Annotated in this window: 80 protein-coding genes, 1 tRNA gene, 1 rRNA gene, 1 pseudogene and 2 riboswitches; of the genes and pseudogenes, 44 read left to right on the top strand and 39 right to left on the bottom strand. The window is 59.9% G+C overall.

Going from position 1 to position 87,451, the window contains the following annotated elements; all coding sequences use genetic code 11:
• Positions 1-50: 50 nt before the first annotated feature.
• Positions 51-127: transfer RNA gene (locus DCS96_RS18315), tRNA-Asp, on the top strand.
• 211 nt (positions 128-338) lie between these two features.
• On the opposite strand, the gene DCS96_RS18310 is transcribed toward DCS96_RS18315, so the two are convergent.
• Positions 339-884, bottom strand: a complete 546-nt coding sequence (locus tag DCS96_RS18310) for a DUF3750 domain-containing protein (protein ID WP_116475853.1) — start codon at positions 882-884, stop codon at positions 339-341.
• Positions 885-1,093: 209 nt separating this feature from the next.
• Here DCS96_RS18310 and DCS96_RS18305 point away from each other — a divergent pair, with 209 nt between their 5' ends.
• The gene (locus DCS96_RS18305) at positions 1,094-1,792 is read left to right on the top strand and encodes a phosphatase PAP2 family protein (RefSeq protein ID WP_116475852.1); all 699 of its coding nucleotides are present in this window, start codon (positions 1,094-1,096) and stop codon (positions 1,790-1,792) included.
• Between the two features lie 17 nt (positions 1,793-1,809).
• Positions 1,810-2,409: an HD domain-containing protein gene (locus tag DCS96_RS18300; RefSeq protein ID WP_198650131.1), complete on the top strand. Its 600-nt coding sequence runs from the start codon at positions 1,810-1,812 to the stop codon at positions 2,407-2,409.
• 48 nt (positions 2,410-2,457) lie between these two features.
• Here DCS96_RS18300 and DCS96_RS18295 read toward each other — a convergent pair whose 3' ends face one another.
• Positions 2,458-3,363, bottom strand: coding sequence for a LysR family transcriptional regulator (locus DCS96_RS18295; RefSeq protein WP_116475851.1), 906 nt, complete (start codon positions 3,361-3,363; stop codon positions 2,458-2,460).
• A gap of 221 nt (positions 3,364-3,584) precedes the next feature.
• Between DCS96_RS18295 and recC the strand changes: the two genes are divergently transcribed.
• Genes recC through recD form a run of 3 tightly spaced genes read left to right on the top strand, consistent with a single transcriptional unit; the run spans position 3,585 to position 12,433 of the window.
• Positions 3,585-6,962: an exodeoxyribonuclease V subunit gamma gene (gene recC, locus DCS96_RS18290; RefSeq protein WP_116475850.1), complete on the top strand. Its 3,378-nt coding sequence runs from the start codon at positions 3,585-3,587 to the stop codon at positions 6,960-6,962.
• Positions 6,955-10,470, top strand: a complete 3,516-nt coding sequence (gene recB / locus DCS96_RS18285) for an exodeoxyribonuclease V subunit beta (RefSeq protein ID WP_116475849.1) — start codon at positions 6,955-6,957, stop codon at positions 10,468-10,470. Before recC ends, recB begins: the two co-directional genes overlap by 8 nt.
• Complete coding sequence (recD, locus tag DCS96_RS18280; RefSeq protein ID WP_232818319.1) at positions 10,463-12,433, top strand: exodeoxyribonuclease V subunit alpha; 1,971 nt, start codon at positions 10,463-10,465, stop codon at positions 12,431-12,433. The genes recB and recD overlap by 8 nt, the downstream gene beginning before the upstream one ends.
• Positions 12,434-12,443: 10 nt before the next feature.
• On the opposite strand, the gene DCS96_RS18275 is transcribed toward recD, so the two are convergent.
• The 3 genes from DCS96_RS18275 to rnk form a co-directional block, all read right to left on the bottom strand.
• Positions 12,444-12,716, bottom strand: a complete 273-nt coding sequence (locus DCS96_RS18275; protein ID WP_116475847.1) for a PilZ domain-containing protein — start codon at positions 12,714-12,716, stop codon at positions 12,444-12,446.
• 228 nt (positions 12,717-12,944) lie between these two features.
• Positions 12,945-13,901, bottom strand: a complete 957-nt coding sequence (locus tag DCS96_RS18270) for an AEC family transporter (RefSeq protein ID WP_116475846.1) — start codon at positions 13,899-13,901, stop codon at positions 12,945-12,947.
• Positions 13,902-14,043: 142 nt separating this feature from the next.
• Complete coding sequence (gene rnk, locus DCS96_RS18265; RefSeq protein WP_116475845.1) at positions 14,044-14,448, bottom strand: nucleoside diphosphate kinase regulator; 405 nt, start codon at positions 14,446-14,448, stop codon at positions 14,044-14,046.
• Positions 14,449-14,608: 160 nt separating this feature from the next.
• On the opposite strand from rnk, the gene DCS96_RS18260 reads away from it, so the two are divergent.
• Positions 14,609-14,851 carry an OmpW family outer membrane protein gene (locus DCS96_RS18260; RefSeq protein ID WP_157953656.1) on the top strand — a complete coding sequence of 81 codons (243 nt, stop codon included), beginning with the start codon at positions 14,609-14,611 and terminating at the stop codon, positions 14,849-14,851.
• Positions 14,852-14,917: 66 nt separating this feature from the next.
• Here DCS96_RS18260 and lhgO read toward each other — a convergent pair whose 3' ends face one another.
• On the bottom strand, positions 14,918-16,129 hold the full coding sequence (gene lhgO, locus DCS96_RS18255; RefSeq protein ID WP_116475843.1) for an L-2-hydroxyglutarate oxidase: 1,212 nt from the start codon (positions 16,127-16,129) through the stop codon (positions 14,918-14,920).
• Positions 16,130-16,234: 105 nt separating this feature from the next.
• The gene (gene glaH, locus DCS96_RS18250) at positions 16,235-17,203 is read right to left on the bottom strand and encodes a glutarate dioxygenase GlaH (protein ID WP_116475842.1); all 969 of its coding nucleotides are present in this window, start codon (positions 17,201-17,203) and stop codon (positions 16,235-16,237) included.
• A 159-nt stretch (positions 17,204-17,362) separates the two neighbouring features.
• On the opposite strand from glaH, the gene csiR reads away from it, so the two are divergent.
• The 6 genes from csiR (at position 17,363) to DCS96_RS18220 (ending at position 23,113) form a co-directional block, all read left to right on the top strand.
• Positions 17,363-18,052 (top strand): DNA-binding transcriptional regulator CsiR, encoded by a 690-nt coding sequence (gene csiR / locus DCS96_RS18245; protein WP_116475841.1) that lies wholly within the window; start codon positions 17,363-17,365, stop codon positions 18,050-18,052.
• A 381-nt stretch (positions 18,053-18,433) separates the two neighbouring features.
• Positions 18,434-19,054: a hypothetical protein gene (locus tag DCS96_RS18240; RefSeq protein WP_408646021.1), complete on the top strand. Its 621-nt coding sequence runs from the start codon at positions 18,434-18,436 to the stop codon at positions 19,052-19,054.
• A gap of 28 nt (positions 19,055-19,082) precedes the next feature.
• The gene (gene metF / locus DCS96_RS18235; RefSeq protein WP_116475840.1) at positions 19,083-19,985 is read left to right on the top strand and encodes a methylenetetrahydrofolate reductase; all 903 of its coding nucleotides are present in this window, start codon (positions 19,083-19,085) and stop codon (positions 19,983-19,985) included.
• A gap of 253 nt (positions 19,986-20,238) precedes the next feature.
• Entirely contained in the window at positions 20,239-21,246 is a 1,008-nt protein-coding gene (locus tag DCS96_RS18230; RefSeq protein ID WP_198650130.1) for a DctP family TRAP transporter solute-binding subunit, read from the top strand.
• Between the two features lie 78 nt (positions 21,247-21,324).
• Positions 21,325-21,819 (top strand): TRAP transporter small permease, encoded by a 495-nt coding sequence (locus tag DCS96_RS18225; protein WP_116475839.1) that lies wholly within the window; start codon positions 21,325-21,327, stop codon positions 21,817-21,819.
• Positions 21,809-23,113 carry a TRAP transporter large permease gene (locus tag DCS96_RS18220; protein ID WP_116475838.1) on the top strand — a complete coding sequence of 435 codons (1,305 nt, stop codon included), beginning with the start codon at positions 21,809-21,811 and terminating at the stop codon, positions 23,111-23,113. Before DCS96_RS18225 ends, DCS96_RS18220 begins: the two co-directional genes overlap by 11 nt.
• Positions 23,114-23,174: 61 nt before the next feature.
• On the opposite strand, the gene DCS96_RS18215 is transcribed toward DCS96_RS18220, so the two are convergent.
• Both DCS96_RS18215 and DCS96_RS18210 read right to left on the bottom strand, forming a co-directional pair.
• A complete protein-coding gene (locus tag DCS96_RS18215; protein ID WP_157953655.1) occupies positions 23,175-25,448 on the bottom strand; it encodes a heavy metal translocating P-type ATPase in 2,274 nt (757 codons plus the stop codon).
• Positions 25,449-25,479: 31 nt separating this feature from the next.
• Positions 25,480-26,403, bottom strand: a complete 924-nt coding sequence (locus tag DCS96_RS18210) for a LysR family transcriptional regulator ArgP (protein WP_116475837.1) — start codon at positions 26,401-26,403, stop codon at positions 25,480-25,482.
• A gap of 113 nt (positions 26,404-26,516) precedes the next feature.
• On the opposite strand from DCS96_RS18210, the gene DCS96_RS18205 reads away from it, so the two are divergent.
• Entirely contained in the window at positions 26,517-27,140 is a 624-nt protein-coding gene (locus DCS96_RS18205; RefSeq protein ID WP_116475836.1) for a LysE/ArgO family amino acid transporter, read from the top strand.
• Here DCS96_RS18205 and DCS96_RS18200 read toward each other — a convergent pair.
• The 5 genes from DCS96_RS18200 to DCS96_RS18180 form a co-directional block, all read right to left on the bottom strand.
• Complete coding sequence (locus DCS96_RS18200; protein ID WP_198650129.1) at positions 27,135-28,892, bottom strand: trans-sulfuration enzyme family protein; 1,758 nt, start codon at positions 28,890-28,892, stop codon at positions 27,135-27,137. The genes DCS96_RS18205 and DCS96_RS18200 overlap by 6 nt on opposite strands.
• Positions 28,893-29,227: 335 nt before the next feature.
• A complete protein-coding gene (locus DCS96_RS18195) occupies positions 29,228-30,496 on the bottom strand; it encodes an O-acetylhomoserine aminocarboxypropyltransferase/cysteine synthase family protein (protein WP_116475834.1) in 1,269 nt (422 codons plus the stop codon).
• Positions 30,497-30,589: 93 nt separating this feature from the next.
• Positions 30,590-30,985, bottom strand: coding sequence for a GlcG/HbpS family heme-binding protein (locus DCS96_RS18190; protein ID WP_116475833.1), 396 nt, complete (start codon positions 30,983-30,985; stop codon positions 30,590-30,592).
• An 81-nt stretch (positions 30,986-31,066) separates the two neighbouring features.
• Positions 31,067-32,440: an ATP-binding protein gene (locus DCS96_RS18185; protein WP_116475832.1), complete on the bottom strand. Its 1,374-nt coding sequence runs from the start codon at positions 32,438-32,440 to the stop codon at positions 31,067-31,069.
• The gene (locus DCS96_RS18180) at positions 32,430-33,152 is read right to left on the bottom strand and encodes a response regulator (protein WP_116475831.1); all 723 of its coding nucleotides are present in this window, start codon (positions 33,150-33,152) and stop codon (positions 32,430-32,432) included. Before DCS96_RS18180 ends, DCS96_RS18185 begins: the two co-directional genes overlap by 11 nt.
• A gap of 177 nt (positions 33,153-33,329) precedes the next feature.
• Here DCS96_RS18180 and DCS96_RS18175 point away from each other — a divergent pair, with 177 nt between their 5' ends.
• The 7 genes from DCS96_RS18175 (at position 33,330) to thiH (ending at position 40,483) form a co-directional block, all read left to right on the top strand.
• Positions 33,330-33,815, top strand: coding sequence for a hypothetical protein (locus DCS96_RS18175; protein ID WP_116475830.1), 486 nt, complete (start codon positions 33,330-33,332; stop codon positions 33,813-33,815).
• A gap of 185 nt (positions 33,816-34,000) precedes the next feature.
• Positions 34,001-34,101: riboswitch (TPP riboswitch) on the top strand.
• A gap of 84 nt (positions 34,102-34,185) precedes the next feature.
• Positions 34,186-36,135, top strand: a complete 1,950-nt coding sequence (gene thiC, locus DCS96_RS18170; protein ID WP_116475829.1) for a phosphomethylpyrimidine synthase ThiC — start codon at positions 34,186-34,188, stop codon at positions 36,133-36,135.
• A complete protein-coding gene (gene thiE, locus DCS96_RS18165; RefSeq protein ID WP_116475828.1) occupies positions 36,132-37,664 on the top strand; it encodes a thiamine phosphate synthase in 1,533 nt (510 codons plus the stop codon). The genes thiC and thiE overlap by 4 nt, the downstream gene beginning before the upstream one ends.
• Positions 37,648-38,412 (top strand): HesA/MoeB/ThiF family protein, encoded by a 765-nt coding sequence (locus DCS96_RS18160; RefSeq protein WP_116475827.1) that lies wholly within the window; start codon positions 37,648-37,650, stop codon positions 38,410-38,412. Before thiE ends, DCS96_RS18160 begins: the two co-directional genes overlap by 17 nt.
• Complete coding sequence (gene thiS, locus DCS96_RS18155) at positions 38,393-38,593, top strand: sulfur carrier protein ThiS (protein WP_116475826.1); 201 nt, start codon at positions 38,393-38,395, stop codon at positions 38,591-38,593. The genes DCS96_RS18160 and thiS overlap by 20 nt, the downstream gene beginning before the upstream one ends.
• A 1-nt stretch (position 38,594) precedes the next feature.
• A complete protein-coding gene (locus tag DCS96_RS18150; RefSeq protein ID WP_116475825.1) occupies positions 38,595-39,365 on the top strand; it encodes a thiazole synthase in 771 nt (256 codons plus the stop codon).
• On the top strand, positions 39,362-40,483 hold the full coding sequence (thiH, locus tag DCS96_RS18145) for a 2-iminoacetate synthase ThiH (RefSeq protein ID WP_116475824.1): 1,122 nt from the start codon (positions 39,362-39,364) through the stop codon (positions 40,481-40,483). The genes DCS96_RS18150 and thiH overlap by 4 nt, the downstream gene beginning before the upstream one ends.
• A gap of 39 nt (positions 40,484-40,522) precedes the next feature.
• Here the strand turns inward: thiH and DCS96_RS18140 are convergent, their stop codons facing one another.
• Positions 40,523-41,095: a TetR/AcrR family transcriptional regulator gene (locus DCS96_RS18140; RefSeq protein WP_116475823.1), complete on the bottom strand. Its 573-nt coding sequence runs from the start codon at positions 41,093-41,095 to the stop codon at positions 40,523-40,525.
• Positions 41,096-41,202: 107 nt separating this feature from the next.
• Between DCS96_RS18140 and DCS96_RS18135 the strand changes: the two genes are divergently transcribed.
• On the top strand, positions 41,203-41,691 hold the full coding sequence (locus tag DCS96_RS18135) for an HPP family protein (protein ID WP_116475822.1): 489 nt from the start codon (positions 41,203-41,205) through the stop codon (positions 41,689-41,691).
• 288 nt (positions 41,692-41,979) lie between these two features.
• Here DCS96_RS18135 and DCS96_RS18130 read toward each other — a convergent pair whose 3' ends face one another.
• On the bottom strand, positions 41,980-42,348 hold the full coding sequence (locus DCS96_RS18130; protein ID WP_116475821.1) for a cupin domain-containing protein: 369 nt from the start codon (positions 42,346-42,348) through the stop codon (positions 41,980-41,982).
• Between the two features lie 589 nt (positions 42,349-42,937).
• Here DCS96_RS18130 and trpB point away from each other — a divergent pair.
• Positions 42,938-44,140: a tryptophan synthase subunit beta gene (trpB, locus tag DCS96_RS18125; RefSeq protein WP_116475820.1), complete on the top strand. Its 1,203-nt coding sequence runs from the start codon at positions 42,938-42,940 to the stop codon at positions 44,138-44,140.
• 346 nt (positions 44,141-44,486) lie between these two features.
• Positions 44,487-46,019: a TerC family protein gene (locus tag DCS96_RS18120; RefSeq protein WP_116475819.1), complete on the top strand. Its 1,533-nt coding sequence runs from the start codon at positions 44,487-44,489 to the stop codon at positions 46,017-46,019.
• A 267-nt stretch (positions 46,020-46,286) separates the two neighbouring features.
• Here DCS96_RS18120 and zntB read toward each other — a convergent pair.
• Positions 46,287-46,472, bottom strand: a pseudogene (gene zntB / locus DCS96_RS18115) (zinc transporter ZntB); the annotation flags it as partial.
• Positions 46,473-46,669: 197 nt separating this feature from the next.
• Here zntB and DCS96_RS18110 point away from each other — a divergent pair.
• Positions 46,670-47,326: a DUF2459 domain-containing protein gene (locus tag DCS96_RS18110; protein WP_116475818.1), complete on the top strand. Its 657-nt coding sequence runs from the start codon at positions 46,670-46,672 to the stop codon at positions 47,324-47,326.
• 3 nt (positions 47,327-47,329) lie between these two features.
• Positions 47,330-49,156, top strand: a complete 1,827-nt coding sequence (locus tag DCS96_RS18105) for an ABCB family ABC transporter ATP-binding protein/permease (protein ID WP_116475817.1) — start codon at positions 47,330-47,332, stop codon at positions 49,154-49,156.
• Here DCS96_RS18105 and acuI read toward each other — a convergent pair.
• Together acuI and acuR are read right to left on the bottom strand one after the other, a co-directional pair.
• Positions 49,153-50,139 (bottom strand): acrylyl-CoA reductase (NADPH), encoded by a 987-nt coding sequence (gene acuI, locus DCS96_RS18100; RefSeq protein ID WP_116475816.1) that lies wholly within the window; start codon positions 50,137-50,139, stop codon positions 49,153-49,155. The two genes, DCS96_RS18105 and acuI, sit on opposite strands and share 4 nt — an antisense overlap.
• A 55-nt stretch (positions 50,140-50,194) precedes the next feature.
• A complete protein-coding gene (gene acuR, locus DCS96_RS18095) occupies positions 50,195-50,824 on the bottom strand; it encodes an acrylate utilization transcriptional regulator AcuR (protein ID WP_116475815.1) in 630 nt (209 codons plus the stop codon).
• Between the two features lie 110 nt (positions 50,825-50,934).
• Between acuR and DCS96_RS18090 the strand changes: the two genes are divergently transcribed.
• On the top strand, positions 50,935-51,219 hold the full coding sequence (locus tag DCS96_RS18090; protein ID WP_116475814.1) for a DUF1294 domain-containing protein: 285 nt from the start codon (positions 50,935-50,937) through the stop codon (positions 51,217-51,219).
• A gap of 57 nt (positions 51,220-51,276) precedes the next feature.
• Here the strand turns inward: DCS96_RS18090 and DCS96_RS18085 are convergent, their stop codons facing one another.
• From DCS96_RS18085 to putP, 5 genes are all read right to left on the bottom strand, one after another.
• Positions 51,277-52,215: a 5-oxoprolinase subunit C family protein gene (locus DCS96_RS18085; protein WP_116475813.1), complete on the bottom strand. Its 939-nt coding sequence runs from the start codon at positions 52,213-52,215 to the stop codon at positions 51,277-51,279.
• Positions 52,212-52,940, bottom strand: a complete 729-nt coding sequence (gene pxpB / locus DCS96_RS18080; protein ID WP_116475812.1) for a 5-oxoprolinase subunit PxpB — start codon at positions 52,938-52,940, stop codon at positions 52,212-52,214. The genes DCS96_RS18085 and pxpB overlap by 4 nt, the downstream gene beginning before the upstream one ends.
• A complete protein-coding gene (locus tag DCS96_RS18075; protein WP_116475811.1) occupies positions 52,937-53,683 on the bottom strand; it encodes a 5-oxoprolinase subunit PxpA in 747 nt (248 codons plus the stop codon). The genes pxpB and DCS96_RS18075 overlap by 4 nt, the downstream gene beginning before the upstream one ends.
• Before the next feature lie 84 nt (positions 53,684-53,767).
• Positions 53,768-54,634: an urea carboxylase-associated family protein gene (locus DCS96_RS18070; protein WP_116475810.1), complete on the bottom strand. Its 867-nt coding sequence runs from the start codon at positions 54,632-54,634 to the stop codon at positions 53,768-53,770.
• Positions 54,635-54,658: 24 nt separating this feature from the next.
• Positions 54,659-56,164 carry a sodium/proline symporter PutP gene (gene putP / locus DCS96_RS18065; protein ID WP_116475809.1) on the bottom strand — a complete coding sequence of 502 codons (1,506 nt, stop codon included), beginning with the start codon at positions 56,162-56,164 and terminating at the stop codon, positions 54,659-54,661.
• A 167-nt stretch (positions 56,165-56,331) separates the two neighbouring features.
• Between putP and DCS96_RS18060 the strand changes: the two genes are divergently transcribed.
• The 5 genes from DCS96_RS18060 to DCS96_RS18040 all read left to right on the top strand — a co-directional run bounded on the left by DCS96_RS18060 (position 56,332) and on the right by DCS96_RS18040 (position 59,681).
• On the top strand, positions 56,332-57,210 hold the full coding sequence (locus DCS96_RS18060; RefSeq protein ID WP_116475808.1) for a LysR substrate-binding domain-containing protein: 879 nt from the start codon (positions 56,332-56,334) through the stop codon (positions 57,208-57,210).
• Between the two features lie 44 nt (positions 57,211-57,254).
• Positions 57,255-57,890 (top strand): DUF3047 domain-containing protein, encoded by a 636-nt coding sequence (locus tag DCS96_RS18055; RefSeq protein ID WP_116475807.1) that lies wholly within the window; start codon positions 57,255-57,257, stop codon positions 57,888-57,890.
• A gap of 31 nt (positions 57,891-57,921) precedes the next feature.
• Positions 57,922-58,353 carry a DUF3465 domain-containing protein gene (locus DCS96_RS18050; protein WP_116475806.1) on the top strand — a complete coding sequence of 144 codons (432 nt, stop codon included), beginning with the start codon at positions 57,922-57,924 and terminating at the stop codon, positions 58,351-58,353.
• A 147-nt stretch (positions 58,354-58,500) separates the two neighbouring features.
• Positions 58,501-59,049, top strand: a complete 549-nt coding sequence (locus tag DCS96_RS18045) for a DUF1415 domain-containing protein (protein ID WP_116475805.1) — start codon at positions 58,501-58,503, stop codon at positions 59,047-59,049.
• Positions 59,050-59,276: 227 nt separating this feature from the next.
• Positions 59,277-59,681 (top strand): NINE protein, encoded by a 405-nt coding sequence (locus tag DCS96_RS18040; RefSeq protein ID WP_116475804.1) that lies wholly within the window; start codon positions 59,277-59,279, stop codon positions 59,679-59,681.
• 30 nt (positions 59,682-59,711) lie between these two features.
• On the opposite strand, the gene DCS96_RS18035 is transcribed toward DCS96_RS18040, so the two are convergent.
• Positions 59,712-60,128, bottom strand: coding sequence for a universal stress protein (locus DCS96_RS18035; protein WP_116475803.1), 417 nt, complete (start codon positions 60,126-60,128; stop codon positions 59,712-59,714).
• A 186-nt stretch (positions 60,129-60,314) separates the two neighbouring features.
• Here DCS96_RS18035 and DCS96_RS18030 point away from each other — a divergent pair, with 186 nt between their 5' ends.
• Positions 60,315-63,029, top strand: a complete 2,715-nt coding sequence (locus tag DCS96_RS18030; protein WP_116475802.1) for a cation-transporting P-type ATPase — start codon at positions 60,315-60,317, stop codon at positions 63,027-63,029.
• Between the two features lie 93 nt (positions 63,030-63,122).
• On the opposite strand, the gene DCS96_RS18025 is transcribed toward DCS96_RS18030, so the two are convergent.
• From DCS96_RS18025 to DCS96_RS18000, 6 genes are all read right to left on the bottom strand, one after another.
• A complete protein-coding gene (locus DCS96_RS18025; protein WP_116475801.1) occupies positions 63,123-64,340 on the bottom strand; it encodes a BCCT family transporter in 1,218 nt (405 codons plus the stop codon).
• 395 nt (positions 64,341-64,735) lie between these two features.
• Positions 64,736-66,421 (bottom strand): choline dehydrogenase, encoded by a 1,686-nt coding sequence (gene betA, locus DCS96_RS18020; RefSeq protein ID WP_116475800.1) that lies wholly within the window; start codon positions 66,419-66,421, stop codon positions 64,736-64,738.
• A gap of 178 nt (positions 66,422-66,599) precedes the next feature.
• Complete coding sequence (betB, locus tag DCS96_RS18015) at positions 66,600-68,063, bottom strand: betaine-aldehyde dehydrogenase (RefSeq protein WP_116475799.1); 1,464 nt, start codon at positions 68,061-68,063, stop codon at positions 66,600-66,602.
• Positions 68,054-68,659 carry a transcriptional regulator BetI gene (betI, locus tag DCS96_RS18010; RefSeq protein WP_116475798.1) on the bottom strand — a complete coding sequence of 202 codons (606 nt, stop codon included), beginning with the start codon at positions 68,657-68,659 and terminating at the stop codon, positions 68,054-68,056. Before betI ends, betB begins: the two co-directional genes overlap by 10 nt.
• Positions 68,660-68,963: 304 nt before the next feature.
• Positions 68,964-69,650, bottom strand: a complete 687-nt coding sequence (locus DCS96_RS18005) for a hypothetical protein (protein WP_116475797.1) — start codon at positions 69,648-69,650, stop codon at positions 68,964-68,966.
• A 137-nt stretch (positions 69,651-69,787) separates the two neighbouring features.
• Entirely contained in the window at positions 69,788-70,090 is a 303-nt protein-coding gene (locus DCS96_RS18000) for a DUF3634 family protein (RefSeq protein WP_116475796.1), read from the bottom strand.
• A gap of 72 nt (positions 70,091-70,162) precedes the next feature.
• On the opposite strand from DCS96_RS18000, the gene DCS96_RS17995 reads away from it, so the two are divergent.
• Positions 70,163-71,299 carry an endonuclease/exonuclease/phosphatase family protein gene (locus DCS96_RS17995; protein WP_116475795.1) on the top strand — a complete coding sequence of 379 codons (1,137 nt, stop codon included), beginning with the start codon at positions 70,163-70,165 and terminating at the stop codon, positions 71,297-71,299.
• 293 nt (positions 71,300-71,592) lie between these two features.
• Positions 71,593-71,832, top strand: a complete 240-nt coding sequence (locus tag DCS96_RS17990; RefSeq protein WP_198650128.1) for a sodium/glutamate symporter — start codon at positions 71,593-71,595, stop codon at positions 71,830-71,832.
• 18 nt (positions 71,833-71,850) lie between these two features.
• Here the strand turns inward: DCS96_RS17990 and ftsZ are convergent, their stop codons facing one another.
• Both ftsZ and DCS96_RS17980 read right to left on the bottom strand, forming a co-directional pair.
• On the bottom strand, positions 71,851-72,927 hold the full coding sequence (gene ftsZ, locus DCS96_RS17985; protein WP_116475793.1) for a cell division protein FtsZ: 1,077 nt from the start codon (positions 72,925-72,927) through the stop codon (positions 71,851-71,853).
• A gap of 73 nt (positions 72,928-73,000) precedes the next feature.
• Positions 73,001-73,960 carry a helix-turn-helix transcriptional regulator gene (locus DCS96_RS17980; RefSeq protein ID WP_116475792.1) on the bottom strand — a complete coding sequence of 320 codons (960 nt, stop codon included), beginning with the start codon at positions 73,958-73,960 and terminating at the stop codon, positions 73,001-73,003.
• Between the two features lie 199 nt (positions 73,961-74,159).
• Between DCS96_RS17980 and DCS96_RS17975 the strand changes: the two genes are divergently transcribed.
• On the top strand, positions 74,160-75,692 hold the full coding sequence (locus tag DCS96_RS17975) for a M14 family zinc carboxypeptidase (RefSeq protein WP_116475791.1): 1,533 nt from the start codon (positions 74,160-74,162) through the stop codon (positions 75,690-75,692).
• A 36-nt stretch (positions 75,693-75,728) separates the two neighbouring features.
• Here the strand turns inward: DCS96_RS17975 and DCS96_RS17970 are convergent, their stop codons facing one another.
• The gene (locus DCS96_RS17970; RefSeq protein ID WP_116475790.1) at positions 75,729-76,118 is read right to left on the bottom strand and encodes a SirB2 family protein; all 390 of its coding nucleotides are present in this window, start codon (positions 76,116-76,118) and stop codon (positions 75,729-75,731) included.
• A gap of 173 nt (positions 76,119-76,291) precedes the next feature.
• Here DCS96_RS17970 and DCS96_RS17965 point away from each other — a divergent pair, with 173 nt between their 5' ends.
• A complete protein-coding gene (locus DCS96_RS17965) occupies positions 76,292-76,720 on the top strand; it encodes a DUF411 domain-containing protein (RefSeq protein WP_116475789.1) in 429 nt (142 codons plus the stop codon).
• Here DCS96_RS17965 and DCS96_RS17960 read toward each other — a convergent pair.
• Positions 76,701-77,057, bottom strand: a complete 357-nt coding sequence (locus tag DCS96_RS17960) for a DUF2500 domain-containing protein (protein ID WP_116475788.1) — start codon at positions 77,055-77,057, stop codon at positions 76,701-76,703. The genes DCS96_RS17965 and DCS96_RS17960 overlap by 20 nt on opposite strands.
• A gap of 116 nt (positions 77,058-77,173) precedes the next feature.
• On the opposite strand from DCS96_RS17960, the gene DCS96_RS17955 reads away from it, so the two are divergent.
• Genes DCS96_RS17955 through DCS96_RS17945 form a run of 3 tightly spaced genes read left to right on the top strand, consistent with a single transcriptional unit; the run spans position 77,174 to position 79,476 of the window.
• Positions 77,174-78,970, top strand: a complete 1,797-nt coding sequence (locus tag DCS96_RS17955) for a YdbH domain-containing protein (RefSeq protein WP_232818320.1) — start codon at positions 77,174-77,176, stop codon at positions 78,968-78,970.
• A 2-nt stretch (positions 78,971-78,972) separates the two neighbouring features.
• Positions 78,973-79,152: a YnbE family lipoprotein gene (locus DCS96_RS17950; protein WP_116475786.1), complete on the top strand. Its 180-nt coding sequence runs from the start codon at positions 78,973-78,975 to the stop codon at positions 79,150-79,152.
• Positions 79,153-79,161: 9 nt separating this feature from the next.
• Complete coding sequence (locus DCS96_RS17945; protein ID WP_232818318.1) at positions 79,162-79,476, top strand: YdbL family protein; 315 nt, start codon at positions 79,162-79,164, stop codon at positions 79,474-79,476.
• A 79-nt stretch (positions 79,477-79,555) separates the two neighbouring features.
• Here the strand turns inward: DCS96_RS17945 and trmA are convergent, their stop codons facing one another.
• A complete protein-coding gene (trmA, locus tag DCS96_RS17940; RefSeq protein ID WP_116475785.1) occupies positions 79,556-80,656 on the bottom strand; it encodes a tRNA (uridine(54)-C5)-methyltransferase TrmA in 1,101 nt (366 codons plus the stop codon).
• Between the two features lie 138 nt (positions 80,657-80,794).
• Here trmA and DCS96_RS17935 point away from each other — a divergent pair, with 138 nt between their 5' ends.
• A complete protein-coding gene (locus tag DCS96_RS17935) occupies positions 80,795-81,322 on the top strand; it encodes an ATP--cob(I)alamin adenosyltransferase (RefSeq protein WP_116475784.1) in 528 nt (175 codons plus the stop codon).
• Here DCS96_RS17935 and DCS96_RS17930 read toward each other — a convergent pair.
• Entirely contained in the window at positions 81,316-81,684 is a 369-nt protein-coding gene (locus tag DCS96_RS17930) for a hypothetical protein (protein ID WP_116475783.1), read from the bottom strand. The genes DCS96_RS17935 and DCS96_RS17930 overlap by 7 nt on opposite strands.
• A 9-nt stretch (positions 81,685-81,693) precedes the next feature.
• Positions 81,694-83,022 carry a sulfite oxidase gene (locus DCS96_RS17925; protein WP_116475782.1) on the bottom strand — a complete coding sequence of 443 codons (1,329 nt, stop codon included), beginning with the start codon at positions 83,020-83,022 and terminating at the stop codon, positions 81,694-81,696.
• Between the two features lie 185 nt (positions 83,023-83,207).
• A riboswitch (cobalamin riboswitch) is annotated at positions 83,208-83,403 on the top strand.
• 39 nt (positions 83,404-83,442) lie between these two features.
• Between DCS96_RS17925 and DCS96_RS17920 the strand changes: the two genes are divergently transcribed.
• Positions 83,443-85,266, top strand: coding sequence for a TonB-dependent receptor domain-containing protein (locus DCS96_RS17920; RefSeq protein WP_116475781.1), 1,824 nt, complete (start codon positions 83,443-83,445; stop codon positions 85,264-85,266).
• 251 nt (positions 85,267-85,517) lie between these two features.
• On the top strand, positions 85,518-86,309 hold the full coding sequence (gene murI, locus DCS96_RS17915) for a glutamate racemase (protein ID WP_116475780.1): 792 nt from the start codon (positions 85,518-85,520) through the stop codon (positions 86,307-86,309).
• A gap of 15 nt (positions 86,310-86,324) precedes the next feature.
• Here the strand turns inward: murI and DCS96_RS17910 are convergent, their stop codons facing one another.
• Positions 86,325-86,789 carry an RNA recognition motif domain-containing protein gene (locus DCS96_RS17910; RefSeq protein WP_116475779.1) on the bottom strand — a complete coding sequence of 155 codons (465 nt, stop codon included), beginning with the start codon at positions 86,787-86,789 and terminating at the stop codon, positions 86,325-86,327.
• 596 nt (positions 86,790-87,385) lie between these two features.
• On the opposite strand from DCS96_RS17910, the gene DCS96_RS17905 reads away from it, so the two are divergent.
• Positions 87,386-87,451 (top strand): 16S ribosomal RNA (locus DCS96_RS17905); the annotation flags it as partial.

Below are 87,451 nucleotides of genomic sequence, written 5' to 3'. Positions count from 1 at the left end.
TAGGTCACTGCCAGGCACCCAATTTAGTCCCCGTACTACACAGCTTTTGCGGAGCGGTAGTTCAGTTGGTTAGAATACCGGCCTGTCACGCCGGGGGTCGCGGGTTCGAGTCCCGTCCGCTCCGCCATTACTCAAAACCCCAGCCGATTGGCTGGGGTTTTTTCGTATTGGCTGCGCCGGACTTGCTGGATGATGTCGGTGCTGCGCACCTTCGCCTTCAAACGCGGTGCGTTTGCCACTCCGCCATTACTCAAAACCCCAGCAGCGATGCTGGGGTTTTATCGTATTGGCTGTGCTGCTTTTCATTTCTGGCTGCGAAAGGCTCGCTGCTGATGAAGCTAAGGAGCCTGATCCGCCCAGCCGCTGCCAATGGCACTGAAGGGGATCTCTAGGCCGAGTTCGGGCACTTGCCTGGCGATCCAGGCGGGGAAGGTATTGCTGTTTGGACCGGGGAACAGACGGTATTTTTCTTTCCAGGGATATTTTTCGACGACCCTCTCTATCTTGCGGATCAGCATGTCGACGCCTGCGCCGCGCTTATCCAGCAAAACTCTGGGCCTGGCGCCGTACCAGTAGCGATCGGGATGGTCCTGGGTGATCCGCAGGGCCGGCAAGCCCCGTTGAGCCCGCCAGCCGACGACCTCATATACGGTGTACTGGGGGGCGTTGGTCGGCTTGACCGCAATCCAGGTATGAATGGCAAACCAGCCGCGCCAGCTCCAGGCATCGGCGCCATAGACCTGGATGACAGCCTCCGGTGTGTTGGCCGGTTCCGGCGCTATACCGGCCGGATCTCGACTGGCCTGGCGCCAGTCATCATCGGAGCAGCCGTTCAGCAGGGCAATGGTCGTTAATAGGCAGAGTATTATCCTGTATTTCGCCATGAGATTGTCTCCCGGTTACGGCGCTGAATTGCTGAGGGTGTGCTTTCCTGCAGGTATGTAAAGAGGGTGTCGGACAGTTAAGCATAGACGATTGCCCCTGTCCCCATACCGTCCCCGGGAGCGTCGGTATGGGCGGAGAAAGGAATGGCGCCAGCTGCCAAGACACCGGCGAATCCCGTACAATGTCCGTTTTTTACGGGAGCGGGCATATGCATAGCAAAATAAGCGGGCTAATAGCCTGGAATCTGGTGGCGATAGCGGTACTGGCAAGCTGGTTCTGGCTGCCTAACCACGGCTTCTGGTTCGATATAGACAGCCGCGTTTTTTACTATTTCAATAACAAGCTGGGCGAGAGCCGGGCCTGGGTCAATGTGGTTGCTATCGCCAATAACAGGGCATTTGATCTGGCTGCGGTAGCCGCCATGGGGCTGCTTTACTACAGCTATTATCGCAGGGCGTCGACGGAACAACGTCGGCAGTTATTGCTGCTTGGCCTGCTGATGCTGCTGACAGCGGTGGGTCTGAATCAGCTGGGGCGGGCGATTCCCGTCGAGAGGCCCAGCCCGACCCTGACCTTTGAAGGGGTTTATCGTCTCACCGAGCTGGCAGGGTTCAAGACCAAGGATTCCTCCGGCGACAGCTTTCCCGGTGATCATGGCCTGATGCTGATGATCTTCACCGCCTTTGTCTGGCGTTATCTTTCCTGGAAGGCGGGTCTGTGGGGCTGCCTGTTCGTGGTGATCTTCTCCGCCCCCAGGGTAATGGGAGGAGCCCACTGGTTAACCGATATCTATGTTGGTGCCTTCTCGGTTGCCGCCTTCGGTTTGAGTTGGCTTTTACTGACCGGGACCATGGACAGGCTGCTTGGTTGGCTGGACCAACATCTGCCCAGACGCAAACGGACATAATGGTGAGGAGTGACCCTATGATGAACCCAAGATTGACACGTCAGCTCGCCTTTCTGCTGGAAGTGGATAAATTGAAAAATGTTATCCGCCGAAACTTTAATGCCGACGACAGCCGCAGGGAAAACACTGCCGAACATAGCTGGCAGATAGTCCTGTTTGCCCAGATAGCCTTCGAACATGCGGATCATCGGGACGAGCTGGATCTGTTGCATATTATCCGTATGCTGAGCATTCATGATCTGGTAGAGATCTACGCCGGAGATACCTTCCTGTTCGACGAACAGGCCAACCAGGGTAAATACGAACGGGAGCTGGCCGCCGCCAAGAAAATATTCGGCCTGTTGCCGACGGAGCAGGCGGCGGAATACCTGGAGTATTGGCTGGAGTACGAAGCGGCAGAGACGGCCAATGCGGTCTTTGCCAACGCAATAGACAGGATTTTGCCCTTTATCCTCAATTCCCATACCCAGGGTAAAAGCTGGACCGAGGCGGGCGTCACCAAGAGCCAGGTACAGGGCAAGCTGGCGATCATTGAGCAGGCCTCCCAACCACTGTGGCAGCTGTTTAACCAGCTGTTGGATCGCTCGCTGGAAAGGGGCCTGCTGCTCGATCGCTAGCGGTAACCCACTGTTATTCGCCGATCGTCAATAGTAACGGGGCACAGCCTAACCTTTCTGCTCCTGGAACAGGGCCGGAAGCTGGCGGATAAGCCAGCTCTTGGCCTTGCCCATGGAGTCCCGGCGCCAGGCCAGCACCACATTCGTGGTTTCCCGACAGCTGGCTGAGACCTCCCGCAGCTCGTCCGTTTCGAGCATGTCTCCCAGCCAGCCCAAGGGAATGGATGAGATCCCCAGACCCGCCTTCATGGCGCTGATTTTGTCCTGCATGGTACTGACCGTCAGCCGGGATTGCTTGTCGAACAGCCGGAAGGTCAGCGGTGGCTTGAAGCGGGCGGTATCGGCCACCGCGATGGCCCGGTAGCGTGACAGTATTTCTTCGGTCAGTGGGCCGCTTTCCTGGTGGATTGGATGATCGGGGTGGGCCACATAGACAAAGGTTTCCTGGTACAGGAACTGGGTTTTGATGCCCGGGCTGGTCACCGTATCCTTCCGCAAGGGGGTAATGGCCAGATCGGCCCGGCCGGTTTCCAGTGCTTCCCAGGTTCCGGCCAACACTTCATGAGCCAGTCGGATATCGGTGTCGGTTTGTTTCGACAGCGCATCCAGCACGGGAAATATCCGGCTGCTCGGCATGATGCCGTCTATGGCCAGGGTGAGCTGGGTCTCCCAGCCGCGTTCCAGGGCTCTGGCATCGGTCACCAGTTGGCTGGCCGCATGCAACAGTTGCCGGCCGCGCTCCAGCATCAGGCGGCCAACGGGGGTGAACTGGGTCTTGTGGCCGGAGCGGTCGAACAGCGCCAGATCCAGCTCGTCTTCCAGTTTCTGTATGGTGTAACTCAAGGCGGAAGGTACCTTGCCCAGTTCATCGGCGGCGGCGGCAAAGCTGCCCCTGCGCTCTATGGCATCCAGTACGCGCAGCGCTTCCAGGGTCAGTGACTTGTCTCGGGACATATTTAAAAGAGTTGAAACATTTCAGGGTGTGATATCCAGACGATAGCGCAGCACACCGTAAAAAATAAGCTGTTCGTTCAATCCATTGGCATTTTCCTTGTTTAGGGCGATGACGGAGTCTGTTGTTTCCTCGGCGGACACCCGGCAAGTACCAAGCCCGCATTGCTTCCCTGCCGTTATTGTTTAACAATTCTTGCTTCGTTCGGTAGCTGGTGCAGCATATGTTTACTCTTTACCACTCCAATCGGCTGGATGTTCTCAGGGAGCTGATGGTGTCACTAATCCGAATGGACCCGCTGGAACATCCTTTCGAAAGTGAAGTGATACTGGTGCAGAATCCGGGTATGGCCCAATGGCTCAAACTGGAGCTGGCGGGTGCCTTCGGTATCGCTGCCAATATCGAATTTCCGCTGCCAGCCAGCTTTATCTGGAAGATGTTTGCCCAGACCCTGGAACAGGTGCCGGAGCAAAGCGCCTTCAACAAAGAGGCCATGGTCTGGAAGCTGATGAGCCTGCTGCCCGGACTGCTGGCGGAGGACGCCTTCCTGCCGCTACGCCATTATCTTGCTGATGATCAGTTTGGCCGTCGATGCTACCAGCTGTGCGGCAATATCGCTGATATCTTCGATCAGTACCTGGTGTACCGGCCCGAATGGATACAGGACTGGGAAGCGGGCGGCAGCCTGCGGGCCGAGGCCCATCCTTGGCAGCCGGTGTTGTGGCGAGCCCTGGTGGCGCGTACCCGGGAGCTGGGGCAGTCGCCTTGCCACCGGGCCAACCTGTTTCAGTCTTTTATCGACACCCTGGCCGCCGGCGAGCTTCGGCAGCCGCTACCAAAACGGCTGTTTATCTTCGGTATCTCCGCCCTGCCGCCGAAGTACCTGGAAGCCCTTCATGCCCTCGGCCAGCATACGGACGTACACCTGTTGCTGACCAATCCCTGTCGTTATTACTGGGGCGATATCCAGGATAACAAGCGTCAGGTACAGCGGCAGCTGCTACAGCGGGTAACCGAGCGGCGGCGTCGCCTCTGGAGCGACCCGACGGCGGATATCGGCCTGCTGCCGGCGGGGGCCGAACCGGATCAGTGGTTTGACGAAGACGGTGAACCCGGCCAGGGGAACCCTCTGCTGGCTTCCATGGGCAAGCAGGGCCGGGATCATCTGTGGCTGCTGGCCGAGCTGGGCCCCAACGAAATAGACGCCTTCGTCGAGCTGCCCGACGACAAGCTGTTGCACCGGTTGCAGCAGGATATCCTGGAATTGCGCAACAGTGCCGAGCCGGTGCTGGATAAGGAGCGGCTGGCCGACAGCCGGCATAAGACCGTCATCGCGGCGGACGATGACTCGCTGGTGATCCACAGCTGCTACAGCCCGATCCGCGAGCTGGAAGTATTGCACGATGAGCTGCTCAAGGCCTTTGAAGCCGATCCCGGATTGGCGCCCAAGGATGTGGTGGTGATGGTGCCGGACATCAATGCCTACAGCCCCTATATCCAGGCGGTATTCGGTGCTGCCAGCGGCGAACGCTTTATCCCGTTTTCCCTGTCGGACCGTTCGGCTCAGCAGGAAAGCCCAATCCTGCTCAGCTTCCTGGCCGTGTTGTGTCTGGCCCATGCCCGTTGCACCCTGTCGGAACTGCTGGAAATCCTGGAGGTGCCGGCGGTGCTGGCGCGCTTCGAACTGAATCCGGAGCAGTTTGAGCAACTCAAGGGCTGGACGGAGGAAAGCGGCATCCGGTGGGGGTTGAATGAAGCCGACGCCGAACGCTTCGAGCTCAGCCAGATGCCGCAGAATACCTGGCTGTTCGGGCTCAGGCGCATGCTGCTGGGCTATGCCATGGATGAGGATCGGCTGTTTGGCGAGGTACTGCCCTATACCGAGATCGAAGGCATGGATGCCGAGCTGCTGGGCAGGCTGGCGGCCTTTGTCGATGTGCTGGACGATTTTATTCAGCAGGCCCGTCAGAGCCACTCCATAGGTCAATGGCAGGCGTTGCTCGGAACCCTGCTGGAGCGACTCTACCTGCCCGATGAGCAATCCGAGCCGCTGTTGGCGTTGATTTACCAGCAGATAGAAAGGCTCAGGCTGCAGGCCGCTCAGGCCGGCTTCGAGGGGGAGCTCAGCCAGGCGGTGATCGCCGATTATTTTTCGCAAGCCCTCAACAACCAGCGTTCGGGTCAGCGTTTCCTGGCCGGGCAGGTCAACTTCTGCACCCTGATGCCGATGCGCTCGATTCCCTTTACCATGGTGTGTCTGCTGGGTATGAACGATGGCGTCTATCCTCGCAGCCTGGCACCCATGGGCTTTGATCTGATGGCAGAGGATAACCGCAAGGGGGACAGATCCCGCCGCGACGATGACAGATACCTGTTCCTCGAGGCGTTGCTGTCGGCACAGCAGAAGCTCTATATCTCCTATGTGGGCATGAGCCAGCAGGACAACAGCCCCAAGGTGCCGTCCGTGCTGCTGACCGAACTGCTCGACTACATAGGTCAGGGTTTCGTACCCGAGGGGCACCAGCAGGAAGACGCGGATACCAGCTACCGGAGCACGCAGTCACGCCTGACTCGGACACACCCGCTTACTCCCTACAGCCCCCGCTATTTCAGCGTCGAACCGCCCGGCTCCTACGCCCGGGAGTGGCTGTCTGTCCTGCAGGGAGGCACGCCCGTCACTGAGGCGGTAGTACTGGATTTACCCGAGGAATGGCAGGCTGGGCAGGAACTGGAACTGGCCGAGTTGCAACGTTTTCTTCGGCTGCCTTGCGGCTACTTTTTCCAGCGACGCCTGAAGGTCTGGCTTGAGCTGGAGTCCCTCAAACCTGACATAGATGAGCCGTTCAGCCTGGATAATCTGGACAGTTATCGGCTGAGGGATACGCTGCTCGATGCGCGCCTGCGGAAGTTGCCGGAGAAAGAGCAGGCGGCGCGTCTGCTGGCTTCCGGCAGCCTGCCCAGTGGTGCCTTCGGTGAGCTGGTGCTGGAGGAGAATCAGGGCAGGATCAACCAGCTGGCGGACCGGCTCGAGCCCTTGCTGACCCGGGCCGATAAGGATGTGGAGGTCCGCCTCGGCTTTGACCAATGGTTGCTGACCGGTTGGCTAAAGGGGCGTTATCAGGGCCGGCTGATCCGCTACCGGCCGGGCCGTCTCAATGCCGGTTTCCTGTTGTGCCAATGGCTGGAACACCTGTGCCTGTGCGCGGTGGAGCCTGCCGAAAGCTGGCTGTTCGGCCTGAATGACGGCCGCAAGTTTCTTCCCCTGGAACCGGACCATGCCAGGCAGCGGCTGGCCGATCTGCTGGCGCTGCTGGAAGAGGGCATGCGCGCCCCCTTGCCCTTCTTCCCCAATACGGCCCTGGCCTGGGCCGAGCTCGCCCTCGATGAGCAGGGGCAGCTGCAGGACGATATGCAGGACAAGGCGCTGCTCCAGGCGCGCAAGGTCTTCGACGGAGATTATCTGTTTTCGGGGGAGGCGGAAAACGTCTATATTGCCCGCAGTTTCCCCGAATTCGAGCTTAACCGGGACGACTGGCAATTGCTGGCCAGGCGGATATTCGGGCCCCTGCTGAGCCATATGGAGACGCTTGATCATGAGTAAACTATTGGATCCCATGCGTTTTCCCCTATCCGGTAACCGGCTGATCGAGGCTTCGGCCGGCACCGGCAAGACCTATACCATCGCCAGCCTGTATCTGCGGCTGCTGCTCGGTCATGGTCCGGACCACTGTGGTTACAGTCGGGCCCTGGGAGTAGATGAAATCCTGGTGGTGACTTTTACCCAGGCAGCCACCGAAGAGCTGCGCGATCGCATCCGCCAGCGAATCCATCAGGCTCGGCTGGCCTTTATCCGCGGCGAAGATCAGGATCGCCTGCTGCAGCAGCTGCTGGATGAGGTGCCGGATCATCGGCTGGCCGCCCGGCTGCTGCTGGCCGCAGAGCGGCAGATGGATGAGGCGGCGGTGTTTACCATCCACGGCTTTTGCCAGCGCATGCTAAAGCAGAATGCGTTTGAATCCGGCACCCTGTTCGAGGCCGAATTTGTCACCGACGAACAGCGGCTGCGCTTCGAGGCGGCGGCCGATTTCTGGCGAGCCCATTTCTATCGACTGGAGCCTTCCCTGGCACGCATGGTGCGGGCCGCATTCAAGGATCCCCATGCCTTGCTGGCGGCGGTACAGCCCTACCTGCCCAACAGCGAGCTGCAGATCAGGACCGGGCCCGAGCAGAGCCTGAGCGAGCGGCATCAGGATATTCTCGATGCCATAGAGCAACTCAAGCAGGCCTGGCGGCAGCAGGCGGACGAGGTGGCCAGTCAGCTTGAAGGTCATGTCAAAGGCTACACAGGTAAAAACTTTGCAGGCTGGCTGCGCAAGATAGGCGAATGGGCACAGGCCCCGACCCGGGATTACGAGGTGCCCGGGGAGCTGGCACGCTTCGGCCTTGGTGTGTTGCTGGACAAGCTGAGCAAGAACGGTCGCGCGCCAACCCTGCCGCTGTTCAGCCAGATCGACGACTTTATGGTCTTGCACCGGGATATCCGCGATCTGGTGCTGGCCCATGCTATCCGGGTACTGCGCACGCGTATCAAGCGGGCCAAGGGCATCAGCGGGCAGCTGACCTTTGACGATCTGCTGGCCAACCTGGACGAGGCCCTGGCTTCGGACACGGGCCCGGTGCTGGCCGATCGTATTCGCCAGCAGTTCCCGGTGGCGATGATCGACGAGTTTCAGGATACGGACTCGCTGCAGTATCGCATCTTCCGTCGCCTGTACGGCGGTGAGCCAACGCTCGGGCTGTTTATGATTGGTGACCCGAAACAGGCTATCTACGGGTTTCGCGGCGCCGATATCTTCACCTATATCCAGGCCCGGCGCGAAGTGGAAGATCACTACACCCTGGGCACTAACTGGCGCTCGACCGCCGAGATGGTGGCGGCCACCAATGCCTTGTTTGCCCGGGCCGACGCTGAGGTGGGTGCCTTTATCTACCGGGAGGATATCAGCTTCGAACCGGTCAGGGCGGCCCGCAGCAAACCGGGTCTGCTGTTCAGGGGGCAACGCCAGCCGGCGCTGGGCTTCTGGCTCTATCAGGAGGCGGGCCAGCAGGTGGTGAATGCCGGCCGCTATCAGCAACAGCAGGCGCTGTGGACGGCCCAGGAGATCCATGCCTTGCTGGAGGCGGGTGAACGGGGCGAGGCGCTGCTCGAACAGCGGCCGGTCAGCGCCGGAGACATTGCCATCCTGGTGCGTACCGGCCGGGAGGCCGCCCTGGTGCGGCGAGCCCTGCGTGAGCGGGGGATCCGCTCTGTCTACCTGTCGGGCCGGGATTCGGTGTTTGCCACCCGGGAAGCCGGTGAACTGCTGCTGCTGCTGCATGCCTGCCTGCAGCCGGGCAATGATCGCCGGCTGAAGGCAGGATTGGCCACCGGCATAGTGGGTCTGACCCTGAGCGAGCTGGACCAGCTCAATCAGGATGAAGATGCCTGGGAACGGCTGGTGCAGGAATTCACCGACTACCGGCGCCAGTGGCAGCGGCAGGGAGTCTTGCCCATGCTGCGCAACCTGCTGTTCAGGCGGGATATTCCTCCCCGACTACTGGCCTTCAACGAAGGTGAACGGCGATTGACCGATGTGCTGCATTTGGGCGAGTTGTTGCAACAGGCCGCCCAGCAGCTGGACGGCGAGCACGCCTTGGTGCGCTGGCTGGGCGAGCAAATAGACAGCCCCAACGGTGAGGTTTCCGATCAGCAGCTGCGCCTGGAGTCGGAGCAGGATCTGGTAAGGGTGGTCACCATTCACAAGTCCAAGGGGCTCGAATATCCACTGGTGTATCTACCCTTTATCTGCCAGTTCAAACCCGCCGGCGCTCCGCTTTATCATCAGGACGGCCGGACCATACTGGATCTGCTGGATGAGTCGGCCGGCAAGGAAAAGGCCGATCGGGAGCGGCTGGCGGAAGATCTGCGGCTGCTTTACGTGGCCCTGACCCGGGCCGTGTACGGCACCCGCATCGGGCTGGCGCCGATCAAGCGCGGCAACGGCAAGAAAGCGCCGACCGATCTGCACCTCAGTGCCCTGGGCTACCTGCTGCAATTGGGACATGAAGGGGGAGTCGAGGCACTTGACCAGGCCCTGTCCGCACTGGGCTGTGAGCACACCGCCCTGCTGCAGCCGCTGGAGCCCATGGCGGCCTGCTACCAGTCGGTGGCCGCGCAGGGCATATCGCCGAAGGCTCTTGAGTTCAGCGGCCGGATAGACAGGGACTGGTGGCTGACCTCCTATTCGGCCCTGTCCCGTCACCAGGGCGCTGCCGGCAGCCGGCTCGAATATCTGCAGCTGGATCTGGAAGTGGCCGGAGAGCGCAGTGATGGACAGTCCGGCGGCCTCGATATCTTCCGGTTTCCACGCGGTGCCCGGGCCGGTACCTTCCTGCACTCGGTGTTTGAGCGGCTGGACTTTCCCGAGGCGGGCGGCGATGACTTGCACCGGTTGCTGGCCGAGAGCCTGGATGGCAACGGTTACGAAACCCACTGGCTGCCGGTGCTGGAACAGTTGGTGGCCGATGTGTTGGATACGGAGCTGGCCGACGGCCTGCAGTTGAGGCGGCTTGGTCAGGGGCAGAAAAAAGTGGAGATGGAATTTTTCCTGCCCCTGGCGGGGCTGGATGCACAGCGACTGAATCGGCTGTTGCAGGCGCACGATCCCCTGGCAATGGCGGCCGGCCCGCTCGGTTTCGAACGGGTCAAGGGGATGCTCAAGGGTTTTATCGATCTGGTATTCGAGCATCAGGGCCGCTATTACCTGCTGGACTATAAATCCAACCATCTGGGGGACAGCCCGGCAGATTATGACCAACAGGCCCTGACACAGGCAATGATCGAGCACAGGTATGATCTGCAGTATCTGATCTATACCCTGGCCCTGCACCGTTTGCTGCGGCTGCGGATCGCCGACTATGACTACCAGCGTCACTTCGGCGGTGTCTTCTACCTGTTCTTGCGAGGAATGAAAGTGGGCGCCAATACCGGTATCTTCCATACCCGGCCCGACGCGGCCTTGATCAACGAGCTGGATGCCCTGTTTGCCGGGGAGTCGAACCATGCATAAACGACTCGCGGAGCTGGTCAATGAGCGGGAGCTCAGGCCGATAGATGCCCAGTTTGCCCTGTTTATCGGCAGCTTTGATGCTAATCCGGCGGTGGTGCTGGCGGCAGCCTTGGTCAGCCGGGAACTGGGCCACGGCCATGTGTGCCTGCCATTGGACAAGCTGGCGCAGATGACCCGGGACGCCCCCGGTCTGGCTGCCTGGCTGGGTGAACAACCCTCTTTGTCGGACCATCTGGTACAGAGCCCTGTGGTTGGCCCCGGGGCGCCCCTGCGGCTGGAGCTCGGCCGCCTGTATCTGGCCCGTTACTGGCAGTATGAGCAAACGGTGGCTGGCTGGCTGCTGCAGCCGAATTCGCTGGCCCGGCCCGAGGTCGGCGGTGCGCTGCATGCGCTTTTTGCGCGTGACTATCAGGGGATGTTTCAGCGGCTGACTCAGGTGCGGGGGCCCGGCTTTGACGACCGGAGCTGGCTTACCGATCAGCTGGATATCGTCAAGCCCGAGCGGCTGGACTGGCCTGGTATCCTAGCCTTGTTACACGAGGCGGACTGCGACCAGGCCCTGTATGCGCTGGATCGGCTGGTGCCCGAGTCGGCCTGCCTTAACTGGCAGAAACAGGCGGTGGCCACGGCGCTGGCGGGACGCTTTGCGGTGATTTCCGGCGGCCCGGGCACCGGCAAGACCACCACAGTGACCCGCTTGCTGGGGCTGCTGATCAGCACGGCCGACAGGCCACCATTAATCAGGCTGGTGGCACCCACCGGCAAGGCGGCGGCCCGGCTGAGCGAGAGCATAGGCGCTGCTCGTCATAGCCTGGATCTGCCCCCGGAGGTGATCGCGGCGATACCGGCTCAGGCGGGTACCCTGCATCGCCTGCTGGGGGTGATCCCGGGTCGTCGCCGGTTTCGCCATCATCGGGATAATCCCCTGCATCTGGATGTGCTGGTGGTGGACGAGGCATCCATGGTTGACCTGCCGTTGATGGCGCGTCTGCTGGACGCCCTGCCGCCCCATGCCAGGCTGATCCTGCTGGGGGATCGGGATCAGCTGGCCTCGGTGGAGGCGGGGGCAGTGCTGGGGGACATCTGTGCCTTCGCCGAACAGGGCATCAGCCCGGAGCACGGGCGCTGGTTGCAGCGGGTAACCGGACAGGATCTGTCGGCCTGGATGGCTGCCGAGGGGAGTCCGTTGCGGGACCAGCTGTGTCTGCTGCGCAAGAGCTACCGCTTCGATGCCGGTTCCGGCATTGGCCGGCTGGCCGCGGCGGTCAACGGCGGGCAGGTGGCGGCCCTGCGGCGGACACTGGCGATGGATTTTCAGGATATAGCCCAGCACGGGCTCGCGGGGGAGGGCTATAGCCGGCTGCTGCAGTTGTGTCTAGAGGGTTACCGCCCCTACCTGGAGGCCATCCGGGCGGGCCGGCCCCCGGAGGATGTGCTCGCACTGTTCGGTCAATTCCAGCTGCTGGTAGCCCTGCGTGAAGGGCCGCTGGGCGTGGCGGGATTGAATGAAGCCATCATTGCCGGACTGATCAGACAGGGGCTGGTCGGGCGCCAGGAGTGGTTTGTCGGCCGGCCGGTGATGGTGATGGAAAACGACCATGCCCAGGGGCTGTATAACGGCGACATCGGCATTGTGCTGCCCGACTCGGCCGGTGAGTTGCGGGTCTGGTTCCTGCTGCCCGACGGCTCGGTCAAGGGGTTCCGTCCCAGTCGGCTACCGGCCCACGAAACCGTGTATGCGATGACCATTCACAAGTCACAGGGCTCTGAATTTGCTCATACGGTAATGGCCCTGCCCACCGAGCTCAACCCTATCCTGACCCGGGAGCTGGTTTATACCGGCATCACCCGGGCCAAGTCCCGGCTCGACCTGTTCGTCGAGCCGGGGATACTGGAGCGGGCGATTGTCAGGCGAATTGAACGGGCCAGTGGTTTGCAGGCGAGGCTGAACGCCCCTGGTTAATGCAAGCTTGTTAACTCGGGTCGGCAAACTCCAGGCCAATACCATCTGTTTCTATCCGTACTACCTTCATGGTGAGTGGTGGCAGAGTCTGGTCCCAGTCCGAATCCAGGACCTCTGCTTCAAGCAACATGCCCCGCGAAAAATCTGAAGTGGTGGCAACCTCTACGAAGACGCCGCTTTCGGAGAGGTCTCTGATATTGCCATTGATAGGCCCGAAGTGCTCGTTACTCAGGCGTATCTTGCAGGTTGTTTTACGGCGCGGGTGTCTGCGGCGATCTTCCATTGCCCTTCCCCCCTTGTGTTAGGGTCTGATGCTGTACCGTTGGTCCGTCATCCAGGGCCGAAACGGGTCCCTTAGGCTTAAAGTATAGGCGGGCCGGTGGGCTCTGGAAGGCAATATCTGTCAAGATGCAAAAATGTATTGTTTCGGGAGAGTGACTCGATTAGGGCATTTGCTATGTTGCGCCTTCTTCCTCCCGAATTCGGGAGCGGAAGATCATCATCCAACTGCTTAAAGCCAGCCCAGTCCCTTGAGCAGGGTGGCGCCCAGGCTGGCGGTGACCAGGGAACCCAGGGTAGTGACTGCAATGATATTGGCGGCCAGTACGGCGTTACCCCCCATGGCGCGCACCATCACATAACTGGCGGCCGCGGTAGGAGAGGCATTGATCAAAAACAGCATGGCCAGCTCGGCGTCGCGGAAACCGAGCATAAATCCGCCGCCGGTGATCAGTGCTGGTATGGCCAGCAACCGCAGCAAGGCGACCGGCATCAGCAGCCCGGTTTCCTCGCTGCCTGACTTCAGGCTGAGGGTGGCACCCGTACATAGCAGCGCCACCGGTAATGTCATCTGGGCCAGGTATTGGCCTGTTTGCATTAGCACATTGGGCAGTTGGGTGCCGGTGACGGCGAATGGCAGGGCGGCAAGGATGCCGATAATCAGCGGATTTTTGACGATACCCCCGAGGATATTGCCCAGTTGCAGGCCTTTATCTCGGTTCAGGCTGCGATTCAGGGTGACCACCGCCAGTATATTGAAGAGGATGGTCAGGCAGGCCACATACATGGCGATGGCCGCGACCCCCTGGGTGCCGTAGGCATTATTTACATAGGCCAGGCCGACAATCCCCATGTTGGCCCGAAAGGCACCCTGAACCAGTATGCCCCGCAGTGGTTTGTGCGGGGTCAGGCGGGATGCCAGTACTTCCAGTAATACATAGACGATCAGGGTTGCCAGCACCCCGTATAAAATCAGCGAGGGGCTGGCCATCTGGCTGAAGTCGGTATTGACGATGCTGGTAAACAGTAGCATCGGAAGGGCGATGTTAAACACCAGCTTGCTGGCGCCGTCGATAAAGGCATCGGTTATCATCCTGGTGCGGCGCAGGCCGATCCCCAGCAACAACAACAGGCAGATAGGTCCGGTAATGGTGATGGAAAAGGCCAGGCTGGCCAGCAGATTGTGCATGGGATAGGTATATTCGGGAAGAGGGGCCCGTAAGCATGCCTCGGGGGAGCTATTTGAGCAACAGCTTCGTTATGGCCGGCAGATCATAATGGAAGGCCGATGATAAATAAAAAGGGCGCAAATCATGCGCCCTTTTTATTTATCATCGATGATCGCCAGCCCGTTCCGGCTGATAGTTGACAGCGGTAATGGTCACAGTCAGGGGTTTGCCCTGAGGGCCCGGCCATTCGATGCTCTGACCTACCGCCAGGCCAAGCAGGGCGCTGCCGATGGGGGCCAGTACCGAAATCTTGTCTTTGGCGCCGTCCATATCCCGCGGGTAGCAGAGTGTCTTGGTAAAGACCTCTTTATTGTGCGCCATGGTAAAACTGATGGTCGAATTCATGGTCACTATGTTGGTGGGCACGTCGGCCGGTTCAACCACGGTGGCACGATCCAGCTCGTCTTCCAGGCGGCGTATTGCTTGCGAATCCGGCTGGTGCTCGAGCAAGGCCTCGAGTCGGGCCAAATCCAGGGTCGAAATAGTAATAGGGGGCAGCTGAGCCATATAAGACCTCCATAAAAAACAGGCAACGCCAAAAAGCGCTGCCTGAACTCAACACTTAAGATATACATCAAGATGAATGCTTAAGCCAGCCCTGCGCCCGGCAATTTATTGGCATGTCGGTATTGTGGTGGACTGTGACCACGATAGCGGGTGTTGGCTCATGATATTGGCCTGTTTGGTTCCGAGCCACGGCTTGCGTGGCGCCTTGAACAACACCAGTTTCGATCTGAATGAGTCCCATTTGCTGGCCGGCAAAACCGGTATCGATACGGCGATCAACAATAATATATTTGTCAATGCCTCGGTTTGGTACATCGATACCGGCGTGCATACCACAGTCGGTACCTTCGAGACCAGTATCGATTCGATCGCCTATATGGTCGGGCTGGGCTACAAAATTTAATGGATTTACTATGTAGAGAGAAGGTCAACCCTGGCAATGTGTGGGCAGACCGGGTCTGCCCGTTTTTTATGCTACGGCCGCCGGTTGTTCAACCTGCTCCTTGACCTTGTCGACAATATAGGCGCCGATGGGAATCGCCGAGGTGGCTGCGGGTGAAGGGGCATTGCAGACATTGATGGTGCGCTTGGTGTTGACGAACAGGAAGTCATCCACCAGTTTGCCATCTTTGGACACCGCCTGGGCGCGAATACCGGCCGGGTAGGGCGTCATGTCATCCACGTTCAGGCTGGGGCAATATTTGCGTACCAGTTCCAGGTAGCCGGCCTTGTTGATGGAGTTCTTCATTTCCATCAGGCCCGGTTTGAGGTTTTTCATCAGTACCTTCAGAATGCCCGGATAGGTAAACATTTCCAGGGTATCTTTCAGCGAGATGTCGCACTTATCGTAGCCTTCCCGCTTGAAGGCCAGTACGGCGTTGGGCCCGACGGTCACGGTGCCGTCTATCATGCGGGTCAGGTGTACGCCCAGGAACGGCATGTTGGGATCCGGGATGGGGTAGATCAGGTGATTGACTATCTGGTTGTGCTCGGGCCTGAGCAGATAGTATTCGCCTCGGAAGGGACATATTTTGAAATCGGGTTTCAGTCCCAGCATGCGCACCACCCGATCGGCCATCAGCCCGGAACAGGACACCAGGTATTTGCCCTGTACGTCGCCCCGGGAAGTTTCTACCACCACCTGGCTGGTCTCTTCTTTCAGACCAATGACCTCGGTGCTGTAACGGATTTCACCGCCCAGGCGCTCGAACTCCTTGCCCATGGCGGCGGTGACCTGCTTGTAGTTCACTATACCGCTGGAGGGGACGAAGATGCCGCCCACGCCGGTGATGTTGGGCTCCCGCTCCTTGAGCTCCTCGGCATTGAGCCAGTAGCGTTCCAGGCCGTTGGCCTCGCTCCTGTCCCACAGCGCCTTCATGCGCTCCATTTCCAGTTCATTGGTGGCGACCAACAGCTTGCCGCATTCGTCGAAGGGGATCTCATGTTCGCGGCAGAAGGCCTTGGTGGCGAGGTTGCCTTCCAGGCAGAATTTGGCCTTGAGGCTGCCGGGGGTGTAGTAAACCCCCGCATGGATCACGCCGCTGTTGTGACCGGTCTGATGATGAGCCGGACCGGACTCCTTTTCCAGCAACAGCATCTTGCTGTCGGGGTAGGTTTTTTTCAGTTGCCAGGCGGTCGACATGCCGACGATGCCGCCACCGATAATGATGAAATCAAACACTGCTCTGTTCACCTTTGGTTAAAGGGGCAAAAGCCGGGGTCTGGCCCCGGCGGCTGTGGTGCTCATGGTTATTCCGGAACGCCTGCGTAACGGGTTATCAGGCCATTATACCTGTTGCGGGTTCTTCAGAGTCTTGGCATGGGTAAAGTAACCGCGCTGGCGCATCAACTCCCGGCGCAGGCCTGAGTGGGCCACAAATTTGTCCCGACCATGCAGCCAGAAGTGGTTGTTGATCACCAGGAAGGAACCCATGGGCACGGGGACGGATACTTTCTTGGCACTGGTTTCCAGCGCCTCGGACAGATCCGCCAGCCAGACACCTTCATCATAATTCTTGGGCTGCACGAACTGGTCTATGTACGACATGATGGGTAGGCCGCTGCGATCGGTATCGAACACAGCGTGATACACATCCTTGGTGGTATTTTTGCTCGGCGGCGCGGCCCAGCGCATCACCCTGCGAGCCATGGGATCGGCGTAGAACCGCTCCAGGTGTTCCCAGTCGTCCAGGTGCAGCAACAGGGAGTTGCCGCCTTCCATATTCTGCTCGTCAATCTTCAGCATCAGCACATAGTCAGTGTCCTGCTCGACAAAGGTACCGTCGTTATGTAACTCCATCACCCGGTGCGCCTGGCGCAGATAGCTGTCGGAATTGTCCTGATTCTGGACCACGAAGCGGGCGTAGTACTGGCCGCTCATGGCATCGAAGTTGGAACGGCCGAACAGATGAGCCACGGCGGTGGTGAATTTGACCATGTCTTCGGCCTGTTCAACCTGGTTCAGTCCTTCTGGTGTGATCAGCAGGCCGCCGGTGTTGCGGTCGACCAGGGTATTGATCAGCAGGGGCTGCAGTGCCTGGCCACACAGATCATTGAGGATCTGACTGACGCGAAAGCGCAGGAAGGACTTGTACTCCAGGGCCTGGATCGGCCACTCGGCGCACGCCGCCAGAAAATCGCTGACAAGTTTCTCATCGAAGCGCAGTTCCAGCAGGCGCTTTGATTGGGCGGAGGGAGTCAGGCTAAACCCCTGGTGTTTGTGGTTGATGAAATCGGCGGTGGCGACGTTGGACATGGGACACTCCTGTATCTGTAAGCTGTAGTCACGAAACGTAATGTCGTCGTATATATAAAATGTCGACATTTTTGGTTATTGTCAATAAGTGGTTGTGGATTTATGATCTCAACTACAATTTCGATATAATCTCTTCATCGTCTATTTCAGGAAGATGGCATGAGCAATCTTGAAACCCCGCGGGAAAACCTGGCGAAAGCCGCCTATCAGGGGCTTAAGCAAGACATTATCCGTAGTCATTTCGAACCGGGTGAGAAGCTGCTGATGAGCACCCTTAAAACCCGCTATGGTCTGGGGGTCAGCCCCTTGCGGGAGGCCCTGTCGCAACTGGTGGTGGAACGGCTGGTGACCGCCGAAAGCCAGCGGGGTTTCAGGGTCAGCCCCATGTCGCTGGCTGAATTGCAGGATATCTATGATGCCCGGGCCCAGCTGGAAGGCCTGGTAGTGGAGCTGGCCCTGGCACGTGGAGACGATATGTGGGAGGCGGGGGTGGTGGCGGCACACCACGCCCTGGCCAAGGTAACCCAGCTTGACTCGGTGGAAGATCAGCTGAGCCATTGGGATGTCCGCCATCAGGCGTTTCACCAGGCAGTGGCCGCCGGCTGCTGCTCTCCCCAGCTGCTGGTGGTTCGTCAGACCCTGATGGATCAGGCGGCCCGCTACCGTTATCTGTGGTTGCGGCAGACGGTATTCAGCGAACAGGCGCTGGCGATCAAGCAACAGGAGCACCAGGCCTTGTTCGACGCCATCCTGGCCCGTAACCCGCAAGCCGGCACCATGATGCGTGACCATCTGCTCAGCCCGGTGGCGCTGATCACCCGGATATTGACCGAAAAAGGCGTGCGCTAGCCCAATGCCGTTCAATTAAGATGAAAAGGGGACCCCCCCTCCACAGGCCGGCTCTCCGGAGTTTAAGGCCACCTGCGCTGGATGACGTCAGTGGTCGCTTGGAAGATGAGGGCGCCCCTTAACGGAACAGCAGTATGCGTTAGCCCAGCCTCTGACTGCGGGTGTCCTGCCCGCAGCCAATTTCCCATCTCCAGCCTCACATACCTGGGCACGGGCTCCGGCTCCTGGCCCCCAGCCATTAATCCCGCCCAAACGAACCCTTTTGTTCTTATATGCTATCTACTTTTAAAAAATCAGTTCTTATCACTTTATTAAAAGAAGACCTTGCCTCCAGAAGTTTAGCCGTGTAAATATACAGCCATTCGGACGTCTAAACGTCTTTTGGGTCGGAGAGAGCACAGAGATAAAAATCATGGCTTTGCCGCCCAGAAAATCCAGGAAGTGATCACCCGGGCGCTGGGCGACGAAGTGGCGGCTCTGGATAACGCTGGCGAGGGTATCATCCAGATCGACGAGCCGGCCTGCCGCGAGCTGATGCCGCTGCGCAACAGCAAGCAGGCGGCCTATCTGGAGTGGGCGGAAAAAGTGTTCCGGTCAAGCGCTGCAGGAGTGAGCGATGCTACCCGGATCCACACCTGTATGTGTTACTCTGAGTTCAACGAAATCATCGAATCGATTGCCCGCCTGGATGCGGATGTGATGACCATAGAAACCTCCCGCGCCGATATGGAGCTGCTGGATGTGTTCCGGGACTTCGCCTATCCCAACGAGATTGGCCCGGGTGTGTATGATATTCACTCGCCTCGTATCCCTACCGTGGCGGAAATGGTTACACTGATTAAAAAGGCCGTTGAACGTCTGCCGAAAGAGCGTATCTGGGTTAACCCGGACTCTGGTCTCAAGACCCGAACCGGGAAGAAACCCGTGAAGCCCTGGCCAACAGGGTGTCCGCTACGCCGGTACTGCGCAAGGCCTATGCCGAGTTCAGGGTGTAAGGAATAGATTTTTATTTAAGTTGTAGGAGACAGACATGGGATTTCATAGCGCGCGACATGTAGAAGCGCTGAACCAATCCTTGGCCGATTTGAACGGCGATATCAATGTATCTTTTGAATTCTTCCCGCCTAACAGCGAGCAGATGGAACAGACCTTATGGCACTCGGTTGAGCGGCTTAAGGAACTGGCCCCCAAGTTTGTCTCCGTTACCTATGGTGCCAATTCCGGCACCCGGGATCGGACCCACAAGGTGATCAAGGATATTCAGGACAAGACCGGCCTGGTGGCCGCGCCGCACCTGACCTGTATCGATGCCAGCAAGGATGAATTGCGTGGTATCGCCCGGGATTACTGGAACAACGGCATTCGCCAGATCGTCGCCCTGCGCGGCGATCTGCCCGAGGGCCTGGCCAAGCCGGAGATGTATGCTGCCGACCTGGTGACCCTGCTGAAGGAAGAAGCGGATTTCGATATATCGGTGGCCGCCTATCCCGAAGTACACCCGGAAGCGAAAAGCGCCCAGGCTGACCTGCTCAACCTGAAGCGCAAGGTGGATGCCGGCGCCAACCGGGCCATCACCCAGTTTTTCTTCGATGTGGAGTCGTACCTGCGCTTCCGGGACCGTTGCGTCACCATCGGTATCGACGTGGAAATCGTGCCGGGCATACTGCCGGTATCCAACTACCAGACGCTGCTGAAATTCGCCGGTTTTTCCAACGTCAAGATCCCGAGCTGGATGCACCAACGTTACCAGGGCCTGGAGAATGACCAGCACACCCGCAATCTGGTGGGCGCCAGCATCGCCATCGATCAGGTACGGGTGCTGAGCCGGGAAGGGGTGAAGGATTTCCATTTCTATACCCTGAACCGTTCCGAGCTGACCTACGCCATTTGTCATACCCTTGGCGTGCGGCCGCCGGTCGCGGAAGTCAGATAACAGCCAGCCGTTTATCAACCAAACCCCGCCAGCGATGGCGGGGTTTTTTATTTGGTGACGGCCAGGCAGTCTCTAACGAGTACCTTTTTATTATTGACTTTTAAATCGGCTTCATTTCACTATGGCCGGCCCTCTGCCCGCAATAGCAGCCTCGGAGTGACGTCGCGATGACCATGCCGAGGGCCGGCTGTTCGGCATGTCCTGACCCCAGTGGCATTGGACTGTTTGATATAACAACAAAAAGGAATTCTTGATGAGTGTTAAGCATGTTTTTGCTGCCCTGACCGCGGCCATCAGCCTCGGCATGGCCTCGCCAACCCTGGCCCAGGAAACCCGGGAGTTTTCGGTGTCCACTGTGCTGTCCGATGCCTTCCCCTGGGGCCAGGCGGCTTCCAAGTGGGCCGAGCTGGTGAATGAAAGATCCGAAGGGCGCATTACCCTCAAGGTCTACCCCAATGCCCAGCTGGTGTCCGGTGATCAGACCCGGGAATTTTCCGCCATGCGCAGCGGCTTGATCGATATGGCGGTGGCCTCGACCATCAATTGGTCGCCCCAGGTACCCGAACTGAACCTGTTTTCGCTGCCGTTCCTGATGCCCGACGAGGCCGCCATCGATGCCATCACCCAGGGTAGTGCCGGTGAGAAGGTGTTTGCCGCCATCGAAAAGAAAGGTGTCATGCCGCTGGCCTGGGGCGAAAACGGCTTCCGTGAACTGTCCAACTCCAAGCACCCGATCGACGGCCCTGAGGATGTCAGCGGCCTCAAGGTGCGAGTGGTCGGCTCACCCCTGTTCCTGGACACCTTCAATACCCTGGGGGCCAACCCGACCCAGATGAGCTGGGCCGACGCCCAGCCGGCGTTGACCACCGGCGCCATTGACGGCCAGGAGAATCCGCTGTCGGTATTCGACGTGGCCCGGGTGGATCAGGTGGGTCAGAACTATCTGACCCTGTGGCATTATATGGCCGATCCCCTGGTGTTCGGTGTCAACAAGAAGGTCTGGAAATCCCTGTCTGCCGAGGATCAGCAGCTGCTGCGTCAGGCGGCCATCGACGCCGGTGCCTGGGAGATCGAGAAGTCCCGCAGCGAGCTGGCCGCTACCCTGGCTGCCATCAAGGAACGGGGTGTCGAGGTGACCGAATTGAGCCCTGAGCAGCATCAGGCCTTCGTCGATGCCACCGCCACCGTCTATGAAAAGTGGACGCCGCGCATCGGTGCCGAGTTGGTCGCCGAAGCAAAGGCCGCGATCGAAGCCCGTTAATTACTACGTTTTGTCTGTCCGACGGCATTGTCGGGCAGATTCCATGTATTGGTTCATGTTCTGTTAAGAGTTGTACCCATGTCCAAATCTGCCCCCGATGCCAGGCCCGAGCGCTGGCTGGCGGCCCTGGCCCTGCTGGCTGTCTGTGTGATCAGCCTGGGTAATGTGGTGGTGCGTTATACCACCGATGCGTCTTTTGCCTTTACCGAAGAATTTTCCGTGTTCCTGTTGGTTGTGCTGACCTTTGCCGGTGCGGCGGTGGCCTCCCGCCGACATGCCCATATCCGTATCGAGCTGGTGGAAGACAAGCTGCCGCTCCGGCTGCGGCCCCTGCTGTATGTGTTGCAATGGGCCGCCAGTGTTCTGCTGTTGGGATTGGTGGTTTGGTACGGCGGTTTGCTGGCCTATGAGGAATACAGTTGGGAGTCGCTGTCGCCGGGTTTGGGATACCCCACCTGGATATATATCATCTGTCTGCCGCTGCTGTGTCTGGCCATTATCTGGCGGCTGACCCAGAGCCTGGTCGAGCGTTGCCGGACCTGCACCTTGAGTGGAGGTCACCATGAGTCCTGATCTGTTGATGCTGCTGGTGTTCGGCTGTGCCATGCTGCTGGGGGTGCCGGTGGCCTTTGCCCTGGGGCTGGGAGGGGCCGCCGGTATCCTGGTTGGCCTGTCGCCCGACATGCTGGCCACCCTGGGTACCAATACCTACAACAGTATCGCCAAGTATCCCCTGATCGCCATTCCCCTGTTTATCCTTACCGGGCTTATCTTCGAACGGGCCGGGGTGGCGGCCAGCCTGGTGCGTTTTGCCCAGGCCATTATCGGCCCTCGTCACGGCGGCCTGGGCCTGGTGGTGGTGCTGGTGTGCCTGATCATGGGTGGCATGAGCGGTTCGGGGCCGGCGGATGCGGCGGCGGTGGCCATGGTGATGCTGCCGAGCATGGCCAGGGCCGGTTATCCCAAGGCGTTTTCGGCGTCGTTGATTGCGGCGGCCTCGTCTACCGCCATCCTGATACCGCCGTCGATCGCCCTTATCCTCTACTCCATAGTGGTACCGGGCGTGGATCTGCGGGCGCTGTTCGCCGCCGGCCTGTTCCCCGGCATCTTGGCCGGACTGTCGCTGCTGCTGCCGGTGTGGTGGTTGGCCAGGCGCAATGGCTGGGAAGACCCGCAAAAAGGTGAGCGTCCGCCGCTCAAGGATAGCTTCGTCCGGGCGCTCCCGGCGCTGTTTGCTCCCGTGCTGATCCTGGGAGGACTACGCTCCGGTTTGTTTACTCCGACCGAAGCGGCGGTGGTGGCGGTGACCTATGGCCTGCTGGTGGGCGTATTTGTCTACCGTCAGCTGAACATCAGGGAGGTATGGCACCTGCTGGGTGAGGCGGGGATGATCTCGGGGGTGGTGATGATCATCATCTCCCTGGCGGGTATCTTCGCCTGGGCCGGTACCACCCTCGGCACCTTTACCCATCTGGCCAACGGCCTGTTGTCGCTGTCCGACAACGGCTGGGTGCTGATGATACTGATCATGGTGCTGGTGCTGCTGGCGGGCATGCTGTTGGATGCCATTTCCATTTATCTGATCATCACTCCCATACTGATCCCCCTGATGCAGCATTTCGGCTGGAATCCGGTGTGGTTCGGCATCTTGCTGGCGATGAATATCGCCGTCGGCCAGTTCACCCCGCCGGTGGCCATCAACCTGATGGTGACCACCCAGATTGCCGGTATCCGGCTGGAGAAAACCTTCGGCTGGGCGCTGTTCTTCATGGCCACCATGTTGTCGGCGCTGGTGCTGGTGATGTTGTTTCCGGGCATCGCCCTCTGGCTGCCCGACAGGCTGGGCTTTGTGGTGGGAGAGTGGTAGCGCTGTTATCCTGCCATTTATGAAAGAGTATGCCCCGCCTGGAATGGCGGGGCATTTTGTTTTAGAAGCGACTCTTATGGCCCAGCAGGCGCAGGGCGTTGAGGGTGACCAGGGCGGTGGCGCCGGTGTCGGCCAGCACCGCCAGCCACAGGCCGGTGATGCCGGTCAGGCTGGTCACCAGGAAGATGGCCTTGAGTCCCAGGGCCATGCCGATATTCTGGCGGATATTGGCATGGGCCGCCCGCGACAGGCGCACCGCGTCCGCCAGGGCGGTGAGCCGGCTATGGGTGAGCGCGGCGTCGGCGGTGTCCAGCGCCACATCCGTGCCCTGGCCCATGGCGATGCCGACGCTGGCCTGCCTGAGTGCGGGCGCATCGTTGATGCCATCCCCCACCATGGCCAGCGGCAGCTGCCCGTTCAGGCGGGCAACGGTGTTCTGCTTGTCTCGGGGCTTGAGCCCGGCCTGGAAGTCAATGCCGAGCGATCCCGCCATCCGGGCGGCGACGGTCGGATTGTCGCCGGTTAGCATCAGGCAGCGGATATCCAGCTGTTGCAAGGCGGTGATCCCGGCCTGGGCATCGGCTCGCAGGCTGTCCCGGAAGGCGAACAGGGCGGCGACCTGTTGATCCAGGGTCAGTACCACCAGGGTGCAGGCCTCGAGCTGCAAGGCCGACACCCGGGCTTGCTGTAACTCGCTTAATGATTGTGCGGGTAGATGGGCCGGGTTGCACAACAGCAGCTGCTGCCCTTGCCATTCCCCCTCGATCCCGGCGCCGGGCAGGGTGCGCCTGTGGCTCATATGCTGGGGGACTATGCCTTCCCGGGCGGCCGCCCGCACCAGGGCCTTCGCCAGTGGATGGTGGGAGCCGGCTTCCAGGTTGGCGCTGAGCTGCAATACCTGCTCACGCTCAAAGGGAGCCGAAACCAGCAGCTTCACCAGCTCCGGCCGGCCCGTGGTCAGGGTGCCGGTCTTGTCGAACGCCATGGTACGGACCTTGCCCATCTGCTCCAGTGCCGCCCCGCCCTTGATTAATACTCCCATGCGGGTGGCGGCGGCCAGCGCCGAAGTGACGGCCGCCGGGGTGGAAATGACCAGGGCACAGGGGCAGCCGATCAGCAGCAACGCCAGGCCGCGATAGACCCAGGTTTCCCAGGCGGCGGCGAAGGCCAGCGGCGGCACCAGCATCACCAGCAGCGCCGCCAGCATCATGGCCGGGGTATACCAGCGGCTGAAGTTATCGATAAAGCGGGCGATGGGCGCCCGATTGGCCTCGGCCTGCTCGATCAGGTGCAGGATCCGATCGATGGCATTGTGGCCGGGCTGGGAGTCGACCCGCAACCGTACCGCCATATCCACTACCAGGCTTCCTGCGGTAAGGCGATCGCCCTGTTGCTTGTCGACCGGCATCGACTCGCCGGTGAGCGCGCTTTCATCAAAGGCGGCGAGGGGGGAAAGCAGGGTGCCGTCCACCGGTAGTCGGGCACCGGGGTGAATTTCTATGGTATCGCCGGGCTTGAGCCGGTGGGCGGCCACCTGTTCGATGCCGGTTGCGGTGACGCGTGAGGCGGTGTCGGGCACCAGGGCCATCAGGGATCTGACCCCCCGGCGGGCCCGTTCGGCGGCCAGCCGTTCGAGCTTTTCCCCCACCATAAACAGCAACAGCACCATGGCGGCTTCGGCGGTTTCGCCCAGCACCAGTGCCCCGACGGCGGCGACCGTCATCAGGGTTTCGATAGAAAAGGGGGAACCGCTGCGGGCTGAGCGCCAGGCCCGCGTGGCCACCGGCCAGAGCCCCCACAGGGTGGCCAGGCTGAACAGCAGACCGCCAGCCCCGTCGTGCTGGGTGCCGACCAGGGTGGCGATAGCCATCAGCCCCAGCAACAGGGCGATATCCCAATAGCCTTTAAGGCGATCGGCCAGACGGCTTTCCGGTTCCGTTGCCGTGACGACGGCACTGGCCGCGAAGTCGAAGCCGGCGATTTGGATGGTTTTTTCTATGTCGGCCCGGGTGGTGGGGGCCTGCCAGTGTACTTCCAGCCGTTCGGTGGCAAAGCGGACTTCGGCGCTTTGCACCCCGGGCAACCGGCGCAGGGCGGTCTCTATCTGGGCGGCGCAGCTTGGGCAGTCCATGCCCTGGATTTGCCAGTGATGGAGTCCGGGGACCGTGTCACTATCCTCATCGGGAGGGGAGTCGGACGAGGCTGTGGTGGCCGACGGAATATCGGCCTGTGGAGCGTCGACCAGGTCTGGCTCGGTACGGGGGGCACAGCCGGCGGTATGTTGCTGCCCGGCCGCCTTGTGTTTGGGTGATGAATGATGACAGCAAGATCCCATGGTTTTTCTCCTTGTTGGTTATAGGAGGAGTTTAGACCCTGAAGGTATCTCCAGAGTCAAGGGGCGGTAGAAACTGACGGGCATGGTCGATCAGACGCCGGGACAGATCTTTGTGGATACCTCGCTCGAGCAACCAACGGTGCCAATACAGGGTCTGGATCAGCGGCCCCTGGGGATAGAGTTCCACCAGCCGGCTTCGGGCCAGATCATCGGCGATCATCAGCCTGGGGATCAGGCAATAGGCGGCGCCGGAGCGGGCGATGGCGACAAAGGCTTCGGATGAGCGCACCGTATGGCAGGGATAGTCGCCGGCGGCCAGCCCAAAATGCTGTTTGATATAGCGGGCATGCATGTCGTCCCTTTGATCGAAGGCCACCGCCGGCGCCCGTTGCAGGGCATCATGACTCAGGCCATCGGCAAAGTAGCGGGCCTTGAATTCCGGGGTGGCCACCAGGATATAGTCCATCTGGCCCAGTCGGTCGCAACGGCAGCCCGGCAGGGGGCTGGCGGCCAGGCTGATGGCGCCGAAGGCTTCGCCGCTCTTCAGCTTGTCCAGGGTGCGGGACTCGTCTTCGATCAGCAGGTTTAGCTCGATAGGGTGGGAATGCAGCAGGGGAGTCAGCGCCGGTATCAACCAGGTGGCGAGGCTGTCGGCATTGACTGCTATGGTGACCCCCAGCGGTTTTTGCGGGGCATCGGGCAGCAACTCGGCCATCAGGGCGTTCTCCAGCTGGCTCACCTGCCGGTAATGGGCCAGCAACTGCCGGCCCGCCTCGGTCGGCAGCGGCGGCTGGCCTCGTACCAGCAGAGGCTGAGCAAGGCGCAGCTCCAGCTGCTTGATGCGCTGGGACACCGCCGATTGGGTCAGGTGCAGCAGACGGGCGGCGCCGTCGAAGCTTTGCTCGCTCACTACCTTATCCAGGGCTTCCAGCAACTTATAGTCCAGTACGCTCATTAATAATTCTTATCCATATAAAATTATATTAGTTTTACTAAACTGTAGCGCTTCTCTACTCTGGCCTCCACCGGTATCGGTTCCTTCATCTGGTTTAACAGGAGTGCAGCGTTATGTATTGGTTACCCTGGTTACAAGGTTTCGGTCTGGGGGCCGGCCTGATCATGCCGATAGGGGCGCAGAATGCCTTCGTACTCAATCAGGGCATCCGTCGTCAGTATCACCTGCTGGTGGCGGCCATCTGTAGCCTGTTCGATGTGGCCTTGATCAGCGCAGGGGTGTTCGGTGGCGGTGCCGCCCTGCAGGCCAACGGGGTGCTGATGTGGGGGATCAGCCTGGCCGGCATCCTGTTCCTGCTGATCTACGGCAGCCATTGCTGGCGGCGGGTGTTCCGGGACAGCGAGGGGCTGGCCATCGGCGGCAAGACCCAGGGCCTGAAGGCGGTGATCATCGGGGTGCTGGCGGTGACCCTGCTCAATCCTCAGGTGTATATAGAAACCGTGATGATCCTCGGCTCCGTGGGGGGCGGCCTGGATCAGCAGGCCAAATGGGCTTTTGCCCTGGGTTGTATCAGTGCCTCGCTGCTGTGGTTCTTCACCCTGGCGCTGGCGGCGGCCCGGATGAGCGCCTGGCTCAGTCGGCCCTGGGTGCAGAAGATCATGGATGGCGCCATCGGCACCCTGATGTGGCTGCTGGCCGCCAAGCTGGCGCTGGGCCTGGGCGAGAGCCTGCTATAACAGTGCGGCCAGCCCGCTCTGCTGCGCCAGACGATCTCGGTGCACGGCCAGGGTGGTGGCCTCGACCAGCTCGTCTACCTGCCCCGGCGCCATAAAGCGTTCGCTGAAACCGGGGCTGACCGGATCGATATGCAGGCGTGCGGCCAGTATGATATGGGCGATCAGCTCCCGCACCCGCTCTATGCCCATGGCCACCCGGATACCGGTGCGGCTGATGCCGGCGGCGGCCAGGGCGGTGTCGTCCAGTTCAGAGTGGGAGGTCAGCGCCGGGCAGAGCACCAGGGTATTGGTCTGGCCCAGACTGACCATATGGGAAAAGGCCGGCTCCAGGGCGTCGAAGAAACGTACGAAGGCGTCACGGGGCAGCCCGGCCGGCTCGAGATCGAAGGTAAACAGCGGGCTGGGCAGGCCGAGTTCGAGCAGCTGCCGACGTAGCCCGGCGTTGGGATGCCCCTCCAGGGCGTGGGAGTTCACCCGGATCTGGGGATGGGAGTCCAGGAAACGGGTAAACACCAGGGTATTAATGCACTTGGCCAGCATGCGCAGCTCCAGGGTCTTCAGCCCCGTCATCACCTCATAGGCCTTGTCGCCGTCGAGAAAGGCTCCCTTGATGTAATACACCTGCCAGAACAGGGTTTGCTCCCAGCCGGGTTCACCCTTGGGCAGGAACATGCGTGGCTGAAGACCTATCACCACTCCGGCGGTGGTACTGCCGGTGCCGCTCAGATCCTTGGTATAGGAGTGGATGACGAAATCCGGCCGCTCGGTTTTGTCCGTTCTTTGCAGGGGGCGAAACAGCACAGGGGTGGCCAGGGTTGCATCCAGCATCACCAAGGCACCGGCACTATGACTGTGCCGGCAGATGGCGGGCACATCCAGCATCAGGCCATGGGGGTTGCAGGGGGATTCCAGATAGACCCGCAGCCGGGCGCCCCGGTCCAGTGCCGGTTGGTGTTCGGTGAGCAGCTGGTGCAGTGCTTGTTGGAATTCTTCCTCGGTGGTGCCGTCGAACCAGACCAGGGTAATCCCCAGTTTCTGCGGCCTGGCGTAGTAATCCTGCAGCAGCTGGTGCACGCCGCCATAGACATTGCGGCTGACCAGCAGGATGTCGTCACGCTCCAGCACAGTGCCCAGCAGGGCGTCGATGGCGGCCATGCCGGAATTGAAGTTCCAGGCCAGGTAGTCGGGGCTGTGGTGGCCGGCTTCCAGCTCGACCATGGTGTTGGCCAGCGCCAGGGAGGTGGGGTTGAGCAGCCGGGTGTAGATGGGGTGGCTGGATTCCCGGCCCTGGAAGGCATCGTCTATCCATTCGGTGCAGGCATAGACATAGGTGGCGGTACGCACTATCACCGGATTGGCGGAGAACAATGCCGGCACCCGATCGAACAGCGGATAAGGGCCCTTGGCCAGGCGCGAGCCCAGCTCCATGTTCAGGCCGCGCCATTGCTGGCGGAAGGGGATCTGCAGGTTTTCCAGCACCTTGGCCAGCTGAAAAGAGAGAAACTTCTTGGCGTTGAAGCGGCTGAGCTGCTGCTCGGGGGGCAGGCTGCTGAGGGTATCCCGGGTCAGCTGCCAGAGCGCGTGAATATCCTGGTTGGTGCGGTTGAGGTTGAGCACCGCCTGGCCCAGCCGGCGGCCGTAGGGGCTGTCGGGATCTATGCCGAAATGCTGCAGCTGCTCGGTGACCAGGGCCTGTTCATCCTGGGCCTGGCTGGAATGGCGGCGGGGAGAGAGCTCCGGATTAACGGACATGACTGGCTCCTGTTCAGACATATCCTCAAGCATGGCCGAGGATGGTGGAAAGGGCCAGAGATAGAGATACAGGCAAGTGTTGGCGGTAAAAGGGATAGCGCCGCCGGCTCGCCGTGGTTTCAGGCCACCCGCGCTGGCTAAGGGCTGCGAATATTCACTGGATGTTCGGTCCGTCACCCAACTTGGTGCAGGCAGCAAGCTGACCCATGGGGGCTCAGCCGCGCCACTGGCCGCCATGGATGGCGGTCAGTGGCCGGTTGAGCCAATCCCTTTTATCACTCACTGACGTTTTTGCGGCATCCTGGTTCCCATGCTCTGCGTGGGAATGCAGATGCTCAAGCCTCCAGCGCCTGCTCCAGATCTTTGATGATATCGTCGCTGTGCTCGATACCGATGGACAGGCGGATCATCTCGGGTTTGACCCCGGCCTGGGCCTGCTCGGTTTCGTTCATCTGGCGATGGGTGGTGGAGGCCGGGTGGCAGGCCAGGGACTTGGCGTCACCTATGTTCACCAGCCGCTTGATAAGCTTGAGCGCATCATAGAAACGCACTCCGGCGTCATAGCCGCCCTTCAGGCCAAACGACATGATCGCCGACGGCTTGCCTTCCATGAAGCGTTGGGCCCGCTCAAAATCCGGATGCTCCGGCAGGCCCGCATAGTTGACCCAGGCCACCTGCGGGTGTTTTTGCAGGAACTCGGCCACCTTGAAGGTGTTTTCCACATGCCGTTCCATGCGCAGGGGCAGGGTCTCCAGGCCCTGCAGCAGCAGGAAGGCGTTGAGCGGCGCCAGGGCGCTGCCGGTGTTGCGCAGCGGTACGGTACGGGCACGAGCGATAAAGGCGGCGGGGCCGAAGGTTTCGGTATAGACCACTCCGTGATAGGCCGGCTCGGGCTCGTTGAACAGCGGGAAGCGCGCCTTGTGTTCTGCCCAGGGGAAGTTGCCGCTGTCGACGATGATGCCGCCCAGGGAGTTGCCGTGGCCGCCGATGTATTTGGTGAGCGAGTGCACCACGATGTCGGCTCCGAACGAGATCGGCTTGCACAGCATGGGAGTGGCGACTGTGTTGTCGACAATCAGCGGCACGCCCTGGGCATGGGCGGCGTCGGCCAGGCCCTGAATATCGGCGACATTGCCCGCCGGGTTGCCGATGCTCTCGCAGTACACCGCCTTGGTGTTGCCGTCGATCAGGCGGGCGACGGCTTCCGGGCTGGCATCGTCGGCGAAGCGCACTTCAATTCCCAAGCTGGGCAGCATATGGGCAAACAGAGTGTAGGTGCCGCCATACAGCTGGGGAGTGGTGATGATGTTGTCGCCGCTTTGGGCCAGGGTGAGGATGGCATAGTGGATGGCGGCACTGCCTGCTGAAACCACCAGGCCGGCGATGCCCCCTTCGAGGGCGGCGACCCGTTGTTCCAGCACGTCGTTGGTGGGATTCATGATGCGGGTATAGATGTTACCCGGCACTTCCAGATTGAACAGATCGGCGCCGTGCTGGGCGCTGTCAAACTCGTAGGCTACGGTCTGGTAGATGGGAGTGGCCACGGCCTTGGTGGTGGGATCTGTGGTGTAGCCGTGATGAACAGCCAGGGTTGCGTCTTTCATGGGTCCTTTCCTTGTGCCTGAACGCCGGGGTATCCGGGCGTCAATTGACCCACGACTGTAGGAAGTTTCCCCCTGGCTGTAAAGCGCCGCCGGTTACCCCATTATCTGGATAATGGCCTGTTCGGCGATGTCCTTGTCTTGTTCGGCGTTGGCGCCGGATACGCCGATGGCGCCCAACAGCCGGCCATCCACATGCAGCGGCTGGCCGCCGGCGAAGGCGACCAGGCCGCCGTTGGTGTGTTCCATGCCGGTCAGTTCCGCATGACGGATAATCTCGCCGAATTGTTCGGCGGGCATGGGAAACAGCACGGCGGTACGGGCCTTCTTGAGGGCGACCTCGATGGAGCCGAGCATGGCGCCGTCCATCCGGTTGAAGGCGAGCAGGTGGGCACCGGCGTCGACAATGGCGATATTGACCTTGACGCCAAGCTTGAGGGCATGTTCCCGGGCGGCCTTCAGCATGGCCTGAGCGTGTTCTTCCTTGAGCATAAGATGACCCTTATTCAGCGTTCACTTTTTTTGATACTGACGCCCAGTATTGATTTTTACCCCATGACAATCAAGCACTTGTTAACGGGGCAGGGTCACCGTGGCCAACAGGCCGCCCCGGGGATGGTTGGCGAGCTCCAGGCTGCCGCCGTGCTGGTGGATCAGGGTGCGGGCAATGGCCAGCCCCAGGCCGACGCTGCCGTCCTCCAGGTTGCGGGCGCTGTCCAGGCGGATAAAGGGCTTGAACACTTCCTCCAGCTGTTGCTCCGGAATGCCGGGGCCATGGTCATGCACCAGGATACGCACCGATTCCTTGCCGTCCAGCAACCGTACCTCGACCTTGCCACCGTATTTCACGCCGTTGTCGAGCAGGTTCTGCAGGGCCCGGCGCAAGGCGGTGGGGCGGCCGCGATAGATGATGGGCGACTGCTCGACCAGGGAGACATCGTGGCCGTTGTCCTGCAGGTCGTCACACAGGCTTTCCAGCAGGCTGGGCAGGTCCAGATCCCGTACCGGCTCGGCCAGGCCATCCTCCCGGGCAAACTGCAGGGTGGCGTTGAGCATCTGCTCCATCTGTTTCAGCCCCGCCTGCAGTTTGTGTTTGTCTTCGCCATCGGGCAGGAACTCGGTACGTAGCCGCAGGCTGGTGATGGGGGTGCGCAGGTCGTGGGAGATGGCCGCCAGCATGCGGGTGCGATCGGACACGAACCTGTCCAGCCTATCCTGCATGCGGTTGAAGGCCGCCAGGGTTTCACGAATTTCCCGCGGCCCGCTTTCAGGGACGGGCTCCGCCTTGTCGCCCCGGCCCAGGCGCTCGGCCTGCCGGGCCAGCTCCTTGAGCGGTCGGGTGGTGCGCTGCAGCAGCCAGATCATCAGCCCGGTCAGCAGGCCTGCCAGCAACACCAGTGACAGCACCGCCTTGACCGACCAGCCCGGGGTTTCCCGGTCCGTCAGCGAGGTGAAATGCAGCCACTGGCCATCAGCCAGTTCGATAGCGCCATAGAGACGGATATCCGGCAGCGGTGGCCGTCGGCCGGGGTGGCGATGGCGATGAGGATGGGGGGGCAGCTCGAGCATTCCGTTGCGGGTTTCGGCGCTGATGATCACGGCCCGCCCGGGAGGATAGTCCAGCTTGGTTCGCACTATATGTTCGAGTTTGGCGTTGCGCGCCGCCGGAGCGGGGCGGGAGGCATCTATGTTCAGCAGCAGGGTTTCGCTGCGGCTGGCCTTCAGGATCTCGGATCTCAGCTCTCCGGGCGCCTCGTTGAGCAGGCGGGTGGCGGCGGTCAGCCGTTGCAGGGTAAAGCGGCTGTTGACCAGACCCAGCGCCTCTTCCCGCTCCAGGCGATAGATTTGCACGCCGATCAGCTGGATCAGCAGCAGGGCAAACAGCGCCACCAGGATAATTTGCCCCGCCAGGCTGCCGGCCCAGTAGCCGAGGCGTTTAATCCACATGGCTGATGTCGGCGACCAGCATATAGCCTCCGCCCCAGATGGTTTTGATCAGTTGCGGATTCTTGGAGTCCGGCTCCAGCTTGCGCCGCAGCCGGCTGACCAGGGTATCGATGGCGCGGTCGAAGGCCTGGGCTTCCCGGCCCCGGGCCAGGTCCAGCAGCTGGTCTCGACTCAACACCCGGTTGGGATGCTGGATAAACACCCTGAGCAGATCAAATTCGGCGGTGCTCAGGCTGATGGTGACCCCTTTATTATCCAGCAGCTCGCGACGGGCCATATCCAGGGTCCACTGATTGAAGCGGATCTGTTGCTGCTCTTTTGGTGCCTGGGTCAGGCCCGGCTCGGGGTTACGTCTGAGCACCGCCTTGATCCTGGCCAGCAGCTCCCGGGGGTTGAAGGGTTTGGGCAGGTAGTCGTCGGCACCCATTTCCAGGCCGACGATGCGATCGGTATCTTCCCCCATGGCGGTGAGCATGATGATGGGCACCTCGCTGGAGGCCCTCAGTTCCCGGCACAGGGTCAGGCCGTCTTCGCCGGGCAGCATCAGGTCCAGGATGATCAGGTCAACCGCCTGGCGGGCCAGCTGCTGGCGCATTTCCCGGCCGTCCCGGGCGCCGTTGACCTGGTAGCCGTGTTGCTCCAGGAAGCGCTTCAACAAATCGCGAATCTCGCTGTGATCGTCCACCACCAGCAGGTGCCTGCCTTTATTCATCTTGGTTCCTCAGTCGTTCCATAGGGCCAGTATAAGGCGGTTTTTACGGCAATTAATGTCAAAGTGTGTCAGCCGACAAGGCCGTCACACTTTGCTACAAAAAAGGGAGAGCCAGACACAGTTCGCTGACAGCCGGCTGTTTTACTTCATCTCGAACCCATACCAGAGGTAGAAACCATGAACACCAAGAAAACCGTATTGTTGCTGGCCGCCACCCTGTTTGCCGCCCCTGCGCTGGTCAGCGCCGTCGACGCCAGCGGTACCGAACAAACGGGCCCGAAATGGTCCCATGGTGAGCGCAAGGGACAGGGCGATTGCGGTCACCGGATGGGCGAAACAGGCCACCACAGGGGGGAAGGCCGCCATGGCATGGGCCACCACCCCATGAAAATGGCTCCGCAGAAGTTCGAACAGCGGCTCACCAAGCGGCTGGAGAAGATGGACAGCCCCGAGCTGAAGAAACAGTACCTGGTCAGCCAGAATGCCCGCCTGGAAGCCATGGAGCAGCACATGATACTGTCACGGATGATGGCCGAAAGCCGGGCCGGCAAGATGGAAAACGCCGAGCTCAGGCAGGCCACCCTGGACAAGATAGCCGCCGACAGCCGGCTAAAACAGCAGCAGCTGAAGCTGATGAAGGAAGTGATCGGCAAGCGGCAATAAATCTCCTGATAGCGGGCCTCGTCAGGGGCCCTGTTATTGAAAGCCCCGCCACTGGTCCGCCAAGAAAACCGCAACTGGCCCTTTCAAAAAATCGCTTGCCTTTGTTTACAAAGAGTTAAAAAAAGTTTATTTGAATTGTATGCAACGGCTTTGCTTTTTCCGACAGGCTCTGGTTATACTGGCCGCACATCTTGTCGGAGTGCCCCCTGGGCTGAGACCGCATACGCGGGATCCGTTGAACCTGATCAGGCTAATACCTGCGAAGGGAAGCAAGTGAGAACCGGTCCAAATTTCCAACCCTACCGGTTCTTCCTCAACACTCCTGGCAAGCATTCTTAATATACCTAATGGACGCAAAGGTGAGATTGCTATGTCAAAAATAAACCGTCGTGAAATTCGCAGCCAGGCCCAGGAATTTATTGATAACCTCAAGGGTGAGCATTTCCCCAATTCACGCCGTATCTATATCGAAGGCTCTCGTCCCGACCTGAAGGTCGGCATGCGCGAGATCCACCTGGCCGATAGTTTCAAGGGCGGCACCGAGGAAAATCCCATTCTCGAGCCCAATGCGCCGGTTCCGATCTACGACACCGCCGGCCCTTACGGCGACCCCGAGGCCGAACTGGATGTACGCAAGGGCCTGCCCCAGCTGCGTCGCCAGTGGATTCTCGAGCGTGACGATACCGAGGAGCTGGAAGGCGTCACTTCCGAGTTTACCCAGCAGCGCATGGCCGACGACGGCCTGGATCACCTGCGTTTCGAGCACATGCCCAAGCCGCGCAAGGCCAAGGCAGGCGCCTGTGTGACCCAGCTGCACTATGCCCGTAAAGGCATCATCACCCCCGAGATGGAATATATCGCCATCCGTGAAAACATGGGTCGTGAGCGGGTGCGGGACGAAATGTTGCTGCAACAGCACCCGGGCCAGAACTTCGGCGCCAACCTGCCGGAGAGCATCACCCCCGAATTCGTGCGCAAGGAAGTGGCCGAAGGCCGCGCCATCATCCCCGCCAACATCAACCATGCCGAATCAGAACCGATGATCATCGGTCGCAACTTCCTGGTGAAGATCAATGCCAACATCGGCAACTCGGCGGTGACCTCCAGCATAGAGGAAGAAGTGGAAAAGCTGGTATGGGCCACCCGCTGGGGCGCCGACAACGTGATGGACCTGTCCACCGGTCGCTACATCCACGAAACCCGTGAATGGATACTGCGCAACAGCCCGGTACCCATCGGCACAGTACCTATCTACCAGGCACTGGAAAAGGTCAACGGCGTGGCCGAAGACCTGACCTGGGAAGTGTTCCGCGACACCCTGATCGAACAGGCCGAGCAGGGCGTGGATTATTTCACCATCCATGCCGGCGTACTGCTGCGCTATGTGCCTATGACTGCCAAGCGGGTGACCGGCATCGTGTCTCGTGGCGGCTCCATCATGGCCAAATGGTGTCTGTCCCATCACAAGGAAAGCTTCCTGTACGAGCACTTCCGCGAAATCTGTGAGATCTGTGCCGCCTACGACGTGTCCCTGTCCCTGGGTGACGGCATGCGCCCCGGTTCCATCGCCGACGCCAACGACGAGGCCCAGTTTGCCGAGCTGCATACCCTGGGCGAGCTGACCAAGGTGGCCTGGGAATATGACGTCCAGGTGATGATCGAAGGCCCCGGCCATGTGCCCATGCACATGATCAAGCGCAATATGGAAGAGCAGCTCGAGCATTGCCATGAGGCGCCCTTCTACACCCTGGGCCCGCTGACTACCGACATCGCCCCCGGTTACGATCATTTCACCTCCGGCATCGGCGCCGCCATGATCGGCTGGTTCGGTTGTGCCATGCTGTGCTACGTGACACCCAAGGAGCACCTGGGTCTGCCCAACAAGGAAGACGTCAAACAGGGCCTGATTACCTACAAGATCGCTGCCCATGCCGCCGACCTGGCCAAGGGCCATCCGGGCGCGCAAATTCGCGACAACGCCATGTCCAAGGCCCGTTTCGAATTCCGTTGGGAAGATCAGTTCAACCTGGCCCTGGATCCGCAGACCGCCCGTGCCTACCACGACGAGACCCTGCCCCAGGAGTCTGGCAAGGTGGCCCACTTCTGCTCCATGTGCGGACCCAAGTTCTGCTCCATGAAGATCACCCAGGAAGTACGCGATTACGCCGCCGCCCAGGAAGCCATAGCGGTACAGCTGGTGGACATGGACGGCAACAACGAAACCGTGGTGGCCGGTATGGCGCAGATGTCCGAAGAGTTCAAGAAGCGCGGCGGTGAGCTGTATCACCAGGCCGACAAGCTGGAGCAGGAAAAGGCATGAACCGACCCATTGTCTGGACCATAGCCGGCTCAGACTCGGGCGGCGGGGCCGGCATTCAGGCCGATCTGCACACCATCAAGGCGTTTGGCGGCCATGGCTGCTCGGTGATCTCCTCGATCACCGCCCAGAACTCGGTCACCGTTTCCATGGTCGAGCCGGTGCTGATGCAGGTATTTACCAGCCAGCTGGCGGCACTGGAGAGCGACATGCAGGCCAGTGCCATCAAGATTGGTCTGCTGCCCACCGGGCTGCACGCCGAGGTGTTGGCCAAACACCTGCAGGAATATCGCAGGCAATGGCCGGTCAAGCCCTATGTGGTGCTGGACCCGGTGGCGGTGGCCAGTTCCGGAAAGGCCATGGCCGATGCCAAGCTGCTGCCGGCGTTGCAACGGCAGCTGTTGCAGCAGGTGGACCTGGTGACTCCCAACGCCCTTGAGCTGGAAGTACTGTCGGGCATAGCGCCCGACTCGCCCGAGCGGCTCAGGGCCGGTGCCGCCGCCCTGCTGGCGGCGGGTGCCGGGGCCGTGCTGGTGAAGGGCGGCCACCTGGCTTGGCCGGCCGAGCAGGCGCTCGATTACTACACCGATGGCGAGCGCGAGATCTGGCTGGCCAGCCCCCGGCTGGCAACGGGTCATGGGCACGGCACCGGTTGTACCCTGGCGTCGGCCATCGCCGCCGCCATTGCCCGGGATTACCCGATTGAAGATGCCCTGGTATTGGCCAAGGCCTATATCAATCAGGGCCTCAAGGGCGCCGAGGCCATCGGTGCCGGCGCCGGCCCGGTGGCTCATCTGGGCTGGCCGGAAAACCGCGCCGACTTTCCGGCGGTGGTGATGCCGGGCTCAAAACTGGGCGACCAGCTGGGACTGGCAGGCAGGCGGCCCGAAGGCGGATTCGCGCCCATGGATACCCATAACCTGGGTCTGTATCCGGTGGTGGATTCGGTGGCCTGGCTGGAGCGCCTGCTGAGCCTGGGGGTGCGCACCCTGCAGCTGCGCATCAAGGACAAGGCCGACGCCGACGTCGAGGCCGATATCCAGGCGGCGGTGGCGCTGGGCCGGCGTTTTAATGCCCGGCTGTTTATCAACGACTACTGGCGGCTGGCCATCAAGTACGGCGCCTACGGCGTACACCTGGGCCAGGAAGATATCGAGGTGGCGGATCTGGAGGCCATTCGTACCGCCGGTCTTAAACTGGGTCTTTCCACCCACGGTTATTTCGAGATGCTGCGCGCCCGGGAGCTTAAGCCTTCCTACCTGGCATTGGGCCATATCTTCCCGACCAGGACCAAGGACATGCCGTCCCGGCCTCAGGGTCTGGAGCGGCTCGAGCGCTACGTGGCACTGATGGCGGCGGAGTTTCCGTTGGTGGCCATCGGCGGTATCAGCCGTGAGCGGGTGCCGCTGGTGGCCGCCACCGGGGTCGGCAGTATCGCCCTGGTGACCGCCATTACCGAGGCGCAGGATCCGGATGCCACCACCCTTGAGCTGTTGGCGTTGGTGGAGGGAGACAATGCTCAGCGACAATGAATTTTTACGCTACAGCCGGCACCTGTTGCTGGAAGACGTGGGCGAGGCGGGTCAGCTCAGGCTGAAAAACGCTTCCGTGCTGATCGTCGGTCTGGGTGGACTGGGTTCGCCCGCCGCCCAGTATCTGGCGGCGGCAGGGGTCGGCACCCTGTGGCTGGCGGATCACGATCTGGTGGACGTCAGCAACCTGCAGCGCCAGACCCTGTATAACATGGACAGCCTGCAACACAGCAAGGCGGAGACGGCCCGGGAGAAACTGCTCGCGCTGAATCCGGACGTCGAGGTGATTGCCATCAATCAGCGGATGGATGCGGACAGCCTCGGTGATTTTGTCGCCGAAGCCGACCTGGTGCTGGACTGTACCGACAACATGGCCACCCGTCAGGCGATCAATGCCGCCTGTTACGCCTGGGGCAGGCCGCTGATCATCGGTGCCGCCATCCGTTTCGAAGGCCAGCTGCTGGCACTGGATCCGCAGGCCGGACACGGCTGTTACCGCTGTCTCTATGGCCCGGATATCAGCGAACGGCTCAACTGCAGCAACTCCGGGGTGATCGGCCCCGTGGTCGGCACCATAGGCCTGCTGCAGGCACTGGAGGCCATCAAGTGGCTGACCGGCACCGGCACAGTGCCGCTGGGACAGCTCAAGTTGTTCGATGCCAAGGCGCACAGCTGGCAGACCCTGACGGTGCCCAAGGATCCCGGTTGCCCCGTGTGTGGAGAGAAAAATGCAAGTCACAGTCAATGAAGAATTCCTGCAACTGACGCCCGGCACTAGCCTGCAAGGCATGCTGGTCCAGCTGCAACAAGACAAGCCCGGGGTGGCGGTGGCCCTGAACCAGCAGGTAGTGGCCCGCTCGCAATGGTCACAGATCACCCTGAACGGGGGTGATCAGATCACCCTGTTCCACGCCATAGCCGGAGGCTGACATGAGCCTGATCATCGCCGATAAAACCTTTAACTCCCGGCTGTTTACCGGCACGGGCAAGTTCAGCGACAGCGCCACCATGCAGGCGGCCTTTACCGCCACCGGCACCGAACTGGTGACCATGGCGCTGAAGCGGGTCGATCTGAAAAACCACAGCGACGACATCTTGCCTCCGCTGCTGGAACTGGGCGTCAACCTGCTGCCCAACACCTCGGGCGCCAGGGATGCAGACGAGGCGCTGTTTGCCGCCCGGCTGGCACGGGAAGCCCTGGGCACCAACTGGCTCAAGCTGGAAATTCATCCGGATCCCAAGTACCTGCTGCCCGATCCCATCGAGACCCTCAAGGCCGCCGAGTTGCTGGTCAAGGACGGCTTTATCGTGTTGCCCTACTGCGGCGCCGATCCCGTGCTGTGCAAGCGGCTGGAAGAAGTGGGTTGCGCGGCGGTGATGCCGCTGGGGGCGCCGATCGGTTCCAACAAGGGGTTGGTAACCCATGACTTTCTGGAAATCATCATAGAGCAGGCCAATGTGCCCGTGGTGGTGGATGCGGGCATCGGTGCCCCCAGCCACGCCGCCTATGCCATGGAGCTGGGCGCCGATGCCGTGTTGGTCAATACCGCCATCGCGGTGGCCGGCGATCCGGTGGCCATGGGCGAGGCCTTCAGGCTGGCGGTGACCGCCGGGCGCATGGCCTATGAGGCCGGGCTGGCCGGTCAGAGCCGCCATGCCCAGGCGTCCAGCCCGCTGACCGCCTTCCTGGAGACCCTATGAGCTTCTTCGATGTCTGGTCGTCCATGGACTGGGATGACATCAAGATGAGCATCTACGGCAAGCAGGCGCGGGACGTGGAGCGGGCGCTGGCCAAGCCGAAACGGGATCTGCAGGACTTTATGGCGCTGATCTCGCCGGCCGCCGAGCCTTATCTCGAGCAGATGGCCCAGCAGTCCTACCGGCTGACCCGCCAGCGCTTCGGCAATACAGTGGGGTTTTACATCCCCCTGTACCTGTCGAATCTGTGTGCCAACGATTGTACCTATTGCGGTTTCTCGATGAGCAACCGGCTCAAACGCAAGACCCTGAGCGAGGCGGAAATCGAGCAGGAATGCCTGGCGATCAAGGCCATGGGCTTCGATACGGTGCTGCTGGTGACCGGTGAGCACGAAGGCAAGGTGGGGCTGACCTATTTCAAGCAAATGCTGCCGATCATCAAACGTCATTTCAGCTATGTGATGATGGAGGTGCAGCCCCTGTCCGAAGCAGAGTACGCCGAGCTGCGCCAGTACGGCCTGGATAGCGTCATGGTCTATCAGGAGACCTATCAGCACCTGACCTACGATGAGCACCATATCCGTGGCAAGAAGAAGGACTTCCGCTGGCGGCTGGAAACCCCGGACCGGCTGGGCAGTGCCGGCATCGACAAGATCGGTCTGGGCGCTCTGTTCGGCCTGGAAGACTGGCGGGCCGACAGTTTCTACGTGGCGGCGCACCTGCGCTACCTGCAGAGGCATTACTGGAAAACCCGCTATTCGGTGTCGTTCCCGCGCCTGCGGCCCTGCACCGGTGGCCTGCAGCCCAAGTCGGTGATGACCGATCGCCAGCTGGTGCAGCTGATCTGCGCCTACCGCATGTTTGACGGCGAGTTGGAGCTGAGCCTGTCGACCCGCGAGGCCCGGGAGTTCCGCGACAAGGTGATCCCGCTGGGGGTGACCAGTATCAGTGCCGGCTCCAAGACCCAGCCCGGCGGCTATGTGGCCGATGACAAGGCCGAGCTGGAGCAGTTCGAGATCGATGACGACCGCAGCCCCGCCGAGGTGGCCAGGGCGATTGCCGCGACCGGCCTGCAGCCGGTATGGAAGGACTGGGACAACAGCTATTCCGCCAGCCGTTAGCCTGTAGCAACAAGAGGTCCGTTCATGCGGGCCTCTTGCCTATTCGGAGTCGGGCAGACGCAGGGCCAGCTCCCTGGCACTGAGGGCGGCCCGTTTTTCGCCCTGCACATGGGCCTGCACTATGGCCCCCTCCTTTAGCAGCCCCAGGGCCTGCGCCAGCCGGCTGGCGGCCGGTGCCGCCAGCCCCGTCCGTTGCAGGTAATCCGCCAGCAGGTTCATCACGGCTTCCTTGTGCCGGGCACATTGTCGGTGTACCTCGTGTCCGGGATCACCGTACTCACCGCTGGCATTGATAAAAAAACAGCCGTGAAAGCGGGTCAGCGGTGCCGCCCGATCGTTGAACCAGTCGTCCAGTGCCATGAACAGGGAGTGGATCACGCCCGTTACCGTTTGTTCTCCCTGCGCCAGCCGGGCATCGAGCCATTCCTGGTAGGCGGCGTCTCTGTAGGCAACCACGGCGGCCACCAGCGCCTCCTTGCTGGAGAAATGGTGATACAGGGTTTTCTTGGCGACGCCCGAGGCCTGCAGGATCTGGTTGATGCCCACGGCATGGATACCGTGCCGATAAAACAGCTCGAAGGCGGTTGTCACGAGTTGCTGCCGTTTATCCATGAGTTCCTCCGGTTGATGCGTGCATATTGACAGAGGTAGACCGATCTGTCTATCCTTGCCTTCATATGTAGACAGATCTGTCTACTTTTAATGAGGGGAGGGTGACGATGAGTAGTGAAAACGGGGTTTTCCGCCTGGCGGCGCGCTATCCGGCACTGGTGGCGGGCCTGGGTGCCATGTTGTGCATTACCACCCTGGCGGAGCTGGACGGCCTGGATGCCTCCAGTCTCTGGTTGATGGCACCATTCGGGGCTACCATGGTGATCCTGTTTGGCCTGCCGGAGAGCCCGCTGGCCCAGCCCAGGAACATCTTCTTTGGCCATTTGCTGACGACCCTGGTGGGCCTGATAATATTGACGTTGTTCGGGGTGCAACCCTGGTCGCTGGGCCTGGCGGTGGGGCTGGCGGTGAGCCTGATGCTGTTGACTGATACCACCCATCCACCGGCCGGGGCCAATCCGCTGATCGTGATGCTGGGCGGCCAGGACTGGGGCTTTCTGTGGTCGCCGGTGGCCTTGGGAGCGTCTCTGATCATCGTGGGGGGCCTGGTGTTTCACCGCGGCACGGGCCAACGCTATCCGGTTCGCTGGTGGTAGGGAAGTGGCTTAATCACTGCGCCTCTCAGGGGGATCCCAAAACGCTTTCAGATTGTTTAAGGCAGTCGGTATTACAGGGCAAGGCCGAGCATAACAATAACCGAAATATAAAAAGCCGAATGGATTGGAGGGCGCCAGTCGGGAGGGTAGATGAACTAAATGATCTATGGTCAGCGCACCTTGTTCAGTGATTTGCCACAATATTGATAATCAACATGGCGGTAGTACAAATAGGCCACAGGGCGGAACCCTGTGGCCTATTAAGAAACCAGGTCTCTTTGATTCGGCTTACAGGCCGTCAAGGTGGGCAGCAGAGACAAAAATCTTCTTGGCGTAGTCGTCAACAACCCAGGTTACGCGGGTACCTTTGGGGACTACAAAGGAATCTCCCTTGTTATACACATGGGTCACGCCACTGTCTTCCTCGATTATCTTGACGCTGCCCTCGACGATATAGCAGAACTCGAGCTTGGGATGGTTATGTTCCCAACTGCCGGCGGTGCAATCCCAGGTGCCGGCCTTGAAGTTGCCCGAGCTATGATCGAAATAGGTCACGTTGTTGGCAAAGGGTTCACCGGATTTCGGATTTGCCTTTGGCGCGGATGTACGCGAAACGGGCTCGGATTTTTCAAGGGTGATGACTTTTTCCTGGGTCATGACGTTGCTCCAAATAGATGACAAGAATACTGTTTTATAAGGCGTCCTCAATGCGAACGGGATGGTAGTCGGTTGATGGCATATCGTGTCGGGCGTAACCGGTTTGCCGACCGGGATGCACTACGGTAAAGGCTGTGCTCGCCAGCCCCGGTATCCCGGCCTTAACCGGATAAGGTTGTTATCCGCGGCCACCGGCAATCCACCAATAACGATACTGTGTCATGTGGATATCCAATGCAAGCCAGACATGGCTGAGGTGATAATTAACCGGCGATGTTCGGGGATATTATCGGTGCTGCATCGAACCGAAGGATCATTTGCAGGCAATACTTTTGTCTGTCTTACATCGGATATTCCCGCTGAATACCCGGATAAAAAGGTGTTTACCTAAAACCATCTGTTATTTCCATTCCGAAGCCATTTATGGACAGTCATTGATATTTTCCGGGACCCGCGCTCTGTAACGCGTTGCAGGCATGGGCACGCCCGTGCTGCCCGTTGTTCTCCTTTTCGGTAATTGTGTCGGACAGCTTTAGATGGATAATGGTCTCCGGTTTTATCCCTATCTACACAGTCAAGGAGGTCATCCATGGGGTATCTGAAGCGGTTCCCGGACAAGGACGGTTATTTCGGCGAGTTCGGTGGCGCTTTCCTGCCTCCGCAGCTGGAATCCCAGTTTGCCGAGATAAACAGGGCCTACCTGACCCTCGGGCGTTCCGCCGGTTTCCTCAATGAACTGCGCTATATCCGCAAGCATTATCAGGGCCGACCCACACCGGTTTATTACGCCCACAACCTGAGCCGCGAGGTCGGCGCCCATATCTATCTCAAACGCGAGGATCTCAACCATACCGGCGCCCACAAGCTGAACCACTGCATGGCCGAGGCGCTGCTCGCCAAGCACATGGGCAAGACCAAGCTGATCGCCGAAACCGGCGCCGGCCAGCACGGGGTGGCATTGGCCACGGCGGCGGCCTATTTCGGCATGGAATGCGAAATCCATATGGGCGAAATCGACATTGCCAAGGAATCGCCCAATGTAACCCGCATGAAGCTGCTTGGCGCCGAGGTGGTGCCGGTAAGCTTCGGTGGCCGCAGCCTCAAGGAAGCGGTCGACTCGGCTTTCGAGTCCTACCTCGGACAGGCCGACACCGCGCTGTTCGCCATCGGCTCCGTGGTGGGGCCCCATCCTTTCCCGCTGATGGTGCGTGATTTCCAGTCGGTGATTGGCATCGAGGCCAGGGAGCAGTTTATTGAAATGGTGGGTGAACTGCCGGATCAGGTGGGTGCCTGTGTGGGCGGCGGCTCCAATGCTCTGGGCCTGTTCAGCGCCTTCCTCGACGACGAGGGGGTGGGCCTGAACGGGGTCGAGCCCCTGGGACGGGGCACCGCGCTTGGTGAGCACTCGGCTACCATGACCTTCGGCAAGCCGGGCATGATTCACGGTTTCAAGTGCCTGCTGCTGTCCGACGACGAAGGAAATCCGGCGCCGGTGCATTCCATCGCCTCCGGGCTGGATTATCCGGGCGTGGGCCCCGAGCATTCCTTCCTCAAGACCGAGGGCAAGGTCAACTACCACGCGATCAGCGATGACGAAACCCTGGCAGCCTTCTACAGGCTGTCGCGTCTGGAAGGCATTATCCCGGCCCTGGAAAGTGCCCATGCGGTGGCCTGGGCTATCAAGCACGGCCAGGAAAATCCGGGTCAGACCATGCTGATCAACCTGTCGGGTCGTGGTGACAAGGACATCGATTACGTCACCGAAACCTTCGGCTTCGAAGCCAGGGGGTAACTTAAAATGGACGAGGGCGGGCATAGCCCGCCCTCGTCCGGGCCTGCACGCTGTCACATTATTTTTGTTTGCCAAAAGCCGTATTGTGATTATGATGTGGATCCATTTTAACCAAGAGGTCCGGCCAAAACCGGTAAATCATATGGACTGTTCGCGAAGTTGCTTGAAACGCATCTTTAGTTCTGCCGCACATCCTGTTTTTTCTGCGCTGTTGTCTTTCCCGCTGTTCCCGACCCTTGCCTCCCCATGCGGACTCACTGTTCGACCTTTTCCGACTCCGTGTGTCGGTCAGGCCTGATCGCAGGCCAATCTGTTTCTATCAAAATTGAATGTTAAGAGGTAAGTCATGGAATTCCTGATGGATCCATCCATATGGGTCGGATTGCTGACGCTGGTGATCCTGGAAATCGTGCTGGGCATCGACAACCTGGTGTTTATCGCCATCCTGGTGAAGAAGCTGCCGCCCCATCAGAGGGACAGGGCGCGGATCATCGGCCTGACGCTGGCACTGCTGATGCGTCTGGGATTATTGGGCGTGGTGTCCTGGCTGGTGACCCTGACCACGCCGCTGTTTTCGGTGGGCGAACTGTCGTTCTCGGGCCGGGATCTAATCCTGATGGCGGGCGGTCTGTTCCTGCTGTTCAAGGCCACCATGGAGCTCCACGAGCGGCTGGAAGGCAAGACTCACGAAGCCGATGCCAGTGTGGCCTATGCGGGCTTCGGGGTGGTGGTGGCGCAGATCCTGGTGCTGGACGCCGTATTCTCGCTCGACTCCATCATTACCGCCGTGGGCATGGTGGATAACCTGGCGGTGATGATGACGGCGGTGATCGTGGCCATGGTGGTGATGCTGGCAGCCTCCAAGTCGTTGACCGACTTTGTCAACGCGCACCCGACCGTGGTGGTGTTGTGTCTGAGCTTCCTGCTGATGATCGGTTTCAGCCTGGTGGCCGAGGGTTTCGGTTTCCATATACCCAAGGGCTACCTCTATGCGGCCATCGGTTTCTCGATCCTGATCGAGATGTTCAACCAGCTGGCCCGGCGCAACTTTATCCGCCAGGAGGAGCATATTCCCCTGCGTGAGCGCACCACGGCCGCCATCTTCAAGCTGATGGGCGCCCGTAATCAGCAGGAGGCGGAGCCCGAGCGCCTGCCCCAGCAAGACGAGGGACAGGGTTTTGTGGAAGAAGAGCGGCATATGATCAGCGGCGTACTGTCCCTGGCGGAACGCTCGATCCGCACCATCATGACACCGCGGGCGGATATCGTCTGGCTGGATGTGCAGGACAGTACCGAGGAGGTGATGGCCCAGCTGCTGGAAACCCCCCACAGCCTGTTCCCTATCTGTGACGGCGAGCTGGACAACATGCTGGGGGTGGTGCGCGCCAAGGAACTGGTGGCGGGCCTGAAAGAAGGCAAGACCCTGTCCGAGCTGGCCCGGCACCACGATCCCGTGATCGTACCTGAGAGCATCAACGTCATCCGGCTGATGGATGTGCTGCGCGAAGCCCGTGGCACCATGGTACTAATCACCGACGAGTTCGGCACCATCCAGGGGTTGGTGACGCCCCACGACCTGCTGGAGGCGATCGTGGGCGAGTTTCTCGACGAACACGAAACCCCCGAAGTGCTGCCTCAGGATGACGGTTGGCTGGTCAAGGGCAGCACCGATCTGCACTATCTGGAGCAGGTGCTGGACCGCAAGGGGCTGGTCGATCCGGACGATGAATACGCCACCCTGGCCGGCATGCTGCTGGCTTGGAGCGGCCGTCTTCCGGAAAACGGCACCGTGATGGAGCGGGACGACCTGCGCTTTGAAGTGGTTGAAGTAGCCGACTTCCGAATCGCCCAGGTGAAAATCACGCCTATCGCTGCCTAATCGCAGGCTGCTCGACCTCGTTCTGTCATATTCATACGGCGCCACTGGCGCCGTTTTTTCTGTCCCACGCACTCGAATGGGAACGCCCATTGGGCAGGCGCATCAGGCTGTCCGGAAAGGACGTTGACACCGACCAATTTGTTACATCATAACAACATATTATTACTGTTCTTAATCCGGGCAGCTCTCCATGCAGGCGGTGGCTCAGGTGGCCGAGGGCCACCATTATCTGGTGGATTACCCTTGGGTTCAGGCATGCTCAGACAGGCGGCGATCATCGTAGTTGAGCCAGCCGATCTTCTCGCTGGCCAGCCGGGCCACCAGATCCCGCTGGGGGGAAAGATAACGGCGCACCAAAATCAATTGATTACGAATACGGCCCAGCTGCCCCTGGGCCGGGCTTTCCCGCTCCAGTATGAGATCGGGCAGGCTTTCCACCAATTTATCGGCTCTGCCCGCTCCGCCAGCGTCTGCAACCCGCCCTCACTACCAAGCTACAGGCGATAAATGCACTGTCCCGACAACTGTTCCCCTCGGCTTTTCTCCCACACCTGTGAAAGCACCCGCTTGCACCCAGGTGGGATGGCCTACCCGATTTTGCTTGCCCGGTCTGCAATACTCAAGATCAGCCCATCTCTTGAGAGGCCACCATGCACCCTTGGCTTGTTCTGCTACTCAGTCTGCTCTGCGCCGGTTGTCGTACGGTCGAGGAGTGGCGGCCGGCGGGGAAGCAAGGGCAACCGCTGTATCTGGTGGATCACGGCCTGCATGTGGGGCTGGTGGTGCCGGCGGAAGGGCTGGCGCAGCGCCTTCCTGAACTGGGGGATACGTTTCCCGCCGCCCGTTTTACTGAGGTGGGCTGGGGTGATCGGGCCTTTTATCAGAGCGAACAGGCGGGGGCCGGGCTGGCACTGCGGGCCCTGCTCTGGCCCACGGACGCGGTGCTGCATCTGGTACCGCTGTCACAACCGCCGAAGGTGTATTTTTCCGGGCTACCGGTGCTTGAGCTGAAGGTATCGCCCGCCGGCATGGGGCGGCTGCTGAACGAGTTGGCGACGTCCTTTGCGCGGGACGAGTCAGGCAACCCCAAAGTCGTGGGGGCGGGGCGCTATGGCGGTGGCCGCTTCTACGCCTCGGTGGAGCGGTATCACCTGCTGCACACCTGCAATACCTGGGTGGCCCGGCGGCTGGTGGCGGCGGGGCTACCGCTGCGTCCGGCACAGGCGGTGACCGCCGACGGCCTGATGCGCCAGGCCCGTTCCGCCAAAGGGGAGTATGATAAGCTACATTCCCCCATAACAGACTGAACCATGCGCAGAGGCTCTTATCACCCGGAGGCGGATGACATCCGCTTCCAGCTACAGACACTCAGGGAGCTGATCCCCTACCTGCTCGAGTATCGCGGACGCATCCTGCTGGCGTTGGGCTGCTTGGTGGCGGCCAAGCTCGCCAGCGTCGGCCTGCCCTTTATCCTCAAATATATCGTCGATGCCATGGATGCCGGTGAAAACCCAGTGCTGGCATTGCCGCTGGGACTGTTGCTGGCCTACGGCACGGTGCGCTTTGCCAATGTGCTGTTCGGCGAGATCCGCGACACCCTGTTCGGCCGGGTGACCGAGCGGGCCATGCGCCGCATCGGGCTGGCGGTATTCAACCATCTGCATACCCTGGAGCTGGACTTTCACCTCAACCGCAGCACCGGCGGCCTGTCGCGGGATATCGAGCGGGGGGTATCGGGGATCAGCTTCCTGATGCGCTTTATGGTGTTCAATATCGTGCCCACCCTGTTTGAAATCGCCATGGTGATCGGCCTGTTGCTGATCAACTATTCCGCCTGGTTCGCCCTGATCACCCTGGCGGCCGTGGTGGTGTATGTGGCCTGGTCGGTGGTGGCCACCGACTGGCGAACCGGTTATGTGCGCGCCGCCAACCAGGCGGACTCCCAGAGCAATTCCCGGGCGGTGGACAGCCTGCTCAATTATGAGACGGTGAAGTATTTCACCAACGAGGGCTATGAGGCCCATCGTTACGACGAGGATCTGGCCCAGTGGGAGCGGGCCCGGCGCCAAAACCGACTGACGTTGTTTGCACTTAACGGCGGTCAGGCGCTGATCATCGGGGTGGCGATGACTGCCATGATGGTGCTGGCGGGGCGCAATGTGGTGGCGGGCACCATGACCCTGGGCGACTTTGTGCTGATCAACGCCTTTATGATGCAGTTGTTTATGCCGCTCAATTTTCTGGGTTTCGTCTACCGGGAGATGAAGGGCTCTATGGCTAATATCGAGCGCATGTTTTCGCTGCTGCGCCGCGCGCCGGCTGTCAGGGATGCTGCGGAGGCATCACCGCTTGCCATCAGCCGGGGCGAGATCGCGTTTCGCGAGGTGAGTTTCGGCTATGGCCCCGACCGGCGGATACTCGACCGGGTCAGCTTTACCGTGCGGCCCCGGCAGAAGGTGGCGGTGGTGGGCGCCAGTGGTTCGGGCAAGTCGACCCTGGTCAAGCTGCTGTTCCGTTTCTACGATGTGGACAGCGGCGCCGTGCTGATCGACGGCCAGGATATCCGCACCGTCAGCCAGGCTTCCCTGCGCCGGGCCATCGGCATAGTACCCCAGGATACGGTGCTGTTTAACGCCTCCATCTACGACAATATCCGTTACGGCCGTATCGATGCCGGCGAGGACGAGGTGAACGAGGCGATCCGGCTGGCGCACCTGGATGAATTCATCTCCCGGCTGCCGGAAGGGCACCACACCCTGGTGGGCGAGCGTGGGCTCAAGCTCAGCGGCGGTGAAAAGCAGCGGGTGGCCATCGCCCGCACCATCCTCAAGCGGCCGCCGATCCTGGTCTTCGACGAGGCCACTTCCTCCCTCGACAGCCGCTCGGAGCGCAGCATACTGCAGGCCATCCGCGAGATATCTCGCGGCCAGACCAGCCTGGTGATCGCCCACCGGCTGTCGACCATAGTGGATGCGGATCATATCCTGGTGATGCAGGACGGCCGCATCGCCGAGCAGGGCAATCACGAACAGCTGCTGGCCAGGGAAGGCCTCTATGCCCAGCTATGGCGGCTGCAACAGCAGCAACGCAAGCAGGCAGGCGAGCAGGTCGAGGCCTCATCGAGCGTGGCGGGTTAACGGTTTACATCCACCACCAGCCGGCCACGGACGCGGCCGGCCAGTAAGTCGTTTGCTGCGGCAATGGTCTCGCCCAGGGCGATTTCCCGGGTGTTTTGCTCAAGCAGGTCGGTGTTCAGCTCCTGAGCCAATCGGACCCAGGCCTGGTCCCGCTCGGCCTGGGGCCGGGTGACGCTGTTAATGCCCAGCAGGGTCACGCCGCGGAGAATAAAGGGTGCCACGGTAGCGGGAAAGTCCATGCCCTGGGCCAGGCCGCAGGCGGCCACCAGGCCGTCTTCCCGGGTCTGGGCGCAGGCATTGGCCAGGGTGTGGCTGCCTACCGAGTCCACCACCCCCGCCCAGCGAGCCTTGGCCAGGGGCTTGCCGGGAGCGGAGAGTTCATCCCTGTGTATGACGTCGGCGGCGCCCAGGGAGGTGAGATAATCCTTTTCCTCCATGCGGCCGGTGGAGGCCACCACCCGGTAGCCTCGTTGAGCCAGCAGCATCACTGCCAGGCTGCCCACGCCGCCGCTGGCGCCGGTCACCAGCACCTCGCCCTTATCCGGAGTCAGGCCATGGCGCTCCAGCGCCATCAGGCACAGCATGGCGGTGTAGCCGGCGGTGCCGATGGCCATGGCCTGGCGGCCGCTCAGCCCCTCCGGCTGCCGGGTCAGCCAGCCCGGTTGTACTTGGGCCCGTTGCGCCAGCCCGCCCCAGTATTGCTCGCCCACGCCCCAGCCATTGAGCAGCACCCGGTCGCCGGGGCGCCACTGCTCACTGTTGCTGTGCTCGACCACACCGGCCAAGTCTACCCCGGGCACCATGGGAAAACGGCGAACAATGGGGCCCTGGCCGGTAATGGCGAGGGCGTCCTTATAGTTGAGGGTGCTCCACTCCACCCGTACCTGCACATCCCCGTCGTGCAAGGCTGCGGGTGCAAGCTGAGTGAGTGCCGCTCGAGTGGATTGATCGTCAGCCTGGCTGACCAGTATGGCGTTGAACATGGCATTCTCCTTTTTAATTTAGACTGGTCGTCTATAAATGGCCGTCAAAAAAAACTCAGCGTGGCAGCCGGGCCAGAAACTCCTGTCCAAACAGCGCCATGGGGGCATCGCTTTGGGCAATACGAGCCCGTTGCACGGCCCCTTCCCAGCCGATCCAGAACAGTTCGGCCAGCCGGCTGCAGTCGGTATCGGGGGCAATGTCACCGCGTTGGGCAGCCAGCCGCAGGCAGGCCGCCAGGCGTTGCTCCCAGCTTTTCAGGGTGTTCAGCAGCAGTTCGCGGTAGCTGGCCGGCAAAATGGTCACCTCCTGGCACAGGTTGCCCACCAGGCAGCCGCGTCGGAAATCGTGGCGTGCCATGCCGACCATGGCGTCCTGCATAAAGTGCTCGATGCGCCGCAGCGGCGGGGTGGCCTCGTCGAGCAGACAGCGATCCAGCTTGGCGGCGAAATAGGCGGCGTAGCGTTCCATCACCGCCTGGCCAAAGGCCTCTTTGCTGTCGAAATAGTGATAGAAGGAGCCCTTGGGCACCCCTACCTGCTTGAGCACCCCCTCGATGCCGGTGGCGACAAAGCCCTGCTCGGTGAGCACGGCCACGCCGCAACGGATCAGGGCGTCGCGGGTGTCCGGGTTGTCACGGGGCTGTTTTGGCGGCCGGCCTCGGCGTTTTGGAGGTGTTGTGTTCATGGAGAGTAATTTAGACCTATCGTCTATAAAAAGCAACGCATGCTCTGCCGGCGGGTTGTGGTACATATGGCTCATAATGGCGGCGGTGGCCGCGAAACAGGAGGAAAAGCATGATTCGGGTCTATGTGGGGCTGGCGCTGTGGTATCTGGTGCTCAGCCTGATCACCTTTGGCGTGTACTGGTGGGACAAGCGGGCCGCCGTTCACGACGGCTGGCGGGTGCGTGAGCTTACCCTGCACCTGCTGGCACTGCTCGGTGGCTGGCCGGGCGGCTGGCTGGCCCTACACCTGCTGCGGCACAAGTCGCGCAAGCCGTCGTTCCGGCTGCTGTTCTGGTTCACCGCGCTGGTCAACCTGGCACTGCCCACCACCTTATGGTGGGGGCGTTGGGGCTAGGCTGTGCTCCGGTACAGGCCGGGTCCTGCCACCGCGGCGTACCGGAGTGTGTCGAATCTAAAACCCGGCCCGGAACCGGCGGTACTGGTTCTGGGCCGCCTCGATGGCGGTGGCCTTGAGCAACACCTTATGCCCCGGGGGGCACTGGGCCAGTCGGGCGCAGGCCAGGGGTGTGAGTGTGCCGAGCCGCGGATAGCCACCTATGGTCTGCCGATCGTTGAGCAGGGCGATGGGCTGGCCGTCGGGGGGGACCTGTACCGCACCCAAGGCAATGCCTTCTGAGATCATCGACTCCAGGGTGCAACGCAGGGTTGGGCCCAGCAGGCGTACACCCATGCGATCGGCCCGGGTGTCCACGGTCCAGGGCGAGTTAAAGGCCCGGAACAGGCTGTCGCCGGTAAAGGCGGCCACCTGGGCACCGGGGATCAGCCCTAGGGTGGCGGGTGCATGGTAATCCGGTCGCTCGGCTTCCGGCACCGTCCGCCGGGTGGGCTCGTCGCCATGGGGCACAAAGGCGAGTCGTTCATCGGCGGCCAACCTGCGGCCGTCACCCTGATGGCCGCCGAGCCCGTCACGGGTGACGCAGGCCACGCTGCCCAGCACCGGCTCGGCAATAAATCCCCCCTTCACCGCCAGATAGGCACGGACTCCGCTTACCGGCATGGCGAAGCGCAGTGTCTGGCCCTGACGGATGCGGAATGCTCGCCAGCAGCCGACCGGCTCGCCGTCCAGGGTGGTACCGAGATCGGCGCCACATAGCGCCAGGGTGCAGTCCTGCTCGGCCTTCAGCTCCAGACCACCCAGGGTGATTTCTAGTGTCGGCGAGCCCCAGGCATTGCCCAGCAGCCAGTTGGCCCAGGCCCAGGCGTGAAGATCGGCGGGGCCGCCCTGGGTGATGCCCAGGCGGCGCACGCCGAAGCGGCCGGCATCCTGTAGTGTGGTCAATGGGCCGGGTTTTACGACCCTGAGGTAACCGTGATGAGTGTGTTGTGTCATAACAGGGATTCCGTAGGCGTGGTATCGCCTCCGAGGCGAATGAATTCGTCCTTGTTGACCGGCACGAAGCGCACTGTATCGCCGACCTTGAGCAGGCTGAGCTCCTGGCTGGCCGGGTCGAACAGCCGGGCCGGGGTGCGGCCGATCAGGTTCCAGCCGCCGGGGGAGGCCTGGGGGTAGGCGGAGGTCTGTCGCCCGGCGAGCGCCACGCTGCCCGCCGGCACCCGCTTGCGGGGGGTACTTAACCTGGGCAACTCCAGCTCTGCCGGCAGCGAGCCCATAAAGGCAAAGCCGGGGGCGAAGCCGAGGGCGAATACCCGGTACAGGTGTTCACTGTGCAGCCGGATAATATGCGGCAGGTCGAAGCCGGTATGTTGTTGCAACAGGGCCAGCTCGGGCCCGACGCTGGGGTCGTACCAGACCGGCAGTTCCTTAACGGCGGCGGCGGCTCCCGTGTCTTTGGCGGTGAGTCCGGCCAGCAGCGACCCCAGCAGATCGGCGGTTTGCTGCGAATCCAGTTGGAGCGGGTCGTAGTGCACCAATACAGTGGTGTAAGACGGCACTATATCGATCAGGTTGTCACCCAGGGCCTGCTCGCAGGCCTCGACCAGGGCGGTAATCCAGGGCATGTTGGCTTCGTCTATGGTGTCGAACAGCCGGATCAGCCAGGCATCGATGCCGGCATTTTCCAGGCGCGGCAGCCCGCTGTCTTGACGGTGCCTCATGCGGCTGACTCCAGCGCCTGACGGATGGCGCGGATGGCGGCAATCGACTCGGGATTGTCGCCGTGCACGCACAGGGTGTCGGCCTGCAGCAGCAGCTCGCTGCCATCGATTGCGGTCAGCGGCTGGCCGAGGGCGATACGTCTGGCCTGCTCGACAATCAGTTCGGAATCATGGTGTACGGCGCCCGGCAGGCGGCGGGATACCAGGAAACCGGCGGCATCGTAGGCCCTGTCGGCGAAGGCTTCGAACCATAGGCTGATGCCGGCCTGGTTGGCCAGTTTCTGTGCCGGGGCCGGATCGGCGGTGGCCATCACCATCAGCGGCAGCCGGGGATCGAAGGCGGCGACCGCACGCATCACCGCCAGCAGCTTGTCGTGGTCCTGCATCATGTCGTTATAGAGGGCGCCATGGGGTTTGACATAGGCAAGCTGGGTACCTTCGGCTCGGCAGATGGCGGCGAGGGCGCCGATCTGGTAGAGCACCAGGTTTTCTATTTCCCGGGGTGAGCAGGCCAGGGAGCGGCGGCCGAAGCCGACCAGATCCGGGTAGGCCGGATGGGCGCCGACCCTGACGTCGTGCTCACAGGCCAGGCGCACCGTGCTGCGCATGATGTCGGGATCTGAAGCATGGAAGCCGCAGGCCACGTTGGCCAGATCCACATGGGGCATGACTTCCTTGTCCAGTCCTATGACCCAGGGGCCAAAGCTTTCCCCCATATCGGCATTGAGCAGCAGTTTGGGCATGGTCGCTCCTTTTAACGTTGTTGTCGGCTCATTATATCCATAGGGGTGACGGCAGGCCCGCCTGTCGTCACCCGAACCGGGTATTCAGCAGCAGTTCTTCTTGAGGGTGGCCCAGTCAACGGCCTGCAGGCGCATGCCGTGGTTACCCTTGTAGGGGGCCGGTTGAGGAGAAGACCAGCCTTCCAGCAGGGCCGGCTCTACCGCATAGATTTCAACGTCCAGCGGATTGCATGTTTCCAGCGGATCGCGGGCTTCCGGTCCCCACAGGTCGATGGACAGATCTCCGCCCGGGCAGCAGGACATGGCGCACAGCAAGTCGATTTCCGCGAAGAATTCCAGGTAATCCCCCTTCTTCGCGGGACAGGCCTTCATAAAGTACTGGTCGTCATCGTTGAGACCGGTGCACTGGAACACGTTGAGCACGTCGTGCACGTCGAGTTCGGTCAGGCCGTAGGGCGCCACCGCCCGGACCAGGTTGGAATGACAGTGGAAGTCAAAATCCTCGCCGGTCAGCAGCTTGTTGACATAGGGATCGCAGCGGGTGCCCAGCAGATCGTGCACCCGGCCGCCATCTTCATCTACTCCGTAGTCGGCCAGGGTGTCATCGATGATGGTGGCCATTGGCCGCAAATAGGGCAGGGTGGACCACAGGCGATCGTAGGTGCTGACATGGGCGCGCTGCAGCTGGCGAGTGCGCGAGGCCCACATCCTTTCCCGCGGGTTATGCAGGTTCCACATGTTGAAATCGCCGACCTGGGGCCCTTCGGTTACCTTGATCCTGAACACGTGCCCGGCCGGTACCACCCAGGCCTGACCATCGCGCATAGGCACAGTGACGGTTTCCACCAGCCGGCGTTCGCCGCGGGCCGCGGTCAACCGATTATAAAATTCCTTATCCACATCCAGGATGGATCCCTTTGTTGCCTGATAAGCGGCAGCTACTTTAGCCATCTTGCTGACTCCTGTTAATAATGATTATTTACTGACCGGGGACGCTTGGTCGGCCGGGTCTTGAGCATGGGGGCCGGTATTTTTCAGCGCGTGCAGCAGAGTTTCGAAACGGGCCTGCTCACGCTTGCCGTCGGTGGCCAGGCTGACCAGAATGATGGCCAGCAGGGCGGCAAAGAAGCCGGGTACCACTTCGAACATGTCAAAGATGCCGGCCGGACCGCCGCTCAGCTGCTTCCAGACTGCCACCACCAGGGCGCCGGTCAGCAGGCCTGAGATGGCACCGAACAGGTTCATCTTCCGCCAGAACAGTGACAGCAGGATCACCGGGCCGAAGGCGGCACCGAAACCACCCCAGGCATAGGAAACCAGATCCAGAATGGAGCTGGTGCGGTCCATGGCCATAAAGGTCGCCAGCAGGGCTACCCCGGCTACGCTCAGGCGGCCGACCCATACCAACTCGTTCTGGCTGGCGGCGGGGCGTAGGAAACCGCGGTAGATGTCTTCGGAGATGGCGCTGGAGCAGACCAGCAACTGCGAATCTATGGTACTCATGATGGCTGCCAGTACACCGGCCAGTACAAAGCCTGCGACCCAGGGATTGAGCATGATCTGCGACAGTTCAAGGAAGACACGCTCGCTGTTTTCCAGCTTGCCGCCGAACCACTGGAAGCCCAGTATGCCCACCGCTACCGCCGAACCCAGGGTAACGGCAGACCAGATCATGGCTATGCGGCGCGAGGTCTTGATGTCTTCGCGTTTGCGTACTGCCATGAAGCGGACAATCACATGGGGCTGGCCGCAGTAGCCGATGGCCCAACCGGCCAGGGACAGCATGCCGACCAGGGTGATGTCATCGAAGAAACCACCCAGTGCCGGGCTGGTCTCGGCCACGGTGTTCCCCTGCTCCGGCAGGGCCAGCCAGGTCATGACGGCGACCGACAGCAGGGCCAGCGACATCATCAGACCCTGTACCAGGTCGGTCCAGGAGGCGGCGAGGAAGCCACCCAGGAAGGTATAGGATACGATGACCAGGGCGCCGAGCCACAGAGCCAGGGTATAATCCACCTCGAACAGGCCTTCGAACAGCACGGCGCCGCCCACCAGGCCGGCAGATACATAGAAGGTAAAGAACAGCAGCATCACCAGGGAGGAGACGGTGCGCAGTATACGGCGGCGGTCATCAAAACGTCGCTCGAGATAATCGGGAATGGTGAGCGCATTGCCGGCGACTTCGGTAAACACCCGTAACCGTTCCGCGATCAGGGTCCAGTTCAGGTACACGCCGATGATGGTCCAGCAGGCGATCCAGGCCTGCCCCAGCCCCTGGGAGAAGATGGCGCCGGGTAGACCCATCAGCGCCCAGCCACTCAGGTCCGAGGCTCCGGCACTGAGCGCGGCCACGCTCGGCGGCAGGTTTCTGCCCCCGAGAATATAGTCGGACAGATTTTTGGTTGCCCGGTAAAAATACAGGCCGATGCCCAGCATCATCAGCAGATACAAACCGAACGAAACCAGCACAGCATTATCCATTTTGAACCTCTTGAATTTTCCTTGTCACTTCAGTGTGCGGTGCTGCCTGCGAGCAATGTATAAACCATGAGCAGGCCATTACCATGAGCCTGAAAGTCTAAATGTGTTTTTTGTTTGTGAAAATTGATATAAATTCGACATTAATGTGAGTTTTATTCAAGTGATGTATGAGCCAGCCGACCCTGTCCGCCCTGAAAACCTTTGATGCCATCGTCCGCACCGGCAGCCTCAAGGGGGCCGCCCAGGAGTTGCACATCACCCAGTCGGCGGTGAGCCATCAGCTGCGCCGGCTGGAAGAAACCCTGGAGAGGAAGCTGGTGGTGCGCAGCGGGCGCGGCATATTGCCGACGGCGGAAGGCAAGCGGCTGGCAGATGGGCTCAGGGAGGGGTTCCAGCGGCTGGAGCTGGCGGTGAGCGAGCTGACCGGCGGGCAAGCAATGCGTCGTCTGCGGATCAGTTGCCTGCCTTCCATTGCCGTGCGCTGGCTGATCCCGCGGCTGAACAAGTTCCGGGAGCAGTATCCGGACATCGCCATCAGCATCCAATATGCCAGTACCCTGCAAGATTCCATCACCGCCGATGCCGATGTGCTGATCACCTGGCGTTACGAGACAGCCGCTCCTGACAGGGATGCCCAGCGGCTGTTTTCGGGGGCGACCTATCCGGTGGCCAGTCCGCTTTACCTGGATCAGGCCGGCCCCTGCCAGACGCCGGCCGACCTGTTGCAGATGGAGTTGCTGCATGACCATTCCTTCCGGCCCTGGCAAACCTGGTTCAAACAGCATGGTCTCTATTCCGGCAGCATGAGCGAAGGGGCCGTCTATCAGGACTTCAACCTGCTCAGTGCCGCCGCCATTGCGGGCCTGGGGATTGCCCTGTGTCCGTTGACGCTGATTGAAACAGAACTGAACCAGGGAACCCTGCGTGTCCTGTTTGACATTCCGGTGAGTGAGCAGCGCATCTACTGGTTGTTTCATCATCCCCAACCGTCCTCGGCGGTGACCACCTTTTGCGAGTGGATTAACGGCGAGGTGGATGCGATATAACCTAAGCTTGATTGAGCTATGACCCACTCCAGGGAGTACCGGGAATGTACAAATTGTTACTACATGGCCTGCTGCTGGCCTTGCTGGCTACCAGCGCTCGTGCCGATATGCGCTTTTCCCCCGAGACGATGCTGGCATGGGAGCCGGAAAGCTTTGTCAGTCATACCGATTACAGCCTGGTCTTTGATCGGCAGCTGCAACGGAAGGTGCTGAGGGCGGCCAGTACGGGGTCGGCATCGGGGCTGTTCCATGAACAGAAAATTGACCTGGACAGCACCCCCTGGCTGAGCTGGATGTGGCGGGTGGAGCAATTCCCGGATGTGGCCAACGAACAGGAGAAGGCCGGAGATGATTTCGCCGTGCGGGTCTATATAGTGGTGCGCGATGGTTGGACCTTCCTCAGCACCAGGGCTATCAGCTATGTCTGGTCTCAGCAGGTAACGGCCAGCCAGAGCTGGCCCAATCCCTTTACCGGTGACAAGGCGATGATGTTGGCACTGCGTAACCGGACCGCCGATAGCGGCTGGATGAGTGAAAAACGCAACCTCAAGGCCGATCTCAAGCAATTTTTCGGCAAGGACTTTCGTTACATAGAGGCGGTGGCCATCATGACCGATGCGGATAACAGCAACAGCCGTGCCATCGGGTATTATGCGGATATCGCCTTTACCAGAGAATAAGCCCCTGCCAGCTACCACTAGGCCCCCGTCGATGAAAAAACTGCTTGTAGCCTTGCTGTTGGTGCTTGGCTTTGCCGGCACCCTGGTCCCGAATCCGCGGCTGGTTCCTTTTCTTTCGGTAGAACAGGTTTCCCCCGATCCCTTGCTGATGGCCTACCAGAATCGGCAGAGCGACCTGCAGGTAGCAGGGAGCGGCCGGGTGGTGCGCCTGCTGGCGGATGACAACAAGGGCACCCGGCACCAGCGCTTCCTGCTGGAGTTGCCGAGTGGCCAGACTCTGCTGATTGCCCATAATATCGATCTGGCTCCGCGCATAAATGGCCTGCAGCCGGGGGATGCGGTGGCGTTCTACGGTGAATATGAATGGAACGACAAGGGCGGCGTGGTGCACTGGACCCACCATGATCCCCGTGGCCGCCATCCGGGAGGCTGGCTGAAACACAAGGGCCGGACGTACCAGTGATGGGGCATCCCTAACCCTTGTCCCCGATATGGCTTACCATGGCTGCTTCCAGCTGGTGGTCGCCGGCATGAGGGTCTGAGGGTGGTCGAATATCGGCATGATGAGCCGTATCCTCCCTGATTACCGCGAATACAAGAGAAACGTACAATGTCAGAACAACAGCAACAGATCGAGCAGACGGCTAACTGGGTTAGGCAGGTTGTCGTGAAATATAATATCTGTCCTTTTGCCAGGAGAGAGGTCGAGCGCGGCAGTATCCGTTATGTAGTGGCCGAAGAGCACAAACTAAAAGCGGTATTGAAGAGATTAAGCGCCGAATGTGAATTTCTGGATCAGAACCCGCAGGTGGAGACGACCCTCTTTATCATTCCTCGTGGTTACGAGGGCTTTTATCCCTATCTGGATCTGGTCGATGCCGCCAATGATTTATTGATTAGGCAAGGTTACGAAGGTAAATATCAGCTGGCCAGTTTTCACCCCGATTATTGTTTCGAAGGAGAGCCCCAGGAGGATGCGGCCAATTATACCAACCGCTCTCCCTATCCTACCCTGCACATACTGCGCGAAGCCAGTATGGAGCAGGCCCTGACGAATTATGACGCACCCGAATCCATTCCAGAGCGCAATATCACCTTTACCCGCCGCAAAGGGGGGGAGTTTTTTGCCAGGTTACTGGCCCGGTGTTTCAAGCCTTAAATAACTGATTCCAATACCGACACGGTCGGCAAAGAGAACAGAAATCCGATAAACAGAACCGCCGAGTCACGGCCGGGAAGTGCTCCTGCCATTGCGGCACTTCCGCCATCTGGCGGTCAGTGATGTGGTGGAGCCGCAAGGACGAGGTCATGATGAGTCTGCGTTCGGACGCGCATTCTGTGGCATTATCAGGAACCGCTATTCAGCCTGCCAACCAGGGAGAAAATATGTTAATTGCAAACAATACTCATAATAAGGTAATCGGTTATATCCTGTGGATTTTCGGCTTTATGGGCGCGCATCGGTTTTACTATGGTCGCCCCGTCACCGGTACCCTTTATTTCTTTACCCTTGGGCTGTTTTTTATCGGCTGGATCGTGGATCTGTTTCTTATTCCGTCCATGGACAGAGCGGCCGACCGGCGCTATGTTTCCGGCGGCAAGGATTATAACGTCACCTGGATCCTGCTCACCTTCCTGGGTATTTTGGGTATTCACCGCCTGTATCTCGGCAAATGGCTGACCGCTCTGATCTGGTTTCTTACCGGTGGCCTCTTCCTGATCGGCTATCTTTATGACTACTGGACACTGAACGAGCAGATCGACGAGGTCAACCGCAACCGCTTCCGATAAGGGGCAGCTGATGCCCCTTGTGCCGACAAACTAGCGAACCACCAGCACGGAGGCGTCGGAATGAGCGGCAAAATAGCCGGCATTGGAAGCAAACAGGTGTTCGGCCAGGCCGGGCACGTGGGAGGCCATCACCACCAGATCGGCCCCGCTCTCCCTGGCCGCCTTCAGCAGGGTCTTGTCCAGATCCACCGCCGGGTCATGGCTGATGCAGGCGGCGCTATTGACCTTTTCCAGGCCATATTTCGCCGCCTGCTCCTTGGCAAAGGATCCCAGTTTAGCGCCAAACTCGGCCGGGTTGTGGGCAACGGCGCTGGGGGCGCTGGCTGCCACGCCGACATAGCAGACCGGTATGCCGTAGAGTTTGGCCAGATCGGCTCCGGTTTTCAGTGCCTTTTCGAGCCGTTCGATATGGGCCAGGTCGACAGGAATCATGATTTGCTTGTACATCCGGGTTGCTCCTTATCGGTGAAAGGCCGCTCTCCTGTGAGAACGCCCGTGCTTCTGACAGTATTGCAGATGATTGCCCGGTCCGTGGCCAAGTGTTGTTAGTTCATAATAGTGGCAAGCCGGACGATGGGTATTCGACTATAGCGCGGCCTTAAACTTCACCACATGGTCACCGGGGCAGGGTATATGACCGATAACAACAGCTGGCACACGCGGTCACCGGAGCAAGTGCTGGCCAGTCTCGACAGCACAGCGGCCGGGCTGAGCGAGCAGGAGGCCCAGGCGAGACGGGCTGTATATGGTCCCAACCGGTTACCAGCCCCTCCCGGGCGCAGCCTGTTGATGCGCTTTGTACTGCAATTTCACAATATCCTGATTTATGTGCTGCTGGCCGCGGCGGGGATCACTGCTTTTCTTGACCATCTGTTGGATATGTCGGTGATCCTGGCGGTGGTGGTGGTCAATGCCATCATCGGTTTTATCCAGGAGGGCAAGGCAGAAAAGGCAATGGATGCCATCCGCCATATGCTGGTGCCCCGTGCGCCAGTGCTGAGAGGCGGTCAGCGGCACACGGTGGCGGGTGAAGAGCTGGTGCCGGGCGATATCGTCTTGCTGGAAAGCGGCGACAAGGTGCCCGCTGATCTGCGTTTACTGAAAACCCATGCCCTGCAGATCCAGGAAGCGGTGCTGACCGGAGAGTCCGTTGCCGTCGACAAGCAGACCGCGGCGGTTGGCGCCGACACTCCGCAGGGAGACCGCGCCTGTCTGGCCTTCAGTGGCACGACCGTTACCAGCGGGCAGGGAACGGGCGTGGTGGTCGCCACCGGCGGAGCGACTGAAATCGGTCGCATCAGCGGTTTGCTGTCGGAGGTTGACACCCTGACCACACCGCTGGTCGAGCAGATGGGGATTTTCGCCAGGTGGCTGAGCCTGTTCATCCTGGTGGTCTCTGGCCTGATCCTGGCCTTCGGTTTTTTCGTACTGCACCATGACTTCACCGAATTGTTCATGGCTGTGGTCGGGCTGCTGGTGGCGGTCATACCTGAAGGACTGCCGGCGGTGCTGACCATCACGCTGGCGGTGGGGGTGCAGGCTATGGCGCGCCGTAACGCCATTGTCCGCCGTCTGCCGGCCATTGAAACCCTGGGCTCGGTGTCGGTTATCTGTACCGACAAGACCGGCACCCTGACTGCCAACGAAATGAACGTCGCCTCGGTGGCGACCCACGAGCGACTGTATAACGTCGGGGGGGCTGGGTATGAACCAGAGGGTGATATCCGGCTCGACGGTGATGTCGTTGCCGCCGGGACTTGTCCGCCGTTACAGGAGCTGGGCCGCGCCGCAGCCTTGTGCAACGATGCCGAGCTGAAGCTGAGAGACGGGGTATGGTCGGTGGAAGGGGATCCGATGGAAGGTGCACTGCTGGCGTTTTGCGGCAAGGCCGGCCTCAACCAGCTGGAGATACAGAATCGGTGGACCCGTACCGATGTGATCCCCTTTGATGCCCGGCATAAATTCATGGCCACATTGCACCATGATCATGAGAACCACGCCTTTATCTTTGCCAAGGGCGCGCCGGAAATCATGCTATCGATGTGTAGTAAGCAGCGTGTCGGTTTGGCCGGTATGATACCGCTGGATGAGGCCTACTGGCGTGGGCAGGCGGAGCGGATGGCAGAGCAGGGCCAGCGGGTGCTGGCCCTGGCGACCAGGCCGGTACCGCCCGGTCATACGGTGTTGGAGCAGAGCGATGTGGGCGGCAGCCTGATCCTGCTCGGTATCGTCGGGCTGATGGATCCTCCCCGCCCTGAAGCGATAGCGGCAGTGGCGCACTGTCATGAGGCTGGAATCCGCGTAAAAATGATCACCGGAGATCACGCCATCACCGCCGCCGCCATCGGCCGGCAGGTTGGGCTGCAAAACCCGCAGCGTGTGCTGACCGGGGCCGAGCTGCATAGGCTCGACGATGCAGCATTGGGGGCGGCTGTGCTGGACACGGATATTTTTGCTCGTACCAGTCCGGAGCATAAGCTACGTCTGGTGAAGGCATTGCAGGCCCATGGCCTGACCGTTGCCATGACCGGGGACGGCGTGAACGATGCACCGGCGCTCAAGCGTGCCGATGCGGGCATCGCCATGGGACAGAAAGGCAGCGAAGCGGCCAAGGAAGCATCGGATCTGGTGCTGGCCGATGACAACTTCGCCTCCATTGTCGCCGCGGTGCGCGAGGGGCGCACCGTGTACGACAATATCAAGAAGGTGATCAGCTGGACCTTGCCCACCAACGCCGGGGAAGGGGCAACCATCATGGTAGCACTGATGCTGGGCATGGCGCTGCCGATCACGCCCGTCCAGATTTTGTGGGTGAACATGATTACCGCCGTGACCCTTGGTATTACCCTTGCCTTCGAGCCAACGGAAGCCGGCACCATGCAGCGGCTCCCCCGTTCTCGCAACCAGCCGTTGCTGACCGGGGGGCTGGTGTGGAATATTATCCTGGTCAGCAGTCTGTTCCTGTGCGGGGTTTTCGGTATCTACGCCTATGCCATCGATCGGGGATACTCGGTGGAGCTGGCCCGCACCCTGGCCATGAATACGCTGGTGGTGATGGAGCTCTTTCACCTGTTTTTTATTCGCAACATGTACGGCACCTCGTTGACCTGGATGGCCGTGCGTGGGACCAGGGTGGTCTGGCTGGCGGTGATGGTGGTGACGGCCGGACAGTTTGCCGTTACCTATCTGCCGTTCCTGCAACGGGTGTTTGCGACAGAGGCGGTATCACCGGGGGATGGGGTGCTGATTGTCGGGGTCGGGGTGGCGCTGTTTACCCTGGTCGAGCTTGAAAAGCAGATACGTGTCCGGCTTGCCGGGGAACGAAAGGCGCCGCCGGGGGGGGAATAACGGTGTCCTGCTGTTGTGCCCCGCAAGGTGGCGAGTGTTGGTAGCCGGGCAAAACAATCCCGGCACCTTGCCGGGACTGTTGTTTTCAGCGGCTCAGTTAGCCCATTTTATCTTGCTGAAATCGATGCGGTTTTCCGCTGGCGAGCCGTCGATGCTGCGCACTTGGTCGAACTTCTTCACCAGGATATAACCGAAGCAGGCGAAGAACAGGCCGATGACCAGGGCGCCGACCCACTGGATCTGCAGCGAGCCGAACTGGAACAGCAGGGTCAGCACGCACATGGCGGTCAGGTTGCCGAGCAGGTAGCGGGTCTTGCCCAGGCGGGATACCGTCAGCTTGAGATTGTCGGTATACAGGCGGATCAGCGAATCGAGCGAGTTGATCACCATGGTGATGCCCACCACTACCATGGCCCAGTTATAGAAACCGGCAGTTGCCAGGTCATTGACGTGATAATAGTAGAGCACGCTGAACCAGGTGGCGATGGCGAGCGACGGAAATGCCAGCATGGCCGCCAGCAGCTGCCAGGCGCGCAGGCCGCCGACAAAGCGGGCGGTGAACTGGCCAATCATGATGCTCCAGGAGAACCACCAGTACAGGTAGAATTCATGATAGTCATTGAGCGGCAACACGAACCTGTGGATATTGCCGAAGTAGTCGCCGACCAGGGCGAAGGTCGATACAAATTCGCCGATACCCGAACCGTCAGTCAGGAAGGCGCCGGCCCACATCAGCGCGATCAGGCCGATGAACAGCCAGCTGGTACCGAGACTCAGGATCCGCACATAGCGCAGGCTGGTGCTGGAATATACGGAGGCAGCAATCACCGCGAACACGATCAGGTAGAAACCGGCCACCAGGCTTTCGCCATCGCCCAGCTCCGGCAGGTACCAGGGTAGGTTGCTCAGTAGCAGATAGGCGGTAAAGGCGCAGGTGCCGATGATCACTATGTTGTTGACCAGCTTGACCAGGGGAAGCTCGAAGAAGCCGACCCTGGGCTCGATCACGCAGAAGTAGAAGCAGGTGAGGAAGTAGAAGCCCCATATCAGGAAGCCCCAGAAGCCGAACTCGATGGCCAGCGGGTTGGTAAAGGCGTATTCGGCGTTGGTCGCCAGATCCGCGTAGCCGGCGAACTCGGTGAGCGGGAACATGATCAGCCCTACGTCCAGGCCGGATGTGAACAGGATGGCGATAAAGGTGAAGGTGCGCACCGGGGTGACGCCGATGCAGCGTACATTGCCCCACTTGTACAACACCAAAACAATGGCGGCGAAGGTAAACAGTATGCCGGCTGATAACAGGGCGGTCATTGGCCACCCCCGTTTATTTCCATCTTGCTAATAGACACTGGTCGTTCTCCTTTTGTAGTAAACAAAGGAGCATTCCACCCACTCTACAGGCGACAGTCATTCCACCGACGGACAACGGAAGGCTCGTTACGGCGAGCAAACTCGCCCCATGAGGACTCTGCTGCGTCATTTGACCGCCATGGATGGCGGGAGTGTCGAAAATGCAGGTGCATCTTTCGACCTGGGCGCAGAAGGTCGTCATGGCTGAACCCTTCCATTACCTTTCAGCAATTGTCTCCGCTCACTGTCGAGTGAGTCAGGCCTTAAGTATCGCGCGGTCGGAGGTTTTGCCTGCCGGGCAGGCAAACCCCCGATTGCGATAGTTAAACCCTGAAGGGACGCTCAAATATAATGTGTTAGGTCAGCTCGCGTGCCGGTTGGCCCGCTCGCTGACGTTGCTGCCACTGGTCGTCGATGCTCACATAGGCATCGCTGGGCGCCAGTGGCTGCCGGCCACGGATCAGGTCCGCGGCCCGTTCCGCGACCATGATGGTCGGCGAATTCAGGTTGCCGTTGGGGATGGTGGGGAAGATGGACGAGTCCACCACCCGCAGGCCTTCCATGCCCCGTACCCGGGTGTCGGGATCCACCACCGCCAGCTCGTCTGTGCCCATCTTGCAGGTACAGGAGGGGTGATAGGCGCTTTCCACCGCCTGGCGCACGAAGGCGTCAATCTGTTCGTCGGTGTTGACCTGCTCGCCCGGCTGGATCTCGGCACCGCGATAGGCATCCATCGCCGGCTGGTTGATGATCTCGCGGGTCAGACGGACACAGGCCCGGAAGCCTTCCCGGTCATCCTCATGCTCCAGGTAGTTGAACAGGATTTGGGGAGCCGTTTGCGGATCTTTTGATACCACTCGTACATGGCCCCGGCTTTTCGGCTTGTTATGGCCGATATGCACCTGGAAGCCATGGCCGTCGAAGGCCTCTTTGCCATCGTAACGCATGGCCGCCGGCAGGAAGTGGTACTGCAGATCCGGCCATTCCACCCCGGCCTTGGAGCGGATGAAGCCGCAGGACTCGAAGTGGTTGGTGGCGCCCAGGCCGTCCTTCTTCAGCAGCCAGCGGCTGCCTATCTTGAATTTGTTCCACCAGTCCAGCTTGCCATTGAGCGAGATCGGCTCTTTGCAGCGGAACTGGAAATAAAATTCCAGGTGATCCTGCAGGTTTTCACCTACCCCCGGCAGCTCATGCACAAGCTCGATGCCGGCCTTGGCCAGCACGTCTTTCGCACCTATGCCGGACAGTTGCAGTATATGGGGGGAGCCGATGGAGCCGGCGGAGAGGATAACTTCCTTGCTGACCAGGGCCTGTTGCTCAGCTCCCTGGTGCCGGTAGCTAACGCCAACCGCTTTTTTGCCTTCCAGCAATATTTTGTTGACCAGGGCATGGGTGACCACGGTCAGGTTGGGACGTTGCATGGCCGGGCGTAGGTAGGCGTTGGCGGTGGACCAACGACGACCGTGCTTCACCGTCATGTGCATGGGCCCAAAGCCTTCCTGCTGGCGGCCGTTGTAATCGGCGGTATGGAAGTAGCCGGCTTCGACACCCGCGTCCACAAACGCCTGGTACAGCGGATTCTGCATCTGGTTGCCGTTGTTGACCCCCAGCGGTCCTTCGCCGCCCCGGTACTGGTCGCCGCCAAAGGCCCAGGTTTCGGCCTTCTTGAAATAGGGCAGGCAATGGGCATAGTCCCAGTCACCGGCGCCATGCTCGCGCCATTCATCGAAGTCCCGGGCGTGGCCGCGTACATACACCATGCCATTGATGGAGGAAGAGCCACCCAGCACCTTGCCGCGCGGGCAATGCATGCGCCGATTGTCCAGGTAGGGCTCCGGCTCGGTTTCGAACTGCCAGGCATATTTCTTGGTGTTCATCGGGATAGACAAGGCGGTCGGCATCTGGATAAAAATGCTCTTGTCGCTGCCGCCGGTTTCCAGCAACAGCACCCGGTTCTGGCCGTCTTCGGTCAGGCGGTTGGCCAGTACGCAGCCGGCAGAGCCGGCACCTACTATGATGTAGTCAAAATTCTGGTTGCTCATTTCCTACCTCGAATTCTATTGCTTCGGGCGTTACGGTTTCCGTTGTCGGTCGGCAACAGGGTCAACTCCACCAACGCGCCGCAAACCCATCCTTGGGTGCCCCACCGTGCCTCCTGGTATGAAAGGCTGGTGGAGCCGATCCCTTTTGCCTTTTACAGGCTGCTTATCATGATGCAGCTTAAAACGGGCTCTCCAGTGGCTGCATGCCCACATACACCGCCTTGATCTGGGTGTAGTGATTGAGGGTCGCCATGCCGTTTTCACGGCCGATGCCCGACAGCTTGTAGCCGCCTACCGGCATTTCCGCCGGCGAGGCGCCATAGCTGTTGATCCAGCAGATGCCGGCCTGCAACCGATGGATGATTCGGTGGGCGCGGGTGATGTCGCGGGTAAACAGGCCGGCGGCCAGGCCGGTGTCGATGTTGTTGGCCCTGCGCACCACGTCCTCTTCGTCGCTGAAGGTCAGCACCGACATCACCGGGCCGAAAATCTCTTCGCGGCAGATGGTCATGTCATCATGGCAATCGGTGAAGATGGTCGGTGCCACAAAGTACCCCTTGGGCGCCGACGCCGGCTCTAGTGCATGGCCGCCGTGGGCGAGGGTGGCGCCTTCGGCGATGCCCTGCTGGATATAACCCAATACCTTTTCGTAATGGCCACGGGAGATCAGGGCGCCGAAGTTGGTGGCCGGATCCATGGGATCACCGGCCACTATGTTGTTGCGGGTGCGCTCCAGCAGCTTGTCCATAAAGGCCGGGTAAATGTCCTGGTGCACGAACACCCGGGTACCGTTGGTACAGATTTCACCCTGGGTGTAGAAATTGCCCAGCATGGCGGCAGAGACAGCATTGTCCAGATCCGCATCATCGAAGATGATCAGCGGTGACTTGCCGCCAAGCTCCATGGTGACGTCTTTGAGGGTGGTAGCGGCCCCGGCCATGACCTTCTTGCCGGTACCGACTTCGCCGGTAAAGGACACCTTGGCGATATCTGGATGGTGGCTCAGCCAGGCGCCGACGGCACCGTCACCTTGCACCACGTTGAACACCCCGGCGGGCACCCCGGCCTCGATGAAGATTTCCGCCAGTTTGAGGGCGCCGAGGGGGGTTTCTTCCGACGGCTTGAAGATCATGCTGTTGCCACAGGCCAGGGCCGGGGCGGATTTCCAGCAGGCGATCTGCAGCGGATAGTTCCAGGCGCCGATGCCGGCACAGATGCCCAGCGGCTCGCGGCGAGTATAGTAAAAGTCGGCGCCGAGCTGCTGCTGGTTACCCTCGATGGAGGGGGCCAGGCCGGCAAAGAATTCGATGGAATCGGCACCGGTAACCACATCGACCACCGAGGCTTCCTGCCAGGGCTTGCCGGTGTCGCGAACCTCGATCTCGGCCAACTGGTCATTGCGTTCCCGCAGCAGGGCAACGGCACGCAACAGGATGCGGCTGCGCTCCATCCCGGTCATGGCGGACCAGGCGGCGAAGCCGGCGCGGGCGCTGTCGATGGCCAGCTGCTTGATTTTGTCGTCGGCGACTTCAACCTGATAAATCACCTCACCTGTGGCGGGGTTGATAACGTCAAAGCTTTCACCGCTGTCGTTGGCTTGGTAGCGGCCGTCGACAAAGTTCTGATAACGCATCAATGACATGAATTTACTCCATACTGCTTCAGCAGGTCGTCAATAAACTGTTTGCACAGGGCCTCACCGGCCTGGAACTCGGTTTCGGGCTGGCTGCTCAGGGCACTGCGCAGCCAGAAACCATCGATCATGGCCGCGGTTTGCCGGGCCGCCGCGCCGGCTACGTCGTCATCCAGCAACTGGCGGAATGAATAGCGCAGGTTGCTGATCAACCGACGGTTGTTGATATGCTGCAGGCGTGCCAGGGTCGGATCGTGCATGGCCTGGGCCCAGAAGCTGAGCCAGGATTTGGTGGCCGGCCGGGAACGTTGAAACTCGGTAAAGTTGGCTTCCACTATCATCATCAATCGTTGCTGTGGCGAGATATCGCTGGTTCCGGTCCGTTCCAGCAGTGCCAGCCTGAGTTCGTCCAGCAACTGTTTTACCGCCGCCTCGATCAGTCCCTGCTTACCACCGAAATAATGGCTGATGATGCCGGATGACATGCCGGCCAGACGGCTGATGCTGTTGATGGTGGTGTTCTGCAGGCCATACTCCGCCACCGATTCCAGGGTGGCGTTGATCAGCTGTTGTCTGCGTGTTGCTTTTATTCCGACAATAGGCATATTTTTTATTGATTGATTGTTCAATTAAAAATCAGCCTACTCGTTAGCTGAGCAATGATCAAGTCCTTTGGCTTTCTTTTATCGATGTTAAGTGATGAAAAGATGGGCGATTGCCTATAAGCGGCAGCCAAATGTCGATGGTGTGCAGATTGATGAGGCGATACCAATATGATGGCTCGCACCAATTGAGACGGGCGGGATCAGGAGTCAGGTGTCGACGGGGGTGGTAGTACCGGTTATTGGGCCGGCAGTGACGCCCATGCCTGGCATGGGCGTCCTGTTCACAGTGGGTATGAAATGGAGCTTACTGTTCGGCGGGTTGACGCATCTCTGCCAGTGCTTGTTCCAGTCCCTGCCGGTACTGGCTGCGGGTCAAGGCGTCGATTTCGGCCCACTTCTCCTTGGGGGCGAAGTTCACCCTGGTTTCGGTCAGCATGTCTTTACCCGTCAGTGCTATCCAGCGCGGATCATAGTTACGGGATTGCTTGCTATCCCATTCCAGGGACTGATTGACGATGGCGGCCAGCCGGTCAGGGTTGCTGGTGGCGTAGGGGATGATACGCCTCCCGAATTGCCGGTTGAGCTGGTTGATCGCGTCGTGGGTGGTTTTATCCTGTGCCTTGTTGGCGTCGCTGCGGGCCCTCAGCTGGGCGGTATAGAACCAGAACACCGCCTGATCCTGATAATCGCTGTCGAACATGATGGCCGAGACCAGATAGAGCACCGGCGGCGCATAGTCGTTGGGCTGTTGCAGCACTGTGTTGATGGATTCGGTGTTGCCTTCGGCAATCTGATCCATCACGGCCTGGGAGCGTTTGACATCAATCTGGGTGTATTCCCCTTTGGGCACGGGCTGCTGGGTGCTTTGCTGAGCGGAGGCGGTTGTGCCTTCCTGGGGTGTGGCGGACGCCTTGCTGTCTGTATCTGTGGTGTCTTGGCCGGCACAGGCCGCCAGCAGGGTACAAAGCAGCAGGGGGGTGAGTTTTGTCACAATATCTCTCCAACAGGGGTACTTGGTTCAGCAAAGCGTTAAACGGCAACGGGGTCAAGGGAAAGCGCAGCCAAAATCCCGTTTGCTCATCCATCCGTCCCTTTCCCCGACAGAGATCAGACATGTTCTGACCGAAGTTATAGTGCCCGGGTCTGCTGTTGCCAGAATTGCCGAATTTCCCGCCGGTAGGCGATGGGAATGCTGCGTGAACAATTGAGGCTGATGGTTGCCCCTTTTTTGATGCCGCGGATGCTGCCTTTCAGGGTTCGGGAGTTTTGCAGCAGCTGCTGGCAGTGACTGAGCAAGGCCTGGGGCGGTCGGCCCCGTTCCACATGGATTTGGATGCCCTCCAGAACAATGCAGAAGCTTTCCTGTCGCCGACGCAGCAGGTAGAGCAGGCTGAATAGTGCCAGGGAGGTAAAAAGCAGAACGGTAAACATGATTTTCTTCCTTGAAAAAGATGCACGAATCCACCGATGATGACAGTTTGAACGGCAAAGGCAAGTCCGCAATTGAACCATCGGCACCGAATTCGTATCGCCAGCTTTAATCTGGCCCTGGACCGGGCCGCCCCTGGGCAGCTGGCCGCCGAGTTGTCGGCCGGTGGTAACCGGCAGATCCGCCAGCTGGTCGAGATCCTGCAGCGGGTCAGGCCGGATATCGTGTTGCTGACCGAATTTGACCATGACGGTGATGGCCGGGATGACCGCCACCTGCGACTCTTCTGCGATGGTTTCCTGGCCCAGGGAGGAAAAGGCTTGCCCGGCCTCGATTATCCGTATCGCTGGTTGGTGCCGACCAATACCGGCAGGCTGGCGCCGGTATCCCTAACCGGGCAGGCATTGCCCCGTCTGCCACATGATGGCCTGGGCTTCGGTCACTTCCATGGCCAGTACGGTTTTGCGGTGTTGTCGCGCTGGCCGCTGCTGTTTGATGGGCTGCGCAGTTTTCAGCACTTCCGGTGGCAAGACATGCCCGGCGCCCGCCTGCCCCTGGGCCCAGAGGGCCCCTGGTTTACCGGCGAGGCATTGGATTTTCTGCCGCTGTCGTCCAAAAACCATATCGATCTGCCGGTACGGCTGCCCAGTGGCCGCCAGCTGCATGTGTTGGCCTGTCATCCGGCACCGCCGATCGACGAAGGCCCGGAGCGCCGTAACAGCTGCCGTAATCATGATGAACTTCGGCTGTTTCATGATTATATCCATCCCGGCAGGGGAGATTATCTGGTGGATGATAAGGGGACGGCAGGAGGGCTGGAGGCCGATGCGGATTTTGTGCTGTTGGGGGACTTGAACGCCGATCCCGATGACGGCGACGGCTTTCGCCGTTCTATCAGGAACCTGTTGGCTAGCCCGACGTTAAATTACCAGGTTGCCAGAGGCAGTCGGATACCGTCCTCACGTGGCGGCTATAGGCTGAAAGGGGTAAGCGGGAGACAGGGTTCCCCCGCCTACTGGACTCACAGCCAGGGACTGAGGCTCGATTATGTACTGCCCAGCCGACGCCTAAGGGTGCTGGCCAGCGGCGTATACTGGTATCCGCCCGGTCATCCGCTGGGTTATTTGTTCTGGGATAAGCGGGGCCGACCAGATCGTAGGGCAAGTTCCGATCACCGGCTGGTATGGGTCGATGTGGCGGTGGATACGTGAGTGGCCTCACGGTTTTCGTAGTTGAAACGGCAATAACGGGAGCGATATCAAACAATGAACAATCAATGCTGGGTTTTTATGGTTAATAGAGATTAAATATCGCCCGAGACCCTAGATTGCTTTCGAAGTACAGTTATTCGGGTTGGTGACTCGAATAATCAGCTGGAATTCTTCATCCGGGCAGGCCGATATCGGCCTGCCCTTTTTCTTTGGTGCTATCTTCCTGTCCGCACCCTGCCTTATCCCCAATTCTGTTCGCTCTTTCAGATCCCCGGTCGCCCGGCGGCCTGTGGTTGAGCGCCACCATGCGGGAATACCTGGATATTATTTTGCCTTCCTATGTCGGTGCCATGTTTATCGCCATTATCCTGCGCAATATCAATGAGCAGTTGGCCCTGGTGGAGATTCCGGACAATGCCATCAATGTGATCAGCGACCTGTGCCTGGGGATCTTCCTGACCATGGCGATGATGGGTCTGCAATCGAGGTGCGCTGAGCCCGGATGCTGTGTCAGCAAAAGGGCAAGCCGGTAAACGGCTTGCCCTTTTTATTTAGTGACGCTGTCGCAGGAAGGCGGGAATATCCAGCCCCTGGGGGCTCTGCTCGGATTCTGCGGGCGGCGCCTCGGCCTGTGTCCTGGTCGGGGCGACCAGCTCCTGGGGAGGCTGGATACCGGTGGCGATCAGGGTCACCTGCAGGCTGTCGGTGAGTGCGGGATCCAGGCTGATGCCGGATACGACCGTGGTGTCTTCGCCGACAAAGTCGGCGACCCGGTCGCCAATCTTCTGGAAATCATCCAGGCCGATATCGGGTGAGGCCACCACATTGAGCAGCACGCCTTTAGCCCGTGCCAGCTCGACTTTTTCCAGCAAGGGGTTGTTCAGCGCCTGCAGGGTGGCTTCTTCCACCTTGTTGTCGCCATGTCCCAGACCGATGCCCATCACCGCCTTGCCTTGCTGGCGCATGATGGTGCGCACATCGGCAAAGTCGATATTGATGAGCCCGGTCTGGCCGATGATATCGGCGAGGCCCTTGACCGCATTCTGAATGACCTTGCTGCTTTCGCTGAAGGCCGCCAGCAGGGGGGTGTTGGCGCCCAGTACCTTTAACAGATAGTCATTGGGCAGCACCAGCAGGGCATCTGTGTGTTCGCTGAGTTCATCCAGCCCGAGTTCGGCGACGCGGGCGCGTTTTTTGCCCTCGAAGCCGAATGGGCGGGTGACGATGGCCACCGTCATGATGCCTTGCTCACGGGCGACCCTGGCCACCACGGGGGCGGCGCCGGTGCCGGTGCCGCCGCCCATACCGGCGGTAATAAAACATAAATCCGCGCCGTTGAGTTGCTCGCGGATCTCGGTCAGGCTCTCTTCCGCCGCCTGGCGGCCTACGTCGGCCTCGGCCCCGGCTCCCAGGCCACGGGTCAAGACTTTGCCCAGCTGCATGGTGCTCACCTGGCTTTGTTGCAGGGCCTTGGCATCGGTATTCATGGCAATGATATCCACATGCTCGGGCAGGGTACTGTCGGCCAGCAGATTGACGGTATTGCCGCCACAGCCACCCACACCCACTACCTTGATGTGGATAGCGTCAATGTCCGGTTCTACCGGAGTAAAAATGAAATCGTTCATCCCGTGCTCCGCACTTAAAAAAACAGGGGCTGAACCAGTCAGCCCCTGAGGGTCACGCCTATAAGGTAATACATTAAGAGTTTTTAAGGGACTCCGGCGCCAGAATTTCTACTTTACCGGCCATATCTGTTAACCAACGGCGAAACTCGGGTGAATCTTTCACATCGGTCTCGACCATCACGCTCTGCTTGTCGTAGCGGGTCAATCGCGGATTGTGGCCAGGAATGGAGTCTTCCAGTATTGCCCGGCTCTGGTGGCTGATGCGGCCTACAAAGTGGATGGTTTTGGCCTCTTCCTCGTACCCTTTCTCGCGGATCAGCTTGCTGACACTGAACTCCCTGGGCTGGGTCACGGGACGGTTGGTTAGCTCCACTTCCTTGATATGTTCGAAGGGGATGCCGTAAATTTTGGGGTCCATGTCCGATACGGTGCACAGCAGCATGGGACCGTCTTTGCGGCTGACAATACCGAGCGGGTTCACCTGTTCGTAGCGTAACCAGACGGTACGCCCCTTGATCACCCGCTTGATCTCGGCACTGAACTTGCGACCGCGCCACATGGCGTCGCGAATGCTGGTGGATCTGCGTATTTCCGGGTTGCCGGGGAACGGTTTGGACAGCTGGACCACGTTTTCCATCCAGCGACTGGCCAATTCGCTTTGGCTGTCCTTGATCACCTGCGATGCTTTATCAATGATCGGGTTCAGTTCTGCCAGTACGCTGGCGGGCAACAGTTCGGCTGCCTGATCGTTCCAGGTTTTCAGCGCCATGGCCAGCGACAGCGGCATGAAGTTGGCGAAGTCATTCAAACCATTACGTTCGAAGCACCAACCATGCGGTTTGCTGCGATCATCCGAAGTCAGATCAAATAATCCCATGCCTGACATTTCTTCCAGATCCCGCTGTACGGTGCGCAGACTTACCTGGATGCCTTCCTCTTCCAGTTTTTCCTGCAGCTGGCGAGCCGTCAGCTTGTAGGGACGATAAGGAACACAGCGTGCCAGGGTCAGTTGTCTCAGCAGTTTCTTACTCATGGTTATGCCCTCTCGTTCGGGATGATTGTATCCTAGGCGCAGGTTGTGACAAGTTTTGTCGCAATGTTTTGGTTGGGGAGTGTCGCCATTTTTCTACAGGCTCCCGTCTATGGTCTGATCCTGACGCATAAATCTCGTTGCGCCGAACCCGGTTTTGAGACTATAAGTAGCTGAATTACAACCAGCTTATCGGGATATCATGAAGGTACTACTGAGTCTGTTGGTGTTCTGCTCCAGCCTGACCCTGGCCGAGCCGGTTCCCCCGAGCCCTTTTGAACAATCGGCACAGCACGCCTTGCCCAGCAGTCAGGAAATCAGTGCCTACCTGACGGTGTTGGACGAGCTGTCGCCTCAGGCCCGGTTGGTCGAGCTGGGCAGGTCTGCCGGTGGCAGGCCCATAGAAGCCCTGCTGGTGTCAGATTCCAATGATTTCCTGACCGGCTTTTCTCCGCAGCAGGGCAAGCCGACCGTGCTGTTGCTGGGGTCTCAACATGGTAATGAGCCGTCCAGTGCTGAGGCGATACAGCTGTTGGCGCGACAACTGGTCGCAGGCGAGCACGGTGAGTTGCTGGATAAACTCAACCTGGTGCTGGTGGCCATGGCCAATCCGGATGGCCGGGATCTTTCTTCCCGCTACAATGCCAGCATGGATAACACGAATATCGACTATGTGGCGCTGAATGCGGGCGAGACCCGGCTGTTGGTGGATGCCCTGCATCGCTTCGATCCGGATGTGGTGTATGACGCGCACGAGTCCGGAATTTGGAAGCGCATCCTGACCAAGGAACAGGGCTATCTGACCGATGTCGATGCCCAGTTTGATATGGGCAACAACCCGAATATCGACGGTGAGTTGCTCTGCTATACCGAGCAGTATCTGTTGCCCGCCCTGCTGGAAAGGGTGTCTGCTTCAGGGCTGCCAGCGGTACGCTATCGGGGCGAGATTACCGACCTCAAGCAGTCGGTGGCCCGGGGGGGACTGGGTATTACCAACCTGCGCAACTATGCCGCCATGCAGGGACGGATCTCGATCCTGGTCGAAAACCGGTTGGATAATAAACAGGGCCGCTACGATTCGCCGCGTAATATCGCCGAACGAGTGCGCAAGCAGCTGATCAGCATGGAGCAGATGCTCGGGCTGATCGCCGATGAGGCGGACCGGGTGACTCGGTTGTCACGCCAGGCTCGGCAACAGTGGAACTCCTCGGCCGAAGATGGTCGGACCCTGTGGATGGCAGTGAGCTTCGAGGTCAACATGCATGAGCCCGTGGTGTCCTTGCCCCTGGTCCGGATGGAAGACGGCAAGCGAAAAATGTACAGCTTCCCCAACCATGATGCCATTGCCACCGACGAGCCGGTTCGGCTGGCGGAGGCCTATGCTATTACCCGAGAGCAGGCCCGGATGGCAGACTGGCTCAGGCGCCATCATATCGAGTTTGAAGTGCTCGAAGCCCCGCGTCGGGTGACCATGGAGCAGCTGGTCATCGAGCGGCTGGTCGTGCAACCCAAAGCCAGGCCGGGGGTGCGAGAAAAGCTGCAGGCGGTAGTGCAGGCCACCCCCATAAGCGCTGAGCTGAGCGCGGGGGATCTGCTGGTGCCGACGGACCAGCCGATGGGACCGCTGGCGGCGCTGATGTTGGACCCGAGATCCGCCAATTCCCTGTACCAGGAAAGCGAGTGGAACTGGCTGGCAGAGGGCGAGTTTCCGGTGTTTCCGGTAATCACCCCCTGACGACGTGCACGGCGGGCGTCGTGCACGTCATTCTGTTTACAGTGCCAGCCAGGACAAGGGAGATTTGCTGATGGCGACGCCGAAGATATAGGCGAACAGCCCGACTGCCGCCAGGGCGGCGGCAAGGCGTTGGCCCTGGGTCTTGCCCCGCTTGATGGCAATGGTACCCACCAGGATATAGAGCACCAGGCCGATGACCTTGGCGGTCAGCCAGGGGCTGTTGCCAAAGGGAGTCTGGTGGATGTGTATCGCCAGCCAGATACCGCACAGCAGCAGCAGGGTGTCATTGATGTGAGGCACTATTTTAAGCACCTTGTTCTGGATTCGGGCGGGCGAGGGCACCGCCAGCCAGGCCCTGAGCATAAAGAGGGTGATACTGATCATGACAAACAACATATGGGCGTGTTTGACGGCGAGGTAGGACATAAGCAGGCTCCGGTGAAGATGTTAGAATGTATGCATGATAGCGCTGAAGCCGTGTCAGCATAACCTGTCGTCATTGCCCTGGATACTGAGGCAGGTCAATTCCGGGTCCTGGAAATCTGCTTGCCTGTCGAATAGGAGTATTTTGCCGGTATGACTACGCCGAGGAGGAACAGATGAAACGAGTATCATGGGGTGTATTGGGTTTGAGCCTGCTGGCCGGCCCAGTGCTGGCGGCGCAGATGACGGTATACAAGTCCGAGTCCTGCGGCTGTTGCCAGGGGTGGGTTGAACATATGACCACCGAAGGATTCGAGCTGGAAGTGATCAACAGCGATAACCTGGCCCCGATCAAGGCCGGGGCGGGCGTGACACCGGGGCTGGCTTCCTGTCATACCGCCCTGATCGACGGCTACGTGATCGAGGGCCATGTGCCTGCCGCCGATGTGCGCCGCCTGCTGGAGCAAAGGCCGGCGGTGAAGGGGCTGACCATACCTGGGATGCCGCAAAGTGCCCCCGGCATGGATATGCCGGGAATCCCCTATGAGGTGCTGAGTTTTGGCGAGGGTGACCAGACAGCGGTATTCAGTCGTTATCCAGGATAACCTCGTCGGATTCGAAGGCAATAAAACGGCTGCCCTTTATGACCAGTACGCCGGTATTGCCTTCGTGCAGCTGTTCGAATAAATGCTCACTGACCCTGAATGCCCGTTCATCGCCCCCGTCCAGGGGACTGAAACTGACGTAATAATCACATTTTTTCGATAGCGTATCGGTCTGCTCGCTGCTTCGTCGCGGCCGGTATTGTCGCTTGTGTTTACCGGCGATACGCACCCTCAGGCTGTGATGGGATTGCCTGCTATTGTGAAAATAGACGTATAACCGCCGGCCAAGCACTATGACGGCAAAGGCAATAATGCCCCATAACACGAACTGGTCCATGCTCCGGTCTCCTCTGTATTGCTTATTTAATTATTGCAGCCAGCGGGACAGCTGAGTGGTTCATGGTAACAATTGACGCCAAATCATGCATTTTTTGGCGGGAGTGAAAGGTGGCGATGAATATGCGGCACGGGTTTGCGCTATTACTGCTGCTGGTGGGCGGTTGGGCGAACGCTCAGCCACAGCTGCCGGACTGGCTGTCGGCACGGCTTGAATTGCAGACCAGCCGGGTACCGTCCTGTCCCCGGGAAGGGGCCGACGGGATACGGCTGATCCTGGCCGATGGACGGATCCAGGGGCATGCCGACAGCCTGCGTTTCGATCTGACCTGTGCCCGCAGTGGCGGTGCCGGTAGTGAGGGGGAGCAGCAAGCCCTTTCCCTGTTGGTGACTCTGCCGCCCATCGATTTCCAGGTCGATATGCTGACCCTGCACCTTCCGCAGGGCAGGGTGCAGGGGGCTGCCAGGTTACGCCATCGGGCACAACGTATCGAGCTGGAGTGGTTGACCGGGCCGGGTGAGTTGCGCCTGCTGCTGGAGCCCTGGGAAGACGGCTGGCGCTGGCGCGGCGATATCCCCGCCGGCGCACTGCATCCCCTGCTTCCCAGAGTAGTGGCGGTGTCCGGGGAATGGTTGCCCGGCCAGCCCCTGGCGCTGCGGGCCGGGGGAGAGCTGCCGTCTCCGGTCGAGGGCGACTGGCAGCTGGCGGTACAGGCCATCTCCGGCCCCCAAGGCTGGCAGATATTGCCTGGCTCCAGCCTGAGGGTGCCGCGGCTGCGCTGGCAAGAAGCGGATATTCGGGGGCTGCGCATTAGCCCGCGGCGGGCCTTGTCGACCCGGGAAGCGCTGGAACTGCAGCTGGACTGGGCCCAGGCGCGTTGGCAGCAAACACGGCTGCCGATCCAGTCGGTCCAGCTGGATATGGCCGGGCTCGCTGATCACCAGGGGCAGATCCGCGCCCATCTGGGGCACGACTTGTCACTGCTCGGCCACTGGCGCTACCGGCCCCAGGGACTGGCGCTGACGGTGGCGGAGCAGAGCTTTTCCCTGCCGGAGGTCTGGGCATGGCTGGCCGGCTGGCTGGCGGTGCCGGCGGATTTCGAGCCGGCGACGGGAACGCTGACCTTTTCCCTGGATGCGGCCGATCTGCTGAACCCCAAGTTATCGATACGGCTGTCGATGTCGGCTGCCGATAGCGCCTTCAGTTATCGGGGGATCGCGGCCGAGGGGGCGGCCGGGCACCTTAACCTCAGCTGGAGCCAGGCGGGTTGGCGCAGTCAGGGCACCAATAGCCTGTCGATAGCCCGTATCCACCCCGGTGTCGAGGTATCGGATATCTATGCGGCCTTCCGCCTTGAGCGGGGACGGCCCTGGTTGTCCGGGCTGACCGCCCGTCTGCTGGGGGGGCAGCTGGCAGTGTCGCCGATGGCGCTGGGTCCGGAGCTCAGCGGCGAGCTGCACCTCAGCGATATATCCCTGGCACAGCTGCTGTCCCAGGTGGCGGTAACCGGCCTGTCGGGAGACGGCCGGCTGCATGGCCGCTTACCCTTCGTCTATCGGCAGGGTATATCGGTCAGCAATGGTCGCATGTACAGCCGGGACGGTTGGTTGTCTTACCAGGCAGAAGAGGAGCTGTTGGCCTCGGCAGAAGACAACCTGTCGCTGGCGCTGACCCTGGGTATGCTCAAGAACCTGCGGTATGAACGGCTGGATGCCAGCATCAGCATGAGACCCACCGGCGAGGCGGTGATTGACAGCCGTCTGGCGGGGCATGCGCCCGTGATGGGCCAGGACCACCCGGTGAACTTGAATTATCACCACGAGGAAAACCTGTTACAGTTGTTGACAAGCCTGAGATTCGCGCATGATATCAGTGAAAGCTTGCCGTCCCGGTTACAGGGGGAGAAGAAGTGACCATGAAGATGCTGCTCTTGATGAGCCTGGTTTGGCTGACGGCCTGTACCCCCAGGGTAGAGGTGGTAGTGCCGGACAAGCCAATTACGGTAAACCTCAATGTGAAGGTGGACCACGAGATCCGCATCAAGGTCGACCGTGAGCTGGAACAATTGTTTAGCGAAGAAGAAGAGCTGTTCTAAGGAGGGCCTATGCGTTGGTTAGTACTGTTATTGGTGACCACCCTGAGCTGGTCGGTATGGGCGCTGGATTTGCAGCAGGCCAAGCAGCAGGGACTGATTGGCGAGCAGCTGAACGGTCTGGTCGGTGCCGTGACCTCAAGCTCCGAGGTCAATGCCATAGTGGCGGATATCAACAGGAAACGGCTGGCCAGCTATCAGGACATTGCCAGGCGTAATAATACCAGTCTGGCGGTGGTACAGAGCCGGGCTGGTCAGTTGAATATAGAGCGAACCCCCCGAGGGCAGTATATTCAGCTGGCCAATGGCAGCTGGCGGCGTAAATAGCCGCAGGGATGGTTGTCGGAGCGGCGAGCTCGCCGTACAGATTTGCTAAAAGAAAAGAGCCTGCCGGCTCTTTTCTGCTTTAGGCTTTGCGGGTCAGGTAGACACCGGCTTCCATATGATGGGTATAGGGAAACTGGTCGAACAGGGCGAAGCGGCTGATGTTGTGGCTCTGGGACAGTGTCTCCAGGTTCTGCTGCAGGGTATCCGGGTTGCATGAAATATAGACGATGTTGTCGTATTCCTGCACCAGTTTGACGGTTTCCTCGTCCAGTCCGGCGCGGGGCGGATCCACCAGTATGGTGTTGCACTCGTAGTCCTGCAGGTCGATGCCCTGCAGCCGGCGAAACACGCGTACACCGCGCATTGCCTGGGTAAACTCTTCGGCCGACATCCGTAGTATGGTGACGTTGTCGATGCCGTTGGCGGCGATATTGTATTGTGCCGACTTGACCGACGAGCTGGCGATTTCGGTCGCCAGCACCCGGCGGAAGTTGGCCGCCAGTGCCAGCGAGAAGTTGCCGTTGCCGCAATACAGCTCCAGCAAATCGCCCCGGGCATCACGGGTGACGTCGAGTGCCCAGCCCAGCATCTGTTCGTTCATCTTGCCGTTGGGCTGGGTAAAGCTGTTTTCCACCTGCTGGTAGACGAGCTCGCGGCCGTTGACCTGCAGCCTTTCGACCACATAGTCTTGCCCGACCACCCATTTCTGCTTCTTGGCACGGCCGATGATATCCACCTTGAAACCCTGTTCGTGCAGTTGTCGGCGCACCCCCTGGATGGCGTCGTGCCAGGCATCGTCCAGTTGGCGGTGGTAGAGCAGGCTGATGACCAATTCGCCGCTCAGGGAAGACAGGAAATCAACCTGGAACAGCTTGCGGCGCAGTACCGGATTGGGCTTGAGTGCGTCCAGCAGCAGCGGCATTACCCGGTTGATCAGGATGGAGGCGGCGGGAAAGGTATCGACCCGGTATTTTTGTTTGGTGGCCTGATCGAACATGATGTAGTAGAGGTCGTCGCCTTGATGCCACACCCGGAATTCGGCGCGCATGCGGTAATGTTCGGGTTCGGAGGCAAACACTTCCAGCATCGGCGGGGTAAAGGGGGCGAACCTGTCCCGGAGCCGGTCGGCCTTTTCATCCAACTGTGCCTGATAGGTTTGCGGGTTGACCTCTGTGCTCATGACTAGCCTCACTTTAAAACGGAGCGCAAATTCTAAGGCCTGCGGCGGATTTGTCCAGTTTCTGGCCAGCCCGGAAAGAACTGGCTCCGAGCGATACCTTTTGCCAGACTGGCCCTTTAGCGGAAGGGCGAGAAAAAGATGCGGCGTAAAAAACCTGAGGATCTGCGTGAGTGGTGCTATCCCTTTATCTACGAGACCCGGCTCACCTGTGATTATGAAATTCTCACCGACGAGTTGTGCTGCCATATCGGCGTGGTGCTGTCGCAGCTGCCGGACGGCTTTGACGAGATCAGGGCCGATCTGGAGCGGTTGCAGCCACTGATCTATAACCTCAACGGCTCGGTGCGGGGCAAGAACGGTATCTTTGAACAGGATATCGCCTGGCTGAAGGACAGGTACAGCCATTATCAGCAGGCGACGAGCGGGCGGGTAAACGGCTTTGTTCTGCCCAGGGGGCCGGCGCCGGTGCCTCAGTTGCACCTGTGTCGCTGTACCGGCAAGAAGATAGTGCGCATGCTGGTGCGGCTGGAAGAAGAGGGCAGGCGTTTCGACGAAACCCTGCCTCGTTTTGCCAATGTGCTGGCCAACTTCTTTTTTGTGCTGACCGTCTTTATCAAGGCTCGGCTGGGCACCGAAGAAGTGCCCTATATCAGTATCAACTACTGAGTCTGTGCCGGCTGACGGTAGGGGTTTTCCGGCAACTGATCAGCCCTGAGTGGCGGACGGCGGGCGTCTGCCTTGGGACCATATTCACTGCTCAGATAATCCAGGATAGTCTGCTCGGTATTGGCGTCAAATTGCCACAATCCCTGCTTATCCTGCATCCAGCGGATCAGCGACAGCCAGTGCTCTCGGCTGCCGCTGTTCTGGGTCACCAGCTGGGAGGAATGACAGGCGGTACAGTTGTTGCGTACGGTTTCCCAACCCGGTGCTATCTTGAATCCGGTCTGGGGATCCAGCTCGGCGGCCAGGGGCGACGTCGATGTCAGCCCGAGCAGTAACAAACCTAAGGCGGCAGGGTATGCCATCACGACCTCCTAGACAATTTGCACTGCGATGCGGTGACAGGCGTTATTGAGGTAGCCCTTGGGGTTCCAGCCAGGCACCACCATGGGTTGCGCCTTGCCTTCGCTGTCGACAGCCTTGGCCCAGATTTCATAGTAGCCGTTTTCCGGGAAATCCAGCTGGGTCTGCCAGTGTTGCCAGGCCAGGCGATTGGCCGGTGCGCGCAGTTCGGCCTTTTGCCAGCTGGCCCCGAAGTCGATGGACACCAATACCTCTTTCACCTCCAGATCCCCGGCCCAGGCGTGGCCGCGAACCAGCAGAGGCTCACCCAACTTGTGGCTGATGCCGGATTTGGGAAAGGTGACCAGAGATTTCACCGGCATGGATTCGATGATTTCCATATCTTCATTCGGCACCTGGGTACCGGGTGCGACCGGGTATTTAGGTACGCTGTATGAAGGGGCCGCCATCTTGTTGCCGTCATGCACCTTGTTGCGAACGACGATTTTCTTCAGCCACTTGCCGGAGGTGGAAGCGGGCCAGCCACCACAGACCAGGCGCAGGGGATGGCCGTTCAGGTAGGGAAGGTCTTCGTCGTTCATGGCCCAGGCGATCAGGGTTTCGTCTTCCAGTGCCTTGGACATGGGCACACCGCGGGAGATGGCTTCCTTGCTGGGATCGCCACTGGGGTGCAGATCGCCGCCGTAGTAGCCGATATAGACTGCATCCTTCTTGATACCACAGGCTTCCAGCACATCCCGCAGTCTCACCCCGGTAAATTTGGGACTGGCCACCGCGCCCGTGGTCCACTGGTTGCCGCTGGCCGCCGGCACAAATTCGCTGCGGCCATTGCCGCCGCATTCCACCGTCAGCTGGTAGCTATGGTGTTTGAAGCGGGATTTCAGCTCGGCAATGGTAAAGGTGGTGGGGTTTTCGCAGGACTCGCCGGCGATTTCCAGGGTCCAGCCGGCCGGGTCCAGATCTTTCATATTGGGCAGCAGGCCGTTGTTGCGCACGAACATGTGCTTGGCCGGGGTGACTTCGTCATCCAACAGATGAGGCGGAGTTTCGGCGTTGATGGGTCTGTCGTTAAGTATGGTCAGGCCTTCCTTGCCCGGTAGGGTAAAGGGCTCGTCAGACTGGGCGAAGGCCGCGGGGATAAGGCCGGCCGGCATGTTGTTGGCGAAGGGAATGCTGGCTCCCAGGGCGGTGGCCATGGCGAGCAGGCCGCTGCGCTTTAGGAAGCCGCGGCGGCTGTCCGGATCTGTCTCTCGGTCCCAGACCAGTTCATCAGCCTTGATCGGGTCTTCTCCGTACAGCTCGTGCAGGCCTCGCTTGGACTGCTTGTTATCGTTGGACATCTTGTCTCTTCTCCATGTGGTTTTTGTTTTATTTATAGCCTGATCCACGTGGAGCCAGCCTAGCAACGGTGATTTTTTGTCGATATATAAACTTCTCTTAATTGAGATCTATATCATATATATTTTTATGATGAATCGTGAACTCTTGTGCCGAGTCAATGCATATACAGTCAGACAGGCTTTCCCTATAATGCCCCCGCTTTGGTGCCGACAGGCATAAACGGGAATCCGGTGAGAATCCGGAGCTGGCGCGCAGCGGTGTGGAGGAACGAAGACGACAGGGGGTGCCCGGGCACTGCCGAAAGGTGGGAAGCCGTCGTCATAGGTGGGCTCAGGCCAGAGCCTCCAAGCCCGAATACCTGCCAAAGAGCCAACAGGAAGGGCCTGCTGGCATGACTACGCGTACTAGGGAAGCAATCAATGTATAAGAAATGGCTGGCAGCAGGCTTGTTGCCATGGGCGGCCTTTGCCCAAAATTCCTCCGACTCCACCGAGATCACCGTCTACAACCGCATCAAGCAGCCCAAGGCCACCGTACTGGCGCCGGTCGAGGTGATCACCAAGGCCGAAATCGATCGGCGACAGCCTAAGTCTGTGGTCGAGCTGCTTAGCGCCTTGCCGGGGATCCAGTTCGGTACCCAAACCGGGGGCCTGGGGCATCAGACCAGCCTGTTTACCCGGGGGACCGAGTCTGACCATACCCTGGTCCTGATCAACGGGCGACCCGTTGCCCAATCCGTTTCCGGCAGTGTCGATTGGAGTCAGTTTCCGGTTAGCGGTATTCAACGGGTAGAGTATATCCGGGGTCCCCGTGCTGCCATTTATGGCGCTAACGCCATCGGGGGGGTGATCAACCTGATCACCACCTCCGATGCCGATGAAGTGTTGGTCAGCACAACGGCCGGCAGCAACGATTATTACGAAGGTAATCTTTCCGTCAATCAGTGGCTTGGTGAAGATACCCATCTGCAACTGGCCGGTGGCTACCGGGAAACCCGAGGCTACGATGTCAGGCCGACAGAAATGCAGCCGGATAGAGATGGCTTCGAGCAATTTAATGGCCAGTTGGGATTGACCCATAATATCGATGATAACTGGACTGCCGATGTTTCATTGATGGGCTGGAACAACAAATCGCAGTTTGATTTCACCAATGCCTTTGATTTTGGCACCTCAGCCAACGAGAGTGAAAGGCAAACCTATCAGACGGATGGAGCACTCAGCTATTCGGGTGAACAGCTGTATGTCCGCTTTGATGCCGGTTATGGCGAAACCGAGCTGAAAACCTGGCGTGATAGCCAAGGTAAGGCGAGTGCGGCAAAAATTGCCACTGGCATTGGCCGACTGGCCGGGATGGCGCAATATAAGTATTCGTCCACAGGCTATATTCTGGCTGGTGTGGATTGGCAGCAAGAGCAGCTTCTTGACGGCTCAAGTTTGTTTGGAGCTTCTTTTGAAGCACCCAACCGTGAGAACGCCGGTGTCTACACTTCCATTTTTCAGACCTGGTCCCCGCTTTCTGTCGAGTTGACCGGTCGGGTGGATGATAACGAACAGTTCGGCACCCATGGCACCTGGCAAAGTGCTGTTTCATTGGCTCTACCCTATGCGCATAAGTCTACCTTGAGCTACGGTACTGCCTATCGAGCTCCCAATTTTGTGGATTTGTATTCTCCGTTTGGAGGCAATCTGGCATTAAAGCCGGAAGAATCTGAAAACTGGGAGCTGAGCGTTTCCGGTGATTATGATGTGTTTAATTGGGAGCTGAATCTCTATCGTAACGAGATCGATAACCTGATAGTTTTTGACACGGATACCTTCCTGCCGGTTAACTCTCCTGAAAATACTGATGCCCTTATCGAAGGCGCCGAGCTTGTGGTAAAGGCAGCGACTGGCCCGGTGCATCATAGGGTGGTATTGGAATACACCGATGCAAAGGATCGCAACAACAATGATGAGCAGTTGTTACGTCGTGCCAAGCGTAAGGCCAGCTGGCAGGGAGAAGCGGACTGGCTGAACACCTCGTGGTTTGTTCAATCCTTGTATGTGGGAGAGCGCTCCGATGTCGGCAATGTAATGCTGCCGTCCTACACCATCTGGAATATCGGTGCCCGTTACCCGCTGACCCAGCAGCTGACCCTGAACGGCAAGGTCAACAACCTGTTCGACAAGGACTATCAGGTGGTTAATGGCTTCGATGCGCCCGATATGGAGTTTTATGTCGGCGCCGATTATCGTTTCTGATAGTGGCTTTTTACAGGCAGCTGTGATGCCGATAGGTGTTGAAAGGGATTAGCTCTGCTGACCATCCGTGTCAGGGATGACGCGGCTGAGCATACATGGAGGTACGTGTCGCGTGTCGGCTGAGCTGGCCCTTTTACCGCTTTATAGCTACATCTGAAAATGTACTTGTTATCTTTAGCCGGCCTCAGTGCCGGCTTTTTCATCCCCGCCTTTAGGCGTTATCATAGCGGCTGGTTTTTCGGGGACAGCCAGTGGCAAACATTCTTATCTTCGATTCCGGCATGGGCGGCCTGTCCATCTACCGGGAAGTGCATCGGGCTTTGCCGGCACACCAGTACTTCTACCTGTTCGACAACGCTTGCTTTCCCTATGGCGAGCTGAGCGAGCAGCGGCTGGTCGAGCGGGCGGTGGAACTGTTTGCCGCTTTTACCCGACAGCACAAGGTCGATCTGGCGGTGATTGCCTGCAATACCGCCAGTACCTATGTGTTACCCGCCTTGCGGGAATCGCTCACCATGCCGGTGGTGGGTGTGGTGCCGGCGATAAAGCCGGCGGCAGAGCACAGCCGCAACCAGGGGAAGGGACGGATCGGCCTTCTGGCGACGCCGGGGACAGTGGCCCGCCGTTATACCGCCGAATTGATCCAAAATTTTGCCGCCGATCTCGAGGTCAGCCTGCTGGGTACGACCGAACTGGTCAAGATGGCGGAAGACAAACTGGCAGGGGAGCCGGTCGAGCTGGCGCGTCTGGCTCGCATACTTGCACCCTGGCAAGGGGATGCCGGGCCCGATACCCTGGTACTGGGCTGTACCCACTTCCCGTTGCTGTCAGAGGAAATTCAGCAATTGTTGCCTGATGTAACCCTGGTGGACTCGGGTCAGGCTATTGCCCGCCGGGTCAGCAGCTTATTGGAGGGGGCTTCCCAAACCGAGACAGCGCCGCCGGGGCAGATCTTTTGCACCACCGTTACCGCAAAGGCCCTGATACAAGCCAGGGCCTTTCATGGGGAGGGGTTCGGTAAGTTACGGCTGTTTACACCTTGAGAGCCGTTGTCGGGGTTATTGCTGTTTTTCTTCATCCTCCTCTTCTTTTCGTTCGTTGGCTTCTCTGACCTTCAGGGTCCGTTGCTGGAATTCCGAGTCGTTAAGGGCTGCCTGTGCCGCCCGGGCGGCATCGGCCGGCATTTCGACAAATCCGAAGCCGCGTCGTTTGCCGGTTTGTTTATCTTTCATCAAACGTACCGATAACACCTGACCAAAGGTTTCGAACAGGGTCCGCACCGAGGCCTCATTGGCACGGTAGGGTAAATTTCCTACATAAAGGGTCGTGGTGGGAATTTCCTCTGCTTGGGGAGGGCGGATTACCAGGGGAGCCAAAAAGCCGCCGAGCAGCAACCCCAAGGCGAACAGTAATGGGGCATCGAGTGCCGGGTTAACCATGGAAAGTAGTACATAGCCGATTAAGGCAAGTACCAGGGCGGCGATGGCCGACTGAATATAAACGGGAAATCGGGATAGCTTCATTGGCAATCTAATCTCATATGAAGATGGATATCAGCTGCGCCATAACCCGGTGAAGAATGACTTCATCAAAGAAATCTACGACTTACGGCCCAGTATCAAAGTTAGCATAGCCTCATATGGCAAGCTGACGAGCAGAAATAAGCAAAAAATGTGATCATCGGATTATTGCATTGAACGAGCTGGGTGAAATATGACCGAATAATAAGCGGATTTATTCTTGCTTTGTGTATAACTCTGTTACTAAGTTGTGCTTTTGCTTGGAGTATAAGCAAATGAACATGAAAGTGCTGTTTTTCACAAAAAAGCCCTTGCGCAAAATCCGCCGGTCCCTATAATGCGCATCCACTGACACGGGGCAAGGCGCTCACGGTCACAAGGGTTGAAAACGGACGACATTAAGTTTGATTCAACGCTTGACGAACAATACGGATTGCGTAGAATACGCAGCCCTGACCAGCGAAAGCGGTCAACGCTCTTTAACAACTTATCAAGCAAACTGTGTGGGCACTCGCAGGGTTGAGAAACAAAAAAATAGTGTTTTTCAATGACTGTCGAAGTGCACAAACACTTCAGCAATTCATTGAGTATCAAATCTTTAATTGAAGAGTTTGATCATGGCTCAGATTGAACGCTGGCGGCAGGCCTAACACATGCAAGTCGAG

This window comes from Zobellella maritima, from assembly GCF_003075035.1.
GTDB classification, from domain to species: Bacteria; Pseudomonadota; Gammaproteobacteria; order Enterobacterales; family Aeromonadaceae; genus Oceanimonas; species Oceanimonas maritima.
The sequence above is the reverse complement of the archived record's forward strand: the minus strand, read 5'-3'. Positions and strand labels throughout refer to the sequence as shown.

Bases quoted from the DNA above. Each gene is read 5' to 3' on its own strand.
- DCS96_RS18310 (WP_116475853.1), bottom strand. From the start codon at position 884: ATGGCGAAATACAGGATAATACTCTGCCTATTAACGACCATTGCCCTG.
- DCS96_RS18305 (WP_116475852.1), top strand. From the start codon at position 1,094: ATGCATAGCAAAATAAGCGGGCTAATAGCCTGGAATCTGGTGGCGATA.
- DCS96_RS18300 (WP_198650131.1), top strand. From the start codon at position 1,810: ATGATGAACCCAAGATTGACACGTCAGCTCGCCTTTCTGCTGGAAGTG.
- DCS96_RS18295 (WP_116475851.1), bottom strand. From the start codon at position 3,363: ATGTCCCGAGACAAGTCACTGACCCTGGAAGCGCTGCGCGTACTGGAT.
- recC (WP_116475850.1), top strand. From the start codon at position 3,585: ATGTTTACTCTTTACCACTCCAATCGGCTGGATGTTCTCAGGGAGCTG.
- recB (WP_116475849.1), top strand. From the start codon at position 6,955: ATGAGTAAACTATTGGATCCCATGCGTTTTCCCCTATCCGGTAACCGG.
- recD (WP_232818319.1), top strand. From the start codon at position 10,463: ATGCATAAACGACTCGCGGAGCTGGTCAATGAGCGGGAGCTCAGGCCG.
- DCS96_RS18275 (WP_116475847.1), bottom strand. From the start codon at position 12,716: ATGGAAGATCGCCGCAGACACCCGCGCCGTAAAACAACCTGCAAGATA.
- DCS96_RS18270 (WP_116475846.1), bottom strand. From the start codon at position 13,901: ATGCACAATCTGCTGGCCAGCCTGGCCTTTTCCATCACCATTACCGGA.
- rnk (WP_116475845.1), bottom strand. From the start codon at position 14,448: ATGGCTCAGCTGCCCCCTATTACTATTTCGACCCTGGATTTGGCCCGA.
- DCS96_RS18260 (WP_157953656.1), top strand. From the start codon at position 14,609: ATGATATTGGCCTGTTTGGTTCCGAGCCACGGCTTGCGTGGCGCCTTG.
- glaH (WP_116475842.1), bottom strand. From the start codon at position 17,203: ATGTCCAACGTCGCCACCGCCGATTTCATCAACCACAAACACCAGGGG.
- csiR (WP_116475841.1), top strand. From the start codon at position 17,363: ATGAGCAATCTTGAAACCCCGCGGGAAAACCTGGCGAAAGCCGCCTAT.
- metF (WP_116475840.1), top strand. From the start codon at position 19,083: ATGGGATTTCATAGCGCGCGACATGTAGAAGCGCTGAACCAATCCTTG.
- DCS96_RS18230 (WP_198650130.1), top strand. From the start codon at position 20,239: ATGAGTGTTAAGCATGTTTTTGCTGCCCTGACCGCGGCCATCAGCCTC.
- DCS96_RS18225 (WP_116475839.1), top strand. From the start codon at position 21,325: ATGTCCAAATCTGCCCCCGATGCCAGGCCCGAGCGCTGGCTGGCGGCC.
- DCS96_RS18220 (WP_116475838.1), top strand. From the start codon at position 21,809: ATGAGTCCTGATCTGTTGATGCTGCTGGTGTTCGGCTGTGCCATGCTG.
- DCS96_RS18215 (WP_157953655.1), bottom strand. From the start codon at position 25,448: ATGGGATCTTGCTGTCATCATTCATCACCCAAACACAAGGCGGCCGGG.
- DCS96_RS18210 (WP_116475837.1), bottom strand. From the start codon at position 26,403: ATGAGCGTACTGGACTATAAGTTGCTGGAAGCCCTGGATAAGGTAGTG.
- DCS96_RS18205 (WP_116475836.1), top strand. From the start codon at position 26,517: ATGTATTGGTTACCCTGGTTACAAGGTTTCGGTCTGGGGGCCGGCCTG.
- DCS96_RS18200 (WP_198650129.1), bottom strand. From the start codon at position 28,892: ATGTCCGTTAATCCGGAGCTCTCTCCCCGCCGCCATTCCAGCCAGGCC.
- DCS96_RS18195 (WP_116475834.1), bottom strand. From the start codon at position 30,496: ATGAAAGACGCAACCCTGGCTGTTCATCACGGCTACACCACAGATCCC.
- DCS96_RS18190 (WP_116475833.1), bottom strand. From the start codon at position 30,985: ATGCTCAAGGAAGAACACGCTCAGGCCATGCTGAAGGCCGCCCGGGAA.
- DCS96_RS18185 (WP_116475832.1), bottom strand. From the start codon at position 32,440: ATGTGGATTAAACGCCTCGGCTACTGGGCCGGCAGCCTGGCGGGGCAA.
- DCS96_RS18180 (WP_116475831.1), bottom strand. From the start codon at position 33,152: ATGAATAAAGGCAGGCACCTGCTGGTGGTGGACGATCACAGCGAGATT.
- DCS96_RS18175 (WP_116475830.1), top strand. From the start codon at position 33,330: ATGAACACCAAGAAAACCGTATTGTTGCTGGCCGCCACCCTGTTTGCC.
- thiC (WP_116475829.1), top strand. From the start codon at position 34,186: ATGTCAAAAATAAACCGTCGTGAAATTCGCAGCCAGGCCCAGGAATTT.
- thiE (WP_116475828.1), top strand. From the start codon at position 36,132: ATGAACCGACCCATTGTCTGGACCATAGCCGGCTCAGACTCGGGCGGC.
- DCS96_RS18160 (WP_116475827.1), top strand. From the start codon at position 37,648: ATGCTCAGCGACAATGAATTTTTACGCTACAGCCGGCACCTGTTGCTG.
- thiS (WP_116475826.1), top strand. From the start codon at position 38,393: ATGCAAGTCACAGTCAATGAAGAATTCCTGCAACTGACGCCCGGCACT.
- DCS96_RS18150 (WP_116475825.1), top strand. From the start codon at position 38,595: ATGAGCCTGATCATCGCCGATAAAACCTTTAACTCCCGGCTGTTTACC.
- thiH (WP_116475824.1), top strand. From the start codon at position 39,362: ATGAGCTTCTTCGATGTCTGGTCGTCCATGGACTGGGATGACATCAAG.
- DCS96_RS18140 (WP_116475823.1), bottom strand. From the start codon at position 41,095: ATGGATAAACGGCAGCAACTCGTGACAACCGCCTTCGAGCTGTTTTAT.
- DCS96_RS18135 (WP_116475822.1), top strand. From the start codon at position 41,203: ATGAGTAGTGAAAACGGGGTTTTCCGCCTGGCGGCGCGCTATCCGGCA.
- DCS96_RS18130 (WP_116475821.1), bottom strand. From the start codon at position 42,348: ATGACCCAGGAAAAAGTCATCACCCTTGAAAAATCCGAGCCCGTTTCG.
- trpB (WP_116475820.1), top strand. From the start codon at position 42,938: ATGGGGTATCTGAAGCGGTTCCCGGACAAGGACGGTTATTTCGGCGAG.
- DCS96_RS18120 (WP_116475819.1), top strand. From the start codon at position 44,487: ATGGAATTCCTGATGGATCCATCCATATGGGTCGGATTGCTGACGCTG.
- DCS96_RS18110 (WP_116475818.1), top strand. From the start codon at position 46,670: ATGCACCCTTGGCTTGTTCTGCTACTCAGTCTGCTCTGCGCCGGTTGT.
- DCS96_RS18105 (WP_116475817.1), top strand. From the start codon at position 47,330: ATGCGCAGAGGCTCTTATCACCCGGAGGCGGATGACATCCGCTTCCAG.
- acuI (WP_116475816.1), bottom strand. From the start codon at position 50,139: ATGTTCAACGCCATACTGGTCAGCCAGGCTGACGATCAATCCACTCGA.
- acuR (WP_116475815.1), bottom strand. From the start codon at position 50,824: ATGAACACAACACCTCCAAAACGCCGAGGCCGGCCGCCAAAACAGCCC.
- DCS96_RS18090 (WP_116475814.1), top strand. From the start codon at position 50,935: ATGATTCGGGTCTATGTGGGGCTGGCGCTGTGGTATCTGGTGCTCAGC.
- DCS96_RS18085 (WP_116475813.1), bottom strand. From the start codon at position 52,215: ATGACACAACACACTCATCACGGTTACCTCAGGGTCGTAAAACCCGGC.
- pxpB (WP_116475812.1), bottom strand. From the start codon at position 52,940: ATGAGGCACCGTCAAGACAGCGGGCTGCCGCGCCTGGAAAATGCCGGC.
- DCS96_RS18075 (WP_116475811.1), bottom strand. From the start codon at position 53,683: ATGCCCAAACTGCTGCTCAATGCCGATATGGGGGAAAGCTTTGGCCCC.
- DCS96_RS18070 (WP_116475810.1), bottom strand. From the start codon at position 54,634: ATGGCTAAAGTAGCTGCCGCTTATCAGGCAACAAAGGGATCCATCCTG.
- putP (WP_116475809.1), bottom strand. From the start codon at position 56,164: ATGGATAATGCTGTGCTGGTTTCGTTCGGTTTGTATCTGCTGATGATG.
- DCS96_RS18060 (WP_116475808.1), top strand. From the start codon at position 56,332: ATGAGCCAGCCGACCCTGTCCGCCCTGAAAACCTTTGATGCCATCGTC.
- DCS96_RS18055 (WP_116475807.1), top strand. From the start codon at position 57,255: ATGTACAAATTGTTACTACATGGCCTGCTGCTGGCCTTGCTGGCTACC.
- DCS96_RS18050 (WP_116475806.1), top strand. From the start codon at position 57,922: ATGAAAAAACTGCTTGTAGCCTTGCTGTTGGTGCTTGGCTTTGCCGGC.
- DCS96_RS18045 (WP_116475805.1), top strand. From the start codon at position 58,501: ATGTCAGAACAACAGCAACAGATCGAGCAGACGGCTAACTGGGTTAGG.
- DCS96_RS18040 (WP_116475804.1), top strand. From the start codon at position 59,277: ATGTTAATTGCAAACAATACTCATAATAAGGTAATCGGTTATATCCTG.
- DCS96_RS18035 (WP_116475803.1), bottom strand. From the start codon at position 60,128: ATGTACAAGCAAATCATGATTCCTGTCGACCTGGCCCATATCGAACGG.
- DCS96_RS18030 (WP_116475802.1), top strand. From the start codon at position 60,315: ATGACCGATAACAACAGCTGGCACACGCGGTCACCGGAGCAAGTGCTG.
- DCS96_RS18025 (WP_116475801.1), bottom strand. From the start codon at position 64,340: ATGACCGCCCTGTTATCAGCCGGCATACTGTTTACCTTCGCCGCCATT.
- betA (WP_116475800.1), bottom strand. From the start codon at position 66,421: ATGAGCAACCAGAATTTTGACTACATCATAGTAGGTGCCGGCTCTGCC.
- betB (WP_116475799.1), bottom strand. From the start codon at position 68,063: ATGTCATTGATGCGTTATCAGAACTTTGTCGACGGCCGCTACCAAGCC.
- betI (WP_116475798.1), bottom strand. From the start codon at position 68,659: ATGCCTATTGTCGGAATAAAAGCAACACGCAGACAACAGCTGATCAAC.
- DCS96_RS18000 (WP_116475796.1), bottom strand. From the start codon at position 70,090: ATGTTTACCGTTCTGCTTTTTACCTCCCTGGCACTATTCAGCCTGCTC.
- ftsZ (WP_116475793.1), bottom strand. From the start codon at position 72,927: ATGAACGATTTCATTTTTACTCCGGTAGAACCGGACATTGACGCTATC.
- DCS96_RS17980 (WP_116475792.1), bottom strand. From the start codon at position 73,960: ATGAGTAAGAAACTGCTGAGACAACTGACCCTGGCACGCTGTGTTCCT.
- DCS96_RS17975 (WP_116475791.1), top strand. From the start codon at position 74,160: ATGAAGGTACTACTGAGTCTGTTGGTGTTCTGCTCCAGCCTGACCCTG.
- DCS96_RS17970 (WP_116475790.1), bottom strand. From the start codon at position 76,118: ATGTCCTACCTCGCCGTCAAACACGCCCATATGTTGTTTGTCATGATC.
- DCS96_RS17965 (WP_116475789.1), top strand. From the start codon at position 76,292: ATGAAACGAGTATCATGGGGTGTATTGGGTTTGAGCCTGCTGGCCGGC.
- DCS96_RS17960 (WP_116475788.1), bottom strand. From the start codon at position 77,057: ATGGACCAGTTCGTGTTATGGGGCATTATTGCCTTTGCCGTCATAGTG.
- DCS96_RS17955 (WP_232818320.1), top strand. From the start codon at position 77,174: ATGAATATGCGGCACGGGTTTGCGCTATTACTGCTGCTGGTGGGCGGT.
- DCS96_RS17950 (WP_116475786.1), top strand. From the start codon at position 78,973: ATGAAGATGCTGCTCTTGATGAGCCTGGTTTGGCTGACGGCCTGTACC.
- DCS96_RS17945 (WP_232818318.1), top strand. From the start codon at position 79,162: ATGCGTTGGTTAGTACTGTTATTGGTGACCACCCTGAGCTGGTCGGTA.
- trmA (WP_116475785.1), bottom strand. From the start codon at position 80,656: ATGAGCACAGAGGTCAACCCGCAAACCTATCAGGCACAGTTGGATGAA.
- DCS96_RS17935 (WP_116475784.1), top strand. From the start codon at position 80,795: ATGCGGCGTAAAAAACCTGAGGATCTGCGTGAGTGGTGCTATCCCTTT.
- DCS96_RS17930 (WP_116475783.1), bottom strand. From the start codon at position 81,684: ATGGCATACCCTGCCGCCTTAGGTTTGTTACTGCTCGGGCTGACATCG.
- DCS96_RS17925 (WP_116475782.1), bottom strand. From the start codon at position 83,022: ATGTCCAACGATAACAAGCAGTCCAAGCGAGGCCTGCACGAGCTGTAC.
- DCS96_RS17920 (WP_116475781.1), top strand. From the start codon at position 83,443: ATGTATAAGAAATGGCTGGCAGCAGGCTTGTTGCCATGGGCGGCCTTT.
- DCS96_RS17910 (WP_116475779.1), bottom strand. From the start codon at position 86,789: ATGAAGCTATCCCGATTTCCCGTTTATATTCAGTCGGCCATCGCCGCC.